Annotated in this window: 112 protein-coding genes (2 of these 112 only partly in view); 89 read left to right on the plus strand and 23 right to left on the minus strand. The window is 62.0% G+C overall.

Annotation, left to right across the window (positions count from 1 at the left end):
* The 6 genes from lysS to ABCR88_RS05935 form a co-directional block, all read left to right on the plus strand.
* Window positions 1–1,240 carry the 3' portion of a lysine--tRNA ligase gene (gene lysS / locus ABCR88_RS05910; RefSeq protein WP_011059486.1) on the plus strand. 263 nt of this gene lie to the left of the window's left edge, so 1,240 of the gene's 1,503 nt are visible here — the last part of the coding sequence; its start codon lies off the left edge, out of view; it ends in the stop codon at window positions 1,238–1,240.
* 105 nt (window positions 1,241–1,345) lie between these two features.
* Window positions 1,346–2,062 (plus strand): TetR family transcriptional regulator, encoded by a 717-nt coding sequence (locus ABCR88_RS05915; RefSeq protein ID WP_011059487.1) that lies wholly within the window; start codon window positions 1,346–1,348, stop codon window positions 2,060–2,062.
* Between the two features lie 88 nt (window positions 2,063–2,150).
* Window positions 2,151–2,696 (plus strand): hypothetical protein, encoded by a 546-nt coding sequence (locus ABCR88_RS05920; protein WP_041116180.1) that lies wholly within the window; start codon window positions 2,151–2,153, stop codon window positions 2,694–2,696.
* 35 nt (window positions 2,697–2,731) lie between these two features.
* On the plus strand, window positions 2,732–4,009 hold the full coding sequence (locus tag ABCR88_RS05925; protein WP_011059489.1) for a flavohemoglobin expression-modulating QEGLA motif protein: 1,278 nt from the start codon (window positions 2,732–2,734) through the stop codon (window positions 4,007–4,009).
* 117 nt (window positions 4,010–4,126) lie between these two features.
* On the plus strand, window positions 4,127–5,053 hold the full coding sequence (locus ABCR88_RS05930) for an alpha/beta hydrolase (RefSeq protein ID WP_019093912.1): 927 nt from the start codon (window positions 4,127–4,129) through the stop codon (window positions 5,051–5,053).
* On the plus strand, window positions 5,050–5,376 hold the full coding sequence (locus ABCR88_RS05935; RefSeq protein WP_011059491.1) for a hypothetical protein: 327 nt from the start codon (window positions 5,050–5,052) through the stop codon (window positions 5,374–5,376). Before ABCR88_RS05930 ends, ABCR88_RS05935 begins: the two co-directional genes overlap by 4 nt.
* Before the next feature lie 113 nt (window positions 5,377–5,489).
* Here ABCR88_RS05935 and ABCR88_RS05940 read toward each other — a convergent pair whose 3' ends face one another.
* From ABCR88_RS05940 to ABCR88_RS05950, 3 genes are all read right to left on the minus strand, one after another.
* Complete coding sequence (locus ABCR88_RS05940) at window positions 5,490–6,278, minus strand: OmpA family protein (RefSeq protein WP_011059492.1); 789 nt, start codon at window positions 6,276–6,278, stop codon at window positions 5,490–5,492.
* Between the two features lie 53 nt (window positions 6,279–6,331).
* Window positions 6,332–6,745, minus strand: a complete 414-nt coding sequence (locus ABCR88_RS05945; RefSeq protein ID WP_011059493.1) for a DUF4398 domain-containing protein — start codon at window positions 6,743–6,745, stop codon at window positions 6,332–6,334.
* A 288-nt stretch (window positions 6,746–7,033) separates the two neighbouring features.
* Window positions 7,034–7,378 carry a hypothetical protein gene (locus tag ABCR88_RS05950; protein WP_015634311.1) on the minus strand — a complete coding sequence of 115 codons (345 nt, stop codon included), beginning with the start codon at window positions 7,376–7,378 and terminating at the stop codon, window positions 7,034–7,036.
* Between the two features lie 204 nt (window positions 7,379–7,582).
* Here ABCR88_RS05950 and ppc point away from each other — a divergent pair, with 204 nt between their 5' ends.
* From ppc to ABCR88_RS05985, 7 genes are all read left to right on the plus strand, one after another.
* Window positions 7,583–10,213 (plus strand): phosphoenolpyruvate carboxylase, encoded by a 2,631-nt coding sequence (gene ppc, locus ABCR88_RS05955; RefSeq protein WP_041116182.1) that lies wholly within the window; start codon window positions 7,583–7,585, stop codon window positions 10,211–10,213.
* 289 nt (window positions 10,214–10,502) lie between these two features.
* Window positions 10,503–11,150, plus strand: coding sequence for an adenylate kinase (gene adk, locus ABCR88_RS05960; RefSeq protein ID WP_015634313.1), 648 nt, complete (start codon window positions 10,503–10,505; stop codon window positions 11,148–11,150).
* A gap of 90 nt (window positions 11,151–11,240) precedes the next feature.
* The gene (tsaB, locus tag ABCR88_RS05965; RefSeq protein WP_041116183.1) at window positions 11,241–11,915 is read left to right on the plus strand and encodes a tRNA (adenosine(37)-N6)-threonylcarbamoyltransferase complex dimerization subunit type 1 TsaB; all 675 of its coding nucleotides are present in this window, start codon (window positions 11,241–11,243) and stop codon (window positions 11,913–11,915) included.
* 186 nt (window positions 11,916–12,101) lie between these two features.
* Window positions 12,102–12,404, plus strand: coding sequence for a hypothetical protein (locus ABCR88_RS05970; RefSeq protein ID WP_041116185.1), 303 nt, complete (start codon window positions 12,102–12,104; stop codon window positions 12,402–12,404).
* Entirely contained in the window at window positions 12,401–13,261 is an 861-nt protein-coding gene (locus tag ABCR88_RS05975) for a DUF72 domain-containing protein (RefSeq protein WP_026020060.1), read from the plus strand. The genes ABCR88_RS05970 and ABCR88_RS05975 overlap by 4 nt, the downstream gene beginning before the upstream one ends.
* A 33-nt stretch (window positions 13,262–13,294) precedes the next feature.
* On the plus strand, window positions 13,295–14,125 hold the full coding sequence (locus ABCR88_RS05980; protein ID WP_041116187.1) for an isocitrate lyase/phosphoenolpyruvate mutase family protein: 831 nt from the start codon (window positions 13,295–13,297) through the stop codon (window positions 14,123–14,125).
* Between the two features lie 13 nt (window positions 14,126–14,138).
* The gene (locus ABCR88_RS05985) at window positions 14,139–14,837 is read left to right on the plus strand and encodes an extensin family protein (protein ID WP_041116189.1); all 699 of its coding nucleotides are present in this window, start codon (window positions 14,139–14,141) and stop codon (window positions 14,835–14,837) included.
* Window positions 14,838–14,845: 8 nt separating this feature from the next.
* Here the strand turns inward: ABCR88_RS05985 and ABCR88_RS05990 are convergent, their stop codons facing one another.
* Window positions 14,846–15,463, minus strand: coding sequence for a hypothetical protein (locus ABCR88_RS05990; protein WP_015634318.1), 618 nt, complete (start codon window positions 15,461–15,463; stop codon window positions 14,846–14,848).
* Window positions 15,464–15,557: 94 nt separating this feature from the next.
* On the opposite strand from ABCR88_RS05990, the gene ABCR88_RS05995 reads away from it, so the two are divergent.
* The gene (locus ABCR88_RS05995; RefSeq protein ID WP_350023645.1) at window positions 15,558–16,340 is read left to right on the plus strand and encodes a class I SAM-dependent methyltransferase; all 783 of its coding nucleotides are present in this window, start codon (window positions 15,558–15,560) and stop codon (window positions 16,338–16,340) included.
* 98 nt (window positions 16,341–16,438) lie between these two features.
* Here ABCR88_RS05995 and ABCR88_RS06000 read toward each other — a convergent pair whose 3' ends face one another.
* Entirely contained in the window at window positions 16,439–17,074 is a 636-nt protein-coding gene (locus ABCR88_RS06000; RefSeq protein ID WP_011059504.1) for a TetR/AcrR family transcriptional regulator, read from the minus strand.
* Between the two features lie 94 nt (window positions 17,075–17,168).
* Between ABCR88_RS06000 and ABCR88_RS06005 the strand changes: the two genes are divergently transcribed.
* Complete coding sequence (locus ABCR88_RS06005; protein WP_011059505.1) at window positions 17,169–18,257, plus strand: efflux RND transporter periplasmic adaptor subunit; 1,089 nt, start codon at window positions 17,169–17,171, stop codon at window positions 18,255–18,257.
* A gap of 6 nt (window positions 18,258–18,263) precedes the next feature.
* Complete coding sequence (locus ABCR88_RS06010) at window positions 18,264–21,320, plus strand: efflux RND transporter permease subunit (protein WP_011059506.1); 3,057 nt, start codon at window positions 18,264–18,266, stop codon at window positions 21,318–21,320.
* 122 nt (window positions 21,321–21,442) lie between these two features.
* Here ABCR88_RS06010 and ABCR88_RS06015 read toward each other — a convergent pair whose 3' ends face one another.
* From ABCR88_RS06015 to plsB, 3 genes are read right to left on the minus strand one after another with little or no spacing between them, the layout of a single operon-like run.
* On the minus strand, window positions 21,443–22,132 hold the full coding sequence (locus ABCR88_RS06015; protein WP_011059507.1) for a DUF4197 domain-containing protein: 690 nt from the start codon (window positions 22,130–22,132) through the stop codon (window positions 21,443–21,445).
* A 24-nt stretch (window positions 22,133–22,156) separates the two neighbouring features.
* Window positions 22,157–22,555 carry a YbaY family lipoprotein gene (locus ABCR88_RS06020; protein ID WP_011059508.1) on the minus strand — a complete coding sequence of 133 codons (399 nt, stop codon included), beginning with the start codon at window positions 22,553–22,555 and terminating at the stop codon, window positions 22,157–22,159.
* A 51-nt stretch (window positions 22,556–22,606) separates the two neighbouring features.
* Window positions 22,607–25,111 (minus strand): glycerol-3-phosphate 1-O-acyltransferase PlsB, encoded by a 2,505-nt coding sequence (gene plsB / locus ABCR88_RS06025; protein WP_350023647.1) that lies wholly within the window; start codon window positions 25,109–25,111, stop codon window positions 22,607–22,609.
* 247 nt (window positions 25,112–25,358) lie between these two features.
* On the opposite strand from plsB, the gene ABCR88_RS06030 reads away from it, so the two are divergent.
* A complete protein-coding gene (locus ABCR88_RS06030) occupies window positions 25,359–25,568 on the plus strand; it encodes a cold-shock protein (RefSeq protein ID WP_011059510.1) in 210 nt (69 codons plus the stop codon).
* A 103-nt stretch (window positions 25,569–25,671) separates the two neighbouring features.
* Here ABCR88_RS06030 and ABCR88_RS06035 read toward each other — a convergent pair whose 3' ends face one another.
* The 4 genes from ABCR88_RS06035 to ABCR88_RS06050 form a co-directional block, all read right to left on the minus strand.
* Window positions 25,672–26,049: a hypothetical protein gene (locus tag ABCR88_RS06035; protein WP_011059511.1), complete on the minus strand. Its 378-nt coding sequence runs from the start codon at window positions 26,047–26,049 to the stop codon at window positions 25,672–25,674.
* A gap of 85 nt (window positions 26,050–26,134) precedes the next feature.
* Window positions 26,135–26,944 carry a putative RNA methyltransferase gene (locus ABCR88_RS06040; RefSeq protein ID WP_041116198.1) on the minus strand — a complete coding sequence of 270 codons (810 nt, stop codon included), beginning with the start codon at window positions 26,942–26,944 and terminating at the stop codon, window positions 26,135–26,137.
* The gene (gene dapE, locus ABCR88_RS06045) at window positions 26,944–28,095 is read right to left on the minus strand and encodes a succinyl-diaminopimelate desuccinylase (protein WP_325985561.1); all 1,152 of its coding nucleotides are present in this window, start codon (window positions 28,093–28,095) and stop codon (window positions 26,944–26,946) included. Before dapE ends, ABCR88_RS06040 begins: the two co-directional genes overlap by 1 nt.
* A gap of 185 nt (window positions 28,096–28,280) precedes the next feature.
* Window positions 28,281–30,872, minus strand: a complete 2,592-nt coding sequence (locus ABCR88_RS06050) for a glycosyltransferase (RefSeq protein WP_011059514.1) — start codon at window positions 30,870–30,872, stop codon at window positions 28,281–28,283.
* A 211-nt stretch (window positions 30,873–31,083) separates the two neighbouring features.
* Here ABCR88_RS06050 and tcdA point away from each other — a divergent pair, with 211 nt between their 5' ends.
* Window positions 31,084–31,905 (plus strand): tRNA cyclic N6-threonylcarbamoyladenosine(37) synthase TcdA, encoded by an 822-nt coding sequence (tcdA, locus tag ABCR88_RS06055; RefSeq protein WP_073698950.1) that lies wholly within the window; start codon window positions 31,084–31,086, stop codon window positions 31,903–31,905.
* 82 nt (window positions 31,906–31,987) lie between these two features.
* On the opposite strand, the gene ABCR88_RS06060 is transcribed toward tcdA, so the two are convergent.
* From ABCR88_RS06060 to ABCR88_RS06075, 4 genes are all read right to left on the minus strand, one after another.
* The gene (locus ABCR88_RS06060; protein ID WP_041116200.1) at window positions 31,988–32,398 is read right to left on the minus strand and encodes a SufE family protein; all 411 of its coding nucleotides are present in this window, start codon (window positions 32,396–32,398) and stop codon (window positions 31,988–31,990) included.
* A complete protein-coding gene (locus tag ABCR88_RS06065; protein WP_041116202.1) occupies window positions 32,395–33,600 on the minus strand; it encodes an aminotransferase class V-fold PLP-dependent enzyme in 1,206 nt (401 codons plus the stop codon). The genes ABCR88_RS06060 and ABCR88_RS06065 overlap by 4 nt, the downstream gene beginning before the upstream one ends.
* 76 nt (window positions 33,601–33,676) lie before the next feature.
* On the minus strand, window positions 33,677–34,711 hold the full coding sequence (gene dapD / locus ABCR88_RS06070) for a 2,3,4,5-tetrahydropyridine-2,6-dicarboxylate N-succinyltransferase (RefSeq protein WP_011059518.1): 1,035 nt from the start codon (window positions 34,709–34,711) through the stop codon (window positions 33,677–33,679).
* Window positions 34,712–34,744: 33 nt separating this feature from the next.
* Window positions 34,745–35,107 carry an ArsC family reductase gene (locus ABCR88_RS06075; protein ID WP_011059519.1) on the minus strand — a complete coding sequence of 121 codons (363 nt, stop codon included), beginning with the start codon at window positions 35,105–35,107 and terminating at the stop codon, window positions 34,745–34,747.
* A 237-nt stretch (window positions 35,108–35,344) separates the two neighbouring features.
* Here ABCR88_RS06075 and ABCR88_RS06080 point away from each other — a divergent pair, with 237 nt between their 5' ends.
* Window positions 35,345–36,991: a Na+/H+ antiporter gene (locus ABCR88_RS06080; protein ID WP_041116206.1), complete on the plus strand. Its 1,647-nt coding sequence runs from the start codon at window positions 35,345–35,347 to the stop codon at window positions 36,989–36,991.
* Between the two features lie 55 nt (window positions 36,992–37,046).
* Here ABCR88_RS06080 and dapC read toward each other — a convergent pair whose 3' ends face one another.
* The 3 genes from dapC to map are packed head-to-tail and all read right to left on the minus strand — an operon-like array spanning window position 37,047 to window position 41,818.
* The gene (gene dapC, locus ABCR88_RS06085; protein WP_041116208.1) at window positions 37,047–38,246 is read right to left on the minus strand and encodes a succinyldiaminopimelate transaminase; all 1,200 of its coding nucleotides are present in this window, start codon (window positions 38,244–38,246) and stop codon (window positions 37,047–37,049) included.
* A gap of 38 nt (window positions 38,247–38,284) precedes the next feature.
* Window positions 38,285–40,987: a [protein-PII] uridylyltransferase gene (locus ABCR88_RS06090; protein WP_015634331.1), complete on the minus strand. Its 2,703-nt coding sequence runs from the start codon at window positions 40,985–40,987 to the stop codon at window positions 38,285–38,287.
* Window positions 40,988–41,035: 48 nt separating this feature from the next.
* Window positions 41,036–41,818 (minus strand): type I methionyl aminopeptidase, encoded by a 783-nt coding sequence (gene map, locus ABCR88_RS06095; protein WP_011059523.1) that lies wholly within the window; start codon window positions 41,816–41,818, stop codon window positions 41,036–41,038.
* 407 nt (window positions 41,819–42,225) lie between these two features.
* Here map and rpsB point away from each other — a divergent pair, with 407 nt between their 5' ends.
* From rpsB to ispD, 23 genes are all read left to right on the plus strand, one after another.
* Window positions 42,226–42,963, plus strand: coding sequence for a 30S ribosomal protein S2 (gene rpsB, locus ABCR88_RS06100; RefSeq protein WP_011059524.1), 738 nt, complete (start codon window positions 42,226–42,228; stop codon window positions 42,961–42,963).
* A gap of 203 nt (window positions 42,964–43,166) precedes the next feature.
* Window positions 43,167–44,033: a translation elongation factor Ts gene (gene tsf / locus ABCR88_RS06105; protein ID WP_011059525.1), complete on the plus strand. Its 867-nt coding sequence runs from the start codon at window positions 43,167–43,169 to the stop codon at window positions 44,031–44,033.
* A 209-nt stretch (window positions 44,034–44,242) separates the two neighbouring features.
* Window positions 44,243–44,986 (plus strand): UMP kinase, encoded by a 744-nt coding sequence (gene pyrH / locus ABCR88_RS06110; protein WP_011059526.1) that lies wholly within the window; start codon window positions 44,243–44,245, stop codon window positions 44,984–44,986.
* A complete protein-coding gene (frr, locus tag ABCR88_RS06115) occupies window positions 44,983–45,540 on the plus strand; it encodes a ribosome recycling factor (protein ID WP_011059527.1) in 558 nt (185 codons plus the stop codon). Before pyrH ends, frr begins: the two co-directional genes overlap by 4 nt.
* 15 nt (window positions 45,541–45,555) lie before the next feature.
* On the plus strand, window positions 45,556–46,311 hold the full coding sequence (gene uppS, locus ABCR88_RS06120; protein ID WP_011059528.1) for a polyprenyl diphosphate synthase: 756 nt from the start codon (window positions 45,556–45,558) through the stop codon (window positions 46,309–46,311).
* Window positions 46,311–47,117: a phosphatidate cytidylyltransferase gene (locus ABCR88_RS06125; RefSeq protein ID WP_041116212.1), complete on the plus strand. Its 807-nt coding sequence runs from the start codon at window positions 46,311–46,313 to the stop codon at window positions 47,115–47,117. The genes uppS and ABCR88_RS06125 overlap by 1 nt, the downstream gene beginning before the upstream one ends.
* On the plus strand, window positions 47,114–48,304 hold the full coding sequence (gene ispC / locus ABCR88_RS06130) for a 1-deoxy-D-xylulose-5-phosphate reductoisomerase (RefSeq protein ID WP_041116214.1): 1,191 nt from the start codon (window positions 47,114–47,116) through the stop codon (window positions 48,302–48,304). The genes ABCR88_RS06125 and ispC overlap by 4 nt, the downstream gene beginning before the upstream one ends.
* Before the next feature lie 49 nt (window positions 48,305–48,353).
* Window positions 48,354–49,706, plus strand: coding sequence for a sigma E protease regulator RseP (rseP, locus tag ABCR88_RS06135; protein WP_065364548.1), 1,353 nt, complete (start codon window positions 48,354–48,356; stop codon window positions 49,704–49,706).
* A 74-nt stretch (window positions 49,707–49,780) separates the two neighbouring features.
* On the plus strand, window positions 49,781–52,171 hold the full coding sequence (gene bamA / locus ABCR88_RS06140; RefSeq protein WP_011059532.1) for an outer membrane protein assembly factor BamA: 2,391 nt from the start codon (window positions 49,781–49,783) through the stop codon (window positions 52,169–52,171).
* Between the two features lie 45 nt (window positions 52,172–52,216).
* Complete coding sequence (locus ABCR88_RS06145; protein ID WP_011059533.1) at window positions 52,217–52,720, plus strand: OmpH family outer membrane protein; 504 nt, start codon at window positions 52,217–52,219, stop codon at window positions 52,718–52,720.
* Between the two features lie 3 nt (window positions 52,721–52,723).
* Window positions 52,724–53,779: a UDP-3-O-(3-hydroxymyristoyl)glucosamine N-acyltransferase gene (gene lpxD / locus ABCR88_RS06150; RefSeq protein WP_232642870.1), complete on the plus strand. Its 1,056-nt coding sequence runs from the start codon at window positions 52,724–52,726 to the stop codon at window positions 53,777–53,779.
* A 109-nt stretch (window positions 53,780–53,888) separates the two neighbouring features.
* Entirely contained in the window at window positions 53,889–54,329 is a 441-nt protein-coding gene (gene fabZ / locus ABCR88_RS06155; RefSeq protein WP_007924058.1) for a 3-hydroxyacyl-ACP dehydratase FabZ, read from the plus strand.
* Complete coding sequence (gene lpxA, locus ABCR88_RS06160) at window positions 54,326–55,102, plus strand: acyl-ACP--UDP-N-acetylglucosamine O-acyltransferase (protein WP_011059535.1); 777 nt, start codon at window positions 54,326–54,328, stop codon at window positions 55,100–55,102. Before fabZ ends, lpxA begins: the two co-directional genes overlap by 4 nt.
* Window positions 55,102–56,229 carry a lipid-A-disaccharide synthase gene (gene lpxB / locus ABCR88_RS06165; RefSeq protein WP_350404889.1) on the plus strand — a complete coding sequence of 376 codons (1,128 nt, stop codon included), beginning with the start codon at window positions 55,102–55,104 and terminating at the stop codon, window positions 56,227–56,229. The genes lpxA and lpxB overlap by 1 nt, the downstream gene beginning before the upstream one ends.
* A gap of 17 nt (window positions 56,230–56,246) precedes the next feature.
* The gene (gene rnhB / locus ABCR88_RS06170; RefSeq protein ID WP_080774169.1) at window positions 56,247–56,879 is read left to right on the plus strand and encodes a ribonuclease HII; all 633 of its coding nucleotides are present in this window, start codon (window positions 56,247–56,249) and stop codon (window positions 56,877–56,879) included.
* A gap of 69 nt (window positions 56,880–56,948) precedes the next feature.
* Window positions 56,949–60,470, plus strand: a complete 3,522-nt coding sequence (gene dnaE, locus ABCR88_RS06175) for a DNA polymerase III subunit alpha (protein ID WP_041116221.1) — start codon at window positions 56,949–56,951, stop codon at window positions 60,468–60,470.
* Window positions 60,471–60,609: 139 nt separating this feature from the next.
* A complete protein-coding gene (locus ABCR88_RS06180; protein WP_015634338.1) occupies window positions 60,610–61,557 on the plus strand; it encodes an acetyl-CoA carboxylase carboxyltransferase subunit alpha in 948 nt (315 codons plus the stop codon).
* Between the two features lie 133 nt (window positions 61,558–61,690).
* A complete protein-coding gene (tilS, locus tag ABCR88_RS06185; RefSeq protein WP_350404239.1) occupies window positions 61,691–63,007 on the plus strand; it encodes a tRNA lysidine(34) synthetase TilS in 1,317 nt (438 codons plus the stop codon).
* Window positions 63,008–63,281: 274 nt separating this feature from the next.
* Window positions 63,282–64,913, plus strand: a complete 1,632-nt coding sequence (locus ABCR88_RS06190) for a CTP synthase (protein WP_011059541.1) — start codon at window positions 63,282–63,284, stop codon at window positions 64,911–64,913.
* A gap of 5 nt (window positions 64,914–64,918) precedes the next feature.
* Complete coding sequence (kdsA, locus tag ABCR88_RS06195) at window positions 64,919–65,764, plus strand: 3-deoxy-8-phosphooctulonate synthase (protein ID WP_011059542.1); 846 nt, start codon at window positions 64,919–64,921, stop codon at window positions 65,762–65,764.
* Window positions 65,765–65,919: 155 nt separating this feature from the next.
* The gene (gene eno / locus ABCR88_RS06200; protein ID WP_011059543.1) at window positions 65,920–67,209 is read left to right on the plus strand and encodes a phosphopyruvate hydratase; all 1,290 of its coding nucleotides are present in this window, start codon (window positions 65,920–65,922) and stop codon (window positions 67,207–67,209) included.
* 172 nt (window positions 67,210–67,381) lie between these two features.
* The gene (gene ftsB, locus ABCR88_RS06205; protein ID WP_011059544.1) at window positions 67,382–67,660 is read left to right on the plus strand and encodes a cell division protein FtsB; all 279 of its coding nucleotides are present in this window, start codon (window positions 67,382–67,384) and stop codon (window positions 67,658–67,660) included.
* Window positions 67,657–68,364 carry a 2-C-methyl-D-erythritol 4-phosphate cytidylyltransferase gene (ispD, locus tag ABCR88_RS06210; RefSeq protein WP_019093200.1) on the plus strand — a complete coding sequence of 236 codons (708 nt, stop codon included), beginning with the start codon at window positions 67,657–67,659 and terminating at the stop codon, window positions 68,362–68,364. Before ftsB ends, ispD begins: the two co-directional genes overlap by 4 nt.
* Before the next feature lie 116 nt (window positions 68,365–68,480).
* Here the strand turns inward: ispD and ABCR88_RS06215 are convergent, their stop codons facing one another.
* Window positions 68,481–69,380, minus strand: coding sequence for a LysR substrate-binding domain-containing protein (locus tag ABCR88_RS06215; RefSeq protein ID WP_053149269.1), 900 nt, complete (start codon window positions 69,378–69,380; stop codon window positions 68,481–68,483).
* 104 nt (window positions 69,381–69,484) lie between these two features.
* Between ABCR88_RS06215 and ABCR88_RS06220 the strand changes: the two genes are divergently transcribed.
* The 8 genes from ABCR88_RS06220 to rpoS all read left to right on the plus strand — a co-directional run bounded on the left by ABCR88_RS06220 (window position 69,485) and on the right by rpoS (window position 76,711).
* A complete protein-coding gene (locus ABCR88_RS06220) occupies window positions 69,485–70,597 on the plus strand; it encodes an S-(hydroxymethyl)glutathione dehydrogenase/class III alcohol dehydrogenase (RefSeq protein ID WP_232642865.1) in 1,113 nt (370 codons plus the stop codon).
* 86 nt (window positions 70,598–70,683) lie between these two features.
* Window positions 70,684–71,529, plus strand: a complete 846-nt coding sequence (gene fghA, locus ABCR88_RS06225; RefSeq protein ID WP_041116226.1) for an S-formylglutathione hydrolase — start codon at window positions 70,684–70,686, stop codon at window positions 71,527–71,529.
* 52 nt (window positions 71,530–71,581) lie between these two features.
* On the plus strand, window positions 71,582–72,055 hold the full coding sequence (gene ispF, locus ABCR88_RS06230; protein WP_011059549.1) for a 2-C-methyl-D-erythritol 2,4-cyclodiphosphate synthase: 474 nt from the start codon (window positions 71,582–71,584) through the stop codon (window positions 72,053–72,055).
* Window positions 72,052–73,110, plus strand: a complete 1,059-nt coding sequence (gene truD, locus ABCR88_RS06235) for a tRNA pseudouridine(13) synthase TruD (RefSeq protein WP_232642863.1) — start codon at window positions 72,052–72,054, stop codon at window positions 73,108–73,110. The genes ispF and truD overlap by 4 nt, the downstream gene beginning before the upstream one ends.
* Window positions 73,098–73,847, plus strand: coding sequence for a 5'/3'-nucleotidase SurE (gene surE, locus ABCR88_RS06240; RefSeq protein WP_011059551.1), 750 nt, complete (start codon window positions 73,098–73,100; stop codon window positions 73,845–73,847). Before truD ends, surE begins: the two co-directional genes overlap by 13 nt.
* Before the next feature lie 41 nt (window positions 73,848–73,888).
* Window positions 73,889–74,524: a protein-L-isoaspartate(D-aspartate) O-methyltransferase gene (locus ABCR88_RS06245; protein ID WP_169892832.1), complete on the plus strand. Its 636-nt coding sequence runs from the start codon at window positions 73,889–73,891 to the stop codon at window positions 74,522–74,524.
* 212 nt (window positions 74,525–74,736) lie between these two features.
* Window positions 74,737–75,597 carry a peptidoglycan DD-metalloendopeptidase family protein gene (locus ABCR88_RS06250; RefSeq protein WP_041116230.1) on the plus strand — a complete coding sequence of 287 codons (861 nt, stop codon included), beginning with the start codon at window positions 74,737–74,739 and terminating at the stop codon, window positions 75,595–75,597.
* A 106-nt stretch (window positions 75,598–75,703) separates the two neighbouring features.
* Complete coding sequence (gene rpoS / locus ABCR88_RS06255) at window positions 75,704–76,711, plus strand: RNA polymerase sigma factor RpoS (RefSeq protein WP_011059554.1); 1,008 nt, start codon at window positions 75,704–75,706, stop codon at window positions 76,709–76,711.
* Window positions 76,712–77,223: 512 nt separating this feature from the next.
* Here the strand turns inward: rpoS and fdxA are convergent.
* Both fdxA and mutS read right to left on the minus strand, forming a co-directional pair.
* Complete coding sequence (fdxA, locus tag ABCR88_RS06260; protein WP_011059555.1) at window positions 77,224–77,547, minus strand: ferredoxin FdxA; 324 nt, start codon at window positions 77,545–77,547, stop codon at window positions 77,224–77,226.
* Between the two features lie 143 nt (window positions 77,548–77,690).
* On the minus strand, window positions 77,691–80,270 hold the full coding sequence (mutS, locus tag ABCR88_RS06265) for a DNA mismatch repair protein MutS (RefSeq protein ID WP_011059556.1): 2,580 nt from the start codon (window positions 80,268–80,270) through the stop codon (window positions 77,691–77,693).
* A gap of 186 nt (window positions 80,271–80,456) precedes the next feature.
* Here mutS and ABCR88_RS06270 point away from each other — a divergent pair, with 186 nt between their 5' ends.
* The 39 genes from ABCR88_RS06270 to recX all read left to right on the plus strand — a co-directional run bounded on the left by ABCR88_RS06270 (window position 80,457) and on the right by recX (window position 111,755).
* Complete coding sequence (locus ABCR88_RS06270; protein ID WP_041751977.1) at window positions 80,457–81,203, plus strand: XRE family transcriptional regulator; 747 nt, start codon at window positions 80,457–80,459, stop codon at window positions 81,201–81,203.
* A 517-nt stretch (window positions 81,204–81,720) separates the two neighbouring features.
* On the plus strand, window positions 81,721–82,071 hold the full coding sequence (locus tag ABCR88_RS06275; RefSeq protein ID WP_011059558.1) for a phage holin family protein: 351 nt from the start codon (window positions 81,721–81,723) through the stop codon (window positions 82,069–82,071).
* 88 nt (window positions 82,072–82,159) lie between these two features.
* Window positions 82,160–82,681: a hypothetical protein gene (locus ABCR88_RS06280; protein ID WP_350023654.1), complete on the plus strand. Its 522-nt coding sequence runs from the start codon at window positions 82,160–82,162 to the stop codon at window positions 82,679–82,681.
* A complete protein-coding gene (locus tag ABCR88_RS06285; RefSeq protein WP_019093193.1) occupies window positions 82,678–83,268 on the plus strand; it encodes a phage baseplate assembly protein V in 591 nt (196 codons plus the stop codon). Before ABCR88_RS06280 ends, ABCR88_RS06285 begins: the two co-directional genes overlap by 4 nt.
* Before the next feature lie 92 nt (window positions 83,269–83,360).
* Window positions 83,361–83,564, plus strand: coding sequence for a hypothetical protein (locus ABCR88_RS06290; protein ID WP_053149294.1), 204 nt, complete (start codon window positions 83,361–83,363; stop codon window positions 83,562–83,564).
* A 4-nt stretch (window positions 83,565–83,568) separates the two neighbouring features.
* On the plus strand, window positions 83,569–83,895 hold the full coding sequence (locus ABCR88_RS06295) for a GPW/gp25 family protein (RefSeq protein ID WP_015634349.1): 327 nt from the start codon (window positions 83,569–83,571) through the stop codon (window positions 83,893–83,895).
* A complete protein-coding gene (locus ABCR88_RS06300; protein WP_350023655.1) occupies window positions 83,892–84,773 on the plus strand; it encodes a baseplate J/gp47 family protein in 882 nt (293 codons plus the stop codon). Before ABCR88_RS06295 ends, ABCR88_RS06300 begins: the two co-directional genes overlap by 4 nt.
* Before the next feature lies 1 nt (window position 84,774).
* The gene (locus ABCR88_RS06305; protein ID WP_350404241.1) at window positions 84,775–85,380 is read left to right on the plus strand and encodes a phage tail protein I; all 606 of its coding nucleotides are present in this window, start codon (window positions 84,775–84,777) and stop codon (window positions 85,378–85,380) included.
* The gene (locus tag ABCR88_RS06310; protein WP_350023656.1) at window positions 85,377–86,603 is read left to right on the plus strand and encodes a phage tail protein; all 1,227 of its coding nucleotides are present in this window, start codon (window positions 85,377–85,379) and stop codon (window positions 86,601–86,603) included. The genes ABCR88_RS06305 and ABCR88_RS06310 overlap by 4 nt, the downstream gene beginning before the upstream one ends.
* Window positions 86,603–87,373: a hypothetical protein gene (locus ABCR88_RS06315; RefSeq protein ID WP_125062640.1), complete on the plus strand. Its 771-nt coding sequence runs from the start codon at window positions 86,603–86,605 to the stop codon at window positions 87,371–87,373. The genes ABCR88_RS06310 and ABCR88_RS06315 overlap by 1 nt, the downstream gene beginning before the upstream one ends.
* Window positions 87,370–87,822: a hypothetical protein gene (locus tag ABCR88_RS06320; RefSeq protein WP_337154102.1), complete on the plus strand. Its 453-nt coding sequence runs from the start codon at window positions 87,370–87,372 to the stop codon at window positions 87,820–87,822. Before ABCR88_RS06315 ends, ABCR88_RS06320 begins: the two co-directional genes overlap by 4 nt.
* A 101-nt stretch (window positions 87,823–87,923) precedes the next feature.
* Window positions 87,924–89,090 (plus strand): phage tail sheath family protein, encoded by a 1,167-nt coding sequence (locus ABCR88_RS06325; protein ID WP_325985602.1) that lies wholly within the window; start codon window positions 87,924–87,926, stop codon window positions 89,088–89,090.
* Between the two features lie 12 nt (window positions 89,091–89,102).
* On the plus strand, window positions 89,103–89,612 hold the full coding sequence (locus tag ABCR88_RS06330) for a phage major tail tube protein (protein WP_350404242.1): 510 nt from the start codon (window positions 89,103–89,105) through the stop codon (window positions 89,610–89,612).
* Window positions 89,613–89,625: 13 nt separating this feature from the next.
* Window positions 89,626–89,931 carry a phage tail assembly protein gene (locus ABCR88_RS06335; RefSeq protein ID WP_053156568.1) on the plus strand — a complete coding sequence of 102 codons (306 nt, stop codon included), beginning with the start codon at window positions 89,626–89,628 and terminating at the stop codon, window positions 89,929–89,931.
* 141 nt (window positions 89,932–90,072) lie between these two features.
* Window positions 90,073–92,616, plus strand: a complete 2,544-nt coding sequence (locus ABCR88_RS06340) for a phage tail tape measure protein (protein WP_350404243.1) — start codon at window positions 90,073–90,075, stop codon at window positions 92,614–92,616.
* Window positions 92,617–92,625: 9 nt separating this feature from the next.
* Window positions 92,626–93,471, plus strand: coding sequence for a phage tail protein (locus ABCR88_RS06345; protein ID WP_065364487.1), 846 nt, complete (start codon window positions 92,626–92,628; stop codon window positions 93,469–93,471).
* Complete coding sequence (locus ABCR88_RS06350; RefSeq protein WP_015634359.1) at window positions 93,446–93,652, plus strand: tail protein X; 207 nt, start codon at window positions 93,446–93,448, stop codon at window positions 93,650–93,652. Before ABCR88_RS06345 ends, ABCR88_RS06350 begins: the two co-directional genes overlap by 26 nt.
* A 61-nt stretch (window positions 93,653–93,713) precedes the next feature.
* Window positions 93,714–94,757 carry a contractile injection system protein, VgrG/Pvc8 family gene (locus tag ABCR88_RS06355; RefSeq protein ID WP_350023658.1) on the plus strand — a complete coding sequence of 348 codons (1,044 nt, stop codon included), beginning with the start codon at window positions 93,714–93,716 and terminating at the stop codon, window positions 94,755–94,757.
* 50 nt (window positions 94,758–94,807) lie between these two features.
* A complete protein-coding gene (locus ABCR88_RS06360; protein ID WP_325985605.1) occupies window positions 94,808–95,944 on the plus strand; it encodes a glycosyl hydrolase family 18 protein in 1,137 nt (378 codons plus the stop codon).
* Window positions 95,945–96,101: 157 nt separating this feature from the next.
* The gene (locus ABCR88_RS06365; protein ID WP_053149315.1) at window positions 96,102–96,683 is read left to right on the plus strand and encodes a hypothetical protein; all 582 of its coding nucleotides are present in this window, start codon (window positions 96,102–96,104) and stop codon (window positions 96,681–96,683) included.
* Entirely contained in the window at window positions 96,680–96,862 is a 183-nt protein-coding gene (locus ABCR88_RS06370; RefSeq protein WP_011059562.1) for a DUF2635 domain-containing protein, read from the plus strand. Before ABCR88_RS06365 ends, ABCR88_RS06370 begins: the two co-directional genes overlap by 4 nt.
* On the plus strand, window positions 96,862–98,358 hold the full coding sequence (locus ABCR88_RS06375; RefSeq protein ID WP_041116249.1) for a phage tail sheath subtilisin-like domain-containing protein: 1,497 nt from the start codon (window positions 96,862–96,864) through the stop codon (window positions 98,356–98,358). The genes ABCR88_RS06370 and ABCR88_RS06375 overlap by 1 nt, the downstream gene beginning before the upstream one ends.
* A 66-nt stretch (window positions 98,359–98,424) precedes the next feature.
* Window positions 98,425–98,772: a phage tail tube protein gene (locus ABCR88_RS06380; RefSeq protein WP_011059564.1), complete on the plus strand. Its 348-nt coding sequence runs from the start codon at window positions 98,425–98,427 to the stop codon at window positions 98,770–98,772.
* Window positions 98,769–99,065: a phage tail assembly protein gene (locus tag ABCR88_RS06385; RefSeq protein WP_011059565.1), complete on the plus strand. Its 297-nt coding sequence runs from the start codon at window positions 98,769–98,771 to the stop codon at window positions 99,063–99,065. The genes ABCR88_RS06380 and ABCR88_RS06385 overlap by 4 nt, the downstream gene beginning before the upstream one ends.
* A gap of 130 nt (window positions 99,066–99,195) precedes the next feature.
* Window positions 99,196–100,731: a hypothetical protein gene (locus ABCR88_RS06390; protein WP_350404244.1), complete on the plus strand. Its 1,536-nt coding sequence runs from the start codon at window positions 99,196–99,198 to the stop codon at window positions 100,729–100,731.
* On the plus strand, window positions 100,721–101,965 hold the full coding sequence (locus ABCR88_RS06395; RefSeq protein WP_350404245.1) for a DNA circularization N-terminal domain-containing protein: 1,245 nt from the start codon (window positions 100,721–100,723) through the stop codon (window positions 101,963–101,965). The genes ABCR88_RS06390 and ABCR88_RS06395 overlap by 11 nt, the downstream gene beginning before the upstream one ends.
* A gap of 3 nt (window positions 101,966–101,968) precedes the next feature.
* Window positions 101,969–103,009 carry a phage baseplate assembly protein gene (locus ABCR88_RS06400; RefSeq protein ID WP_350404246.1) on the plus strand — a complete coding sequence of 347 codons (1,041 nt, stop codon included), beginning with the start codon at window positions 101,969–101,971 and terminating at the stop codon, window positions 103,007–103,009.
* A 108-nt stretch (window positions 103,010–103,117) separates the two neighbouring features.
* Complete coding sequence (locus ABCR88_RS06405) at window positions 103,118–103,624, plus strand: phage baseplate assembly protein (RefSeq protein WP_025127704.1); 507 nt, start codon at window positions 103,118–103,120, stop codon at window positions 103,622–103,624.
* 2 nt (window positions 103,625–103,626) lie between these two features.
* Window positions 103,627–104,025 (plus strand): phage GP46 family protein, encoded by a 399-nt coding sequence (locus ABCR88_RS06410; RefSeq protein ID WP_350404247.1) that lies wholly within the window; start codon window positions 103,627–103,629, stop codon window positions 104,023–104,025.
* On the plus strand, window positions 104,015–105,055 hold the full coding sequence (locus tag ABCR88_RS06415; RefSeq protein ID WP_019093485.1) for a baseplate J/gp47 family protein: 1,041 nt from the start codon (window positions 104,015–104,017) through the stop codon (window positions 105,053–105,055). The genes ABCR88_RS06410 and ABCR88_RS06415 overlap by 11 nt, the downstream gene beginning before the upstream one ends.
* Window positions 105,043–105,642 (plus strand): putative phage tail protein, encoded by a 600-nt coding sequence (locus ABCR88_RS06420; RefSeq protein WP_350023663.1) that lies wholly within the window; start codon window positions 105,043–105,045, stop codon window positions 105,640–105,642. The genes ABCR88_RS06415 and ABCR88_RS06420 overlap by 13 nt, the downstream gene beginning before the upstream one ends.
* Before the next feature lie 15 nt (window positions 105,643–105,657).
* Window positions 105,658–106,887, plus strand: a complete 1,230-nt coding sequence (locus tag ABCR88_RS06425; RefSeq protein ID WP_325985608.1) for a tail fiber protein — start codon at window positions 105,658–105,660, stop codon at window positions 106,885–106,887.
* An 11-nt stretch (window positions 106,888–106,898) separates the two neighbouring features.
* Window positions 106,899–107,327, plus strand: coding sequence for a tail fiber assembly protein (locus tag ABCR88_RS06430; protein ID WP_325985609.1), 429 nt, complete (start codon window positions 106,899–106,901; stop codon window positions 107,325–107,327).
* A 47-nt stretch (window positions 107,328–107,374) separates the two neighbouring features.
* Window positions 107,375–107,938 (plus strand): glycoside hydrolase family 19 protein, encoded by a 564-nt coding sequence (locus ABCR88_RS06435; protein ID WP_325985610.1) that lies wholly within the window; start codon window positions 107,375–107,377, stop codon window positions 107,936–107,938.
* A gap of 108 nt (window positions 107,939–108,046) precedes the next feature.
* The gene (locus tag ABCR88_RS06440) at window positions 108,047–108,562 is read left to right on the plus strand and encodes a hypothetical protein (protein WP_350404249.1); all 516 of its coding nucleotides are present in this window, start codon (window positions 108,047–108,049) and stop codon (window positions 108,560–108,562) included.
* Between the two features lie 269 nt (window positions 108,563–108,831).
* Window positions 108,832–109,473 (plus strand): hypothetical protein, encoded by a 642-nt coding sequence (locus tag ABCR88_RS06445; protein WP_041116265.1) that lies wholly within the window; start codon window positions 108,832–108,834, stop codon window positions 109,471–109,473.
* 169 nt (window positions 109,474–109,642) lie between these two features.
* Window positions 109,643–110,143 carry a CinA family protein gene (locus tag ABCR88_RS06450; protein ID WP_011059578.1) on the plus strand — a complete coding sequence of 167 codons (501 nt, stop codon included), beginning with the start codon at window positions 109,643–109,645 and terminating at the stop codon, window positions 110,141–110,143.
* Window positions 110,144–110,226: 83 nt separating this feature from the next.
* Window positions 110,227–111,279 carry a recombinase RecA gene (recA, locus tag ABCR88_RS06455; protein WP_011059579.1) on the plus strand — a complete coding sequence of 351 codons (1,053 nt, stop codon included), beginning with the start codon at window positions 110,227–110,229 and terminating at the stop codon, window positions 111,277–111,279.
* Window positions 111,280–111,287: 8 nt separating this feature from the next.
* Entirely contained in the window at window positions 111,288–111,755 is a 468-nt protein-coding gene (gene recX, locus ABCR88_RS06460; protein ID WP_041116266.1) for a recombination regulator RecX, read from the plus strand.
* A gap of 40 nt (window positions 111,756–111,795) precedes the next feature.
* Here recX and ABCR88_RS06465 read toward each other — a convergent pair whose 3' ends face one another.
* Window positions 111,796–112,773, minus strand: partial view of an LOG family protein gene (locus ABCR88_RS06465; protein ID WP_041116268.1) — the 3' portion only. Its footprint extends 141 nt past the window's final position; the window shows 978 of its 1,119 coding nt (coding positions 142–1,119); its start codon lies off the right edge, out of view; the stop codon is at window positions 111,796–111,798.

Below are 112,773 nucleotides of genomic sequence, written 5' to 3' on the forward strand. Positions count from 1 at the left end.
CGGTCGCATTCAGGTCTACGTCAACCGTAAAACCCTGTCCGAAGAAACCCTGGCCTCCGTCAAGACCTGGGACATGGGCGACATCATCGCTGCCGAAGGCACCCTGGCCCGTTCCGGCAAGGGTGACCTGTACGTTGAAATGACCAATGTGCGCCTGCTGACCAAGTCGCTGCGCCCGCTGCCGGACAAGCACCACGGCCTGACCGACACCGAGCAGCGCTACCGTCAGCGCTACGTCGACCTGATCGTCAACGAAGAAGTACGCCAGACTTTCCGCGTGCGTTCGCAAGTGATCGCCCACATCCGCAGCTTCCTGATGAAGCGCGACTTCCTCGAAGTCGAAACGCCGATGCTGCAGACCATCCCTGGCGGCGCGGCGGCCAAGCCGTTCGAAACCCACCACAACGCGCTGGACATGGAAATGTTCCTGCGTATCGCCCCTGAGTTGTATCTGAAGCGCCTGGTGGTTGGCGGTTTCGAGAAAGTGTTCGAGATCAACCGCAACTTCCGTAACGAAGGCGTTTCGACCCGTCACAACCCTGAATTCACCATGTTGGAGTTCTACCAGGCTTACGCCGACTACGAAGACAACATGGACCTGACCGAAGAACTGTTCCGCGAACTGGCGCAGCTTGTGTTGGGATCTACCGACGTGCCGTACGGCGACAAGGTGTTCCACTTCGGCGAGCCGTTCGCGCGCCTGTCGGTGTTCGACTCGATCCTCAAGTACAACCCCGAGCTGACCGCTGATGACCTGAACGACATCGACAAGGCTCGCGCCATCGCCAAGAAGGCCGGTGCCAAGGTGCTGGGCTTCGAAGGCCTGGGCAAGTTGCAGGTGATGATTTTCGAGGAACTGGTGGAGCACAAGCTGGAGCAGCCGCACTTCATTACCCAGTACCCGTTCGAAGTGTCGCCGCTGGCCCGTCGCAACGACGATAACCCCAACGTCACCGACCGTTTCGAGCTGTTCATTGGTGGTCGCGAAATCGCCAACGCCTACTCCGAGTTGAACGACGCGGAAGATCAGGCAGAGCGCTTCATGGCCCAGGTGGCGGACAAGGACGCCGGTGATGACGAAGCCATGCACTACGACGCCGATTTCGTCCGTGCCCTGGAATACGGTATGCCGCCCACCGCCGGCGAGGGCATCGGGATCGACCGCCTGGTGATGTTGCTGACCAACTCGCCTTCGATTCGCGACGTGATCCTGTTCCCGCACATGCGGCCGCAAGCTTAAGTGCTCTGAATAATCAGCCGCCTTTATCAGGCGGCTTTTTATTGTCTGGTTGGAACTGACGTACCGCTTCTAATTCTGTGTGATTTTTAAGAGGGAATACCTGTCGTGAACCGCGCAATTGCTCAAGAAGGTGCAGCTGGCATCGCCACTGCGGTGGCTGAAAGTGTTCAGTACCAGGGCCGCAAGGCCAGCCGCCAAGGCAGTGAGCAGCGTAGACAGGACATTCTCGATGCCGCCATGCGTATTGTCGTGCGTGACGGCGTGCGGGCCGTGCGCCATCGTGCGGTGGCCGCCGAGGCCGGTGTGCCCTTGTCGGCCACCACCTATTACTTCAAGGATATCGATGACCTGCTCACCGATACCTTCGCCCAGTACGTGGAGCGCAGCGCGGCGTTCATGGCCAAGCTGTGGGCCAGCAACGAGGGGCTGCTGCGGGAAATGGTCGCCTATGGCGATGGCAGCGCTGCCTCGCGCTCGCAACTGGCCGACGATATCGCACGTATGACCGCCGATTACGTACGGCGCCAGTTGAGTACCCGTCGTGAACACTTGATGGCCGAACAGGCCTTCCGCCAGGAAGCCTTGCTCAACCCGCGCCTGGCGCAGCTGGTGCGCTCGCACCAGCAGATCCTGCTGCACGGCACTTGCCAGTTTTTCCAGGTACTGGGCTCGCGGGAGCCGCAGCAGGATGCCAAGGTATTGACGTCGATAATCGGCCGGATGGAATATCAGGGCCTGCTCAACGGCGCCGAGCCGCTGGTGGAAGAAGAGATGCTCGGCATCCTCACGCGCTACATGCATCTGGTTCTGGCTTCGGTCTGAGCCGCGCGGCCTGGCTTGCCGGCTGCGGCCTGTCGGTCGTGGCCCGCGCCAGCGGCTACAGTGATTCTGGTGTTCATGGGAGAGTTGCATGCAAGCCTGGCGCGTCCTGATTGCCCTGTCGTTCCTGCTGCTCAGCGGTTGCCTGGTGGCCTTCAAGGAGCCGCTGCCGGCTGCGCAGGCGGCGCCTGCCCAATTGCTGGGCAAGTGGGCCAGCAAGAATGCCTGGGGCGAGCCGCTGAACATCCAGCTCAGCCAGATCGGCGCCAACCGCTACCGTGCCTCGAGTTACCCAGGCGGCACGGCGCGCCCGCGGGACACCTATGATTTCACCGTCTCCCGGCATGGCAACCGCTGGTACCTGTCGGCGGCGGTGCCCCAGGCTTTTGGAGGGCACTACAGCATTGCCGGTTTCGAGTTGACGGTAAGGCACGAACTGGTGCTTTACACCCTGGACCTGGAACAGATTCGCCAGGCCCTGGGTCAAAAGGCCTTGAGCGGTGAGCCCATGGCCACGGCCGAAGGCGATGGCGTGCTGATCAGCAGCCCCTTGCCCGAGGTCTTCGCCTACCTTGACGACCCCGCCAATTCCGACTTGTTCGTCGAGGCGGCGCGCTTCAAGCGCGTGGGCAAGTGACCCCGCGTTACAGACCCATTCAATAGGAGCTTTTGGTGGACGATTACCAGCAGACGATACGCACTCTGTCCGATCGCATAGTGCTGGCCCAGACACCGATCCGCGTGCTGGATGCGGTGAAGTGGGACGAGAACGTCCGCAAAGGCTTTCTCAAGGCCAAGGGCAAGGAAATGCCGGCGGTGGACCGCGCCTATTACGAGGGGCGGCCACTGTCTTTCGATTCTGGTGCGGTGAAGCTGGAATTCCAGAACATCGAGCGCGACATCACCCGCCAACTGGGCCAGTTCAACCCGGTGGGGCAGATCATGCGCCGCATGTGCAAGGAATACCGCATGGTGGTGCGCATGCTCGAAGCACGGGGTACCGGCGACTTCGGCCTGATCTCGCAGGAGCTGTACGGCGCCGCATCCGATGCCTTCCATGCCGGCGACCCGACCCTGGCGGACCTGGGGCTGATGATGTCCGATTACCTGAACAACATCGACGGTCGGGGCGATCTCAAGGACGAACCCAAGACCCTGAGTGCCAAGGATGCCGTGAGCCTGCTGCAGAGCCGCCTGAACAAGGTGTTTGGCGAGGCCGAGGAAACCATCCGGGTGTTCGAGTCCGACGGTATCGTCGCCGACGCCGCGGCGGGCGCCGACTACATCAAGATCCGCAGCGATGCGATGTTCAACAACCGTGACGTGCGGGCCCTGGAAGTCCATGAGGGGCTGGTGCACGTGGGCACCACCCTGAACGGCCTCAACCAGCCGATCTGCACCTTCCTGGCCAAGGGCCCGCCCTCGTCCACGGTGACCCAGGAGGGGCTGGCGATCCTGATGGAGATCATCACCTTTGCCTCTTACCCCAGCCGCTTGCGCAAGCTGACCAACCGCACCCGGGCCATCCATATGGTGGAGGAGGGCGCGGACTTCCTGCAGGTGTTCGAGTTCTTCCGCGAGCAGGGCTTCGAGATGGCCGAGAGCTACGGCAATGCCAGCCGGGTGTTCCGCGGGTCGGTGCCCACGGGGCTGCCGTTTACCAAAGACTTGTCCTACCTCAAGGGCTTCATCATGGTTTACAACTACATTCAGCTGGCTGTGCGCAAGGGCAAGCTGGAGCAGGTGCCGCTGCTGTTCTGCGGCAAGACCACCCTCGAGGACATGCGCACCCTGCGCCAGCTGGTGGACGAAGGGCTGGTGGTGGCACCCAAGTACCTGCCCGAACAGTTTCGCGACATGAACGCGCTGTCGGCCTGGATGTGTTTCTCCAACTTCCTCAACCATCTGAGCCTGGACCGGATCGAGGCGGACTACTCCAACATTCTTTGACTTCTGCCGGGGGGCGCACATGGACGTATCCACAGACAGCTGTAGCCACTGGCACAGGCTGCGACAAGGCCTGCAGGGCCTTCAGCGCCCATCCGGGTACAGGCCAGGGGGCTGCGGATGAGCCGGCTGCTGAAGTGTTGCGCGGTATTTGCCCTGCTGCTGGGCCTGCAGGGCTGCAGTTCGTTGCTGTTCTATCCCGAACCCGGGCTGCCTTTCACCCCTGAGCGGGCCAGGCTCGAATACCGTGACGTGACCCTGACCACCGCCGATGGCCTCAAGCTGCACGGCTGGTGGCTGCCGGCCAAACCCGGAGTGGCGGTCAAGGGCACGGTGCTGCACCTGCATGGCAACGGCGGCAATCTGGCCTGGCACCTGGGGGGTAGTTGGTGGCTGCCGGAGCAGGGCTATCAGGTGCTGCTGGTGGACTATCGCGGTTATGGCCTGTCCGAAGGTGCACCGAGCCTGCCGGCGATCTATCAGGATCTGGATGCCGCGTTCAAGTGGCTGGACCAGGCCCCCGAAGTGCAGGGCAAGCCATTGATCGTGCTGGGGCAAAGCCTGGGCGGCGCCCTGGCCATCCACTACCTGGTACAGCACCCCGAACGTCAGGCCCAGCTCAAGGCCATCGTCCTCGATGGGGTTCCGGCCAGTTATCGCGATGTCGGGCGCTATGCCCTGAGCACTTCCTGGCTGACCTGGCCGTTGCAGGTGCCGTTGTCGTGGCTGGTGCCGGACACCGACAGCGCGATTCACTCGATGCCGCGCCTGACCGGGGTACCGAAACTGATCTACCACAGCATCGACGATCCCATCGTGCCCCTTTCCAATGGCATCCGTGTGTATCAAGCTGCGCCCCCGCCCAGGGTCCTGCAGCTGACCCGCGGCGGCCATGTGCAAACCTTTGCCGATCCGACCTGGCGCCGCGTGATGCTGCGCTACCTCGATGATCCGCAGCATTTCGACGGGTTGCGCCGCCTGGGGGAGATCCCCAATTACCCGACGCCCCCGAATTCAGCAGTTGAACCTCCAGAGAGTCCGCAATGAGTGAAGAACGCAACGCCATTCCCATGATCATCACCGGTATCTGCAGCATCATCGTCACCGTGGGCAGCCTGTGGTACTACGGCTACCTGCACTTCGCCAAACCGGAGGATGCATTGCTGCTCAGCGACTTCACCATGCTCAAGACCGTGCCCGGCGAGGACTACAAGATCTCTCTGCAACCGGCCGATGAAGTGGCCCAGTGCATCGACGGTGTACTGGTGCTGTTCGACACCCAGCAGAAAGGCCTGACCGGGGTGCTGGTGAACAAGAAGAAGCAGGCCGTGCGCTGCATGGGGCAGGAAACCCCGCAACTGGAGCAGTGATCTGTTCGCCGGCAAGCCGGCTCCTACATGGATAACGGCATAAAAAAAACGCCGCCGACCTGAAGAGGTCGGCGGCGTTTTGTCTTACCTGCCTATATAGGCAGGGTGCCCGATCAGTTGCGGCTGACCGACGAACGTGGTGCTACCGGCTGGTTGTCGTTGGAAATGGTCACTTCCACGCGACGGTTCATGGCGCGGCCGGAAACACTGCCGTTATCGGCCACCGGATATTCCTTGCCATAACCCTGGCTAACGATGCGCGCCGGGTCGATACCCATGCGGATCAGAGCCATCTGCACCGAGCCGGCACGGCGCTCGGACAGCGACTGGTTGTAGGAATCGCTGCCGGTGCTGTCGGTGTAGCCTTCGACGATCACCTTGCGATCGGGGTTCTGCTGGAGGAATTGCGCGAGCTTGTTGATGTTCACCAGGCCGCTGGATTTCAGGTCGGACTTGTTGGTGGCGAACAGCACGTCACCGAAGGTCACCAGGGTGCCGCGGTCGGTCTGCTTGGCGTTGAGGCTGTCCTGCAGTTGCTTGATCTGCGCGTCGCGGGCATCGAGGATGGCGCGGGCGCGCTGGTCGCCGGCATCCTTGAGCTTGGCTTCGGCGGTGCGCAGGGCAATGGTTTCCTTGGCCACTTCAACCCGCTGGTTGGTCAGGTAGGCCAGTTGGTCGACCTTCTTCTCGTCGTCCTTGTTCAGGTAGGCCTTGTCGGCCTTGTCCATCCAGTCGGCGGCGTCCTTGGTTTCCAGGGCGGCGACCTTGCTGGCCTGCGGGTTGGCCTGCAGGGCGGAGAAGTTGGTGCGGGCGTTTTCCAGGTTGGCGTTAGGCGGGGTGGAGCAGGCCGCCAGGGCTACGCTCATGGCCAACAGGGCTGGGATCATCAATTGTTTGCGCATAATGGTTCGTCCTTTCAATCAAATACGAGTACGTGGGAATCGGCGGCGGCTTCTTATTGCACGCTACGCATACCTTCCTGACGCAGTTCCTGAACGCCTTTCTGCGAGTCTTTCAGCGCTTGCTCGGCCTTGGCGGCCTGGGCCTTGCGCTCTGCTACGCGGGCGTCCCACTCGGCTTGTTCAGCCAGGCGGCGGGCTTCGTCGTACTTCTTGTCGTGCATGGCAATCTCGGCTTGCTTGAGCTTGTCCTGCGCCGACTTCATTTCCACGGCAGCAAATTCGGTACCGCCTGCGCTCACTGCGCTATTGACCGCAGATTGCGTGACCGCGTACTGCTCGGTGGGCGGGTTCCCGGCACAACCGGCCAGAACCATGCTGCTACCGAGGGCCAGCGCGGCCAGCTTCAGCCCGCGCAGAGAGGTGAACGAGGATTTGGCAGTGCTGATCTTCATGGTCTTCAACTCCATTGGGTAACTCCTGGAAAACATCAAAATCCATCCTGGTTCTGGCGCCGTGACGCTTCAGTGACGACGAGCGCTGATGGCAAAATTTGAAACGGCCGTTCCAGTGATGGCTAATGGGTGTGACCCGAGGCTTTTTTGAATAGTTCAGAGAAAGATGGCGATTGGCCGGAAAAAAATCTGACGCATCGGACAAGGCTCTAGATTGGGAACTTTTGCCGCGCGCAGGGGTATCCCCGACCCTTTGCAGGGCCGGGAAGGATGATTGTCAGGTGACCGCGGGAGTGTGGAAGTTCAGTGCTTGGGCTTGTCGGACTGGCTCGCCAGCAGGTGCAGATGCTGGCGCGACAATGCCAGGAAACGAGGGGTGGGACCCACATCCTCGTACAGTGGATCGCCCTCTTCATCGGTGGCCACGACGTGCTGGCCCTGGATGTAGGGGAAGCTCGCCTCCAGCTCTTCCAGGGCGGCGCCGATCAGTTCGCCGAGCAGTTCTTCGGTCTGGCGTTTGGGGTACATCTCGGAAAGGGCGGCCAGGCGTGCGGCGGCTTCCACATCCAGGTGAATCCGGTAGCCGGTCCGGGTCAGGCGACCCTTGGCGTTTTCTTCCCAGTGTTGCGCAAGTTCACGGATTTTCATGATGACCTCAATGAACACCTGCTCGTGGCAGGCTGGGTTGAGTGGACCGGCCGGGGCCGGTAGGCGGCCCTCGTGCGGCCTATGCTTGAGACTAGCTGCATCGCCGAAGGTTTGGTGCGCTTTGCCCCACGCTTGCTAAGCGAGGTGTGCAGGCGGCACTCTTGAGCTTTCCGTGCCGCCTTGAGTCCGCTGGAGAACACCTCGATGACCGATATTGATGCGCGCTTGCGCGAAGACGTTCACCTCTTGGGGGAACTGCTGGGCAATACCATCCGCGACCAGTACGGGGAGGCTTTCCTCGACAAGATCGAGCAGATTCGCAAAGGCGCCAAGGCCGATCGCCGGGGCTCGCCGGGGGCCGAATTGAGCGCCAGCCTCGACCAGTTGAGCGAGGACGAACTGCTGCCGGTGGCCAGGGCCTTCAACCAGTTCCTCAACCTGGCGAACATCGCCGAGCAGTATCAGTTGATCCACCGCCGCGACGAGTCGCAGCCGGCACCCTTCGAGGCTCGGGTGCTGCCGGAGCTGCTGGCTCGCCTGCGGGCCGAAGGGCACAGCGCCGATGCTCTGGCCCGGCAACTGGGGCGCCTGGAAATCGAGCTGGTGCTGACCGCTCACCCCACCGAAGTGGCGCGCCGCACCCTGATCCAGAAATACGACGCGATTGCCGGGCAACTGGCGGCCCAGGACCACCGTGACCTCACGAGCGCCGAGCGCGGGCAGATCCAGGAGCGCCTGCAACGCTTGATCGCCGAGGCCTGGCACACCGAGGAAATCCGCCGGACCCGACCCACTCCGGTGGATGAAGCCAAGTGGGGCTTTGCGGTGATCGAGCATTCGCTGTGGCAGGCGATCCCCAATTACCTGCGCAAGGCCGACAAGGCCTTGTTCGAGGCCACCGGGCTGCACCTGCCGCTGGAGTCGGCGCCGATCCGCTTTGCGTCGTGGATGGGTGGCGACCGTGATGGCAACCCCAATGTCACCGCTGCGGTAACCCGCGAAGTGCTGCTGCTGGCGCGCTGGATGGCCGCCGACCTATACCTGCGGGACATCGACCACTTGGCGGCCGAGCTGTCCATGCAGCAGGCCAGCCCGGCGCTCGTGGCCAGGGCCGGAGATAGCGCCGAGCCTTATCGGGCGCTGCTCAAGCAATTGCGCGAACGCCTGCGGGCCACCCGCAACTGGGCCCACGCGGCGCTCAGCGCGGCGGTGCCGGCGGGCGCCGAGGTGTTGCACAACAACCGTGACCTGCTGGAGCCGCTGCAGCTGTGCTACCAGTCGTTGCACGAGTGCGGCATGGGAGTGATTGCCGACGGGCCGCTGCTCGACTGTCTGCGCCGGGCAGTGACCTTCGGTCTGTTCCTGGTGCGCCTGGATGTACGCCAGGATTCCAGCCGGCATACCTCGGCCATGACCGAAATCACCGATTACCTGGGCCTGGGGCGTTACGAGGACTGGAGCGAGGAGGATCGCATCACCTTCCTGATGCGCGAACTGAGCAGCCGTCGGCCGTTGTTGCCAGGCTATTTCAAGCCCTCGGCGGACACCGCCGAAGTGCTCGCCACCTGCCGCGAAATCGCTGGTGCGCCAGCGGCGTCCCTGGGTTCCTATGTGATTTCCATGGCCGGCGCGGCCTCCGATGTGCTGGCGGTGCAGTTGCTGCTCAAGGAATCCGGTGTGCTGCGGCCGATGCGCGTGGTGCCTCTGTTCGAGACCCTGGCGGACCTGGACAACGCCGGCCCGGTGATGGAAAAACTGCTGCACATGCCGGGCTATCGTTCGCGCCTGCAAGGGCCGCAGGAAGTGATGATCGGCTACTCCGACTCGGCCAAGGATGCCGGCACCACGGCTGCGGCCTGGGCCCAGTACCGGGCCCAGGAGCGGCTGGTGGACATCTGCCGCGAGCAACAGGTGGAACTGCTGCTGTTCCACGGCCGCGGTGGCACCGTGGGACGCGGCGGCGGCCCGGCCCACGCGGCCATTCTGTCGCAGCCGCCGGGTTCGGTGGCGGGGCGTTTCCGCACCACCGAGCAAGGGGAAATGATCCGCTTCAAATTCGGCCTGCCGGACATCGCCGAGCAGAACCTCAACCTCTATCTGGCCGCGGTACTGGAGGCGACCCTGTTGCCGCCGCCGCCACCGCAGCCGGCCTGGCGTCACCTGATGGACGAGCTGGCCAGCGATGGCGTCCGGGCCTACCGCGAGGTGGTGCGGGACAATCCGCAGTTCGTCGAGTACTTCCGCCAGTCCACTCCGGAACAGGAGCTGGGCCGCCTGCCGCTGGGCAGCCGCCCGGCCAAGCGCCGTGCCGGGGGCATCGAGAGCCTGCGGGCCATCCCCTGGATCTTCGGCTGGACCCAGACGCGCCTGATGTTGCCCGCCTGGCTCGGCTGGGAAGCGGCCTTGAGCAAGGCCCTGGCCCGTGGCGAGGGCGACCTGCTGGGGCAGATGCGCGAGCAATGGCCGTTCTTCCGCACCCGCATCGACATGCTGGAGATGGTGCTGGCCAAGGCCGACGCGGATATAGCCCGCTCCTATGATGAGCGCCTGGTGGAGGCCGAACTGTTGCCGTTGGGCGAGCATTTACGCGACCTATTGTCGCAGGCTTGCGCGGTGGTCCTGGGCCTGACCGGGCAGTCGCAACTGCTGGCGCACAGCCCCGATACCCTGGAGTTCATCCGCCTGCGCAACACCTACCTCGACCCGCTGCATCTGTTGCAGGCCGAGCTTCTGGCGCGCTCGCGCAAGCAGCAAGCGCCGCAAGGAAGCCCCGTGGAACAGGCGTTGCTGGTCTCCGTGGCCGGTATCGCCGCTGGCTTGCGCAATACCGGCTGAGGTGCGAGAGGGCTGCCGGCCAGCGGCGGGGCAGCCCCGATCAAGGCAATTGCGAGGTGTCGTTCTGGTTCATCTGGCGACACTTTGTTGTCGGGTTGCGACTTGTTCTACCCGGCCAATGGGGCACAAAAGGGCCGGGTTCCTCCGACTTTCGACTGCTTGTGTGCGCTGTGTCGGCTGTGTATCTTGATCAGCCTTTGGCCGTTTGGGCGGCCACACCCCCATTTTTGAGATTGGCCCCACGAGGCGAATCCGAGCGTTTCTAAATAAAAAATTGAGGAGCACATCGATGCGCGTAATTCTGCTGGGAGCTCCCGGGGCCGGTAAAGGTACTCAGGCAAAGTTCATCACCGAAAAATTCGGTATTCCACAGATCTCCACCGGTGACATGCTGCGTGCTGCGGTCAAGGCCGGCACCGAGCTGGGCCTGAAGGCCAAGAGCGTGATGGACAGCGGTGGCCTGGTGTCCGATGACCTGATCATCAACCTGGTCAAGGAACGCATCAGCCAGGCCGACTGCGCCAATGGCTTCCTGTTCGACGGCTTCCCGCGCACCATTCCCCAGGCCGAAGCGCTGGTGAAGGCCGGTGTCGAGCTGGACAACGTGGTGGAAATCGCCGTCGACGACGAAGAGATTGTCCAGCGCATCGCCGGTCGCCGTGTGCACGAAGCTTCGGGCCGGGTCTACCACACCGTCTACAACCCGCCGAAGATCGCCGGCAAGGATGACATCACCGGTGAAGACCTGGTGCAGCGCAAGGACGACACCGAGGAAACCGTGCGTCATCGCCTGTCGGTCTACCACTCGCAGACCAAGCCGCTGGTGGAGTTCTACCAGCAACTGGCTGCCACCCAGGGCAAGCCGAAGTACAGCCATATCCCTGGCGTCGGTTCGGTGGAAGTGATCACCGGCAAGGTACTCGAAGCCCTGAGCTGAGTTGCCAGAGCGTTTGATCGTTGAACGGCCCGCTTGCGGGCCGTTGCTGTTTATAATGCGTCACTTTTTTCAATGCCTATGGAACCCCGAATGAGCACCTTGCTGGCCCTGGACACCGCGACTGAAGCTTGCTCCGTTGCTTTGCTGCATGACGGCAAGGTCACGAGCCATTACGAGGTGATCCCGCGCCTGCATGCACAGAAGCTGTTGCCGATGATCCAGGAGCTGCTGGCCAATGCCGGGGTGACCTTGCAACAGGTCGAGGCCATTGCCTTTGGCCGTGGCCCGGGCGCCTTCACCGGGGTGCGCATCGCCATCGGCGTGGTGCAGGGCCTGGCCTTTGCCCTGGAGCGCCCGGTGCTGCCGGTATCCAACCTGGCGGTGCTGGCCCAGCGGGCTCTGCGCGAGCATGGCGCGACCCAGGTGGCTTCGGCCATCGATGCGCGCATGGATGAAGTCTATTGGGGCTGCTACCAGGAAGTTGCCGGCGAGATGCGCCAGGTGGGCGCGGAAGCGGTATTGCCGCCGGAAGTCGCGGCCCTGCCCGAAGGCTCCAGCGGCGACTGGTTCGGTGCGGGCACCGGTTGGGGGTATGGCGAGCGCATTGCCGTCGAACTCAGCGGCCAGGACGCCGGCATGCTGCCCCATGCGGTCGACCTGCTGACCCTGGCGCAGTTTGCCTGGGAGCGCGGCGAGGCGATCGTTGCCGACCAGGCCCAACCTGTCTATCTGCGGGACAAGGTCGCTACTCCCAAGGCCCGTTGAACCCAGAACAAATGTGCGCGGTTATGCGGATAACTCCCGCATACGCCCGCCAATCGTCCGTTTTTTCAGCCTGAACCTGCCCGGTTTTAAACCTTTTGGCTTTTCTGTGTTCTAGTTATCACTTGGGCATTTGCTAAGTCGAAGCGGTGCCGCTAAATTGCCATCATCGACCCCGGGCTTTTCTGTATGCGTATAGACGGCATCTCCTCTCAGTCCTACCCCATCAAGCGCAAGCCTCGCAAAGGCCGTGCGCTGGTAGACGAGTCCCTGGACGATGCCGACGCCATTGAAGTGCAGCCCGAGCCTTCGACCCAGAGCCGTTCCCAGGCGTCTTCCTCACGTACCGGCAATCTTCCCGCCCGCCCCCAGGACATGATCTTCCAGCGGGCGATGAAAAAGAGCGTGGCCAACGCCCTGGCCAGCTACCTGACCACCGCCGGCTTTGTCGATTGGGATATGGAAGTGGTGGGTCTCGACCTGCATATCTGATGCTGCCTTATTTCCTCGGTTGTCCTTCCTGGAGCGAAAACGCCTGGCGTGAGTACCTGTACCCGGAAGACGCCCGGCCCAATGATTTCCTCGGCCTGTATTGCCAGGTCTTCAACGCCGTCGAAGGCAATACCACCTTCTATGCACGGCCGGCGCCCGGAACTGTGCAGCGCTGGGCCGAGATCATGCCCGAGCACTTTCGCTTTACCGCCAAGTTCCCCGGTGACATCAGTCACGGCGGCGACCTGCGCGAGCAGTTGAGCGCCGCTGAGTCCTTTATCCAGCTGCTCAGCCCCCTGGGTGAGCGGGTGTCGCCGCTGTGGCTGCAGTTGCCGGCCAGCTTTGCGCCACAGCGTCTGGCGGAACTGGCCGGGTTCATCGATGGCCTGGAGCGGCCGCTGGCGGTGGAAGTGCGGCACCCGGAGTTCTTCACCAAGGGCGATGCCGAACGCATGCTCAACCGGCTGCTGCGCGAGCGTGGCGTGGAACGCATCTGCCTCGACCCGCGGGCCCTGTTCAGTTGCACGTCGACCGCTCCTGCGGTGCTGCATGCGCAGTCGAAAAAGCCCAAGGTGCCACCGCGCCCCGCAGCCTTCACCCAGTTTCCCCAGGTGCGCTTCATCGGTCATCCGGAGCTTGAGGCCAACGATCCTTTCCTTGAACCCTGGATCGACAAGGTCGCCGGCTGGATCGAAGAGGGGCGTACGCCCTACGTGTTCCTGCACACTTCGGACAACCGTCTGGCGGCTGAACTGGCGCGGCGTTTTCACGCCCGGCTGATGCAACGTTTGCCTGGCTTGCCCGCATTGCCTGAGTTATACAGAGAGCCCGCTGCGGAGCAACTCGGCTTGCTCTGAAGCGCCTTCACGGCCTTCTTCAGGAGCGAGCCAATGGACGCGCAAACCCTTCGAGCCACTACCTTCAGGGCCCTGCATGAACGTGCCGGAGCTTTCGTCATTCCCAACCCCTGGGATGCCGGTTCGGCGAAGATGCTCGCCAGCCTCGGCTTCGAGGCCCTGGCCACCACCAGCGCCGGCTATGCCTTTTCCCTGGGGCGCCCGGATGCCGAAGGTGCACTCAGCCTGGAGGACACGCTGGGCAACGTGCGCAGCATCGTCGGCGCCAGCAGCCTACCGGTGGCGGCGGACCTGGAAAACGGGTTTTCCGACAGCCCCGAAGGCTGTGCCCAGGCGCTGCTTCTTGCGGCGGCCAGCGGTGTGGTTGGTGCTTCGATCGAGGACGCCACGGGCCATGCCGAGCAGCCGATCTACGATTTCCAGCTGGCGGTGGAACGCATCGAGGCCTGCGTGGCGGCCGTTCGCAGTCTGCCCTTTCCCTTTACCCTGACCGCCCGGGCGGAAAACCTGCTGCACGGGCGTTATGATCTGGCAGACACCATTCGCCGCTTGCAGGCCTTTGCCGAGGCCGGTGCCGATGTGCTCTATGCCCCGGCCCTGGGCAGTGCCGAGGATATTCAGCAGGTGGTGCGAGCGGTGGCGCCCAAGCCGGTGAACGTGCTGATGTCGGGAGGCCTCAACCTCAGCGTGGCGCAACTGGCGGAGCTGGGCGTCAAGCGCATCAGTGTCGGTTCGGCCCTGGCGCGGGCCGCTTACGGAGCCTTCTACCGGGCTGCGCAAGATATCCATAGCCACGGGCGTTTCGATTTTGCCGACCGGGCGATGCCGTTCGGGCAGATCAATCAAATGTTCAAGCAGCCGTGAAACGGGAGTGTCTGTGCGGGTAGTGAAAGTCCTGGGTGCCTTGTTGTTGCTGGGCGCCCTGTTGTTGATCGGTGTCCGCCTGGGCTGGTTGCCCGTCGCGGACAGTTGGAATCCCTGGGCGCCGCTGGACGTGCGGGCCAAGCCCAACCTGTTGACCCGTTTCAAGCTGGCGCGGCTGCGGAATGACCCGCAACTGTGCGACCAGGTGCTGGCGGGCTCGGGTTTGCGTACCAGCCGCCAGCTCGACAGCCGCAGGGACGTCGCTTGCCCATTGAGCAATACCCTGCGTGTACAGGGTGGCGACGTGGCCCTGAGCAGCAGCTTTCTCGCCAGTTGCCCGCTGGCGGTGGCCTTTGCCCTGTATGAGCGCCATGGGCTGCAGTCGGCCGCGCAGGCGGTGTACGGCCAGCGGGTGGCGCGAGTCGATCACCTGGGCAGTTTCGCCTGCCGCAACATGTACAGCCGCGAGAGCGGTGCCCGCAGCCAGCATGCCAGTGCCAACGCCCTGGACATCGCCGGCTTTCGCCTGGGGGATGGGCGCAGCATCAGCGTGCTCCGGGATTGGCCCAAGGACAGCAATGAAGGCCGATTTCTGCGCCTGGCCCGGGATGGCGCCTGTGATGCGTTCAACGTGGTGCTGGGGCCGGACTACAACAATGCCCATCGCAACCACTTTCATCTGGATGTAGGGCCTTGGTGGGTGTGTCGCTGAGGCTGGGCTCAGGCGGCGATGCGCAAGTTCTGCAGGATCAGTGGGCGGGCCCAGCCGATATCGAAGTCCATCGCCCGCTGTTGCTCGATGAGTTCCTGAGGCGGGAACGGCTCGGCGGGTTTGTCCAGCAGGTCCAGTTCGAATTCGGCGATCGGCAGGTGCAGTGGGCGGGGCTCCGGCGCAGGGCCTGGAGCAGGAATCGGCTGGCCGGCGTTGAGCACGATCGGGCGTACCCAGCCACTTTCGAAATCCTGTTGGCGCTGCTGGGCCACGATCTCTTCTGGCGGGAAGGGCGGGGCGGGTTTATCCAGCAGGTCCATTTCAAACTCGGCGATAGGCAGGAACAGCGGCTCCGGCGGGCGGACCTCGGTGTCTTGCACGTCGCAATGACGCTGGTTGACGATCTGCGCCAGCACGTCGCTGCCGCCAGCCGGTTCAACCGGGCCATCGATGGCCACCGCCGGTACCGATTCAACGCTTGCGCCTTCACCCCGTTGCTCGGCCAGGGCCTGGGCAAAGAAGTCCTGCCACAGATGGCTGACGCCGCTCAGTGCCTGGGAGTTGCGCAGGCCATAGTCGCCGTGGGGCGAGATATAACCTATCGATGTGCGTTGAATGTCTGACATTGCTCTCGGTCGACGCTTGAGCTCTGGCAAAATGGCCGATAGTCCTGTTATCGGCAGTTTTTGCCGATCATTAATTTTTTGAGTGTGTTTTCAGATGAATGAGCAACCCGCAGCCTGCCGCATCAAAGTCGAGGCCCTGGGCGCCGGATTCGCCCCTGCGGCCGAGCAATGGGCCGAGCGCCTGGGGCTGGCGCTGCAGGTCGATGAGGCCGAGTTCGCCTTGCAAGTGGGTGAGCAGGGCCTGCAGTTGCAGCAATTGGGGCCGGACGCGCCCGGGCCGGTACGGGTGGATTTCGTCGAGGGCGGTGCGGCCCATCGGCGGCTGTACGGCGGCGGCAGCGGGCAGATGATCGCCAAGGCGGTGGGGGTGGCCCAGGGCGTGCGGCCACGGGTGCTGGATGCCACGGCCGGTCTGGGCAAGGACGGTTTCGTGCTGGCGACCCTGGGTTGCGAGATGAGCCTGATCGAGCGCCAGCCATTGATTGGTGCGCTATTGGAAGACGGCCTGGCCCGCGCTGCGCTGGACGCCGAGGTAGGGCCTATCGTGGCCCGCATGCACCTGCTCAAGGGCAATTCCATCGAGCTGATGCGCAACTGGCAGGGTGAACCGCCCCAGGTGATCTACCTCGACCCGATGTTTCCCCATCGGGAGAAAAGTGCCCTGGTGAAGAAGGAAATGCGCTTGTTCCGGCCACTGGTGGGCGATGACAACGACGCCCCGGCCCTGCTTGCCGCGGCCCTGGCCCTGGCCAGCCACCGGGTGGTGGTCAAGCGTCCGCGCAAGGCGCCGTGCATCGAAGGGCCCGAGCCCAGCCATGGGCTGGAGGGCAAATCCAGCCGCTACGACATCTACCCGAAGAAGGCCCTCAAGGCCTGAGCCCCCTGTAGCAGCCAGCTTGCCGGCGAAGGCGGTCTTCAGTCCGCTTCGCTGGCAAGCCCGCTCCTACATCAGCCAGCGCTTGCGCCTGCCGGTTTCTACGGCCGGTAGGCGCGGATGAACAGCGCCACCACTTCCTGCACATGCTCCTCTGCGGCGGCGCCCCTCAAGGGTTCGCCGCAGCCGTAGAGCAGGCGGAAATTCGCCCCGCCCTTGAGCATGCAGAAAAAGTGCTCGGCGGCGTTGCGCGGCTTGTCGATACGCAGGGTGCCCAGCTGATTGATCTTCGCCAGCAGCCGCTCCATGCCCTGCAGCACCCGTTCGGGACCGGCCTCGATGAAGATCTGCGAGAGCTTGGGGTCCTGGCTGCCCAGCGTCATGATCAGGCGGTGCAGGTTCACCGACTCGTCGCTGTTGATCAGATGGTGAAAGCCCCGGGCGATGTTCAGCAGGACATTCTCCACCGGCGTTTCGGGGGTCAGTTCGTAGATCAGCGTGGGCAGCTGTTCTTCGCACTTGGCCACCACAGCGGCGGTGAACAAGGTCTCCTTGTCATTGAAATGGCTGTAGACCGTGAGCTTTGAAACCCCGGCCTCAGCGGCGACCGCATCCATGCTGGTACTGGCGTAGCCATTGCTCAAGAACAGGACTTTGGCTGCTTCGAGAATGGCCTGGCGCTTGGCCAGATCCTTGGGCCTGCCTGGCCCAACGTTTGCGGAAATATTGTCGGACATTTTTTCGCTGTTAATACTGGACTGGTGAGTTTGCTATTAATAACATACCGGCCAGTATAAATATTCCAAGCACCATTAGCGAAAGGTCGCCGCCATGTTCCGCTATGCCTTGCCAGTCAGCCTGGCTTTTTTTCTGTCTGCTTGTGGGCACGAAGAGCCCGTTCAAATTGGCATCCGGCCGGCCATGGTGGTCCAGCCAGAGCCTTCGGCAAGAGCTTCGGACAGCTACCCGGGCGAGGTGCGCGCCCGCTATGAGCCGGACCTGGCATTCCGTATCGGCGGCAAGGTCAGCCGACGGCTGGTGGAGGAGGGCGAGCGGGTCAAGGCCAACCAGCCCCTGGCGGAGCTCGACCCGCAGGACGTGCGCCTGCAACTTGAAGCCACCCGGGCCCAGGTCACTGCAGCCAGCGCCAACCTCAACCTGGTGCGCGCCGAGCGTGATCGCTACAAGACCCTGCTGGAGCGGCAGATGGTCAGCCATTCCCAATACGACAACGCCGAGAACCTCTACCGTTCCGGCGAAGCGCGCCTGAAGCAGATCAAGGCCGAGTTCGATGTGGCCAACAACCAGGCCGGCTACGCGGTGCTGCGCGCGCCGCAGGACGGCGTGGTGGCCAAGCGCGCGGTGGAAGTGGGGCAGGTGGTGGCGGCCGGGCAGACGGTCTTCACCCTGGCCACCGATGGCGAGCGTGAGGTGCTGATCAGCTTCCCCGAGCAGAACTACGGCCGCTTCAAGGTCGGCCAGCCGGTATCGGTGGAGCTCTGGACCCAGCCGGGCCAGCGTTTCGACGGGCGCATCCGCGAGCTGTCGCCTGCTGCCGATCCCAAGTCCCGGACCTTCGCCGCGCGTATTGCCTTCACTGCCGGAAAGGTTCCCGCCGAGCTGGGCCAGAGTGCCCGGGTGTTCATCCAGAGCGGCGATGCGGTGCCGCTGTCGGTGCCGCTGTCGGCGTTGTCCGCGGAAGGCGGGGCGACTTATGTCTGGCGGGTGGATGCCAACAATACCCTGCACAAGACCCCGGTGCGGGTCGGCGCCTTCGGCGAGAAGAGCGTGCCGGTGCTGGAAGGGCTGAGCGCCAGCGATTGGGTGGTGGCCGCGGGGGTGCATGTGCTCCATGAGGGCTTGCAGGTGCGCCCGGTGGATCGCTCCAACCGCGTGGTCAATCTGGCGGCCAAGGAGTAATCCCCGATGGGTTTCAACCTTTCCGCCTGGGCGTTGCGCAATCGCCAGATCGTTCTGTTCCTGATGTTGCTGCTGGCCATTGTCGGTGCGCTGTCCTACACCAAGCTGGGGCAGAGCGAGGATCCGCCTTTCACCTTCAAGGCCATGGTGATCCGCACCAACTGGCCCGGGGCCACGGCCCAGGAAGTGTCGCGCCAGGTCACCGAGCGCATTGAAAAGAAGCTGATGGAGACTGGCGAGTACGACCGCATCGTGTCCTTCTCGCGGCCGGGGGAGTCCCAGGTGACCTTCATCGCCCGGGACTCGATGCACTCCAACGAGGTTCCCGAGCTGTGGTACCAGGTACGCAAGAAGATCAGTGATATCCGGCAGACCCTGCCGCCCGGTATCCAGGGGCCGTTCTTCAATGATGAGTTCGGCACCACCTTCGGCAATATCTATGCGTTGACCGGGCAGGGCTTTGACTACGCGGTACTCAAGGACTACGCCGACCGCATCCAGATCCAGCTGCAACGGGTCAAGGACGTGGGCAAGGTCGACCTGCTGGGCCTGCAGGACGAGAAAATCTGGATCGAGCTGTCCAACGTCAAGCTGGCGACCCTGGGCCTGCCCCTGGCGGCGGTGCAACAGGCCCTGGAAGAACAGAACGCAGTGTCCACCGCTGGGTTCTTCGAGACCCCGAGCGAGCGGGTGCAACTGCGGGTGTCGGGCAATTTCCAGACCGTGGAGCAGATCCGCAATTTCCCGATCCGCGTCGCCGGTCGTACCTTCCGCATCGGTGATGTGGCGGACGTGCGTCGTGGTTTCAACGATCCGCCCGCGCCGCGCATGCGCTTCATGGGTGAAGACGCCATCGGCCTGGCTGTGGCGATGAAGGAGGGGGGTGACATCCTGGTGTTGGGCAAGGCCCTGGAAGGCGAGTTCTCGCGCCTGCAGAAAAGCCTGCCGGCGGGGATGGAACTGCGCAAGGTGTCCGACCAGCCGGCGGCGGTGAAGACCGGGGTGGGCGAGTTCGTCCGGGTGCTGGCCGAGGCCCTGATCATCGTGCTGCTGGTGAGTTTCTTCTCCCTGGGAGTGCGGACCGGGATGGTGGTGGCCCTGGCGATTCCCCTGGTGCTGGCGATGACCTTCGCCACCATGTACTACCTGGGGATCGGCCTGCACAAGATTTCCCTGGGGGCGCTGGTGCTGGCCCTGGGCTTGCTGGTGGACGACGCGATCATTGCGGTAGAGATGATGGCGATCAAGATGGAGCAGGGCTTCGACCGGATCAAGGCCGCCAGCTTCGCCTGGACCAGTACCGCCTTCCCCATGCTCACCGGCACCCTGATCACTGCGGCGGGCTTCCTGCCGATCGCCACGGCCCAGTCCGGCACGGGCGAATACACCCGTTCGATCTTCCAGGTGGTGACCATTGCCCTGGTGGCCTCGTGGATTGCAGCCGTGGTGTTCGTGCCGTACCTGGGGGAAAAACTGCTGCCGGACCTGGCGAAGATCCACGCCGCCAAGCACGGCGCCGAATCCAATCCCCACGGTACACCCTTCTACCAGCGGGTCCGGCGGGTAGTGGGCTGGTGCGTGGAGCGGCGCAAGACGGTGATCGTCCTGACCATCCTGCTGTTCGTCGGCTCGGTGATGCTGTTCCGTTTCGTTCCCCAGCAGTTCTTCCCGGCCTCGGGTCGCCTGGAACTGATGGTCGACCTGAAGCTGGCGGAAGGCGCGTCCCTGAGCAACACCGCCGATGAGGTCAAGCGCCTGGAAGCCTTGCTCAAGGAGCATGCGGGCATCGACAACTACGTGGCCTACGTGGGCACCGGTTCGCCGCGGTTCTACCTGCCGCTGGACCAGCAACTGCCAGCCACCAGCTTTGCCCAGTTCGTGGTGCTGGCCAAGAGCATCGAGGAGCGTGAAGAGCTGCGCGGCTGGTTGATCGAAACCCTCAACGAGCAGTTCCCGGCGCTGCGCTCGCGGGTCACGCGCCTGGAGAACGGGCCGCCCGTGGGCTACCCGGTGCAGTTCCGGGTCACCGGCGAGCACATCGAGGAAGTCCGAGCCCTGGCGCGCAAGGTAGCGGCCAAGGTGCGAGAGAACCCCCATGTGGTCAACGTGCACCTGGATTGGGAAGAGCCCAGCAAGGTGGTCTACCTGAACATCGACCAGGACCGGGCCCGGGCCTTGGGAGTGAGCACCGCCAACCTGTCGAAATTCCTCCAGAGTTCGCTGATAGGCTCCACCGTCAGCCAGTACCGGGAAGACAATGAGCTGATCGAGATCCTGCTGCGGGGCACCCGCGAGGAACGCACCGAACTGTCGTTGCTGCCGAGCCTGGCGGTGCCTACCGAGAATGGCCAGAGCGTGTCCCTGTCCCAGGTGGCGACCCTGGAGTACGGCTTCGAGGAAGGGGTGATCTGGCACCGCAACCGCCTGCCCAACGTCACCGTGCGCGCCGACATCTACGGCAAGGAGCAGCCGGCGACCCTGGTGCAGCAGATCCTGCCGACCCTGGAGCCGGTTCGCGCCGAGCTGCCCGATGGTTACCTGCTGGAAGTGGGTGGCACGGTCGAGGACTCGACTCGGGGCCAGAACTCGGTGAAGGCCGGCGTGCCGCTGTTCATCGTGGTGGTGCTGACCTTGCTGATGATCCAGCTGCGCAGTTTCTCGCGCACGGCCATGGTGTTCCTCACGGCGCCCCTGGGATTGATCGGGGTCACCTTGTTCCTGCTGGTGTTCCGCCAGCCCTTCGGCTTCGTGGCCATGCTCGGGACCATTGCCCTGTCGGGGATGATCATGCGCAACTCGGTGATCCTGGTGGACCAGATCGAGCAGGACATCAAGGCGGGGCACAAGCCCTGGGATGCAATCATCGAAGCCACGGTGCGGCGTTTCCGGCCCATCGTGCTGACCGCCCTGGCGGCGGTGCTGGCGATGATCCCGCTGTCGCGCAGTGTGTTCTTCGGGCCGATGGCAGTGGCCATCATGGGTGGGCTGATCGTGGCGACGGCGCTGACCCTGTTGTTCCTGCCGGCGCTGTATGCGGCCTGGTTCAGGGTCAAGAAAACCTAGGAACCGGTATGCGGGAATACATCCTGTAGGAGCCGGCTTGCCGGCGAAGAGGCCCTTGGGGCAGGCGTTTGTCCTGGCGACGTCTTCGCCAGCAAGCTGGCTCCTACAGGTAGCGGGGAGGCTTACAGGGTGCCGAAGACTTTCTTGGCCAGGCTGGTGGCGGCTGCCGCCGGGTTCTGGCGAATGGTTTCTTCCTGCTTGCCGATCATTTCGAACAGGCCATTGAGGGCTTGTTCGGTCACGTAACTCTCGATGTTGGCGCTCTTGGCATCCAGCACGCCGAGCGTCGCAGCCTGGCCGGCGAAGGAGTTGTACTGCTTGGCCAGGCCGACCTGGTCAGTGGCCTGCTTGACGATCGGCAGGAACTTGGCGCGGATCTGCTCGCGGCTGCTCTTGTCCAGGTATTGGGTGGCGGAGTCCTTGCCGCCGGCAAGAATGCCCTTGGCGTCAGCCACGGTCATCTTCTTCACGGCATCCACCAATAGGGCCTGGGCTTGCGGGACAGCGGCCTCGGCAGCCTTGTTCATGCTGGTTTCAAGCTGATCGACCTGGTCGCCCATGCCGAACTGTTTCATTTTTTTCGCGACTTTGCCCAGGTTGCCCGGCAGCTCGATGCGCACCTCGGGGTTGTTGCTGAAACCACCTGGGGTGCCCAGCTGTTTGACGGCGATCTGCGCACCCTGGGTCAGGGCATCTTTCAGGCCACCGCTGGCGTCACCCTGGGACAGGTCGCTCAGGGACAGGGCCAGGGCGCTGGCGGAGATCAACAGGCCAGCGCACAGGCTGGTGAAACGAAGCGAAGTACGGAGCATGGCGGCTTCCTTGTGCAATAAGAATTAACGAACAGCGTCGACCCGCAGCTTCAAGGGCTGCGGATCGCTGCCGTCGAGTTTAACGGCGTTGTTTTCGGTGGTGATGAAGACCAGCTGGCCAGCCACTTCAATCCGCGCGCTGACCGAATAGCGGTGGCCGGGCTTGACCTGGGCCGGGTCGTAGCTGAGGTGAAAGGGCAGCGGCACCTGGCCCTTGACCGGACCGCTCTGCTCGGCCAGGACCACGGCAGGGGCGTCGGCCAGTGACACGTCCTGCAGGCTCACGCTCAGGGTGGCGGCCGGAGGCAGGGCGATGCGCTGCAAGTAGAAGACTTCGCCGTCGAGGCTGGCCTTGGCAGCGGGATTCATGGACTGGCAAGCGCCGAGCAGCGCGGTGGCGGCCAGCAGGCTGAGCTTTTTCATCGCGGATCTCCGTATCGAGGGCGCCGCAGCTGCTCCGGCGCCCGTAAGAATCTAGTCGTTTTGCGCAGGTGCCGCGAGCTGGTCGGCGGCGTCTTCGCTGCGGTGCAGGGCGACCTGGCGGATCGACAGGCGAATTTCTGCCGGCAGCACGCGCTTGGCGGCACCTTCGGCCAGCTCCCCCAGCGCTTCGTGGTAGCTCAGCTTGCCGGCTTCGTCGCGGCGCAGCACACCCTGGTCCAGCAGGGTCTGAATAAAGTGGCGGAACAGGCTCTTGTCGAAGAACTCCGGGGCATTGAGGCCATGCAGGATCGACAGGCGCTGGGCCATGACCGTGCACAGGTCTTCCAGCTCCTCGGCGCTGATGCTGTTCTGGCCGCTGTTGAGCAACAGGGAAATAGCCATGTAGAAGCGTTGCAGGGTCTGGGCAATGCTCTTGGACAGCAAGGTCAGCAGGACGAAATGCCGCGAGCTCGGGGCCGGACGCTGGTACAGGTCCTTCTCGAAGCGCAGCAGGCCCTGTTCGACAAAGGCCTCCAGCCACTGGTCCACCACCGCGTCCAGCTCATCCAGCGGCCAGCGGATGAACAGCTCCGATTGCAGGTAGGGATAGAGCGCGCGGGTATAGCGCAGGATCTGTTCGCGGCTCATGCGCGACGAGCTCTGGAAGAAGCTCGCCAGCAACGCCGGCAGGGCGAAGATGTGCAGCACGTTGTTGCGGTAGTAGGTCATCAGGACGGCGTTCTGCTCGTCCAGGTAGAGGATCTTGCCCAGGGCGTCGCTCTGTTCGGCCAGCAGGTCCATGTCCTTGACGTGCTGGATCAGAGCCCGGCCGTCGCCTTCGGGCAAGGTGGTGTGGGGCGAGTAGGGAACGCGACGCAGCAGTGCCAGGTACAGGTCCAGGACCCGCTCCATGGCGCGGTCGTCCAGGGCCAGGCGGGTGGTGGAAAGCAGGGCCAGGGCCACCAGGTTCACCGGGTTGATCGCCGCGGCTTCGTTGAGGTGCTGGGCCACCCGCTCGCCGAGACGGTTGGTGGTTTCATTGAGCCAGGCCGGGCGGTACTGCGGGCCCAGCTCCTGGGTCCGCCAGTCCGGCTGTTCCTGGTCGAGGAACTCCGCCAGCTTGATCGGTTCGCCGAAGTTCACTGCCACCTGGCCGAAGCGCTGCTTGAGGGCGCCGATGACCTTGAAGATGTCGAAGATCGACTCTTTCTTCTTGCTCGCGCCGCGCAGCTCGCCCAGGTAGGTCCGGCCTTCCAGCACCCTTTCATAGCCGATGTACACCGGCACGAAGACGATGGGCATGCGTGAGGAGCGCAGGAAGCTGCGCAGGGTGATTGCCAGCATCCCGGTCTTGGGTTGCAGCATGCGCCCGGTGCGCGAACGGCCGCCCTCGACGAAGTACTCCACCGGGAAACCCTTGGTGAACAAGGTGTGCAGGTATTCGTTGAACACCGAGGTGTAGAGCGGGTTGCCCTTGAAGGTGCGGCGCATGAAGAAGGCCCCGCCGCGACGCAGCAGGCCGCCGATCACCGGCATGTTGAGGTTGATCCCGGCGGCGATGTGCGGCGGGGTCAGGCCGTTGCGAAACAGCAGGTAGGACAGCAGCAGGTAGTCGATATGGCTGCGGTGGCAGGGCACGTAGATCACTTCGTGGCCCTGGGCGATCTTCTGCACGCCTTCGAGGTGGTTGACCTTGATCCCGTCGTAGATCTTGTTCCAGAACCAGCTCAGCACCACTTCCAGGAAGCGGATCGCGGTGTAGGTGTAGTCCGAAGCGATCTCGTTGCCGTAGCGCAGGGCCTGGGCCTTGGCTTTTTCCGGGGAAATCTTTTCGCGCTCGGCCTCGTCGAGGATCGCCTGTTTCACCAGGGGCTGGTTCAGCAGGCCCTTGACCAGGTTGCGCCGGTGGGAAATGTCCGGGCCGATGACCGCAGCCTTGAGGTTGCGAAAGTGCACCCGCAGGATGCGCTGGGCCATGCGCACGGTGCGCTCGTGGCCCTTGTTGTGTTCGATCAGCTCGCGCAGGTTGATCGGTGCGGAGAACTGCACTCGGGTCTTGCGTCCCAGGATCATGATGCTCAGCAGCCGGCGCAGGCGTCCGGTGACCGCCCAGCTGTCGGCGAACAGCAGCTTCCACGGGCTCGATTCGCTGTCCGGCGACTGGCCCCAGAACACGCTGACCGGAATGATCTGTGCATCTTCGGCGGCATTCTGGGTCAGGGCGCTGACCAGCCGGGTCAGGGTCGGTGGCGCCCCGCGCTTGTCCTGGCGGCCAAGCCAGTCGGGCTCCGGGGTCAGGTAGAAGAAGGCCGCCGGTTCCAGCAGGTTGCCCACCGACACCGGCAGTACCGGACGTGGCAGCCCGGCCTTGGTGCATTCGGTATCGACCACGGCGAGATCGGTCAGGGACGGGTTTTGCAGGACGTAGAACACCGGTCGGCTGCGGTCGAGGTCGAGGGTGAAGGACGACTGGTTGATGGTTTCCGAGCGGACCCAGAGGTACAGCAGTCGGCGCAAGGTGCCAAACACAAGACGGCGGATCGGGGAGCGGGTCATACGGCTTCTGCGTGAGTGAGTAGAAAACCGAGCAACTGCTCGGGGCCGGTAGTGTGCCGGATTCGCCGAAAATCGGCAAAAAAGCGCCGAAACAAGATTGAGTTGAGAGTTTTTACGCCTGTCATATACTCGGCCGACTCTCCCGCGGTCGTATCGCTTCCACTCATAGAGAGGCAGGCTGGGGGAAAGTTCTCAGGGTTTGGTTGCAGTGCGCCAATCCAATAATAAAAAAATGAGGTATGGATTCATGACTACTCGTGAGACAGGCAACGTGAAGTGGTTCAACGACGCCAAGGGCTACGGTTTTATCCAGCGTGAAGGCGGGGCGGACGTTTTTGTCCACTACCGGGCGATCCGTGGCGAAGGCCACCGCTCCCTGACCGAAGGCCAGCAGGTGGAATACGCTGTGGTCGAAGGCCAGAAAGGTCTGCAAGCCGAAGACGTCGTCGGCCTGTAACCCACCCTGTAGGAGCTGGCTTGCCAGCGAAGGCGCCCGTCTATCGAACGCAAGTATTGAAGGCCTCTTCGCCGGCAAGCCGGCTCCTACGGGTATGCACTGTTCAGGCAGTGCGCCAGGTAATCTCTTCTTCACCGTCGGCGCTGATGCGAATCCAGCGATCGGCGGACTCTTCACCCTCTTCCTCGACCCAGCTGCCCGGTGCGCAGCGCACCTCCACATTCAACGCGGCAAAGGCGGCGCGGGCGCAGGCGATGTCGTCATCCCACGGGGTCTGGTCGCTTTCCAGGTACAGGCTGTTCCACTTGCCCACGGCCTTGGGCAGCCAGGTCACGGGCACCTGGCCTGCGGTGCATTTGTAGGTCTGGCCTTTTTGTACCCAGTCGCTGCACGGGCCAAGCACGGCGCCCAGCCAGGCGGCGATGGCCTTGTAGTCGACGTCGGCGTCTTTCAGGTAAATCTCGATATCGGGCTGGCGCATGGATGTCCTCATTGCCGGTCTGAAAAATCCATTCGCGGATTTCTTCGGCCGCGAGCACAGGCTCGGGGCCTTGGGTTTTAGTGGGTTATTGCAGCACGAAGTAATCGTAGCGCATCGATACGCTGACCTCGAAAGGCTCGGCCTGCTCGATCACCGCGGCGCGGCGCTCGGCGCTGGCGCGCCAGCCATGGGGCGTCATGGCCAGCAGGTTGGCGCGGTCTTGCGGGCGTTCCAGGTGCAGCTTGAACTCCAGGGTTTCGCTGTGGGCCAGGGCCATGCCTTCGGGCACCAGGGCCAGGTGCTTGTCGTCGGTGTATTCGCGCACTTCGTCGTACAGGCGTTCGCGCAGTTCCATCAGGTGGCCGCTGGTGGGACCTACCTTCATCAAGCCGCCGCCGGGGCTGAGCAGGCGCTTGGCCTCCAGCCAGTCGAGGGGGCTGAAGACGCTGGCCAGGAACTGGCAGCTGGCGTCCGCCAGGGGGATGCGCGCCATGCTGGCGACCATCCAGGTCAGTTGCGGGGCACGACGGCAGGCGCGCTTCACCGCCTCCCGGGAAATATCCAGGGCGTAGCCATCGGCAGCGGGCAGGGCCTGGGCCAGTTGCGCGGTGTAGTAACCCTCGCCACAGCCGATGTCGACCCAGCGCTGGGGTGCGCGTTCTGCCGCCAGCTCCGCCAGGCGCCGGGCCACCGGGGCGTAGTGCCCGGCGTTGAGAAAGTCGCGGCGGGCCTCGACCATGGCCTGGTTGTCGCCCGGGTCACGGCTGTTCTTGTGCTGCACCGGCAGCAGGTTCAGGTAGCCTTGGCGTGCCCGGTCGAAACGATGCCCGGCCGGGCAGACCACGCCGTTGTCCACGGCGTTCAGCGGGGCACTGCAGAGAGGACAGGCAAGCATCAGGCGAGCAACTTGATCAGGGTCTGGTAGTAGATTTCGGTCAGCACATCGAGGTCGCTGGCCAGTACCCGCTCGTTGACCTGATGGATGGTGGCGTTGACCGGGCCCAGTTCCACCACCTGGGTGCCCAGGGTGGCGATGAAGCGCCCGTCGGAGGTGCCGCCACTGGTGGAGGCCTTGGTGTCGCGCCCGGTGACCTGCTTGATGCTGGCCGATACCGCGTCCAGCAGGGCGCCGGGTTCGGTGAGGAACGGGAGACCGGACAGGGCCCACTCTACATGCCAGTCCAGGCCGTGCTTGTCGAGGATGGCCGCGACCCGCTGCTGCAGGCCTTCCACCGTGGATTCGGTGGAGAAGCGGAAGTTGAACAGCGCGGTCAGTTCACCGGGAATCACGTTGGTGGCGCCGGTCCCGGAATTGAGGTTGGAGATCTGGAAACTGGTGGGTGGGAAGAAGGCGTTGCCGTCGTCCCAGTGCTCCGCCGCCAGCTCCGCCAGGGCCGGCGCCGCCAGGTGGATCGGGTTCTTCGCCAGGTGCGGATAGGCCACGTGGCCCTGCACCCCGCGCACGGTGAGCTTGGCGCCGAGGGAGCCGCGGCGGCCGTTCTTGACTACATCGCCCACCAGGCTGGTGCTCGAAGGCTCACCGACGATGCACCAGTCCAGGCGCTCCTTGCGTGCCGCCAGGCGCTCCACCACGGCCTTGGTGCCATGGTGCGCGGGGCCTTCTTCGTCGCTGGTGATGAGGAAGGCTACCGAGCCCTTGTGGTCTGGGTAGTCGGTGACGAAACGCTCAGCGGCCACCAGCATGGCCGCCAGGCTGCCCTTCATGTCCGCTGCGCCACGGCCGCAGAGCATGCCGTGCTCGTCGATCAGAGCGTCGAACGGGTCGTTCTGCCAGGCCTTGACCGGGCCGGTAGGCACCACGTCGGTGTGGCCGGCAAAACACAGCACCGGGCCTTCATGCTGGCCATGGCTGGCCCAGAAGTTGTCCACGTCCTCGATGCGCATCGGTTCCAGCTTGAAGCCGGCATCCCCCAGGCGCTGCATCATCAGCTTCTGGCAGTCGGCGTCGACCGGCGTCACCGAGGGGCGACGGATCAGATCACAGGCAAGTTGCAGGGTCGGCGAAAGCTCGGCATGGGCCGTCATGGGTAACTCCGGTGCAAGGCATTGTGCAGGAGCCGGCGGGGCGGCGAGGGCGGTTTAATCGATACACCGCGTTGCTTGGTTCGCTGGCAAACCAGCTCCTACAGGGTTGGGCGAGGCGCGCAAAATGGCGGATATCTTAAAGCAAAACGGCGGCCAGAGGCCGCCGTTTAGTGCTTTGGATCGATTTAGGCTGCGGGAGCCGGCTGGCTTTCTTCCGCCGGTTTTGGCAGCGACGAAAGGAAGGCCATGACCAGCGCTGCCACGTAAGGCAAAGACTGCACCAGGAGCATGGTCACCCAGAAGCGCATGTCGTTGCTCGGCAAGCCCTGCACCAGGAAGATCCCCAGCGCCGCGCCCCACAACAGCAGCATGATGAACAACTCTTCCCGGGCTTCCGAGATCGCCACCCAGAAGCCGTGGTTGTCGGCGTTCTTCGGGGTGCGGAAGAACGGGATGCTGCTGGTGAAGAAGCCGTACAGCACCGCCTTGGCGATGGTGTGGGACAAGGCCAGGCCCGCCAGGGCCGCGCAGAACGCGTCCTTGAGGTTGACCCCCACCGCACGGCGGTAGAGGAAGATGATCTTGCCCACCTTGAACACGAACAGCGCCAGCGGCGGGATGGCGAAGATCAGCAGCGGCGGGTCGACCCGTTGCGGCACGATGATCATCGCCGCCGACCACAGCAGGGCACCGACGGTGAAGAAGATGTTCATGCCGTCCGCGACCCACGGCAGCCAGCCCGCGAGGAAGTGGTAGCGCTGGCCACGGGTCAGCTCGGTGTTCTTGCCGCGCAGCAGGCTGGCGGTGTGGCGCTTGATGATCTGGATCGCGCCATAGGCCCAGCGGAAACGCTGCTTCTTGAAGTCGATGAAGGTGTCGGGCATCAGGCCCTTGCCGTAGCTTTCGTGGTGGTACGCCGCCGACAGGCCTTTCTCGAACACCCGCAGGCCCAGCTCGGCGTCTTCGCAGATGCACCAGTCGGCCCAGCCCAGCTCTTCGAGCACTGTGCGCCGGGTCATGGTCATGGTGCCGTGCTGGATGATCGCGTCACGGTCGTTGCGGGTGACCATGCCGATATGGAAGAAGCCTTTGTATTCCGCGTAGCAGAGCTTCTTGAAGGTGCTTTCGTTCTGGTCGCGATAGTCCTGGGGCGACTGCACGATGGCGATCTTCGGATCGGCGAAGTGCGGCACCATGTGCTTGAGCCAGTTGCGGTCGACGCAGTAGTCGGAGTCGATCACCGCGATCACTTCGGCATCCTTGGCGGTGTGCGGCAACAGATAGTTCAGCGCACCGCCCTTGAAGCCGGCCAGGGGCGCGACGTGGAAGAACTTGAAGCGCGGGCCGAGGGTCTCGCAATAGGCCTGCACCGGTTCCCAGACCGCCGGGTCCTTGGTGTTGTTGTCGATGATCAGGACTTCGAAGTCCGGGTAATCGAGGTTGGCCAGGGCATTGAGGGTCTGTTTGACCATCTCCGGCGGCTCGTTGTAGCAGGGTACGTGGATCGAGACTTTCGGCCGGTAGCTGGAGTCCCCCTCCACCGGCAGGAATTCGCGCCGGCGCTTGTGGATCCACACCGCTTCGGCCAGTTCATGGGCCTCGGTCAGCAGCACGATGAACACCCCCAGCGCGCCGAGGGCCAGGAGGAAGCCCACCGTCAGGCTGAACCAGGTACTGTACTGCTGGCTGTAGTCGTAGCCGATCCACACCAGCACCGAACCGCAGAGGAACGCGATAAAGGTCAGGAAGGTCCGGCCGCGCTGGCGCAGGGCCGAGCCGTCGATCATCAGCAGGGTCAGCGACAGCAGCGCCAGCACCACCGAGCCGATGGCCAGCACCCGCCATTGCGGGATGGCCACCACCGGGCCTTCGAAGTTGAATTTCTGCTGGCGCGCGGCGTTGAACACGCCCCAGTAGGCGCCCACCGAGCCTTCGTCGCTGGCCTTCCACGGCTGGTCGAAGGCTTCGATGACAAAGTAGTTGTAGCCCTGGCGGTTGAGCTTGTTGACCAGGGTACGCAGGTAGATCGCCTGGTCCGCCGGGCTGGCGTCGGCGCCACCACGCATGCGGCCGTTGCTCGGCCAGCCGACCTCGGACAGCAGCAGCGGTTTTTTCGGGAACATCTTCTTCAGGTCCCGGGCGCGGTCGAGGACGAACTGCTCGGCCTTGTCCACCGGGATGAACTCCCAGTAGGGCAGGATGTGCGCGGCGATCAGGTCGACGTGCTTGGCCAGCCCCGGGTTTTCCTCCCAGACGTGCCATTGCTCCGAGGTGGTGACCGGAACTTTTACCGCGGCCCGCACCCGGTCGAGAATCACCGACAGTTGGTCGGCGGTGATTTCCTTGCGGAAGATCGCCTCGTTACCCACCACCACCCGCACGACGCTGCGGGAGGTATTGGCCAGTTCGATGGCGCGCATGATTTCCCGCTCGTTGCGCTCCAGGTCCGGGCTGATCCAGATCCCCAGGGTCACGCGCAGGCCGAACTCTTCCGCGAGCCTCGGGATGTCTTCCAGGCTGCCGTCCACCGAATAGGTACGGATGTTGTCGGTCAGCTTGCTCATGATCTCCAGGTCGCGACGCATTTCATCGTCGGACGGGTACTGGTCCTTCTGCGGGAACTGGCCCTGCTGGAAAGGCGAGTAGGAAAAACCGGAGATCTGTTCCGGCCAGTCGGGGGCCGAGACCGGGCGATTGATCAGCGCCCAGAAACCGGTGAACAGCGCGGCAATGGCCAGCACTATCACCAGGTTGAGTCCAAATTTACGCGATGACATAGCTATTTCGGGTTCCAAAAGGTGTGGAACGAGGGAAGGGTTGGCAGGCGCCAAACGGCGGGCATCCTACACCGGCCCTCAACTGAGCGTACAGCGCACAGAGGAAAGCCAGACCTTGGGCACTGTATTCGGGTTTAAGTTCTTTACTTGTAGCTTCAAGGTTAAAACTTGTCGCGTTGAGGCCCTATAATGCGCGCCGGTTTTTTAGGTGATGGTCATGAGTACAGAAGATCCACGGTTTGCCGGCGTCGCCCGTTTGTATGGCATTGAAGGCCTGGAGCGGCTGCGGGCGGCCCATGTGGCGATCGTCGGAGTCGGCGGGGTCGGTTCCTGGGCGGCGGAAGCCATCGCCCGTTGCGGGGTGGGCGAGATCTCGCTGTTCGACCTCGATGACGTCTGCGTCAGCAACAGCAACCGCCAGTTGCACGCGCTGGACAGCACTGTGGGCAAGCCCAAGGTCGAGGTCATGGCCGAACGCCTGCGCGGCATCAATCCGGACTGCAAGGTGCACGCGGTGCCGGACTTCGTCACCCGCGAGACCATGGCCGAGTACATCACCCCGGACATCGATTGCGTGATCGACTGCATCGACAGTGTCAATGCCAAGGCGGCGCTGATTGCCTGGTGCAAGCGACGCAAGATCCAGATCATCACCACCGGCGGCGCGGGGGGGCAGATCGACCCGACGCTGATCCAGGTCTGCGACCTGAACCGTACCTTCAATGACCCGTTGGCCTCCAAGGTGCGTTCCACCCTGCGCCGCGACTACGGTTTCTCGCGCACCGTAACCCGGCACTACAGCGTGCCTTGCGTGTTTTCCACTGAACAGCTGCGTTATCCGAAGCCGGACGGCAGCATCTGCCTGCAGAAGAGTTTTGTCGGCGATGGCGTCAAGCTCGACTGTGCCGGCGGCTTTGGCGCGGTGATGATGGTGACCGCGACCTTCGGCATGGTGGCGGCGACCAAGGCGGTGGACAAGATTGTCGCCGGCGTGCGCCGCCCGTCGGAACGCAGCAAACCCGCCGCCCCGTAGGAGCTGGCTTGCCAGCGAAGAGGGCCGCGAGGAGGGTGCAAGGCTTATGAGCCTGTTCGCCAGCAAGCTGGCTCCTACGGAGCTACGGGGCGCTGGCCAGTTCGCTCATGCGTTGCAAGACGGCGTTCAGGCCATTGCTGCGCGAAGGCGAGAGTTGGCGCGACAGGCCCAACTGGTTGAACCAGTCGGCCAGGTCCACTTCCCGCAACTGCTCTGCCGTCAGGCCATTGACCCGCGCCAGGAGCAGGGCCACCAGCCCGCGAATCAGCCGCGCGTCGCTGGCTGCGGCAAACTGCCAATGACCGTTTTCCAGGGCCGCCACCAGCCAGACCTGGCTTTCACAGCCGTGCACCCGGTTGGCCTCGACCCGGTCGGCCTCGCTCAGGGACGGCAGGCGCTCGCCCCATTGCATCAGCAGGCGCGCCCGCTGTTCCCAGCCGGCAGCCCCCTGGAAAATCTCTAGGGCGGCGACGGCATCCGCCGGCAGGCTCATCGCAGCAGCTCCAAGGCCTGATCCAGGGCTTCGAAGAAACGCTCCAGGTCCTCGGAATCGTTGTACAGCGCCAATGACACGCGAATCGCTCCGGCCAACCCCAGGCTCTTCATCAGCGGCATGGCGCAGTGGTGCCCGGCGCGTACGGCAATGCCTTGTTCGGTCAGCAGGTGCGCCAGGTCGGCGTTGTGCACCCCATCTACGACAAAACTGACCAGGGCCACTTGCGGCGAGCCCAGCAGGCGGATGCCATTGCGCGCCTGCAAGCCGTGCAGCAGGTAGGCGTGCAGCGCTGCTTCATGGTCGGCCAGTGCTTGCTGATCCAGGCCGGCGAGATAATCCAGGGTGGCACCCAGGCCGATGACCCCGGCAATCGGCGGCGTACCGGCCTCGAAGCCCAAGGGGGCGGGGCGGAAGCTGGCGTGCTGGTAATCGGCCTCCTGGACCATTTCACCACCGAACTGCCAGTGGCGCAGGCCCTTGAGTGCTGCATGACGGCCAAACAGCACGCCGACCCCATCCGGGCCGTACAGCTTGTGGCTGGAGAACACATAGAAGTCGCAGCCCAGGGCCTGCACATCGTGGCGGCCATGGACCACGCCCTGGGCGCCGTCGATCACCGTCAGTGCGCCCTGGGCCCTGGCCATGGCCAGCAGTGGGGTCAAGGGTTGCCAGGCTCCAAGCACGTTGGACAGCTGGCTCACCGCCAGCAAACGGGTGCGCGGGCCGATCAAGCGGCTTGCCGCGTCGACGTCGATCAGGCCGTCCGGGTCCAGGGGCAGGACCAGCAGCTTGAGACCGCGACGTTGGGCCAGTTGCTGCCAGGGCAGCAGGTTGGCGTGGTGCTCCAGGGCGCTGATGACGATTTCATCGCCCGGGGAAAATTGGTGCTCCAGGCCGTAGGCCAGAAGATTCAGCGCGGAGGTCGCGCCGTGGGTGAAGACGATCTGCCCACTGTCACCGGCATTCAGCCATTGGCCGACCTTGCTGCGGCTGTCTTCGAACGCTTGGGTGGCGTGGGCGCCGGGCAGGTGTTGCGCACGATGCACATTGGCCGCGCCATTGGCGTAGTAGTGCGCCAGCGCGTCCAGCAGGGCTTGGGGTTTTTGCGTGGTGGCGGCGTTGTCCAGGTACGTCTGGTCCTGGCGATGCAGGGCGGCGATGGCCGGGAAGTCGGCGCGCCAGGGGGAGGCTACAAGCATGGTGGCAGAACTCGTTTGAACAGGCCGGGCGCCGATGATAAGCGCCTGGCCGGTTCCAGTGAAACCGAATCGCTGCTTAGTTGTGAGCGTGCAGCGCTTCGTTCAGCTCGATGGCCGACTTGTGGGTCTTGCACTCCACGGCGCCGGTTTCCGAGTTGCGACGGAACAGCAGGTCCGGCTGGCCGGCCAGTTCCCGGGCCTTGAGCACTTTGACCAGTTGATTGTTCTCGTCCAGCAGCGCCACCTTGGTGCCGGCGGTCACGTACAGGCCCGACTCCACGGTATTGCGGTCGCCCAGCGGGATGCCGATACCGGCGTTGGCGCCGATCAGGCAACCTTCGCCGACCTTGATCACGATGTTGCCGCCACCCGACAGGGTGCCCATGGTGGAGCAACCGCCGCCCAGGTCCGAACCCTTGCCGACGAACACGCCTGCGGAAACCCGGCCTTCGATCATGCCCGGGCCTTCGGTGCCGGCGTTGAAGTTGACGAAACCTTCGTGCATCACGGTGGTGCCTTCGCCGATGTAGGCGCCCAGGCGGATCCGCGCACTGTCAGCGATACGCACGCCGCTCGGCACCACGTAGTCGGTCATTTTCGGGAATTTGTCCACCGAGAACACTTCCAGCAGCTCGCCGCGCAGGCGGGCTTCCAGTTGACGCTCGGCCAGCTCGCCGAGGTCGATGGCACCCTGGCTGGTCCAGGCCACGTTCGGCAGCAGCGGGAACACGCCGGCCAGGCTCAGGCCGTGCGGCTTGACCAGGCGGTGGGACAGCAGGTGCAGCTTCAGGTAGGCCTCTGGAGTGGAGGTCAGCTGGGCATCTTCGGCCAGCAGGGTCGCTACCAGCGGCTTGTGGCTTTCGGCCAGGCGGGTCAGCAGGGCTGCCTGGGTGGCGTCGATGCTTTTCAGTGCGTCGGCCATTTGCGCGGCCTGGGCGGTGGTGAACGTGATGGCCTGGTTGCCTTCGCTGTAGCCGAGGATCGGCGCTACGGCAGCGACGATTTCAGCCGCAGGCTGGAGCAGGGGCGATGCGTAAAACACTTCCAGCCAAGCGCCTTGACGGTTCTGGGTGCCGACACCGAATGCCAGGCTGAACAGGGTAGTGGACATGCAGTTACCTCTTGCGAAATTGATTGAGCAGGCTTACTTGAGCGCCGCTGCGTAAAGGTCTGGCTTGAAGCCAATCAGGGTCTTGTCTCCGAGATCGAGCACCGGGCGCTTGATCATCGAAGGTTGCGCGAGCATCAGTTCAACGGCTTTCGCCTGGTCGAGATCGGCTTTGCTTTCGTCATCGAGTTTGCGAAAGGTCGTGCCCGCGCGGTTCAACACCACCTGCCAGCCGTGCTCGTCGCACCACTGATTCAGGTGCTCACGGTCAATGCCGGAGGTTTTGTAATCATGGAAGTCATAGCTGACAGCGTGTTCATCGAGCCAGGTGCGCGCCTTTTTCATGGTGTCACAGGCTTTGATGCCGAAAAGGTGCAACGTTTTGCTTGAAGCGGTCAAGGAATTGCCCCCTTTGGAGATGCTGGAGATGAAAGGTCACGGATTATGCCACGACCGCGCCGATTCGGCGTCGGCTGCTGCGGGGCTTTGTCGCATTGTGTTTCCGCGCCCAGGCGCCGTTGCGACTTTTGTGCAGCGGCGTAAACGCAGCTTAAGCGGCTAATATGGCACTTCTGCGGTGAATTCCTGCCGCCGTTGTGTGTCTGCTTTGAAGTTTCAGATCGGGAAGCCCGCTTTATGCAAACCGCCTATACCGTCCTCATCCTGCTGATGCTGGTGAGCCTCTCGCGTCTTGTCGGACGGGTGATTCCACTGCCGCTGCCCCTGGTGCAGATTGCCGCCGGCGCCTTGCTGGCCTGGCCGACCCTGGGGCTGCACGTGGCCCTGGACCCGGAGCTGTTTCTCTTCCTGTTCTTGCCGCCGCTGTTGTTTTCCGATGGCTGGCGCATGCCCAAGCGCGAATTCTGGCGCCTGCGCGGGCCGATCCTGACCCTGGCAGTAGGGCTGGTGCTGTTCACCGTGGTGGGCGCCGGCTACTTCATCCATTGGCTGCTGCCGAGCATTCCGTTGCCGGTGGCCTTTGCCCTGGCCGCCGTGCTTTCGCCCACCGACGCCGTGGCGGTATCGGCGATTTCCCAGAACCGCTTGCCCACGCCCCTGATGCACATGCTCCAGGGCGAGGCTCTGATGAATGACGCCTCGGGCCTGGTGACCTTCAAGTTCGCCCTGGCAGCGGCGGTGACCGGGGTGTTCTCCCTGGCCAACGCCAGCCTGACCTTTATCCTGGTGGCGGTGGGCGGCCTGGCGGTCGGCGTGGCACTGAGCTGGCTGGTGGGGCGCCTGCGGGCCTGGATGATCGCCCGAGGCTGGGATGACCCGGCGACCCACGTGGTGTTCATGCTGCTTTTGCCGTTCGCCGCCTATGTGCTGGCCGAGCGCCTGGGAGCCTCGGGCATTCTCTCGGCGGTGGCGGCGGGGATGATGCAGAGCTGGCTCGACCTGCTGCCGCGCCAGACCAGCACCCGGCTGCTCAATCGCAGCGTCTGGTCACTGCTGGAGTTCGCCTTCAACGGCCTAATCTTCCTGCTCCTGGGGTTGCAGCTGCCGGACATCATCAAGGCCGTGGTCAGTCACGAGACCTCGCTGTGGCCGACCCTGTTCTACCGTTGCCTGGATGTGGTGGCGATTTTCCTGGTGCTGCTGGTGTTGCGTTTCATCTGGGTGCAGAGCATCTGGCGCCTGTCCGGCCTGCTGCGGCGCTGGCGTGGCAAGGGCGAATTGACCCTGGTGCCGACCGCCCGTTCCTGCTGGTTGCTGACCGTGGGTGGAGTGCGCGGGGCGGTAACCCTGGCCGGTGTGATGTCGGTACCGTTGTTTCTAGGTGCCGGCGAAGCCTTTCCGGAGCGCGACCTGCTGATCTTCATCGCTGCCGGGGTGATCCTGCTGTCCCTGGTGGCGGCCTGCATTGCCCTGCCGCTGCTGCTGCGCGGCATTGTGAAGAGCCCTGACGACAAGCGCCGTGGGGAAGTGCGGGATGCCTGGCGCAAGACTGCCGAAGCGGCGATCCATGCCCTGGAAGCCGAAGAGGTGGCTGACACCGGTGAAACCCCGGATGCTGCCCAGGCGGCCCTGGCCACCGAACTCAAGGGGCGCTTGATGGCCGAGTACCGGCATCAGTTGGAGGTCTACAACGATTCCGCCGAGGCCCAGGCCCTGGCGTTCCAGATGGACTTGCTGGAGCGGCGCCTGCGGATCAAGGCCCTGCGTGCGCAACGGCTGGAGCTGTATCGGCTGAGCCGCCAGCATCAGATTGGCGACGATGTGCTACGCGAAGTACTGGCCGATCTGGATATGAGCGAGGCCAATCTGGGGCAGGTGAAGTGAGGTGTTCGCCGGCAGTCGGCTCCTGCTGTGGGAGCCGGCTTGCCGGCGAAAGGCCTCAAGCGCGACGCAGCACGAAATCGCGAATCCGTTCCGCTGCTTCCACGCATTCCGCCAGCGGCGCTACCAGCGCCATGCGTACCCGGCCGGCGCCCGGGTTGGTGCCGTCCACATCCCGCGACAGGTAGGAGCCTGGAACCACGGTCACATGCTCCTGTTCGAACAGGTCGCGGCAGAAGGCTGCGTCATCCCCGGCCACGTTCGGCCACAGGTAGAAGCTGCCGTCCGGGCGCTGCACATCCATCACGGGCGCAAGGATCGCCAGCACCGCGTCGAATTTCTCCCGGTACAAGGCGCGGTTGGCGCGCACGTGCACTTCGTCGTTCCAGGCGGCGACGCTGGCCAGTTGGGTCTGCACCGGCATGGCGCAGCCGTGGTAGGTGCGGTACAGCAGGAAGCCCTTGAGAATCTCGGCATCACCGGCGACGAAGCCCGAGCGCAGGCCCGGCAGGTTGGAGCGCTTGGACAGGCTGTGGAACACCACGCAGCGCTTGAAGTCCTTGCGGCCCAGTTCGACGCAGGCGCTGAGCAGGCCCGGGGGCGGTGTCTGTTCGTCGAAGTACAGCTCGCTGTAGCACTCGTCGGCGGCGATCACGAAGTCGTGCTCGTCGGCCAGCGCGATCAGCTTCTTCAGGGTGTCCAGCGGGATCAGCGCGCCGGTGGGGTTGCCCGGCGAGCACAGGAAGAGGATCTGGCAGCGCTGCCAGATCTCCGCCGGCACAGCGTCGAAGTCCGGGTTGAAGCCGTTTTCGTCCAGGCACGGCAGGTAGTGCGGCTTGGCCCCGGCGAGGAAGGCCGCGCCTTCGTAGATCTGATAGAAGGGGTTGGGGCTGACCACCAGGGCGTCTTCGCCGCGGTTGACCACGGTCTGGGTGAAGGCGAACAGCGCTTCGCGGGTGCCGTTGACCGGCAGTACATTGCGCGCCGGGTCGAGCCAGCCCGCGGGCACGCCAAAGCGCCGTTCGCACCAGCCGGCGATGGCTTCGCGCAGGGCCGGGATGCCCAGGGTGGTGGGGTAGACCGCCATCTGATCGAGGTTGCTGGCCAGGGCTTCGGCGACAAAGCTTGGCGAGCGGTGCTTGGGTTCGCCGATGGACAGGGCGATGGCGCGCTTGTCCGGGTTGGGCGTCACGGTGCCGAGCAAGGCGCGCAGCTTTTCGAACGGGTAGGGCTGCAACTGGTTCAGAGCGTTGTTCATGGAGGCGGTATCTCACTCAAAGCGGTGGTTCGGACCCGTCAGATGCTCAGGCGGGTCATTTCGATAGTCGGTTCGTGGCTGACGCTCAACTGCTCGACGATCGCATCCTGCAAGCGGCTGCACAGCTGGGGGTCGGACAGGGGCTGGTTGTGCGCATCGGTGATGAAGAACACGTCTTCCACGCGCTCGCCCAGGGTGGCGATCTTGGCATTCTGCAGCGACAGGTCGAACTCCAGGAAAATCTTGCCGATCCGCGCCAGCAAACCCGGGCGATCCGGGGCGCTGAGTTCCAGCACGGTCACCGGGCGTTGGGCGTCGTTGTGGATAGTCACCTCGGGGGCGAAGGCAAAATGCTTGAGCTGGCGCGGCACCCGGCGCTGGATGATGGTCGGGTAGTCGTCGGGGTTGCGCAGGGCGTCGGTCAGGCCCTTGCGGATCTGCTCGACTCGCTGCGGGTTGTTGCCGATGGATTCGCCGTCGTTGTCCAGGACGATGTAGGTGTCGAGGGTGAACTGGCTGCTGGAGGTGATGATGCGCGCGTCATGGATGTTCAGGTTGAGCTGGTCCATGGCGGCCACGGTCACCGCGAAGAAATCGTGCTGGTCCGGGGCGTAGATGAAGATCTGGGTGCCGCCCTCGAACTCGCGCTGGGTGATTTCCTTGATCAGCACCAGCGGCCCGCCGTCGGCCGGCTGCTGGAGGATCGCGTCGCTGTGCCAGGCCACGTCGCCGGCGGTGTGGCGCAGGAAGTAGTCGTCCCCCAGTTGGGACCAGAGTTGTTCCACTTCGTCCGGGTCGGTGCCGTTGCGCACCAGGATGTCCAGGGCGGCGCTCTGGGTCTGGCGGATCTGCTCTTCGCGGTCCACCGGGTTTTCCAGGCCGCGGCGCAGGGCTCGCTTGGTCTCGGTGTAGAGCTGGCGCAACAGGCTGGCGCGCCAGGAGTTCCACAGCGTCGGGTTGGTGGCGTAGATATCGGCGACGGTCAGTACGTAGAGGTAGTCGAGGCGGGTCTGGTCGACCACGATCTGTGCGAAATCGTGAATCACCTGCGGGTCGGACAAGTCCTTGCGCTGAGCCGTGGTGGACATCACCAGGTGGTTCTGCACCAGCCAGACGATCAGCCGGGTATCCCACTGCGGCAACTGGTGGCGCACGCAGAAGGCTTCGGCATCCACGGCGCCGATTTCCGAGTGGTCGCCATGACGGCCCTTGCCGATGTCGTGGTATAGACCGGCCAGGTAGATCAGCTCGGGCTTGGGCAGCTTGCCCATGAGCTTGCTGGCCAGCGGGAATTTTTCGGAGATCGGCGTGTACTGCATTTTGCGCAGGTGCTTGATCAGGTTCAGCGTGTGGGCGTCCACGGTATAGATGTGGAACAGGTCGTGCTGCATCTGCCCGACGATGAAGCCGAACTCCGGCAGGTAGCGTCCGAGAATGCCGTAGCGGTTCATCCGCCGCAGGTTGCGGTGGATGCCGATTTCGCACTTGAACAGCTCGATGAACAGGCTGGTGTTGCGGATATCGTGGCGGAAGTCGTCGTCGATCAGGTGCCGGTGTTCGCGCAGCAGGCGGATGGTGTCGGCGCGCACGCCCTTGATTTCCGGGTGCTGGGCCATCAGCACGAAGATCTCCAGCATGGCGAACGGCGTGCGCTTGAACACGTTGTCGTTGATCGCCTCGATGTAGCCGTCGTGCAGTTGGAAGCGCGCATTGATCGGCTGTGGCGGAGCCTCGTCCTCGGGGGCGAGGATCACCTCCTCGAAGTGCTGGATGATCAGGTCGCTCAACTGGGCGATGCTCATCACCACCCGGTAGTACTGCTGCATGAAGCTTTCGATGCTCTGTTTCGCATCTTCGCCCTCGAAGCCCAGCAGGGTGGCGATGGAGCGCTGGTGGTCGAGCAGCAGGCGGTCCTCGGCGCGCCCCGCGAGCATGTGCAGCGCGTAGCGGACCTTCCACAGGAACTCCTGGGACGAGGCCAGGAGCGCGTTTTCGCTTTCCACCAGGAAGCCTTCGCCGGCCAGGGCCCGCAGGTTCAGGGTGCCGTACTGGCGGCGCGCGACCCAGAGGATGGTCTGGATGTCCCGCAACCCACCCGGCGAGCCTTTGACGTTGGGCTCCAGGTTGTATTCGGTGTCGTTGTACTTGTGATGGCGGGCCTTCTGCTCGGCCCGTTTGGCCAGGAAGAAATCCTTGCTCGGCCACATGTGCTCGGTGCTGGTCACTTGCAGCATGCGCTGGCGCAGGTGCTCGGGGCCGGCAATGGTGCGGCTTTCCATCAGGTTGGTGATCACCGTCAGGTCGGCCCGCGCCTGTTCGGCGCATTCGTCCACCGAGCGCACGCTTTGCCCGACTTCCAGGCCAATGTCCCAGAGCAGGGTAAGAAAGCGTTCGATGGAGTCCCGGAAAATTTCGTGGTCGGCGCTGTCCAGGAGGATCAGCAGGTCGATGTCGGAATAGGGATGCAGCTCGCCGCGACCGTAGCCGCCGACCGCCACCAGGGCGATGTCGGCGTCGTCGCTCCAGCTGAACTGGTCCCAGGCCTTTTGCAGGATGTTATCGATGAACCAGGCGCGGTCTTCGATCAGCCGGCGGATCTCCCGCCCACTGCGAAAGCGCGTATCCAGCACTTCCCGTGCCTGGCGGATGGCCTTCTTGAAGGCGGCGATAGGGCTGGCCTTCAGGGCCAGTTCCGCCTGGAACTGGCCGCGGTCGAAGAGTTCGGGGTCCACCTGCGGCATCGATTGGCTTTCCTTTCTATCTATAAGGTCGGGACGCAGCGTTGTGGATCAGGCAGACACCCGGGCGATGGTGTCATCGCTGCGCAGGGTGAAGATCTCGTAGCCGGTCTCGGTCACCAGCAGGGTGTGTTCCCACTGCGCGGAGAGCTTGCGGTCCTTGGTGATGGCGGTCCAGCCGTCGCCCAGGACCTTGGTGTCGGCCTTGCCCTGGTTGATCATCGGCTCGATGGTGAAGGTCATGCCGGCCTTGAGTTCCATGCCGGTACCGGCACGGCCGTAGTGCAGGATCTGCGGCTCTTCGTGGAACACCTTGCCGATGCCGTGGCCGCAGAACTCGCGAACCACCGAGAAACCGTTCTTTTCCGCGTGCTTCTGGATCACTTCGCCGATGTCGCCCAGGCGGCAGCCCGGTTTCACCAGTTCAATGGCCTTGTACATGCATTCCTGGGTGATCTGCGACAGGCGCTCGGCCCAGACCGGCACGGTGCCAACGTGGAACATGCGGCTGGTGTCGCCGTGGTAGCCGTCCTTGATGACGGTCACATCGATGTTCAGGGTGTCGCCATCCTTCAGCGGCTTCTCGTTGGGAATGCCGTGGCACACCACGTGGTTGATCGAGGTGCAGATGGATTTGGGGAAGCCCTTGTAGTTCAGCGGGGCAGGGATCGCACCCTGCACATTGACGATGTAGTCATGGCAGATGCGGTCCAGTTCTTCGGTGGTGACACCGGGTTTGACATGCTCGGCAATCATTTCCAGCACGTCGGCGGCCAGTTTGCCGGCGACACGCATTTTGGCGATGTCCTCGGGAGTTTTGAGGGTGACGGTCATACAGGCTCTCTTGACGCCCAGGGGCGCGATAAACACGGAAATGGCTCGAAAACCCGCATGCGCAAGGCTTGGCCTACGATGGGCCAGCAAGGTTTTCAAAAGCCGCAAAGGTGCGATTCTAACAGAGGCTCAGCGCAAATCTGAGGTTCTGCTGGCGCTTCTCTCCATACAATGGTGCATTCTGGACCGATTCCAAGAGGCGGGCAAAATGCCTGCGGATCGCCGAGTGTGAATCCGGGTTCCGTTTTTGCCCTTGCTGTGGTATAAAATGCGCCGCTTTCCGGGGATGCCCCGAAAAGCTCAAACCCACACACGTGTCGACACGATGACCTGGGTGCCCTCAGCACAAGCTGTTGGTTGGTCATTGGGATACGTGGAGGCCTAACCCGACTTATTAAGGAACTATCATGTCCCAAGTCAACATGCGCGATATGCTGAAGGCCGGTGTGCACTTCGGTCACCAAACCCGTTACTGGAATCCGAAAATGGGCAAGTACATTTTCGGCGCGCGCAACAAGATCCACATCATCAACCTTGAAAAAACCCTGCCAATGTTCAACGAAGCTCTGACTTTCGTAGAGCGTCTGGCCCAGGGCAAAAACAAGATTCTGTTCGTCGGCACCAAGCGTTCCGCTGGCAAGATCGTTGCTGAAGAAGCAGCACGTTGCGGTTCGCCGTACGTTGATCACCGCTGGTTGGGCGGCATGCTGACCAACTACAAAACCATCCGTGCTTCCATCAAGCGTCTGCGTGACCTTGAAGTGCAAGCAGAAGACGGCACCTTCGCCAAGCTGACCAAGAAAGAGGCGCTGATGCGTACTCGCGATCTGGAAAAGCTGGATCGTTCCCTGGGTGGTATCAAGGACATGGGCGGCCTGCCTGACGCACTGTTCGTGATCGACGTTGACCACGAGCGCATCGCGATCACCGAAGCCAACAAGCTGGGCATCCCGGTCATCGGCGTTGTCGATACCAACAGCAGCCCGGAAGGCGTTGACTACATCATCCCAGGCAACGATGACGCCATTCGCGCCATCCAGCTGTACATGGGTTCGATGGCTGACGCTGTGATCCGTGGTCGCAACAACGTTGCTGGCGGCACCGAAGTGTTCGAAGAAGCTGCAGCACCGGCGGCTGAAGCCTGAGTAACTGACGCGTAGCGTTGACTCAGCACGCAAAAAGGGGGCTTGGCCCCCTTTTTGCCAACTCGAAAATCATTTCGTCGTCGTGCCCCGACAGTTTCTGTAATGCGGGGCTGTTATGAAGTGGTTTCGGGGCAATGCCCAAGAATTGAGCGCCCGTTCGATCGGGTGGAATGGTTGAAAACCTATCCAAGAGGATTTTGAAAATGGCAGAGATTACTGCAGCGTTGGTCAAAGAACTGCGCGAGCGTACCGGCGAAGGCATGATGGACTGCAAAAAGGCCTTGACCAAGGCCGGCGGCGACATCGAAAAAGCCATTGATGACATGCGTGCTTCCGGCGCCATCAAGGCTGCCAAGAAAGCAGGCAACGTTGCTGCTGAAGGCGCTATCGCCATCAAGGACGACGGTAAAGCCGCTGTCCTGCTGGAAGTCAACTCGCAGACCGACTTCCTGGCTCTGCAGGACGATTTCAAGGCATTCGTTGCCGCTAGCGTGGAAAAGGCTTTCGCTGACAAGCTGACCGACGCCGCTCCGCTGATCGAAGCTCAAGAAGCTGCCCGCCTGATCCTGGTTGGCAAGACTGGCGAGAACGTCAACATCCGTCGTCTGGCTCGCGTTGAAGGCGACGTGGTCGGCACCTACCTGCACGGCAACAAGATCGGTGTTGCGGTTGTTCTGAAAGGCGGTTCCGTTGAACTGGCCAAAGACATCGCCATGCACGTAGCGGCCAGCAACCCTGAGTTCCTGCTGCCATCGCAAGTTTCTGCTGAAGCGATCGAGCGTGAAAAGGCTGTGTTCCTGCAGCTGAACGAAGACAAGATGAAAGGCAAGCCAGCCGAAATCGTTGAAAAAATGATCGCTGGCCGTATCAGCAAGTTCCTGGCCGAAGCCAGCCTGGTTGAGCAAGCTTTCGTCAAGGACCCAGAAATCACCGTAGGTGCTCTGGCCAAGAAAGGCGGCGCTGAAATCGTTTCCTTCACCCGTTTCGCGGTAGGTGAAGGCATCGAGAAGAAAGAAGACAACTTCGCCGAAGAAGTTGCTGCACAACTGGCTGCTGCCAAGCAACAGTAAGACGGTTTTTTCAACTGTCGCCCAGAAGAGGCTGCCCGCTCACGCGCGCAGCCTCTTTTCAAATGGGCAGGGTAATTTAGTTGTTTATCCTCGGAACCGCCTTACAAAGTCGTGTTCTGATGGCGCTGTGACAGCGTCAAGCTAGAGTGAACGCAGGCTGTAAACAGCCCGCAAAGAATTTTTTAAATACGCCGCAGGAGAGATTCGCAATGGCTCAGCAGGGCAGTGGTTATCAAGCTCGCTATAAACGCATTCTACTCAAGCTTAGCGGCGAGGCCCTGATGGGCTCGGAAGAGTTCGGGATCGATCCCAAGGTGCTGGATCGCATGGCGCTGGAAGTCGGCCAGCTGGTTGGTATCGGCGTCCAGGTAGGCTTGGTGATCGGTGGTGGCAACCTGTTCCGCGGCGCTGCATTGAGCGCGGCCGGGATGGATCGGGTCACGGGCGACCACATGGGCATGCTGGCCACTGTGATGAACGCCCTGGCCATGCGTGATGCACTGGAACGTGCGAATATCTCGGCCATCGTGATGTCGGCTATTTCCATGGTCGGCGTGACCGATCACTATGACCGTCGCAAGGCGATGCGCCACCTGAACTCCAAAGAGGTGGTGATCTTCGCGGCCGGTACCGGCAACCCGTTCTTCACCACCGACTCCGCAGCCTGCCTGCGCGCTATCGAGATCGATGCCGACGTGGTGCTCAAGGCAACCAAGGTCGATGGTGTTTACACTGCAGACCCGTTCAAGGACCCGCATGCCGAGAAGTTCGATCATCTGACTTACGATGAAGTGCTGGATCGCAAGCTGGGAGTGATGGACCTGACGGCAATCTGCCTGTGCCGCGACCACAAGATGCCGCTGCGGGTATTTAACATGAACAAGCCCGGCGCCCTGCTGAATATCGTGCATGGTGGCGCTGAAGGAACCCTGATCGAGGAAGGCGAGCAATGATCAACGAAATCAAGAAAGACGCTCAAGAGCGCATGAAGAAATCCCTGGAGTCCCTGGCCCATGCATTCGGCCAGATTCGCACCGGCAAGGCTCACCCCAGCATCCTGGGCAGTGTGATGGTGCCTTACTACGGTACCGACACACCGTTGAGTGGCGTTGCCAACGTTACCGTGAAGGACTCCCAGACCCTGCAGGTAGTGCCGTTCGAGCGCAATATGCTCGGAGCCATCGACAAGGCCATCGGCAGTGCCGGTCTTAACCTCAATCCGACCAACCTGGGTGAGCTGCTGCTGATCAAGATGGCACCGCTGACCGAGGAAACCCGCAAGGGCTTCACCAAGCAGGCGCGTGCTGCCGCCGAGGATGCGCGGGTTGCAGTGCGCAATATTCGCCGCGATGCCCTGGGTGAGTTGAAGAAGCTGACCAAGGACAAGGAAATCAGCGAAGACGAAGAGCGCCGTGGCAGCGCCGAAATCGATAAGCTGATCAAGGACTTTGAAGCTCAGATCGCCAAGGCGACTGAGGAAAAAGAAAAGGACTTGATGGCCGTATAAGGGTCAGGCGTTTTCATGGAAAAGACCAAGCAGTCCGTGTTGTCCTCGGTGCCGCGCCATGTGGCGATCATCATGGACGGTAATAACCGCTGGGCAAAAAAACGCTTTATGCCGGGTGTCGCCGGGCATAAGGCGGGTGTCGATGCGGTACGTGCAGTGATCGAAGTGTGCGCTGAGGCCAAGGTCGAGGTGCTGACCCTGTTTGCCTTTTCCAGTGAAAACTGGCAGCGGCCGGCTGACGAAGTCAGTGCCTTGATGGATCTGTTCTTCAAGGCCCTGCGTCGTGAAGCCAAGCGCCTCAACGAGAACAACATCAGCCTGCGGATCATTGGCGATCGTTCACGCTTCCATCCCGAGTTGCAGGCGGCGATGCGCGAAGCGGAGGCCATTACCGCAGGTAGTGATCGTTTCATCCTGCAGATCGCCGCCAACTATGGCGGCCAGTGGGATATCGCTCAGGCCGCCCAGCGCCTGGCGCGCGAGGTCCAGGCCGGGCATCTGCGGCCCGAGGACATCACTCCGGGCCTGCTGCAGACCTGCCTGGCGACCGGCGACCTGCCGCTGCCGGACCTGTGCATCCGGACCGGCGGCGAGCATCGCATCAGCAATTTCCTGTTGTGGCAGCTGGCCTATGCCGAGCTGTATTTCTCCGACCTGTTCTGGCCGGACTTCAAACACGAAGCCATGCGTAACGCATTGGCCGATTACGCATCTCGCCAGCGACGCTTCGGTAAGACGAGCGAACAGGTCGAGGCTGGAGCCCGGGTTTAATGCTTAAACAACGAATCATTACTGCGCTGATCCTGCTGCCGATCGCCTTGTGCGGGTTCTTCCTGCTCGAAGGCTCGGGGTTCGCCCTGTTCATCGGCCTGGTGGTAAGCCTCGGTGCCTGGGAATGGGCACGCCTGGCGGGCTTCGAGGCGCAGCCGGCTCGGGTGGCCTTCGCCGTGGTGGTGGCGGCGCTGTTGTTCCTGATGCATCTGGTTCCGGGCGTTGCGCCCTGGGTGCTGGGGGCTGCGGTGCTGTGGTGGGCGCTGGCGACCTACCTGGTGCTGACCTATCCGCGTTCCAGCGAGCAATGGTCCGGTGCCGCACCCAAGTTGTTGATCGGCCTGCTGATCCTGCTGCCGGCCTGGCAAGGGCTGGTGTTCATCAAGCAGCTGCCACTGGGCAACTGGTTGATCATGGCGGTGATGGTGCTGGTGTGGGGCGCGGATATCGGTGCCTACTTCTCCGGCAAGGCCTTCGGCAAGCGCAAGCTAGCGCCCCAGGTCAGCCCGGGCAAGAGCTGGGAGGGCGTGTATGGCGGCCTGGCGTTGAGCCTGGTGATCACCGCGGTGGTGGGGCTGGTGCGTGACTGGCCCCTGGGGCAGATGATCCTGGGGCTGCTGGGTGCGGCGATCGTTGTATTCATTTCGGTGGTCGGCGACCTGACCGAGAGCATGTTCAAGCGCCAGTCGGGTATCAAGGACAGTAGCAACCTGCTGCCCGGTCATGGTGGGGTGCTGGACCGCATCGACAGCCTGACCGCGGCCATTCCGGTGTTTGCCGTGCTGTTGTGGATGGCTGCGCTGTGACGGCTGTACAACAGATCACGGTTCTGGGGGCTACCGGTTCTATCGGTCTGAGCACCCTGGATGTGATTGCCCGTCATCCGGATCGTTATCAAGTGTTTGCCCTGACGGGCTTCACGCGTCTGGCCGAGCTGCTGGCGTTGTGCGTAAAGCATGAGCCCCGTTTTGCGGTGGTGCCCGAGGCCGTGGTCGCCGGCCGCCTTCAGCAAGATTTGCGCGCCGCCGGCCTGGCTACCCAGGTGCTGGTGGGGGAGCAGGGGTTGTGCGAGGTGGCCTCGGCTCCGGAAGTCGATGCCGTGATGGCGGCGATTGTCGGTGCGGCGGGGTTGCGCCCGACTCTGGCGGCGGTTGAGGCTGGCAAGAAGATCCTGTTGGCCAACAAGGAAGCGCTGGTGATGTCTGGCGCGCTGTTCATGCAGGCAGTGGGCAAGAGTGGTTCCGTGCTGTTGCCTATCGACAGTGAACACAATGCGATCTTTCAATGCATGCCCGCGGATTTTTCCCGCGGGCTGAGTCGGGTCGGTGTGCGACGTATTCTTCTGACGGCTTCGGGCGGTCCTTTCCGTCAGACGCCTCTGGAAGAGCTTGAGCATGTTTCCCCCGAACAGGCCTGTGCCCATCCGAACTGGTCCATGGGGCGCAAGATCTCCGTGGACTCGGCAAGCATGATGAACAAGGGGCTGGAACTGATCGAGGCCTGCTGGCTATTTGATGCCAGGCCTTCCCAGGTCGAAGTGGTGGTGCACCCGCAAAGCGTGATCCACTCGCTGGTGGATTACGTCGACGGCTCGGTCCTGGCGCAGTTGGGTAATCCGGATATGCGCACCCCGATCGCCAATGCCCTGGCCTGGCCGGAGCGCATTGATTCCGGTGTAGCGCCGCTGGATCTGTTCGCCATTGCTCGCCTGGATTTCCAGGCACCCGACGAGCAGCGGTTCCCTTGCCTGCGCCTGGCACGGCAAGCTGCCGAGGCGGGTAACAGCGCTCCGGCCATGCTGAATGCGGCCAATGAGGTGGCGGTATCGGCGTTTCTCGAGCGGCGCATCCGCTACCCGGAGATCGCGAGTATCATCGATGAGGTTTTAACCCGTGAGTCTGTGGTCGCAGTCAATGAACTCGACGCAGTGTTTGCGGCAGACGCCAGGGCTCGAGTCCTGGCGCAACAATGGTTGCAGCGTAACGGGCGATAGGATTCGCGACCGGGGCGAGTGGCGGCGAATAGGATTGCGGAGAAAGTAGATGAGCGCGCTCTATATGATTGTCGGCACCCTGGTAGCCCTGGGTGTGCTGGTCACCTTCCATGAATTCGGTCACTTCTGGGTCGCCCGTCGCTGTGGCGTCAAGGTTCTGCGCTTTTCCGTGGGCTTTGGCATGCCCTTGCTGCGCTGGCATGATCGTCGCGGCACCGAGTTCGTCATCGCCGCTATCCCGCTGGGCGGCTACGTGAAGATGCTGGATGAGCGTGAAGGCGAGGTGGCTGCCGAGGAGCTCGATCAGTCCTTCAACCGCAAGTCGGTTCGCCAGCGTATCGCGATTGTTGCTGCCGGTCCGATTGCCAACTTCCTCCTCGCGCTGGTGTTTTTCTGGGCCCTGGCGATGCTGGGCAGCCAGCAGGTGCGGCCGGTCATCGGTGATGTAGAGGCTGGCAGTATTGCTGCCAAGGCCGGGCTCAGTGCCGGCCAGGAAATTGTCGCCATCGACGGCGAGCCGACTACCGGCTGGGCGGCCGTGAACCTGCAACTGGTGCGGCGCCTGGGTGAAAGCGGTGCGCTGCAGGTGCTGGTGCGTGAGCAGGGCGCCACTGTGGATTCGCCACGCCAGCTGGAATTGGATAAATGGTTGAAAGGGGCTGATGAGCCGGATCCGATTCGCTCCCTGGGCATTCGTCCGTGGCGTCCGGCCCTGCCGCCGGTGCTGGCTGAACTTGACCCCAAGGGCCCGGCCCAGGCCGCTGGCCTGAAGACCGGCGATCGTCTGTTGGCCCTTGATGGCCAGTCGCTCAATGACTGGCAGCAAGTGGTGGACTGGGTCCGTGTGCACCCTGATACGAAAATTGTGCTGCATGTCGAGCGCGATGGTGCTCAAATCGACGTCCCCGTGACCTTGGCCAGCCGCGGCGAAAGCAAAGCGCCAAATGGCTACCTGGGAGCCGGGGTGAAAGCGGTAGATTGGCCGCCGCAGATGCTTCGCGAGGTCAGCTACGGGCCGTTGGAGGCGATTGGTGAAGGGGCCCGACGGACCTGGACCATGAGCGTTCTGACCCTCGAATCGCTGAAGAAAATGTTGTTCGGCGAGCTCTCGGTAAAAAACTTGAGTGGACCGATAACCATTGCTAAAGTGGCGGGCGCTTCTGCCCAGTCGGGCATTGCTGATTTCTTGAATTTCCTTGCTTATCTGAGTATTAGCCTGGGTGTTCTGAATTTGTTGCCCATCCCGGTGCTGGATGGGGGGCATTTGCTGTTTTATCTGATTGAGTGGGCGCGTGGTCGTCCCTTGTCGGATCGGGTGCAAGGTTGGGGGATACAGATCGGTATCAGCTTGGTGGTCGGAGTCATGTTGCTTGCTCTGGTCAACGATCTGGGTCGTCTGTAACGCTTCGCTGAATTGCGAATCTGCCGCATTTTGCGGCAGTTTGTTTATTGCCAGTTGGAATAAGAAAGGACTTCATGAAACGTCTGCTGCTAACTGCGGTTCTCACCGTATTGATGATCGCCGAAGTTCACGCCGAGTCCTTCACTATCTCCGATATCCGCGTCAACGGCCTCCAGCGCGTTTCCGCGGGTAGCGTCTTTGGTGCCTTGCCGTTGAACGTCGGCGAGCAGGCGGACGACCGTCGCCTGGTGGAATCCACTCGTGCGCTGTTCAAAACCGGTTTCTTTCAAGATATCCAGCTGGGCCGCGATGGCAACGTCCTGGTCATCACGGTAGTCGAACGTCCGTCGGTTGCCAGTATCGAGATCGAAGGCAACAAGGCGATCTCCACTGACGACCTGATGAAAGGGCTCAAGCAGTCCGGCCTTGCGGAAGGTGAAATCTTCCAGCGCGCGACCCTCGAAGGCGTGCGCAACGAGCTGCAGCGTCAATATGTCGCTCAGGGTCGTTACTCGGCCAGCGTTGAAACCGAAGTCGTGCCGCAGCCACGTAACCGGGTTGGCCTGAAGGTCAAGATCAACGAAGGCACAGTCGCAGCCATCCAGCACATCAACGTGGTAGGCAACACCGTCTTCCCCGATGAAGACCTGATCGGTCTGTTTGAACTCAAGACCACCAACTGGCTGTCGTTCTTCAAGAACGACGACAAGTACGCCCGTGAAAAACTCTCCGGTGACTTGGAGCGCCTGCGTTCCTACTACCTGGACCGCGGCTATATCAATATGGATATCGCCTCGACCCAGGTGTCCATCACCCCGGACAAGAAGCATGTCTACATCACCGTCAACGTTAACGAAGGCGAGAAGTACAGCGTTCGTGACGTGAAGCTCAGCGGTGACCTGAAAGTCCCTGAAGACCAGGTCAAGGCGCTGCTGCTGGTGGAGAAGGGCCAGGTGTTCTCGCGCAAGCTGATGACCACCACTTCTGAACTCATCACTCGCCGCCTGGGCAACGAGGGTTATACCTTCGCCAACGTCAACGGCGTGCCTCAGCCTCACGATGAAGACCACACCGTGGACATCACCTTTGTGGTGGACCCGGGCAAGCGTGCCTACGTCAACCGCATCAACTTCCGTGGCAACACCAAGTCCGAGGACGAAGTGCTGCGCCGCGAGATGCGCCAGATGGAAGGCGGCTGGGCTTCGACCTACCTGATCGATCAATCCAAGACCCGTCTTGAGCGCCTGGGCTTCTTCAAGGAAGTCAACGTCGAGACCCCGGCCGTGCCGGGTGTGGATGACCAGGTAGACGTGAACTACGCGGTTGAAGAACAAGCGTCCGGTTCGATCACCGCCAGCGTCGGCTTTGCCCAGAGCGCGGGCCTGATCCTCGGTGGTTCGATCACCCAGAACAACTTCCTGGGTACCGGTAACAAGGTCAGCATCGGCCTGACCCGCAGCGAATACCAGAGCCGCTACAACTTCGGCTACGTAGACCCCTACTGGACCGCCGATGGCGTGAGCCTGGGCTACAACGCCTTCTATCGCACCACTGACTACAAAGACCTCGACGTCGACGTGGCCAGCTATGCGGTGGACAGCCTGGGTGCCGGCGTCAGCGTGGGCTACCCGATCAGCGAGACTTCGCGTCTGACCTTCGGTCTGACCGCGCAGCAGGACAAGATCAAGACCGGCCTGTACACCGTCGACGAAATCTTCGACTTCGTGAACAAGCAGGGCGACAGCTACCTGAACTTCAAGGCCTCGGCCGGCTGGTCCGAATCGACCCTGAACAAAGGCGTATTGGCGACCCGCGGTCACTCGCAAAGCCTGGTGCTGGAAACCACTACCCCGGGCAGCGACCTGTCGTTCTTCAAGCTCGACTACCGTGGCCAGTTGTTCACGCCGTTGAGCGAGAACTACACCATGCGCTTCCATACCGAGCTGGGTTATGGCGACGGCTTTGGTGATACCAAGGGCTTGCCGTTCTACGAGAACTACTATGCTGGTGGCTTCAACTCGGTACGTGGCTTCAAGGACAGCACTCTGGGCCCACGCAGTACTCCTAGTCGTGGTGTTGGTGTAACCGGTAACGTCGGTACGGCTGCCGACCCGGACCAGGATCCACTGCCATTCGGCGGTAACGTATTGATCCAGGGTGGTGCCGAGTTGCTGTTCCCGTTGCCTTTCGTCAAGGATCAGCGCTCGCTGCGTACCTCCTTGTTCTGGGATGTGGGTAACGTCTTCAACTCTCGCTGTGAAAGCACGTCCAACACCATTGCGGCGTCGAACGTGAAAACGCAGTGCAACGATATCAGCCTGAGCAATCTGGCCAGTTCGGTTGGTGTCGGTGTGACTTGGGTCACCGCTCTGGGTCCATTGAGCTTCGCCCTGGCGATGCCGATCAAGAAACCGGATGACGCTGAAACTCAGGTGTTCCAATTCTCTCTCGGTCAGACTTTCTAATAGCCTGATCCAAGATAACGACAATGGATTTTGTAGGAGTGCATCGTGCGTAAGTTGACTCAATTGGTTCTCCTGGCCACCGTTCTGGTCGCGAGCCCGGCATTTGCCGAAATGAAAATCGCCGTCCTGAACTATCAGATGGCCCTGCTGGAATCTGACGCAGCCAAGAAGTACGCCGTGGATGCCGAGAAAAAGTTCGGCCCTCAGTTGACCAAGCTGAAGACTCTGGAAAGCAGCGCCAAAGGCATCCAGGACCGTCTGGTGGCCGGTGGCGACAAGATGCAGCAGGGCGAGCGTGAACGCCTGGAGCTCGAGTTCAAGCAAAAGGCCCGTGACTTCCAGTTCCAGTCCAAGGAGCTGAACGAAGCCAAAGCCGTTGCCGACCGCGAAATGCTCAAGCAGCTGAAGCCGAAGCTGGACAGCGCTGTGGAAGAAGTCATCAAGAAAGGCGGTTTCGACCTGGTCTTCGAGCGTGGCGCAGTGATTGATGTCAAACCTCAGTACGACATCACTCGCCAGGTTATCGAGCGTATGAATCAGCTGAAGTAAGCCATGACCGCGACCATAAAGCTCGGCCAGTTGGCCGAGTTCCTCGGCGCCACCTTGAGTGGCGACGGGGAGAAGGAAATCACTGGGCTAGCCACCTTGCAGGAGGCTGGCCCAGCTCAGTTGAGCTTTTTGGCAAATCCCCAGTACCGCAAGTACCTGGTGGATTGCCAGGCCGGCGCGGTGCTGTTGAAGGCCGCGGATGCGCAAGCCTATGCCGGTGACGCACTGGTAGTGGCCGATCCCTACCTGGCCTATGCGCGCATTTCCCATTTGTTCGATCCCAAGCCAAAGGCACAGGCAGGTGTTCATCCTTCTGCGGTGATTGCCGCTGATGCGCAGGTAGATCCTGCGGCCAGCATTGGCCCCTTTGCCGTGATCGAGAGCGGTGCGCGGATTGCTGCAGGTGTGACCATCGGCGCTCACTGCTTTATCGGCGCCCGCTGCGAAATCGGCGAAGGTGGCTGGCTGGCACCACGGGTGACCCTGTACCACGACGTGCGTATCGGCAAGCGTGTGGTCATTCAGTCAGGTGCTGTGCTGGGGGGGGAAGGCTTTGGCTTTGCCAATGAAAAAGGCGTCTGGCAGAAAATCGCCCAGATTGGCGGCGTGACCATCGGTGACGATGTGGAAATCGGCGTCAACACGGCGATCGACCGCGGTGCCCTGGCCGATACCGTCATTGGCAATGGCGTGAAGCTGGACAACCAGATCCAGATCGCCCACAACGTCCAGGTCGGTGATCACACCGCCATGGCTGCTTGTGTGGGGATCTCCGGCAGTACCAAGATCGGCAAGCACTGTATGCTCGCCGGCGGCGTGGGCCTGGTTGGGCATATCGATATTTGCGACAACGTATTCCTCACCGGGATGACCATGGTGACTCACTCGATTACCGAACCGGGCGCCTACTCTTCCGGTACGGCCATGCAGCCTGCTGCCGAGTGGCGCAAAAGCGCGGCCCGCATCCGCCAGCTGGATGACCTTGCACGGCGCTTGCGTCAGTTGGAAAAGCGCGTTGGGGACGTGACCCCCGGCGGCAATGCTTCATCTGATGGCTGATACCATTTCCATATCAAGTGTGCACAGCCGCTAGACTGCCTCCTTGATTTGCTAGAGGAGCGTGCGTTAGTCGCGCGCTCCCACTCTTTACTACAGGCTTCCCCCCGAAATGATGGACATCAACGAGATTCGCGAATACTTGCCTCACCGTTACCCTTTCCTGTTGGTGGATCGGGTAGTGGACCTGGATGTTGAAGGCAAGTGCATTCGTGCCTACAAGAATGTCAGCATCAATGAACCGTTCTTCAATGGTCACTTCCCTGCGCACCCGATCATGCCGGGCGTGCTGATCATCGAGGCCATGGCTCAGGCTGCGGGCATTCTCGGTTTCAAGATGCTCGACGTGAAGCCCGCCGACGGCACCCTCTATTACTTCGTCGGTTCCGACAAGCTGCGCTTCCGCCAGCCGGTGCTGCCGGGCGACCAGTTGATCCTTGAAGCCAAGTTCATCAGCTGCAAGCGCCAGATCTGGAAGTTCGAATGCCAGGCTTCGGTCGACGGCAAGCCGGTGTGCTCTGCCGAGATCATCTGTGCGGAACGCAAACTATGAGTTTGATTGACCCTCGCGCAATCATCGATCCGACGGCCGTCCTGGCCGACGACGTTGAGGTTGGCCCGTGGTCGATCGTCGGCGCTGGTGTGGAAATCGGCGAGGGTACAGTGATCGGGCCCCATGTGATTCTCAAGGGCCCTACCCGGATCGGTAAGCACAACCGCATCTACCAGTTTTCGTCGGTAGGTGAGGACACGCCTGATCTGAAATACAAGGGCGAGGAAACCCGCCTGGTGATCGGTGACCACAACGTGATCCGCGAAGGCGTGACCATTCACCGTGGCACCGTCCAGGATCGTTCCGAAACCACTCTGGGTGATCACAACCTGGTCATGGCCTATGCCCACATCGGCCATGACAGTGTTATCGGCAACCACTGCATCCTGGTCAACAACACCGCCTTGGCCGGCCATGTGCATGTGGATGACTGGGCGATTCTCTCCGGTTTCACTCTGGTGCATCAGTATTGCCATATCGGCGCCCACAGCTTTTCCGGCATGGGCACCGCCATCGGCAAGGACGTGCCGGCATTCGTCACCGTATTCGGCAACCCCGCCGAAGCCCGCAGCATGAACTTCGAAGGCATGCGCCGCCGCGGCTTCAGCGAAGATGCGATCCACGCGCTGCGTCGTGCCTACAAGACGGTCTATCGCCAGGGGCTGACGGTTGATCAGGCCTTGGCCGAGCTGGCCGAGCCGGCTGCACAGTTCCCTGAAGTCGCGGTCTTTCGTGACTCGATCCAGTCCTCGACTCGCGGCATCACCCGTTAATCATGAGCACTCTGCGTATTGCGCTGGTGGCTGGCGAAGCCTCCGGCGACATTCTCGGCGGCGGTTTGATGCGAGCTCTCAAGGCTCAGCACCCGGCCGTCGAATTCATAGGGGTCGGTGGTCCGTTGATGGAGGCCGAAGGCCTTATTTCCTACTTCCCCATGGAGCGCCTGGCGGTCATGGGGCTGGTAGAGGTGCTTGGGCGCCTGCGTGAGCTGCTGGCTCGACGCAAGAAGCTGATCCAGACCCTGATTGCTGAAAAGCCGGATGTGTTTATCGGTATCGATGCCCCGGATTTCACCCTGAATATCGAACTCAAGTTGCGTCAGGCCGGGATCAAGACCGTGCACTACGTCAGCCCTTCGGTCTGGGCCTGGCGGCAGAAGCGGGTGCTGAAGATCCGCGAAGGCTGCGACCTGATGCTGACTCTGTTCCCCTTCGAAGCCCGCTTCTATGAAGAGAAGGGGGTGCCGGTGAAGTTCGTCGGTCACTCTCTGGCTGATGCCATTCCGCTGGAGGCCGACCGAGCCGCTGCACGCGCGGAGCTGGGGTTGCCAGAAGGGCCGTTGGTGGCCTTGATGCCCGGTAGTCGCGGTGGCGAAGTAGGGCGCCTGGGCGCCTTGTTCCTGGATGCCGCTCAGCGCCTGCGGGCCATGCGCCCCGGCGTGCGTTTCATCATGCCTTGCGCCAGCCCGGAGCGGCGGGTCCAGCTGGAGCAGTTGCTGGCCAATCGTGATCTGCCACTGACGTTGCTCGATGGCCAGTCCCACAAGGCGCTGGCTGCTTGCGATGCGGTGTTGATCGCCTCCGGTACCGCGACCCTGGAAGCCTTGCTCTACAAGCGCCCGATGGTCGTGGCTTATCGCCTGGCGCCGCTGACCTTCTGGATTCTCAAGCGCATGGTCAAGAGCCCGTACATTTCCCTGCCGAACCTGCTGGCCCAGCGCCTCTTGGTGCCCGAGCTGCTGCAGGACGATGCCACGGCCGATGCTCTGGCCCAGACCTTGTCGCCGCTGATCGAAGGTGGTGAAGAGCAGACTCGCGGCTTTGACGAGATCCACCGAACCTTGCGTCGCGACGCATCCAACCAGGCCGCGCAAGCCGTGCTTGGGCTGATCGGCAAATGACTGTGAGTAACCCGAAAATGCAAATGGGCCTGGATTTCACCCTGGTGGCGGACGCCGAGGACCTGGTGGCCGGGGTCGATGAGGTCGGCCGTGGCCCTTTGTGTGGTGCAGTGGTCACCGCGGCAGTGATTCTCGACCCGAAGCGGCCGATTCTCGGCCTCAACGACTCTAAGAAGCTCACCGAAGCCCGGCGCGAAAAGCTGTTCGACGAAATCTGCGAGAAAGCCCTGAGCTGGTGCATCGCCCGGGCTGAGGTCGAGGAAATCGACGAGCTGAATATCCTCCATGCCACCATGTTGGCCATGCAGCGCGCAGTGGAGGGGCTGAGTGTGACCCCGAAGCTGGCGATGATCGATGGCAACCGTTGCCCGAAGCTGGCGATGCCGGCTGAAGCGGTGGTCAAGGGCGATAGCAAGGTTCCGGCGATTGCCGCGGCATCGATCCTGGCCAAGGTCAGCCGTGACCGAGAAATGGCCGCTTTCGAGCTGATCTATCCGGGATATGGCATCGGTGGCCACAAGGGCTACCCGACCCCGGTGCATCTGGAGGCCCTGGCCCGCCTGGGGCCGACCCCGATTCACCGGCGCTCCTTCGCTCCGGTGCGGCAAGCCTACGAAGCCCGCGAGGCGCTGGGCGAGATTCAGTCCTGAGGCTGATGTTTTAGTCGAGGCCCGGTACAATCCGGGCCTTGTTGTTTTCGCGCTTATTACAGGATCACTATGCCGGCTTCATTCGTTCACCTGCGCCTGCACACTGAATATTCCCTGGTCGACGGTCTGGTGCGGATCAAGCCGCTGGTCAAGGCGCTGGCCGGCATGGGCATGCCGGCGGTGGCGGTCACCGACCAGAACAACATGTGTTCCCTGGTCAAGTTCTATAAAACCAGCATGGGTGCGGGGATCAAGCCGATCTGCGGCGCCGACCTGTGGCTGTCGAACAAGGACCCGGATAACCCCCTGAGCCGCATCAGCCTGCTGGTGATGAACGCCGTGGGTTATCGCAACCTGACCGAGCTGATTTCCCGCGGCTTCATCGATGGCCAGCGCAACGGCCAGATCATCATCGAGCGTGAGTGGGTGGCGGAGGCCGCGGAAGGCCTGATCATGCTCTCGGCGGCCAAGGAGGGCGAGATCGGCATGGCCCTGATCGCCGGCGATCTCGAGGTTGCCGAGACCCTGGCCCGGGAGTGGATGGCCGTATTCCCCGAGCGCTTCTACCTGGAAGTGCAGCGTACCAACCGCCCCAACGACGAAGAGCAATTGCACGCCGCGGTGGCCCTGGCCGACAAGATCGGCGCGCCGCTGGTGGCTACCAACGACGTGCGTTTCATCAAGCAGGAAGACTTCGAAGCCCACGAAACCCGGGTTTGCATCGGTGAAGGCCGGGCCCTGGACGATCCGCGCCGCTCAAAGAACTACAGCGACCAGCAGTACCTGAAAAGCGCCGAGGAAATGGCCGAGCTGTTCAGTGACCTGCCCGAGGCGCTGGAAAACACTGTCGAGATCGCCAAGCGCTGCAACATCGAGGTCAAGCTGGGCAAGCACTTCTTGCCTGACTACCCGATTCCCGATGGCATGACCATCGATGAGTATTTTCGCAAGGTTTCCTTCGACGGCCTGGAAGAGCGCCTCAGCGTGCTGCTGCCCAAGGACACCACCGAGGACTACGAGGCCAAGCGTCAGGTCTACGTCGACCGGCTGAATTTCGAACTGGATATCATCATCCAGATGGGCTTCCCCGGTTACTTCCTGATCGTTATGGACTTTATCCAGTGGGCCAAGAACAACGGTGTACCGGTAGGTCCGGGCCGGGGGTCGGGTGCCGGTTCCCTGGTGGCCTATGTGCAGAAGATCACTGACCTCGATCCGCTGGAATACGACCTGCTGTTCGAACGTTTCCTTAACCCGGAACGGGTCTCCATGCCCGACTTCGACGTCGACTTCTGCATGGACGGTCGCGACCGGGTGATCGACTACGTGGCCGAGAAATACGGCCGCAACGCGGTGAGCCAGATCATCACCTTCGGTTCCATGGCGGCCAAGGCGGTGGTGCGTGACGTGGCGCGGGTCCAGGGCAAGTCCTACGGCCTGGCCGACCGTCTGTCGAAGATGATCCCCTTCGAAGTCGGCATGACCCTGGAAAAAGCCTACGAGCAAGAGGAGATCCTGCGGGACTTCATCAAGGTCGATGAAGAGGCGGCGGAAATCTGGGAGATGGCGCGCAAGCTCGAGGGCGTGGTGCGCAACGTCGGCAAGCACGCCGGTGGTGTGGTGATCGCGCCCACCAAGCTCACCGACTTCTCGCCCATCTACTGCGACGAAGAGGGCGGTGGCCTGGTTACCCAGTTCGACAAGGATGACGTCGAGGCTGCTGGCCTGGTGAAGTTCGACTTCCTCGGTCTGCGGACCCTGACCATCATCGACTGGGCACTGAAAACCATTAACCGCGACCGCGCCAAGGTCGGCGAGGAACCGCTGGATATCGCCTTTATCCCGCTGGACGACAAGCCGACCTATAGCCTGTTGCAGAAAGCAGAAACCACCGCGGTATTCCAGCTTGAATCCCGGGGCATGAAGGAGCTGATCAAGAAGCTCAAGCCCGACTGCCTGGAAGATCTGATCGCACTGGTGGCCCTGTTCCGTCCGGGGCCGCTGCAATCGGGCATGGTGGATGACTTCATCAACCGCAAGCACGGCCGCGCCGAGCTGGCCTACCCGCACCCGGACTATCAGTACGACGGCCTGCAGCCGGTACTGGCGCCGACCTACGGCATCATCCTGTATCAGGAACAGGTGATGCAGATCGCCCAGGTCATGGCCGGCTACACCCTGGGCGGTGCGGACATGCTGCGTCGAGCCATGGGTAAGAAAAAGCCCGAGGAGATGGCCAAGCAGCGGGGCGGCTTCATTGAAGGTTGCGCCAGCAACAACATCGATGCAGACCTGGCGGGCAACATCTTCGACCTGGTGGAAAAGTTCGCCGGCTACGGCTTCAACAAATCCCACTCCGCCGCCTACGGCCTGGTGTCGTACCAGACCGCCTGGCTCAAGGCGCACTACCCGGCGCCGTTCATGGCGGCGGTACTCTCCGCGGATATGCACAACACCGACAAGGTCGTGACCTTGATCGAGGAAGTGCGGATCATGAAGTTGCGCCTCGACGCGCCGGACGTGAACACCTCCGAGTTCAAGTTCACGGTGAACGACGAAGGTCGCATCGTCTACGGCCTGGGGGCGATCAAGGGCGTCGGCGAGGGGCCGGTGGAAGCCATCACCGAAGCCCGCGAGGAAGGCCCTTTCAAGGATCTGTTCGATTTCTGCGCCAGGGTCGACCTCAAGCGCATCAACAAGCGGACCCTGGACGGCTTGATTCGAAGCGGCGCCCTGGACCGCCTGGGGCCGCACTTCTTCGATGAGCCCAAGGCCTACCAGGCCAATATCGACCAGAACCGCGCCGTGCTGCTGGCGGCCATGGAAGAAGCGATCAAGGCCGCGGAGCAGACCGCGCGTACCCACGACAGTGGCCACGCCGACCTGTTTGGCGGGGTCTTCGTCGATGAGGATGCGGATGTCTACGCCAATCATCGCAAGGCCAAGGAACTGACCCTCAAGGAACGCCTGAAAGGCGAGAAAGATACCCTGGGGCTGTACCTGACCGGGCACCCGATCGACGAATACGAAGGCGAGATCCGTCGTTTCGCCCGCCAGCGCATCATCGACCTGAAGCCGGCCCGGGATACCCAGACCGTGGCCGGCATGATCATCGCCCTGCGGGTGATGAAGAACAAAAAGGGCGACAAGATGGGCTTCATCACCCTCGACGACCGCTCGGGGCGGATCGAGGCCTCGCTGTTTGCCGATGCGTTCCATTCGGCGCAGTCGCTGCTGCAGACCGACGCCATGGTGGTGGTGGAGGGCGAGGTCAGCAACGACGACTTCTCCGGCGGCCTGCGCCTGCGGGTCAAGCGGGTGATGAGCATGGAGGATGCGCGGACCAACCTGGCGGAAAGCCTGCGCCTGAAGATCCACAGCGATGCCCTGAAGGGCGATCAGCTACGCTGGCTGGGTGATCTGTTCAAGCGCCACCGCGGCGCATGCCCGATCACCATGGAGTACACCCGGGACGACGCCAAGGCCCTGCTGCAGTTTGGCGAGAACTGGCGGATCGATCCGGCGGACAGCTTGATTCAAGCCCTGCGTGACCAGTTCGGGCGAGACAACGTCTTCCTCCAATACCGTTGACGGTGAGGTGCCATCATTGCGCCTCATCGTCACTTGAATTTTTAATCTCGACCTCAACGCGTCCGTCCCTTAAGGTAGGGCGCGAATAGACAACCGGCCGGCCCAAGCTCCCTTGGACGTCGAGCCCAGACGGACGCCTATGAACCCGAATTTTCTTGATTTCGAACAGCCGATCGCCGACCTGCAAGCCAAGATCGAAGAGTTGCGCTTGGTCGGTAATGACAATTCGCTGAATATCGGCGATGAGATTTCCCGCCTGCAGGACAAGAGCAACACCCTGACCGAGGACATCTTCGGCAAGCTCACCAGCTGGCAGATCGCACGTCTGGCGCGGCACCCGCGTCGCCCGTACACCCTGGACTACATCCAGCACATCTTCACCGAGTTCGACGAGCTGCATGGCGATCGCCACTTCTCCGACGACGCCGCCATCGTAGGCGGCGTTGCTCGCCTGGACGAGCAGCCGGTGATGATCATCGGTCACCAAAAGGGCCGCGAAGTACGCGAGAAGGTCCGCCGCAACTTCGGCATGCCGCGTCCGGAAGGTTACCGCAAGGCCTGCCGCCTGATGGAAATGGCCGAGCGCTTCAAGATGCCGATCCTGACCTTCATCGACACCCCGGGCGCTTATCCGGGTATCGACGCTGAAGAGCGCAACCAGAGCGAAGCCATTGCCTGGAACCTGCGAGTCATGGCGCGCCTGAAGACCCCGATCATCGCCACCGTGATCGGTGAAGGTGGTTCTGGCGGTGCCTTGGCCATTGGCGTTTGCGACCAACTTAACATGCTGCAGTACTCCACTTACGCGGTGATCTCGCCGGAAGGCTGTGCCTCGATCCTGTGGAAAACCTCGGAAAAGGCCGCTGATGCCGCCGAAGCAATGGGCATCACCGCCGAGCGCCTCAAAGGCCTGGGGATTGTCGACAAGGTCATCGGCGAGCCATTGGGCGGCGCCCATCGTGATCCAGCCGCCGCGGCTGCCTCGATCCGTGCCGAACTCAGCTCGCAGCTGGCCATGCTCAAGGAAATGGATAACGACACCCTGTTGGCCCGTCGTTATGACCGCCTGATGAGCTACGGTCTCTGATCGAGCGCTGCTCCCCCTTGTAGGGGTACGCTCGTTCGCGACCCAGGCGCCGCCATCGATTCGATGGCGGCGTTGTTGCTTATGCGGGCAAGCAGTACGCCACCCGGCCGCTCCTACAGGTCTTGAACACGTCATGAACGCTCTCTGCGCCAAACTACTGCACAGCCTCGCGCCCTGGCGTGACTCCAGGAGTTGGCGCGTGGCTTTCTCCGGTGGCCTGGATTCCACCGTCCTGTTGCATCTGCTCGCCGAGCTGGCGCAGCACCATCGCCTTCCTCCACTTTCGGCTGTGCATATCCATCATGGACTTCAGGCTGCGGCCGACGCCTGGCCGGAGCATTGTCAGGCCTTCTGTGATGCGCTGGGGGTGCCGCTGCAGGTGCTTCGCGTCCAGGTGCCAGCGGGTGCCAGCCTGGAGCGCGCCGCCCGCGAGGCACGCTATGGCGCTTTCGCGCGGCTCACGGCGAGCACTGAAGTGCTGCTGACGGCGCAGCATCGTGACGACCAGGCGGAAACGCTGCTGTTTCGCCTGCTGCGCGGTGCCGGAGTCAGGGGCTTGTCGGCAATGTCGTCAGCGCGGCCGTTGGGTGACGGGCACCTGCTGCGACCCTTGCTTGATGTGTCACGTGCCGAACTGCAGTGCTACGCCGCGGAGCATCAGTTGAGCTGGGTCGAAGACCCATCCAACGCCGATCATCAGTATTCGCGCAATTACCTGCGCCACCAGGTCATGCCGGCGATCACCGCGCGCTGGCCCCAGGCGGCACTCAGCATGAGCCGCAGCGCCGCGCACTTGAATGAAGCCCAGGGCCTGCTCGATGAGCTGGCGATCATGGATCTGGATGCAGCCCGGGGTGCTAGCGTCTGGCCCTGGCTGGATCTGCCCTCACTGGCCCTGGCACCTTTGCAGTCTTTGTCGGGCGCGCGCCAACGCAATGCCTTGAGCCATTGGTTGAGCCGGTTTGGCCGTCTGCCGGATACCGATCACTGGTGTGGCTGGGACAGCCTGCGAGATGCGGGTGCCGAAGGGCGACCGGTGTGGCGTTTGGCCGATGGCGAGTTGCATCGTGCTGCAGGGCGAGTCTGGTGGCTGTCCGGCATCTGGCTGCAACCGGTCGACGGACGGTTGCAGTGGCTCGATCCGCAAGAGCCCTTGCATCTGCCGGGCAACGGTCAGGTGTCGTTCCCTGGGCCAGTGCCGACCGGGCCGCTGCATATCCGCTATCGCCAGGGGGGCGAGATCATGCACCTGGCCGGCCGCGGCCACCGGGACTTGAAGCGTTTGCTCAATGAAAGCGGGCTGCCGGGTTTCGTCCGTGGCAGATTGCCGCTGCTGTATCAGGATCACCGCTTGCTCGCGGTGGCGAACCTGCCGGCACTTGAGACAAACCCCCAGGGTGGCTGGCCATTGCAATGGCTGCCACCAACCAGCGATCAAGGTTTGAGCTGAAAGGGGCTTTCCGGTAGACTACGCTCCCTTCTTGATACAACTTCTGTGGATTCGCCTGAATTGCAGGAGTTGCCGATTACCAAGCAGTCTTTGCTGGGCGATTCCAAAAAATGTGTAGCGAGCAACCTACCGGTGTTTTTGCATCCGGTCTGTCACCACGCGGCGGTTTTTTTGAAAGGTGCACTGTGATTAATGCAGGTGATCGGGGGCTTCGGCCTTCCTTCGCTTTCCCCGGCGGCACTGACCGCTTTAACGCAGACTTCTAGGGTTTTTCATGACGCGCTACATATTCGTCACGGGCGGTGTTGTTTCTTCATTGGGGAAAGGCATTGCCTCGGCTTCATTGGCGGCCATCCTGGAGGCGCGGGGGCTTAAGGTCACCATGCTCAAGCTGGACCCGTACATCAACGTCGACCCGGGCACCATGAGCCCGTTCCAGCACGGTGAAGTGTTCGTCACCCACGACGGCGCCGAGACCGACCTGGACCTGGGCCACTACGAGCGGTTCATCCGCACGACCATGACCCAGAACAACAACTTCACCACCGGCCGCGTGTACGAGCACGTGCTGCGCAAGGAGCGCCGTGGTGATTATCTGGGTGCCACCATCCAGGTGATTCCGCACATCACCGACGAGATCAAGCGTCGCATCATCAAGGGCGCCGGCGATGCCGACGTGGCCCTGGTGGAAATCGGCGGTACCGTGGGTGACATCGAGTCTCAACCGTTCCTCGAAGCCATCCGTCAACTGCGTGTGGAAGTCGGTTCCAAGCGCGCGATGCTGATGCACCTGACCCTGGTTCCGTACATCGCCACCGCTGGCGAGACCAAGACCAAGCCGACCCAGCACTCGGTAAAAGAGCTGCGTTCGATCGGCTTGCAGCCGGACGTGCTGATCTGCCGCTCCGACCATCCGGTGGATGTGTCGTCGCGCCGCAAGATCGCGCTGTTCACCAACGTTGAAGAGCGTGCGGTGATCTCCCTGGAAGACGTCGACACCATCTACAAGATCCCGGCCGTGCTGCACGCCCAGGGCCTGGACGATTTCGTCGTCGAGCGTTTCGGCCTGCAGTGCAACGGTGCTGACCTGTCCGAGTGGGAAAAAGTGGTGGACGCCAAGCTCAACCCAGAGCACGAAGTCACCATCGCCATGGTCGGCAAGTACATGGAACTGCTGGACGCCTACAAGTCGCTGATTGAAGCGATGAGTCATGCCGGCATTACCAACCGTACCAAGGTCAACCTGCGCTACATCGATTCCGAAGACATCGAGAACCAGGGCACCGCGCTGCTGGAAGGCGTCGATGCGATCCTGGTTCCGGGCGGTTTTGGCCTGCGTGGCGTGGAAGGCAAGATCACCGCGGTGCAATACGCTCGCGAGAACAAGGTGCCGTACCTGGGTATCTGCCTGGGCATGCAAGTGGCGGTCATCGAGTTCGCCCGTAATGTCATGGGCTGGAAAGACGCCAACTCCACCGAGTTCGATCGCACCAGCGGCCATCCGGTCGTCGGCCTGATCACCGAGTGGGAAGACGCCACCGGTGCCGTTGAAGTACGTACCGAAGCTTCCGACCTGGGCGGCACCATGCGTCTGGGCGCTCAGGAATGCTTGCTGGAAGCGGGCTCCAAGGTCCACGACTGCTACGCCAAGGACGTGATCATCGAGCGTCACCGTCACCGTTACGAAGTGAACAACAAGCTGCTGCCGCAACTGATCGAGGCTGGCCTGAAGATCTCCGGTCGCTCGGGTGACGGCGCGCTGGTTGAAGTGGTCGAGGCCCAGGATCATCCATGGTTCGTCGCTTGCCAGTTCCACCCCGAGTTCACCTCGACTCCCCGTGACGGCCACCCACTGTTCAGCGGTTTCGTCAAAGCAGCATTGGCTCAACACCAGAAGAAGGCGTGACCCTGATGGCGCAGAAGATCATCCGCGTAGGCAACATCGAGATCGCCAACGACAAGCCGATGGTGCTGTTCGGCGGCATGAACGTGCTGGAAAGCCGCGACATGGCGATGCAGGTCTGTGAAGAATACGTGCGGGTCACCGAGAAGCTCGGTATCCCCTACGTGTTCAAGGCCAGTTTCGACAAGGCCAACCGTTCGTCGGTGACCTCCTACCGTGGCCCGGGTCTGGAAGAAGGCATGCGGATTTTCGAAGACGTGAAGCAGGCCTTTGGCGTGCCGATCATCACTGACGTCCACGAGCCGGCCCAGGCTGCCGTGGTCGCCGAAGTCTGCGACATCATCCAGCTGCCGGCCTTCCTTTCGCGGCAGACCGACCTGGTTGTGGCCATGGCCAAGACCGGCGCGGTGATCAACATCAAGAAAGCCCAGTTTCTCGCACCCCAGGAAATGAAACACATCCTGAGCAAGTGCGAAGAGGCGGGCAACGATCAGTTGATCCTCTGCGAGCGCGGTTCCAGCTTCGGCTACAACAACCTGGTCGTGGACATGCTCGGCTTCGGCATCATGAAGCAGTTCGAATACCCGGTGTTCTTCGATGTGACCCACGCCCTGCAGATGCCGGGTGGTCGCGCCGACTCCGCTGGCGGTCGCCGGGCCCAGGTCACCGACCTGGCCAAGGCCGGCATGAGCCAGTCTCTTGCCGGGCTGTTCCTCGAAGCCCATCCGGATCCGGACAACGCCAAGTGCGACGGTCCTTGCGCCCTGCGCCTGGACAAGCTCGAGCCGTTCCTGGCCCAGCTCAAGGCCCTGGACGAGCTGGTCAAGAGTTTTCCGACGGTAGAAACCGCGTAAAACCGATTTCTCCGGTAAAGTACCGCACGATTATTGCTCAGGCCCCCGGGCCTGAGCCTTATCGTCTGCAAGACTGCCCGCTTTCCCCGCCTTGCCGACGGTAAAAGATTTCCTACAGCTGCGTCGTTTTCGTCAACTTTGGAGTGTTTACAACAATGGCAAAAATCGTCGACATCAAAGGTCGTGAAGTTCTCGACTCCCGTGGCAACCCCACTGTCGAAGCGGACGTGCTTCTCGACAACGGCATCATCGGCAGTGCATGCGCGCCGTCCGGTGCTTCCACCGGCTCGCGCGAAGCGCTGGAGCTGCGTGATGGCGACAAGAGCCGTTACCTGGGCAAGGGCGTGCTCAAGGCGGTAGCCAACATCAACGGTCCGATCCGCGACCTGCTGCTGGGTAAGGACCCGATCGATCAGAAGGCCCTGGATCAGGCCATGATCAAGCTCGACGGTACCGAGAACAAGGCCACCCTGGGCGCCAACGCGATCCTCGCCGTGTCCCTGGCTGCTGCCAAGGCCGCCGCTCAGGACCAGGACCTGCCGCTGTACGCCCACATCGCCAACCTCAATGGCACTCCGGGCGTCTACTCGATGCCGGTACCGATGATGAACATCATCAACGGTGGCGAGCACGCCGATAACAACGTCGACATCCAGGAGTTCATGGTGCAGCCGGTTGGCGCCAAGTCCTTCTCGGAAGGCCTGCGCATGGGCACTGAAATCTTCCATCACCTCAAAGCCGTGCTGAAGGCCCGTGGCCTGAACACCGCAGTGGGTGACGAAGGCGGTTTTGCACCGAACCTGGCTTCCAACGAAGACGCTCTGAAAGTGATCTCCGAAGCCGTGGCCAACGCCGGTTACACCCTGGGCACCGACGTGACCCTGGCCCTGGACTGCGCTGCCAGCGAATTCTATGAAGATGGCAAGTACAACCTGTCCGGCGAAGGCCAGGTGTTCACCGCCGAAGGTTTTGCCGAGTACCTCAAAGGCCTGACCCAGCGCTACCCGATCATCTCCATCGAAGACGGCCTGGACGAGTCCGACTGGGCCGGCTGGAAAATCCTTACCGACAAGATCGGCGAGAAGGTTCAACTGGTCGGCGACGACCTGTTCGTGACCAACACCAAGATCCTGAAAGAAGGCATCGACAAGAAGATCGCCAACTCGATCCTGATCAAGTTCAACCAGATCGGCACCCTGACCGAAACCCTGGAAGCCATCCAGATGGCCAAGGCTGCCGGCTACACTGCGGTGATCTCCCACCGTTCCGGTGAAACCGAAGATTCGACCATCGCCGACCTGGCCGTGGGTACCTCGGCTGGCCAGATCAAGACCGGCTCCCTGTGCCGTTCCGACCGCGTTTCCAAGTACAACCAATTGCTGCGTATCGAAGAGCAATTGAACGGCAAGGCCAAGTACAACGGTCGCGGTGAGTTTCGCGGCTAAGCAGTAGATGGTAAAAAGACACCGGATTGTGTCGGGAAAATCGCTACAGCGAGTTTTTTGCCACTAATCTGATGCCTTAAGAGCACAAGCCTGGGTCTTCCAGGCTTCGTGCTATCAGTAGGTCCGAAGTTGTTGGCATGGCTGTCTTTTTTCACTGGATACCCGATATTCGATGCGCAGTCCCAATTGGTTGTTCCTGGTCTTGCTCTTGCTGCTGGCTGGCTTGCAGTACCGCCTGTGGGTGGGGAACGGCAGCTTGGCCCAGGTTGCTGACCTGACTCAGCAGATTGCCGACCAGCACGCTGAAAACGAGCGTTTGCTGGAACGAAATCGCGTACTCGATGCGGAAGTCATGGAGCTGAAAAAAGGCATGGAGACCGTGGAAGAACGGGCTCGCCATGAGTTGGGTATGGTCAAGGAGGGTGAAACCCTCTACCAGTTGGCCCAATGAGCGACGTATTGCCGGCCTTCTGGGCCGTGATTCCTGCCGCGGGCGTTGGTGCCCGCATGGCCGCGGACCGCCCCAAGCAGTACCTGCAACTGGGTGGACGCACAATTCTTGAACACAGCCTGGGCTGTTTTCTCGACCACCCCGGCCTCAAGGGGCTGGTGGTCAGCCTGGCGGTTGATGATCCTTACTGGCCGGCCCTGGCTTGCGCCCATGATTCGCGGATCCAGCGGGTCGAAGGTGGTGCTGAGCGTTCCGGCTCGGTGCTCAATGCCTTGCTCCATCTGCATGCCCAGGGCGCAGCCGATGACGACTGGGTGCTGGTTCACGATGCCGCCCGGCCCAATCTTTCCCGGGATGACCTGGACAAACTGCTGGGTGAGTTGGTGGATGACCCGGTGGGGGGGCTGCTCGCAGTTCCGGCCCGGGACACCCTGAAACGTGTGGACAAGCACGGTCGAGTGCTGGAAACCGTTGACCGCAGTTTGATCTGGCAAGCCTACACACCGCAGATGTTCCGCCTCGGTGCCCTGCATCGTGCCCTGGCCGACAGCCTGGTGGCCGATGTGGCGATTACCGATGAAGCTTCGGCGATGGAATGGGCCGGCCAGGCGCCGCGCCTGATCGAAGGCCGCTCGGATAACCTCAAGGTCACCCGTCCCGAAGACCTGGAATGGTTGCGCCAGCGCTGGTCCAACCGCCGCTGACTGCTGGCTTGCGCTGCACCTTGTATCCGCTGGCGCAGGCTGCGAACGACTCGGAGGAGGCGCCGCTCTTGAGGCCCTGAAGGCCCTGCGGGCCTTGTCACAGCCTGCGGCAGCAGCTACGGGTCGCGGTACTCCGGGCGCTGCGCCAGCCCTTGCTTCAGATAATCCACCAGCTTGCGCACTTTCGGTGACAGGTGCCGTTGCTGCGGGTACAGCGCCCAGACTGCGGTGTTGGGCGGTTGGTGAGCTTCCAGCAAGGAAATCAGCGTACCGTTCTGCAGGTGCTCCAGGACGTAGTAGTCCGGCAACTGGCAGAGCCCCACCCCTTGCAAGGCCGCATCCAGCACCGCCTGTCCGCTGTTGCAGCGCCAATTACCCTGCACCCGTTGCGAAAATTCGCGCCCATCCAGTTCCAATTGCCAGATATCCGAGCTGCCGATCAGGCAGTTGTGCCGGCTCAACTCTGAGAGGCTGTGTGGGCGTCCATAACGTTCCAGGTAGGAGGGCGAGGCGCATAGGTACATGCGGCGTGGGGCCAGGCGAGTGGCGACCAGGCGCGAGTCCTGCAGGCGCCCAAGGCGAATCGCCAGGTCCAGCCCTTCATGCACCAGATCCAGGGGGCGGTTGCTGAGCTCTATATCCACCCGCAACTGCGGATAGAGGCTCATGAACCGGGTAACCAGCGGCACGATAAAGCGCTCGCCGTAGGCCACTGCACAGGTCATGCGCAGCATGCCCTTGGGCTCGCTGGTCAGGTCGCCTACGGCCCGCAGGGCCTCCTCGCGACCATCCTGCAGACGTTGGCAATGCTGGAGAAAGGTCTGCCCGGCCTCGGTCAGGGTCACCCGGCGGGTACTGCGATACAGCAGGCGAGTCTGCAAGCGTTCCTCAAGCCGTGCCACCTGACGGCTGATATGGGACGAAGAGACCCCCAGGCGCTCGGCGGCAGCGGTGAACTGGCTGCATTCGGCGACCGCGACAAATTCGTCGATACCTTCCCAACGGTTGTCATTCATTGATTGTCCCCATACAGCAATAATGTTTTGCTTTTGCCTGGATTATTCATCGCATTGCGCTGTTTTACACTCTGTGCCTCGTTTTTATTCGCTGGAGAGTCAGGATGATCAAGTCACGTGCTGCCGTAGCCTTCGAGGCCAAGAAGCCGCTGGAAATCGTCGAAGTGGATGTCGCCATGCCCAAGGCGGGCGAGGTGCTGCTGCGGGTCGTCGCCTCCGGCGTCTGCCACACCGACGCCTACACGCTGTCTGGTGCCGACCCTGAAGGCATCTTCCCGGCGATCCTCGGTCATGAAGGCGGTGCGGTGGTTGAGGCGGTGGGCGAGGGCGTGACCTCGGTGGCTGTGGGTGACCATGTGATCCCGCTGTACACCCCGGAATGCGGCAAGTGCAAATTCTGTCTGTCGGGCAAGACCAACCTCTGTCAGGCCATTCGCGCCACCCAGGGCAAGGGTCTGATGCCTGATGGCACCACGCGTTTTTCCTACCAGGGTCAGCCGATTTTCCACTACATGGGTACCTCGACCTTTTCCGAGTACACCGTGCTCCCGGAAATCTCCGTGGCCAAGATTCCCAAGGAAGCCCCGCTGGAAAAGGTCTGCCTGCTGGGGTGCGGCGTGACCACCGGGATCGGAGCGGTGATCAACACCGCCAAGGTCAAGGCCGGTGACACCGTGGCCATCTTCGGCCTGGGCGGCATTGGGCTGTCGGCGGTCATAGGTGCGGTCAAGGCCAAGGCCGGGCGCATCATCGCCATCGATATCAACCCGGCCAAGTTCGAGATCGCCAAGCAACTGGGCGCCACCGACTGCGTCAATCCGAAGGATTTCGACCGTCCGATTCAGGAGGTCATTGTCGACATGACTGATGGTGGCGTGGATTTCTCCTTCGAGTGCATCGGCAATGTGCAATTGATGCGTGCGGCCCTGGAGTGCTGCCACAAGGGCTGGGGCGAATCGGTAATCATCGGCGTGGCCGGTGCCGGCCAGGAAATCTCCACCCGTCCCTTCCAATTGGTGACCGGCCGGGTATGGCGCGGCTCAGCCTTTGGTGGCGTGCGCGGGCGCAGCGAGCTGCCAAGCTACGTGGAAATGTCCCAGACCGGCGAGATCCCCCTGGATACCTTCATCACCCACACCATGGGCCTGGAAGATATCAACAAGGCGTTCGACCTGATGCACGAAGGCAAGAGCATTCGCTCCGTCATTCACTTCTAAGAGCAGCGGCAAGCGGCAAGCCACAGGCGCCAAGCGGGAGTTCCGCTTGCGGCCCATGGCTTGCGGCGTGCCGCTGGAGGTCTGCCATGAGTCTGGAAAACCTTTCCTGCCAGAAAAGCTTCGGCGGCTGGCATAAACGCTACAAGCATCATTCCCGGGTGCTGGGCTGTGACATGGTGTTCGCCGTGTATTTGCCGCCCCAGGCCGAGCAGGGCGGCAAGCTGCCGGTGCTTTACTGGTTGTCCGGCCTGACCTGTACCGACGAGAACTTCATGCACAAGGCCGGGGCTCAACGCATGGCTGCCGAGCTGGGCTTGATCATCGTCGCTCCGGATACCAGCCCGCGTGGCCCCGGCGTGCCCGGTGACCCGGACGGTGCCTGGGATTTCGGTCTGGGTGCCGGGTTCTACCTGAACGCGACGCAGGAGCCCTGGGCCCAGCATTACCGGATGCACGATTATGTGGTGAACGAGCTGCCGGAGCTGGTGGAGGCGCATTTTCCCGCTTCGCACAAGCGTGGGATCAGCGGGCACTCCATGGGCGGTCACGGGGCACTGGTTTGCGCGCTGCGTAATCCGGGGCGCTATCAGTCGGTTTCGGCCTTCGCTCCCATCAGCAACCCGATGGATTGCCCCTGGGGGCAGAAGGCGTTTTCCCGTTACCTGGGGGAGGAACGTTCACGCTGGCGCGAGTGGGATGCCAGCGTGCTGATCGCCGAGGCCACCGAGAAGCTGCCGTTGCTGGTGGATCAGGGGGATCGTGACGACTTCCTCGCCGGCCAGCTCAAGCCTGAGGTCTTGCAGCAAGCGGCAAAGAATGCCGGGCATGAGCTGACGTTGCGGATGCAGCCGGGGTACGACCACAGCTACTTCTTTATCGCCAGTTTCATAGACGACCACTTGCAGCACCATGCACGTGCTCTTAACGCCTAATACCTGCCAAAGCAGGTAGAATCACGCCCTGACTTTTTCGGGGCGTTTTTTTATGCGTATTGGCCACGGCTACGATGTGCACCGTTTCGCTGAGGGCGACTTCATCACGTTGGGGGGGGTGCGTATTGCCCACCATTTCGGGCTGCTCGCGCACTCCGATGGTGATGTGCTGTTACACGCACTCAGTGATGCCCTTCTGGGCGCTGCCGCGCTGGGTGATATCGGCAAGCACTTTCCGGACACCGATCCGCAGTTCAAGGGCGCCGACAGCCGTGTCCTGCTGCGTCATGTTGTCGCGCTGATTCATGCCAAGGGCTGGAAGATCGGCAATGTCGACAACACCATCGTCGCCCAGGCACCGAAAATGGCACCTCACATTGAAACCATGCGGGCCTTGATTGCCGAGGACCTGCAGGTCGAGCTGGACCAGGTGAACGTGAAGGCAACCACCACCGAAAAACTCGGCTTTGTCGGCCGCGAGGAAGGCATCGCCGTGCATTCCGTGGCCTTGTTGCAACGCCCATGAATGAACTGCAATTGTTGGGCCCGCGGGCCTATGGCGATGCCCTGGGCAGCGCCGTACTCAAGGCCACTGCCGAAGACTTCCAGGTTGATGAAGTACTCGATATCCCGCTGAGCGGGGAAGGCGAGCATCTGTGGCTGTGGGTGGAAAAACGCGGCTTGAACACCGAGGAAGCGGCGCGGCGGATCGCCAAGGCGGCGGGGGTGTCGTTGCGCACCGTCAGCTATGCCGGGCTCAAGGATCGCCAGGCGCTGACCCGCCAGTGGTTCAGTGTGCAACTGCCGGGCAAGGCCGATCCGGATCTTGGCGCAGCGGAAAATCATACTCTGAAGATCCTTGAGGCTACCCGCCACAAGCGCAAATTGCAGCGTGGGGCCCATGCCGCCAATGGCTTTACCCTGCGCTTGACAGAGCTCAAGGCGGATCAGGCAGCCATCGATGAGCGCCTGAAGAGAATTGCTGCTCAAGGTATTCCCAACTATTTCGGCGCCCAGCGCTTCGGCCACGACGGGGGCAACCTGGTGGATGCCCGTAGCTGGGCTGCCCGCCAGGCGCTGCCGGAGCAGCGCAATGTGCGTTCGCGCCTGTTGTCCACCGCCCGCAGCTACCTGTTCAACCAGGCGCTGGCAGCGCGAGTGGCGGATGGCACTTGGCAGCAGGCGCAAGTGGGCGACTTGCTGGCATTTACCGACAGCCGCAGCTTTTTCATGGCAGGCCCGGATGAATGCACGGATCCGCGCCTGGCAATTCTTGACTTGCATCCCACAGGCCCGTTGTGGGGCGAAGGCGAGTCTCCGGCGGGTGGTGCGGTTCATGAACTTGAACAGCAGATGGCCGACCGCGAGGCGGCACTGTGCCAATGGCTGATAAAAGCCGGCATGAGCCACGAACGACGCATCCTGCGGCTGCCCATTGGCGGTTTGACGTGGCATTATCCCGAGCCTGATATTCTGCAACTGGAATTCGTCCTCCCGGCCGGATGTTTCGCCACCGCCTTGGTGCGTGAACTCGTCGATCTGGTGCCGGTGGGGCAGACGGACAGCTCATGCGCATTCTGATTTCTAACGATGATGGGGTAACTGCACCCGGTATCGCGGCGTTGCACGCTGCGCTGGCGGATTACGCCGAGTGCGTGGTTATCGCTCCGGATCAAGACAAAAGCGGCGCCAGCAGCTCGCTGACGCTCGACCGTCCGTTGCATCCGCATACCCTTGGCAACGGCTTTATCAGCATCAATGGCACCCCCACCGACTGTGTTCACCTGGGGCTCAACGGCCTGCTGGAGCATGACCCGGACATGGTGGTGTCGGGCATCAACCTGGGGGCCAACCTCGGTGATGACGTGCTGTACTCCGGGACGGTCGCCGCTGCATTGGAAGGGCGCTTCCTGCAACGCCCTGCGATCGCCTTTTCGCTGGTCTCGCGCCAGGTGGAGAACCTTGCGACCGCAGCCTATTTCGCGCGCAAGCTGGTGCAAGCCCAAGGCTTGCTGGATTTACCACCACGGACGGTGTTGAACGTGAATATTCCCAACCTGCCGCTTGATCATATTCGGGGCATCCAGTTGACCCGCCTGGGCCATCGCGCCCGTGCTGCAGCACCGATGAAGGTGGTCGACCCCCGCGGCAAGGCGGGTTACTGGATCGCTGCCGCCGGCGACGCCGAGGATGGCGGGCCCGGCACCGACTTTCATGCAGTGATGCAGGGCTACGTGTCTGTCACGCCGCTGCAGCTGGATCGCACCTTCAATGACGCGTTCAGGAGTCTGGATGGCTGGTTGGAGGGGCTGCGCTGATGGCTCGCGAGCAAGACGATCTGCTGCGGCGGGGAATCGGCATGACTTCCCAGCGTACTCGCGAACGCCTGATCCAGCGCCTGTATGACGAGGGGCTGTCCAACCCTCAGGTACTGGAAGTGATTCGGCGCACACCGCGGCATCTGTTTGTCGATGAGGCCTTGGCCCATCGTGCCTATGAAGACACGGCGCTGCCGATCGGCCATAACCAGACCATCTCCCAGCCTTATATGGTGGCCCGCATGAGTGAGCTGCTGCTGGCGGCCGGGCCGCTGGACAAGGTACTGGAGATCGGCACCGGCTCGGGCTACCAGACGGCGGTATTGTCGCAGCTGGTGGAGCGGGTGTTTTCGGTGGAGCGGATCAAGGTCCTGCAAGACCGGGCCAAGGAGCGCCTGCAGGAATTGAACCTGCGCAACGTCGTGTTTCGCTGGGGCGACGGCTGGGAAGGCTGGCCGGCGCTGGCGCCCTACAACGGCATCATCGTCACTGCCGTCGCCACCGATATCCCGCAGGCCCTGCTCGATCAACTCGCGCCTGGCGGGCGCCTGGTGATTCCGGTGGGGGCAGGGGAGGTGCAGCAGTTGATGCTGATCATCCGTGAAGAACAGGGCTTTGCCCGGCACGTCCTGGGGGCGGTGCGTTTTGTGCCGTTGCTCAATGGTCCCCTGGCCTGAAGGCATTTATCAGGCTGGGGTGAATTCTGTCTGGCGGGCTGTGTCTTAGTGCCGTATCGATCGTCAATGAGTGATACGACGGTCAGAGGCAGGTTCTTGCGGCTGTCCTTGTGCTGGGCCAGCGGTAAAGCGCCTGTGTCCAGTTATACTTGCGTCACTTCACGCCTGAGTCAGGCAATCCATATCGTCAACCACCACAAAGGGAGCGGCGGGTGAGTCTCACAGTCATTGCGCAGCGTATAGGTACAACAAGCTTTCAGCGACTGATGATTGGCCTTGCCTTGAGTTCCTTGTTGGTCGGTTGCTCCAGCACCAAATCCAGCAGCGTGGGGGTGGTCGAGCGCAGTAACACTGTTGCGCCGCAGCGTCCTACGGTGACCACCGGGCAGTACGCGGTGCGTCGCGGAGACACCTTGTTTTCCATTGCCTTCCGCTATGGCTGGGACTACAAGGCGCTGGCCGCTCGCAACAACATCGCCGAGCCTTATACCATCCATCCCGGGCAGGTCATTCGCTTTGATGGCCGCACTGGCACTACGCCGGCGACGGTTGTTACCAGCACCCAGTCCAGTGCCTCTTCCTCCAGCAAGACCACGGTCATTCGTCGCCCGGCAGGCACCACGACAACGCCTGCAACTGCGACCACCACCAGCCCTGCGAGCAAGCCGGCGCCTGCTCCGGCTACCCCCGCGGGCCCCGCTCCTACGGGTTGGGGATGGCCTTCGAACGGTGTTCTGATTGGAAAATTTTCTTCAAACGGTAGTTTGAATAAAGGCATTGATATCGCCGGGGATTTGGGACAGCCTGTTTTAGCTGCGTCTGATGGGACGGTGGTTTACGCCGGGAGTGGCTTAAGGGGCTACGGCGAATTAGTCATCATCAAACACAACGAAACCTACGTCAGTGCTTACGGCCACAACCGCAAGCTATTGGTTCGGGAGGGACAGCAGGTCAAAGTCGGACAGACAATTGCCGAGATGGGATCAACTGGTACAGACCGGGTGAAACTGCACTTTGAGATTCGCCGACAAGGTAAACCTGTAGATCCGCTGCAATTCCTGCCACGTCGTTGATCCGTTACCAGCCTGTTCCGCTCACGTAGAGGGAACAGGCTCCAGCGTTGCCAGGGATAAAGGCGCCGCTTGAGCCTGAGGTCGAACTCACCAAAGGACTATAACAATGGCTCTCAGTAAAGAAGTGCCGGAGTTTGACATCGACGATGAGGTTCTCCTTATGGAGAGCAGCATCGATATGGATTCGATGTCGAATAATGAGGGGGCAACTCCACCTTCCGTTCGCACCAAATCCAAAAGCTCCGCGTCATTAAAGCAACACAAATACATTGATTACACGCGCGCACTCGATGCAACGCAGCTGTACCTCAATGAAATCGGTTTTTCTCCATTGCTCTCCCCCGAAGAGGAAGTGCACTTTGCGCGGTTGTCGCAAAGTGGTGATCCGGCCGGGCGCAAGCGCATGATTGAAAGCAACTTGCGGCTGGTGGTGAAAATCGCCCGGCGCTATGTCAATCGTGGCCTGTCGCTGCTGGACCTGATCGAAGAGGGCAACCTCGGGCTGATCCGAGCGGTGGAGAAGTTCGATCCGGAACGCGGCTTCCGCTTCTCGACCTATGCCACCTGGTGGATTCGTCAGACCATCGAGCGGGCCATCATGAATCAGACCCGGACCATCCGGTTGCCGATCCATGTGGTCAAAGAACTCAACGTCTACTTGCGCGCCGCCCGTGAGTTGACGCAAAAACTCGATCATGAACCCTCCCCCGAAGAAATCGCCAACCTGCTGGAGAAGCCGGTGGCCGAAGTCAAACGCATGCTCGGCCTGAACGAGCGGGTTTCTTCGGTTGATGTCTCCCTGGGCCCGGATTCGGACAAGACCCTGCTGGATACCCTGACCGACGACCGTCCGACAGATCCTTGTGAGCTGTTGCAGGACGACGATCTGTCACAAAGTATCGATCAGTGGCTTTCCGAATTGACCGAGAAGCAGCGTGAAGTGGTAGTGCGACGTTTCGGCCTGCGAGGACACGAGAGCAGCACCCTTGAAGATGTGGGCCTGGAGATCGGTCTTACCCGTGAGCGGGTTCGGCAGATCCAGGTTGAAGGGCTCAAGCGCCTTCGGGAGATTCTCGAGAAGAATGGATTGTCCAGTGAGTCGCTGTTTCAGTAGCCACTGGATCGATTCACAAGAGCCCCGATCGACTCGGGGCTTTTTATTGCACGCAGCTTGTGGTTTTGAATGGGCTATTGCCAGAGAGGTTGGCTTAACTCTCAACCGTCATGTAAGCCAAAGATTACTTTTTCGTACGCATTCGGTTCTCGGCTACTTCTGCGTTGTCTAGTTTTACGTAGGCTGTTTTTTATATTATTGATTTATATAATATTTTTTATGAATGGCTATGAGTTTCGACAAAGTTTCACACGAATAGTGCGATTGCTCTTGCCGGGGAACTCTCTAATATCAGCCCTGTGTCGACGGATAGACACAGCCATCAAGGACGATGGTCAGGACATCGCAGGAAGCGATTCATCAGGACGATGAAAAGGAACACAGGGACTAGGGAAAAATGTGGGCGGGTCATACCGCCCCTTTTTTTCGTCTGTCGAAAAGTCCCGCCGGAGTTTCCTTGCCCCAGAAACGCAAAAAGGCCCGCAAGGGGCCTTTTGGGAACGCAGCTGCAATCAGCGTTCGAGATCCTTGATCTTGCCTTTGACGCCATCCCACTCTTCGGCATCCGGCAACGGATCTTTCTTTTCAGTGATATTCGGCCAGATCTCTGCCAACTCGACGTTCAACTGAATGAATTCTTGCATCTCTTCCGGGACTTCATCCTCGGAGAAAATCGCTACAGCGGGGCATTCAGGCTCACACAGTGCGCAATCAATGCACTCATCCGGGTGAATCACCAGGAAGTTCGGGCCTTCGTAAAAGCAGTCCACCGGACAGACTTCTACGCAGTCGGTGTACTTGCACTTGATGCAGTTGTCGGTGACGACGAAGGTCATTTCTAATTCTCTCCTCAGGCGGCGGCAGCGGAGCCCCTACATGACGGGGTCGCCAGGTTTGGGAGCGATAGTCTGCGCAACCAGGCTAATAGTCCGCAGCATCCCAAACCGCGCGAGATTCTAACAGCTTGAAGGCGTTCGCGTTAGATGCGTGTCTTCAATGTATAGAGCATTTCCAGCGCTCGGCGTGGCGTCATGTCATCCAGATCCAGCTTGGCCAGGTCGTCGAGCACCGGGTGCGGCAGGCTGGCGAACATGTCGCTTTGTTGCGGAACCGAGGGTTTGCCCGGCGCCTGAGGCGCCACTTCATGGGGCAAGCTGGTGGTTTCCAGGCGGCTCAAGTGCTCCCGGGCGCGGGTGATGACTGCGCTGGGAACCCCGGCCAGCTGGGCTACCGCCAGCCCATAGCTCTGGCTGGCTGGGCCTGGAAGTACATGGTGCAGGAACACAATGCGCTCATTGTGCTCGGTGGCATTGAGATGCACGTTGGCCACCAGCGGCTCGCTTTCCGGCAGTACCGTCAGTTCGAAATAGTGGGTGGCGAACAGGGTATAGGCGCGCAGGTGGGCGAGACGTTCTGCCGCAGCCCAGGCCAGGGAAAGTCCGTCAAAAGTGCTGGTGCCGCGTCCCACTTCGTCCATCAGCACCAGGCTGCGTTCCGTTGCGTTGTGCAGGATGTTTGCGGTTTCGCTCATTTCCACCATGAAGGTCGAACGGCCGCCGGCCAGGTCGTCGCTGGAGCCGATACGGGTGAAGATCCGGTCCACCAGGGACAGCTCGCAGCTCGCCGCCGGGACGAAGCTGCCGATATGGGCCAGTAGCACGATCAGGGCCGTCTGGCGCATATAGGTGGATTTACCGCCCATGTTCGGACCGGTGATCACCAGCATCCGCGTGTTGTCGTCCAGGCTCAGGTCGTTGGCCACGAACGGCGTGGTCAACACTTGCTCCACCACCGGGTGACGACCCTGGGTGATGCGCATGCAAGGTTCGCTGACAAAACGTGGGCAGTTGAGGTCCAGGTTCAAGGCGCGCTCGGCCAGGTTGCTCAGCACGTCCAGCTCAGCCAGGGCACCAGCGGTGTCCTGCAACGGTGGCAAATGGCTGATCAGGGTTTCCAGGAGCGCGTCGTAGAGCATCTTCTCCCGGGCCAGGGCACGGCTCTTGGCCGATAGCGCCTTGTCTTCGAACTCCTTGAGTTCCGGAGTGATGAAGCGCTCGGCGCCTTTCAATGTCTGGCGGCGAATGTAGTCCGCCGGGGCCTGTTCGGCTTGCTTGCTTGGCAGCTCGATGAAATAGCCATGGATACGGTTGTACCCGACCTTGAGGTTGGCCAGGCCGGTACGGGCTTTCTCGCGGGCTTCCAGGTCAATCAGGAACTGTCCGGCGTTCTCGCTCAGCGACTGCAGCTCGTCGAGCTCGGCGTCGTAGCCGGTCTTGAGTACACCGCCGTCACGGATCACCGCCGGCGGATTGTCGATGATGGCCTTGGCCAGCAGAGCGGCCAGCTCCGGGTAGGTGCTGGTGGTGGCAGCCAGCTGATTGAGGTGAGTGGCCTCCAGTTCGGTCATGGCTTCTTGCAGCTCCGGCAGTGCAGCCAGGGCATCACGTAGACGGGCCAAGTCCCGCGGACGGGCATTGCGCAGGCCGATTCGCGCCAGAATTCGCTCGATATCGCCGATTTCCTTCAACTGCGGTTGCAGCCGTTCGAAACGGTAGCCGTCCAGCAGGCAAGTAATAGAGGATTGGCGCGCTTCCAGGACCTTGAGGTCGCGCAGCGGGCGATTCAGCCAGCGGGTCAGCAAACGGCTGCCCATGGCGGTCTGGCAGCGATCGACCACCGATTGCAGGGTGTTGTCACGCCCGCCCGCCAGGTTGGTGTCCAGTTCCAGGTTGCGACGGCTGGCACCGTCCAGCACCACGGTGTCATCCAGGCGCTCATGACGCAGGCTGCGCAGGTGGGGTAGGGCGGTACGCTGGGTTTCCTTGGCATAGCTGAGCAGGCAACCGGCGGCGCCGATGGCCAAGGTCAGGGTTTCGCAGCCAAAGCCCTTGAGGTCCTGGGTAGAGAACTGCTGGCAGAGGCTCTTGTGCGCCGAGTCCCGCTCGAAATCCCAGGGGGCACGGCGTCGCACACCGCGGCGTTTTTCCGCCGGCAAGCCTTGTGGCCAGTCATCTGGGATCAAAAGCTCAACTGGATTGATCCGCTCCAGCTCGGCCAGCAGGTTCTCCCAGCCTTTGATCTCCAGGACGCTGAAGTTGCCGCTGGTGATGTCCAGTACCGCCAGGCCGAACAGACGCTCGTCGCCCAGCACGGCGGCGATCAGGTTGTCGCGGCGCTCATCCAGCAGAGCCTCGTCACTCACGGTGCCTGGCGTGATGATACGCACCACCTGGCGTTCCACCGGGCCCTTGCTGGTCGCCGGGTCCCCCACCTGTTCGCAGATCACCACCGACTCGCCGAGCTTTACCAGCTTGGCCAGGTAGCCCTCGGCGGCGTGGTAAGGAATACCGCACATGGGAATCGCCTGGCCGGCCGACTGCCCGCGCGCCGTCAGGGTGATGTCCAGCAGCTTGGCGGCCTTCTTCGCGTCTTCATAGAAGATCTCGTAGAAGTCGCCCATGCGGTAGAACATCAACTGATCAGGGTGCTGGTTCTTGAGGCGCCAGTACTGCTGCATCATCGGCGTGTGGGAGGACAGATCGGAGGTATTTTTACTCATCGGTATTCAGGCGGATTCGTTGAATGGGTGAAGCAAAGGAGCGCTGGGCTCGGCTTTTTGCAGATGGCGGCAAGGTTACCATGGGTGCCCTGGCCTCGCAGGCACCAAGGCGCTACTGTGTTTGTCCGGTAAATGCAGCACAAATATGCAAAACAGCATTTGTCATTGACTAAAAGTTCGAGCAATATGCGTTCTATGCAAATACGCAACGTTTCTACCGTCTTAAGAGAGCTGCTGGATCGTGACGGAATCTCCCCCACGGAGCTTCACCGTCGCACCGGTGTGCCTCAATCCACCCTCTCGCGGATTCTCAGCGGGAAGATCGTCGATCCTTCGGATAAGCACATCTCGCGGATCGCCGAATACTTCCAGGTGAGCACCGACCAGTTGCGTGGGCGCATGGATATCGCGCCTGCCCGGGCTGCTGCGCCCCGTGACGAGATTCATTCGGAACTCAAGGACATAAGCCTGTGGGACGACGATACCCCTGTCGATGACGACGAGGTGTCGGTTCCCTTTCTGCGCGAGGTTGAATTGGCTGCTGGATCAGGAAGATTCGTCATCGAGGAAAGCGAACGCGCCAGCCTGCGCTTCGGCAAGCGCAGCCTGCGGCACAACGGCGTGCAGTTCGACCAGGCCAAGTGCGTCACGGTGCGTGGCAACAGCATGTTGCCGGTGCTGCGGGACGGCGCCACGGTGGGCGTCAATGCCGGCAAATGCGCAATTGGCGACATCGTTGATGGCGACCTCTATGCGATCAACCACAACGGCCAATTGCGGGTGAAGCAGCTGTATCGCCTACCTACAGGGATCCGCCTGCGCAGCTTCAACCGCGATGAACACCCGGATGAGGACTACAGCTTCCAGGAGATCCAGGAAGAGCAGATCAGCATCCTCGGTCACGTCTTCTGGTGGGGCATGTACGCCCGCTAAGCCAGCCCTCTTGAACAAAGCCCGCCCTTGAGCGGGCTTTTTTTTGCCCGCGAAAAATCCCCAGCCCTTTGTTTATGCGCCTTCCATGCATTTCAGCAAATCTTGCGCATAAATAAATGCATTTACGCATTGACTGCATATGCATGAATGCATAATATGAGCCTCAAGCCGCGCAACAGCGGCTGCAAAGACGCTCTTTAGTGGCAAAGCAAAGGCAGCGATGAATCGGCCTCGACGGTTCAGAGGGTTGGCAACTGGCCCGGGTGTGCAGCGTAAAGCACCAGAAGCAGTTATCCGGCGGACAGGGTCGCGGTCGGAGGAACAATTTGAATGGGTCCGTACCGCACCAGTAGTGCCGAAAGACCAAGGTTTGCATTACTGAAAAGCCCGGGCGACCGGGCTTTTTGGAATGCCTGCCTAACGTGGGCCACCAACAGACAGGGACCCTTTGAAACATCGTTATCAGCCTTCTATCAACCGGCCATTTCGCTGGCCTCAATCCGCACGGGAGACGTGAATGACAAACGAGCAACAAGCGTTGCTGGACATGCCGATCTGGCTGGTCATCGTCCTGGCGCTGGTCGGTGGCGTTTCCGGTGAAATGTGGCGTGCCGACAAGGAGGGCGCCCGTGGCTGGTCGCTGCTGCGGCGCCTGGCACTGCGCTCCGGAGCCTGCGTGGTCTGCGGGGTCTCGGCGATCATGCTGCTGTATGCCGCCGGCGTGTCGATCTGGACCGCCTGCGCCTTCGGTTGCCTGACCGCCATGGCCGGCGCCGACGTCGCCATCGGCCTCTACGAGCGCTGGGCGGCCAAGCGCATCGGGGTCTGCGAACCGCCTTCCCGGGATTCCCATTCAGACCAGCCTTGACTCACCGGGCGGCTACCGCCCTCAACACGGTCGTGCGCCCCGGGCTTTCGCCGCCGGGGCCGCTTCGGCCTGATTCTGGAAGCAGACAATGAGCGTACTGACGCAGCTACCCGAGGCCATCACGTCCACGATCAAGACGGCCATGCCGCATCTGCACAAGGTCGAGGCATTTCCCGAGACCGTTGATGGCTCCGCCGAGACAGCGATCTACTTTGCAATCACCGGCATGGACCCGGGAGCTGATCCGGGCGACGGCCGTAGTTGCCTGCGGGCGACCTTCGAGGCCCGGGTGCGGGTTGACCCGAGCCTTGCGCAGGCCTCCTTGCAGGCGGTTGTTCTGGCAGCGCAGCTCATGGACCTGCTGCGTTGCCAGAACTGGAACCTTGATTCTGTCGATAGTGCTAAGGCGGTGTGGGCCAAACCAGCCGGCACGGCCGTGGATTCGGCGCCGAAAACCGAGTGGACCGTGCAATGGCAGCAGTCCATCTACCTGGGCCAGGAACAATGGCCCTGGCCCGATCAACCCCCGGGAACACTGGCATTGGGTTTCAGCCCCGACACCGGCCCCGGTCACGAGGGGCACTATCAGGCGCCGGAGCAGATGTCGTGAGTTACGTCACCGCAACTCACGACCGAATGCTTTCTGGCCTGATCCTGCCTTGCGCTGTGGTCGGCGTGGACCTTGCCGCGGGCAGACTGCGGGTATCCGATGGCGCGGGCTGGACCAGTGCCTGGGTTCGCTGGCACAGCCAGGCCGCCGGCAAGGCCCGGCACTGGCGGGCGCCGAGCCTGGGCGAGCAGGGCGTACTGATCAGCCCCAGTGGCGAGCCGGCGCAGGGCACTTTCGTTCCCGGCCTGTATGGCGATGCCGGTGCACAGCCGGATAACCGCGAGCACGTCGAGGTCTGGCGCTTCGATGATGGCGGCTCGCTGGTCTACGACTGGCAGGCCAAGAGCTACAGCATCTCCCTGCCCAGCGGCACGGTGACGATTCAGGTCGGCACCAGTTCGGTCGTGGTGACGGACAGCAGCATTACCGGCAACGCCGACAGCATCACCCTGACGGGGGCAATCACCTTGAATGGCGAGGTGCAAATCAACGGTGCGAGCTTGAAGCACAACGGGGTGAATGTCGGCTCGACCCACATCCACCCAGGCGTGATGCCCGGCCCTGGAGCAACCGCTCCACCGCAGTGAGGCCTTGGCGATCAACGCCGGCCACCCAACCTACAACCCCGATAAACCCGATCAATCCGCCGAATGCGGATTTTTTGTACCCGGAGAAAAGCATGGCACTCCCGAAAAAAAAGCCCGGCCGCACGGCCACCAGTGGCGCTGCGGTCTTTCGCGACACCTTCTACACCTCGCGCATTCTGATCCTGGCGGACGGCCGCGCGCTGTCGGTGGCCCAGGGCGAGGTATCGGTACCGGTCAGCGACACCCTCGCCCGAGACTACCTGGAGCAGCACCCGGACTTTCAGTTGCAGGAGTAACACGATGATCGGAATGGATCGCCGTACCGGCTTGCCGCTGTCCGGCATCGAGCATTTGCGGCAGTCCATCGAGGACATCCTGACCACGCCCTTGGGCAGTCGGCGGATGCTTCCTGAATACGGCAGCAACCTGCGCCGTTATGTCGACTTGCCGGTGACCGGTGGCTGGAAAAGCGCGGTTCAGGCAGAAGTCGCCCGGGCGCTGTTGCGCTGGGAGCCCCGCTTGAAGCTGGAGCGGGTAAAGGTTGTAGCGGTGGTGGAGGGCCAGGTCAGTTTCCAACTGACGGGCCGCTACCTGGGTAATGACGCGGTTTTGGAGGTGACGGCATGAGCATGCTGGATTTATCCGCACTGCCGGCGCCGCAGGTGCTGGAAACCCTGGATTTTGAAGCGCTGTATCAGGGCAAGCTGGCAACCTTTCGCCGTTATATGGGCGACAACTGGACGGCCAATCTGGAAAGCGATCCGGTCACCAAGCAACTGGAGCTGTCGGCCTACGGCGACATGCTGTTGCGGGCCCGGGTCAACGATGCGGCCAAGGCGCTGCTGCTGGCCCATGCCCAAGGCACGGACCTGGATCAGTTGGCCGCCAACGTCAACTTGCAGCGCCTGGTGATCCAGGCTGGTGACCCGCAAGCGGTACCGCCTGTGGCGCAGGTCAAGGAAGCCGACGACGCACTGCGCGAGCGTGTCCAACTGGCCTATGAAGGCCTGACCACCGCCGGGCCACGCAACAGCTACATCCTGCATGCCCGCAATGCCTCGGCCCGGGTGGCGGACGCCGAGGCCGAAAGCCCGTCACCGGCCTGCGTCACGGTTACGGTGCTGAGCCTGGAAGGTGACGGCGCAGCGGCGCCTGAACTGCTGGCGACGGTCGCCGCGGCCCTCAATGACGAGGACGTGCGACCGCTGGGGGATCGGGTCACGGTGAACAGCGCCCAGATACTGCCGTATCGCATCGACGCGGTGCTGCACATGAAAGGGCCGGGCCCGGAAAGCGATGCCGCCCTGGCAGAGGCCGAGCGCAAGCTGGCCGCCTGGGTCAACCCACGCCGGCGCCTGGGCATCGAGGTGGCGCGTTCAGCCGTCGATGCCCAGCTGCATGTGGCCGGCGTGGCCCGGGTTGAACTGCGGGGTTGGCAGGACATAGTCCCGAGCAAGGCCCAGGCCGCGTACTGCACCGGCTACAGCGTTACCTTGGGGACCTGATATGACCAGCCTGCTGCCAAGCAACAGCACACTCTTGGAACGCGCCCTGGAGGCGACCAACAGCAGCGACACCGCCACCATGTTGCGCACCCTGTACAACCCCTCGACCTGCCCGGTGCACCTGCTGCCCCAGCTGGCTTGGGCCTGGTCGGTGGATCGCTGGGACCCGCGCTGGAGCGAGACGGTCAAGCGCAATGCCATTCGCGCCTCGTTCTTCATCCATGCCCGCAAGGGCACCATCGGCGCTTTGCGCCGTGTGGTGGAACCGCTGGGCTACCTGATTGAAGTGGTCGAGTGGTGGCAGATGGCTCCCCAAGGCGAGCCAGCCACCTTTGCCCTGAAAGTCGGGGTGCTGGATACCGGCATCACCGCACAGATGTACCAGGAACTGACCCGGCTGATCGATGACGCCAGGCCGGTGAGCCGGCACATGACGGGCCTTGCCATCAGTCTGGAAACCTCCGGTGTCATCGGTTACGGCGCTTATGTGGACCAGGGTGAAGTACTCGACGTTTACCCCCCGACCCCTCGCGATATTGAAGTGATCGGCCGTTACGGCCAGGTCATGTGCATTGATGAAACAGACACCTTGGATGTGTACTCATGATCGATTCCAACAGTCAGTTCTTCGCCATCCTCACTGCGGTGGGCGAGGCGAAACAGGCCAACGCCACCGCCCTGGGCACGCCCTGGACCTTCAAGGAAATGGCGATCGGCGATGCCAACGGCACCGACCCCATCCCGAACAGAACCCAGACTAAGCTGATCAACGAATGGCGACGCGCCCCGGTCAACCAGGTGCGCACCGACCCGGCCAACCCCAACATCATCATCACCGAACAGGTGATTCCGCCTGATGTCGGCGGGCGCTGGATCCGCGAGATCGGCCTGCTCGATGCCGACGGCGACCTGGTGGCGGTGGCCAACTGCGCCCCGAGCTTCAAGCCCCTGCTGGCCCAGGGCACCGGCAAGACCCAAGTCATTCGCATGAACTTCATCGTCGCCAACACCGCGCAGATCGTGTTGAAGATCGACCCGGCGGTGGTACTGGCGACTCGTCAATATGTGGATGACTCCCTGGTGGCAGCGCTTCCGGCGGATAAGGTTGCCGGCGCTTATCGGCAAGTCACTATCGATAAGCGAGGCATAGTGGTCAGTGGCACCAACCCCACAACGCTATCCGGTTATGGCATTGCTGATGCATTTACCAAGTCAGAGACCAGTTCAGCCATACAGCTTTCAAAGGAGAGCATCGTAGCGGCGGCGCCTGTTGCACTCGACACGCTAAAAAAGCTGGCTGGCGCAGTGGGCGATGACCCTGGCTTTTCAGCGACAGTGACGAATGCGCTTGCCGGCAAAGCAGTAAAAGCCACCACTCTCGGTGGATATGGGATTACAGACGGGGTAACAAAAACTGACCTGGCGAGCGCAGTCAGCAATTTGCTTCCCACAACGGGTGGACGGTTGACGGGATCGGTATTGCTGTCGAGTGACAATAACGACTCGCCGGAGTTTGGCTGGGTGACGCCCACCTGTGACGCTCGCATGGATGTTCTAAATAACAACGTGAGGGTTTTTGCAAGTTATGGCGGTGAAACGTCAACACCGCTTCTTTTGAGTCTTGCCGACAGGACCGCCTCCGTCTTTGGCAACTTGCTATGGAATGCTGGCAACTTTGACCCGACGCGAAAAGCAGACAAAGCGACCACGCTTGCAGGGTATGGCATCACTGATGCTTTACCGGCGAATCGGCTGATCTACTCTCCAAATGCCCCTAAACCTACTGAGGGGGCGGTCGGTACGCTTTGGCTGCAATACGAGGAGCCATGATGAACTTCCACGTAAAACTGGATGGCGGTTACCGGCCTGGTGTCATGCCTTATGTAAAGCTTGCAGACGGCTGGCGAGAGGGTGCGGAACTGTTCATCAAAACCGAAAGTGGGTGGCGCACGGTCTGGCGGCGAACGTTTGTGTTTATCAACACGGTGGAGCGAGCAGGTGCGAGCATTTTTGAGCTCATGGGCAGTCCCGCCAAAGCCCGGAATTATCTCTTTATCAATCGCGCAATGATCTACGGCGGTGGCGCTGGATACTCACTGAGAACGGGTGTATTTCCCCCAGGCTCCACACTGAAAATCATCAATGAACACTACATCCGTGGTGCGGGCGGCGCGGGGGCTTATCCTCCTCGCCCTTTGCCAGGCGCTACAGCCTTTGTTCTGGATTACCCAGCAACGTTGGACAACCGTAACGGGTATATTTTCGGTGGCGGCGGGGGCGGTGGGGATGCCTATTGGCCCAACGTACTGCACACCGGCGGTGGCGGCGGCGCGGGGCGTCCTGGTGGCGTGGGTGGTGGGATGTATCAAGTCTCGACTTACGGCTATGGCTATCCAGCGGCCGGCACTTTGGATGCTGGCGGCGCTGGCGGCTGGTACACCGCCGGGTGGAATGGTGGTGCCGGCGGAGCACCGGGCAGCCCTGGTGTCGGCTCGTCCAATCCCGCTGGTGCTGGCGGTTATTCGATTGAGAAAAATGGCAACAACTTGATCTTTGAAGCGGGCAACAGCCCTGATCGAGTAAAGGGGAATATCTTGTGAATGGATTTAAAGTTCTCTCTGTGTCGGCTACCGCTGGCACCATGCTTGTCGACTGGGGCGATATGACGCTGAACCACTATATCCCCCAGGAGATTCTGACCACCCCCGACATCGATGCCGTGGCCTTGGCCCAAGTCATCGAGAGTATGCGCCCAGCTCCAGCTGTCGCCTTGGAGTTGCCTCAAGCACTCCAGGCAATGGTTGAACCTTCCAGCCTTGGAGACGATGAGCGACTCTGGCGTGCTGCGCAGTTGACGACGGTGACCTGGCTGCGCGATCGCCATTACGATCAGCTTGAAATGAAGGTATCCACCAATCTTTCGGAGCAGCAGTTCAACGAGCTTCTGGTGTACATGCAATCCCTACGCGACTGGCCCCAATCTCCGCACTTCCCACAAACCGAACATCGCCCGGTAGCTCCATCCTGGCTCGCCGAAAAAACCCAATAAACGCCCCGCACCGCCGGGGCGTTTTCTTTCCCGCTTCCCACTAATCAATCATCCCTACGAGCCCCCTTCACCCGGGGCTTTTTCATGTCTGGAGTTTATCCATGAGTGGTTTTTTCCACGGCGTTACTGTCACCAACGTCGACACCGGCGCACGCACTATCTCGCTGCCCACGTCTTCGATCATCGGCCTGGTGGACACCTTCACCGAGGCCCCAGCGTTCACAGCCAAGGCCAACGACCTGCTGCTGATCACCAACGAGCGTGAGGCTATCGCAGCCTGGGGCCCGGATGCGGCCATCACCAAGGCCTGCCAGGCCATCTACCAGCGGGCCAAGGCGGTGATCGTCGCTTGCGGCGTGGCCAAGGTGGCGGATGCGGCCGAGCAGACCTCGGCGATCATCGGCGGGGTGCTGGCCGACGGCAAGCGTACCGGCCTGCAAGCCTTGCTGGATGGCAAGAGCCGTTTCAACGCCCAGCCGCGGTTGCTGGTGACCCCCAAGCACAGTTCGACCCAGGCGGTTGGTACTGCGCTGGTGGCCCTGGCCGACAAGCTGCGTGGCCTGGCGATCATTGATGGCCCCAACAGCACCGACGAAGCGGCCATGGCCTATGCCAAGCACTTCGGCGCCAAGCGCGCCTATATGGTCGACCCGGGCATTCAGTACTGGGACAACGGCGCCAGCGCCACCGTCGATGCGCCGGCTTCGGCCTGGGTCGCGGGCCTGTTTGCCTGGACCGACAACGAGTACGGCTTCTGGGCCTCGCCGTCGAACAAGGAGTTTGTCGGCATCACCGGCACCACCCGCTCCATCGAGTTCCTGGACGGTGATGAAACCTGCCGCGCCAACCTGCTGAACAACGCCAACATCACCACCATCATTCGTGATGAAGGTTTCCGCCTGTGGGGCAACCGCACGCTGTCCAGCGATCCGAAGTGGGCCTTTGTTACCCGGGTTCGGACCCTGGACATCGTCATGGACGCGATCCTTTACGGCCACAAATGGGCAGTGGACCGCTCGATCACCGCGACCTACGTCAAGGACGTGACCGAGGGCCTGCAGGCGTTCATGCGCGACCTGAAGAACCAGGGCGCAATCATCAATTTCGAGGTCTACGCCGACACCGAGCTCAACACCGCCAGCCAGCTGGAGCAGGGCAAGGTGTACTGGAACATCCGCTTCACCGACGTGCCACCGGCCGAAAACCCCAACTTCCGGGTCGAGGTCACCAACCAGTGGCTGACCGAAGTCCTCGAACACACCGCTTAAGGAGCAGCAGCAATGGCAATGATTCCCGAAACCCTGGCGAACATGAACCTGTTCGTCGATGGCATCAGCTTTCAAGGCGACGTGTCGAGCCTGACCCTGCCCAAGTTGACCCTCAAGACCGAGGAGCATCGGGTCGGCGGCATGGATGTGCCCGTCGAGCTGGACATGGGCATGGAGAAGCAGGAAGCCGGCTTCACCACCACCGGCGTGCGCCGCGAGTCGCTGAAGATGTTCGGCCTGGCCGATGGCAGCGGTTTCAACGGCGTGTTCCGTGGCGCCTTCAAGGGCCTCAAGGGCAAGGTCACGCCGGTGATCGTGACCCTGCGCGGCTTGCTCAAGGAAGTCGACATGGGCGATTGGAAATCCGGCGACAAGGCCGAGGTCAAGCACAACGTGGCCCTGACCTACTACAAGCTGGAAGTCGATGGTCGCTTGATCTACGAGATCGATGCCCTGGGCATGAAGCGCGTGATCAACGGCGTCGACCAACTGGCCGCGCAACGTTCTGCCCTGGGCCTGTAAGGAAACCACCAGCATGACTCAAGCAATCAACAAGACCCCGGCGTGGATGACCCTGAGCGCGGAAAACGTCGTGATCAGCCTTAGCAAGCCGGTGGAGATGAACGGCGTGGTCTGCGACAAGGTCACCTTGCGCGCCCCCACCGTGCGTGATGTGCGTGCGGCCAACTCCGGGGCTGCCGGCGATGATGAACAGCGCGAACTGATGCTGTTCGCCAGCCTGGCGCAAATCAGTGCCAAGGATCTGGAGGGCATGGCGCTCAAGGACTATCAGCGCCTGCAGGCCGGCTATTTTCGCCTGGTGCAAGACGACGAGCTTTGACCCTGCGGTGATGAAGATGGCGGCGAAGCGGCTCGCCAGCGAGCTGCATTTCGCCGCCGAGGAAATCATGACCATGAGGTTTTCCGACATGGTCTGGTGGCTCACGGATTGAGCCCGTCACCCAAGGAGCAGGAGAAGCAGATGGCGAACAAGCTGGAATCAGGGCTGGTGGTGGTGGGTACCGCCCTCAGTTCGACGTGGGACGCCGCCTTCAAGACGGTGGAAGGCCGGATCAAGCAACTGGAGCAGCAGGGCAGCAAGGCCCGGGTACTGGAAAAGACCATTGGCCAGACCCTGCGCCTGCAGGATGAATGGAAAAAGGCCCATGACACCGGTGCTGCATCTGCCGCCGGGCTGTTGCGCCGGTTGGAACAGAGCCGTGATGGCCTGCGCCAGCAGGGTGTGCAGGTACATAAACTGCGTCAGGAATATCAGGCGCTGGGTAAGGTGGCCCGGGGCTCCGCTCTGCAGGCCCGGGGGCACCAGCAGATCGACCAGGGCAAGGCCGACTTCAAGGCGGCGTATGGCTTGGCCAAGGACGGGATCGGCAAGCTGGCCATTCCGGTCAAGATCAATGCCGACTATCAGGCGCTGATCCGTGACATCGCGATCAAGGCCGGTGTGGCCAATCAACCTCAGGAAGCGCAGCTGAGCCGCAGCGTCGTTCAGACTTCACGGAACACGGGAATGGCCCGCAACGAGGTGGCGGCTCTGGTGGGGCAGATGACTGCCAAGGGCATGTCGCTGGACAAGGCGCAAGGTTACGCGGGGCTGGCGGCCAGGTTCGCGGTGGGGCAGGGCACGGGTATCGAAGACACGGCAAACCTGATGCGGGCCCTTGAGCTGAAGGCCGGGATCAGCGACCCCAAGGTCATGGAGCAGGCCCTGGAGGCCATCGCCCTGCAGGGGCAGGCGGGCAATTTCGAGGCCGCCGACATGGCGCGCTTGCTCCCGGCGCTGCTCGAGAGCGCGAGCGGGGAGGGGCTCACCGGCATGGATGCGGTGAGCCAGCTGGGCTCGATGCTGCAAGTGCAGATGAACACCGCGGGCGGTGCTGATCAGGCCGCCGGTCAACTGCAGAACTGGATCGAGAAAATCGGTTCCAGTGAGGCGGTCAAGGCTTATGAAGATGCCGGCATTGATTATCAGGCGTCGCTGAACATCGGTATCCAGAAGGGTATGTCGAGCCTGGAGGCGAGCTTTGCCCTGGCCATGCGCTATGTCAGGGCCATCGATCCGGCCAAGGCCGCGAAGATGGCCGAGGCCCAGGCACAGATCAGCAAGGAAACCGATCCGGCGAAGGCCAAGTCCATGCTCGAGGCTCTGGAAGAGTCCCTGCGTACCGGTGACCTGTTCACCGATATGCAGATCAAGGCGGCCTTGCTGGCTCACACCCAGGGCCGGCAGCAATACGAGCAAGTGAAGAAGGACTCGTTGAGTGCTTCGGGGGTTATCGACAAGAACCTGGCCGAGCGTCGGCAAGCCTCCGTCCAGCTGTGGAAGGAAACCGCGCAGGCGGTCGACGGTGGCATGCTTGCCGTGGGGAAGGCCCTGCAACCGGCCACGGATCTGGTTGCCCAAAGCATCACGCTGGTGGTCGGCAAGCTGACCGAACTGGCGGAGAAGGCACCATCATTGGTGCTGGGGGTGACTGCCCTGGGCGCCGCTTATGTCGCGGTGCAAAAGCTGATGGCTGTCTACACCATTGGCAAGGGCCTGCTGAATGTCGCTCGAGGTTCACTGCAGGTTGGCCGCAAAGTGGCGAAGCGCTCCTCTGGTGGCAATGCGAGCGGTATCGACTGTTGTGCGCCCATGCTCGATTGCGGCCCGGACAAAAAACGCCGCAAGGGCCGTGTCGGGCGCAAGACGCCCAGGCGCGAGCCTCGTTCGAGGGGCGGCAGCAAAGGCTTCAAGAGCCCTTTGACGCCCAGCGGCCTGGAGAGAGTGGCCAGAGGGGCTGCCACCTCTGGTGCCGTAATGAAAGGCGCCGGTTCCCTGGCCAAGGGAGTCGCCCCCTTGCTCAAGGGCGGTGCGATCCTTTCGGTGCTCGGTGCAGGTTTCCAGGTGGCGGACACTTACCTGAATGCCCAGACCCAGGATGAAAAAGCCGAAGGCTACGGCGAGGCGGCGGGCAATCTTGCTGGCGCCGCCGCGGGTGCAGCAGCAGGGGCGGCCATTGGCTCCGTGGTGCCGGTGATTGGTACTGTTATTGGCGGGCTGGTGGGCGGCGCCCTGGGTGCCTGGGGCGGTTCGGCCGCCGGTGGCGCCTTGGGTAAAAAGCTGTTCGGCTCCGACGAGTCGCTCAAGCACTTGCCCGTAGCCGGTCCGCTGATGATGCGCAACGCCGGACAGAACATCCCGCCGGTCATGGGCGATATCGCCAAATCCTTCCAGAAAGGCCAGACGCCCCCGCTGATGGGGCAGGCGGCGCGCTCGATGCTCAGCCCATCGTCGTCTGCTGCGGCGCCGGCCACGATCACCGCGCCGGAGTCGCTCAAACCCCAGGTACCTCCAGTCATCGAGCAGCAGTTCAGCTTCGCGCCCTACTTGTCGATCTCGGTCCAGGGTGATGTGCGCGACCCCGCGCAACTGGCCCGGGAACTGGAACCCCACCTGCGCTGGCAGTTCGACGAGTTCAGCCGCCAGGCTGCCGCTCGCCAGCTGTTCGACGCCGCACACGTTTAAGGAGATCGCATGGCTTACATGGAGCAGCTGCAATCGGGGCTGGGTTCCCTGGTGGCGGCAGCGGAAGCGGGGCGGCGCAGTGCTGATGAAATGCTCGGGCCCATGAACGGTGCCATCAGCGACATCAGCGGCGCCGCCCTGGAGCTTGAAAGCCTGCCCGTTGTCGGGCCGGAGCTGGGCGCCAAACTGCAACGCACGATGCGCAGTATCGGTGCGGCGCAGTCGGTGGTGGGGGAAGTCGCGGCCAAGTACAGCCAGGCAGTGACCGTGGCCGGGCAGATGCAGCAGCGTCTTGGCGCCCTGCAGGAACAGGTGGCCAAGGCCGGCGCGGCAATCAATCGGATCGGCGGGCAGATCAGCCCTTCCCTGGGCAACATCTTCCCGACCGCCGCATTTGCCGAACAGACCACTCCGGCGGCCGAGGCGGTGAAGCCCTTCGCGCACCTGTTGATCCTGCAACCGCTCGGGGCGGGCGCCCAGCCTTACTACTTCAACGTCGATACCGCAGCCTTCGAGGCGCTGCGCCGGCAGAGCGGATTCCGCTGGGCCGGTCAGGAGCGCTTGAGCCGCAGTGTCGCCCAGCAGGCGGTGGGCCAGGGTGAAGAGCGGATCTCTCTCAAAGGCACGGTGTTTCCCGGGTTCAAGGGCGGCCTGGGGCAGTTGCAGACCTTGCGCAGCATCGGGCGGCGCTTGCAGCCGCTGAGCCTGACCACCGGCTACGGCGAAGTGCTGGGCACCTGGTGCCTGACCAGCATCGAGGAAGATCAGAGCCACCTGCTGGCCGGCGGTATCCCGCGCAAACAAGGTTTTTCATTGGAGTTCGTAAGCTATGGCGACGACTTGCAGAACGTCTGACGGGGATCTGCTCGATACCTTGTGTTACCAGTATTACGGCCACCTCAACGGCTGTGTCGAAGCGGTGCTGGACGCCAACCAGGGGTTGGCCGACGAGGTACAGCCGTTTCGCGCCGGGCTGCTGATCCGGTTGCCGGAGCTACCGGCCCGGGCCGAGGCCAGGGTCCAGCTATGGGATTGAGCCCCAACCCCTTTACCCAACCCCGTCGAGCACGGGGTTGGCTTTTTCTGGAGTACGGCACATGACCCCAGCGTTTCGCATCGTCGCCGATGGCCGGGACATCACCGCGCAGATCAACGACCGCTTGCTGAGCCTGCGCACCACGGACAAGCCCGGCCTGGAGTCGGATGAATTCGAGCTGCGCATCGATGACCGCGACGGCGCCGTGGCGCTGCCCCGGCGCGGCGCGAGCATTGAAGTGTTCCTCGGTTACGCCGGCCAGGAGCTGACTCGCCTGGGGCGCTACACCGTGGACGAAGTGGTGGTGAACGGGCCGCCCGATACGCTCGAGATCCGTGGCAAGGCCAGCGACATGCGCGGCAGTGGCAAGACCACCCGCAGCGGCAGTTGGGAGAACGTTGCGCTGCAGCTCATCGTCCGTGACCTGGCGGCGCGCAATGGATGGCAGCCGGTCTGCCCGCTCGCCATCAAGGTGCCGCGCATCGATCAGCTCAACGAGTCGGATTTCAACTTCATCACCCGCCTGGCCCGGCAATATGACTGCACCGCCAAGGTGGCCGAAGGCAAGCTGCTGGTGTTGCCCCGCCAGGCCGGACAGAGCGCCAGCGGCAAGGCCCTGGGGGTTGTCACCCTCGGGCGTGGCGATGTCAGCCGCTACCAGTTCCGCCTGAGTGACGGCAGCACCCACAAGGCCGTGCAGACCCGGCACCAGGACCCCAGGAGCGGAAAGCTGCGGGTCATCGACCTGGGGAACGATGGCTCGCCGGATGATTCGCCCGCCGTGCACACCGACCGCCACCTCTACCCGAACCAGTCTGCCGCCGAGCAGGCCGCCAAGGCGCGCCTGGCGGCCTTCAACCGCAGCACCGCCAGCCTGCGCCTGGACCTTGCGGGGCGCACCGATCTGTTCGCCGAGCGAATGATCAATGCCCAGGGCTTCAAGGCCGGGCTCGACGGTGACTATCTGGTGGACTCGGTCGAGCAGTTGTTCACCCAGGCCGGATGGACGACCACGGTCCAGTGCAACGGCGGCAAGCAAGGCAAGGCCAAGGCCAAGGGCAAGCCGCCCCAGGCCCGCAAACCCCTCAGGATCGAGCAGCTTTGAGCCTTGATCCCATTCCCCACTGACGGGGCAATCCGCCCACAGGAGTATTCATGAAACCAGGCATCACCCTGGCGATCCGGGATTTTCTCCGGACCTTGATCGTCGGCTGCAGCTTGCTGCTGGCCACTGCCACCCATGCGGCACCCTTTGTCCTGGCCTATACCGACGGCCAGGTCGAAGCGTCCTACAGCAATCTGCAGGCGTTCCACCGCAACCTGTCCGCCGTCGGCCTGGGCAGCACCTACGGCCTGACCGTCACCGGCAAGCTGCATCAGGACGGCATGAACGAAACCACGCAGAACATCATCCGCTTTGCCAAGAGCCAATCCCTGCCGCTGTATCCGACTGTTTCCGACTACAACGAAGACATTGGCGCTTTCGACCCGGCTATTTCCCACTCCATCCTCAACGACCGGGCCTTGAGCGCCGGCACCGTCAAGCAGTTGGTCAAGCTGGCCAAAGAGGGCGGATTCGCCGGCATCAACCTGGACTTCGAGAAGGTCGAACCCAGGAACCGCGCGGCGTTTTGCGCCTTCGTCAAAACCCTGGGCAACGCCCTGCATGCCGGCAACAAGAAGCTGATCATCAGCATCCCGCCCAAGTTCAGCGACACCGAGCCTGAGTACCTGCAGGGCTACGACTACAAGGCCCTGGGCGCGGCGGTGGACTACTTCCAGGTGATGACCTACGACCAGGTCGGGCCGGGCTGGAGCAGCGGCGGCTTTCACAATGAAGCCTGGCCCGGCCCCGAATCGGGCTTCGACTGGCAGCAGGCGCTGCTCAGTTACGCCGTTTCCCGAGTCCCGGCGAGCAAGGTTCTGGCAGGGCTGCCCGCATACGGCCAGGACTACAGCATCGGCAACCGGGTGCACTGGTCGGCCTATCAGGAAATCATTGCCGAGCACCGGGCAGCCACTCACCGGGATGCCGCTTCTGCGACGCCTTATGCCTCCTGGGGCCCGGTCAAGAGCTTCGCCGATGGCGTGGAATGGACCCCGGAACGAGCGCAACCCGTGCTCTGGTACGACGATGCCGCCAGCATCAAGACCAAGACCGCCCTGGTCGCCAAGCTGGGCCTGGCCGGCACCAGCGTCTGGGCCATGGGCTATGAAAATGCCGAGTTCTGGGCCGCACTGCAGTCAGGGCTCAAGGCCAGCAATGAGCTCTTGCCGACCGGGCGGGAGTGACTGGCCGGATGGGCTCTGGAGCTGGCTGCCACAGATTCTGCAGTACGCCTGGGGCCGTGATTCCAGGGCGCTTTTGCGAAACCCGTCTCGACGGGTTTTTTCATGCCCGGCAGAAACAAGCCTCACCGCAGCCTCATCCCGTTCCAGGAGCCTTGTCATGAAACTCTCGGCTGTTCTCGATCAGCTACAAGCACAGTGCCCGAGCTTTACCGGGCGCATCATTGTCGGCACCCATGCCGATTCTGCTTCAGGCGTTGGTGCGCCAATGCCAGCCGCCTATTTGGCGCCCAGCAACGATCTGGCCAGTGCCAGCGCCGGGCAGAACATCATTCGCCAGACTATCCGCGACCGCTTCGACGTGGTCCTGGCGCTTGGCGCCGCCGAGCCTGCAAAAGCGCTGAATCCGCTGCACGACCTGCGCGCCGAAGTCTGGCGCGCTCTGGTCGGCTTCAAGCCCGGCGCCGAGTACAACCCGATCCAGTACGACGGTGGCGAGCTGGTGTCTCTCGATGCCTCTGGCTTGCTCTACCGCCTGCGCTTTTTCGCCGAGTTCCAGCTGGGGCGCAACCTGCCCGGCCAGCCGGCGGAAACCTGGCATGAGCGTGAACTCGACGGCTTGCCGTCCTTGACCGGGGTCACGGTGCGGGTCGATGCCATCGATCCGGCGGACCCCAATCTGCAACGCCCAGGGCCCGACGGGCGCCTGGAGCTGACTTTTTCAGGAGAGCTGAAGCAATGAGCAAACGCATCACCGTGCTGCCGGTCGCCGGCCGCGCCGTACCGGACCCGGAAGCGGGCGATCTGCTGCCCGCTTCCGGCCGTGAAGTGTCGGACAGCGCCTGGTGGCGCCGGCGTCTGGCCGATGGCGATATCACTAGCAAAGCCGTGAAAGCGGCGAAATCTCAAGGAGCCAAATAATGGCGATCGGTTTCAGCAATATCCCGGCGGACATCCGTGTGCCGCTGTTCTACGCCGAGATGGACAATTCGGCGGCCAATAGCGCGTCCTCGGCCATGCGTCGTCTGATCGTCGCCCAGGTCAACGACAACCAGGCTGGTGACGATCTCGGCAAATTGGTGCTGGTGTCCAGCGTGGCCCTGGCCAGGAGCATTGGCGGCCAGGGCTCGATGCTCGCTTCGATGTACGAAACCTGGCGCAAGACCGACCCGGTGGGCGAGATCTGGTGCCTGCCGCTGCACAGCACCGAGGGCAGCGTGGCCAAGGCCGAGCTGAAGATCAGCGGTAGCGCCAGCGCCGCCGGCCTGCTCAATTTGTACGTCGGTGGTGTGCGGGTGCAAGCCTCCATCGTCAGCGGCGCCAGTGCCGCACAAGCGGCCAGCGCCCTGGCCTTGAAGGTCAACGCTGCAGTAGATCTGCCGGTGACCGCCACCGCGGCCGAGGGCACTGTGACCCTGAACGCCAAGTGGACCGGCGACAGCGGCAACGACATCAGCCTGCAACTCAATCGCCTGGGCAAGAGCAATGGCGAAGAAACCCCGGCGGGCCTGACCCTGGTGCTGGGCAAGATGGCCGGCGGCACCGGTGTGCCGGATCAGGTCGCGGCGCTGGCCGCCCTGGGCGACGAGCCGTTCGAGTTCATCTGCATGCCCTGGACCGATACGGCCAGCCTCAACACCTGGCAAGCCGTCATGGATGACAGCACCGGTCGCTGGTCCTGGGCCAAGCAGTTGTTCGGTCACGTCTACAGCGCCAAGCGCGGCACCGTCGGTACCCTGGTGGCGGCCGGTCAGGCGCGTAACGATCAGCACATCACCATCCAGGCCCTGGAAGCCGGCGTGCCACAACCGGTCTGGGTTCAGGCCGCGGCCCTGGCGGCGCGGACTTCGGTGTTCATCTCCGCCGATGCCAGCCGCCCGACCCAGAGCGGCAGCCTGCCGGGCGTCGACCCGGCGCCGGCCAGCGAGCGCTTCACCCTCACCGAGCGCCAATCGCTACTGAGCTACGGCATCGCCACCGCTTACTACGAAGGTGGCTACATGCGCATTCAGCGGGCGATCACCACCTACCAGAAGAACGCCTACGGCCAGGCCGACAACTCCTACCTGGACAGCGAAACCATGCACCAGTCGGCGTTCATCGTGCGCCGCCTGCAAAGCGTGATCACCAGCAAATACGGGCGCCACAAGCTGGCCGCCGACGGCACTCGTTTCGGCGCCGGCCAGCCGATCGTCACCCCGAGCACCATTCGCGGTGAGCTGATTGCCCAGTACGCCAAGCTGGAGCTGGAGGGCCATGTGGAGAACGCCGAGCTGTTCGCCGAGCACCTGATCGTCGAACGCGATGTGCAGGACCCGAGCCGGGTCAACGTGCTGTTCCCGCCGGACTACATCAACGGCCTGCGAGTGTTCGCGCTGCTCAACCAATTCCGCCTGCAGTACGACGCCGCGGCCTGAGCCGTACCTGCATCACTGCGCTTTTTCAGCCCGCCTTGAGCGGGCTTATTTTTTGGGAGAAACAACATGGGTCAACTGATCGCGGGCACCTGCTACGTCAAAGTGGACGGCGCTCAACTGACCATCAGCGGCGGCTGCGAAGCACCACTGATGGCCGTCAAGCGGGAAACCGTGGTTCCGGGCTTCTACAAGGAAACCGACCTCACGCCGTCGTTCAAAGTCACCGCGCTGCACACCCCGGACTTTCCGCTCAAGCAACTGATCGAAGGCGTCGACATGACCGTCACCTGCGAGTTCGCCAACGGCAAGGTCTACGTATTGGCCGGTGCCTACCTGGTGGACGAGCCTATTGCCAAGGGCGACGACGCCAGCATCGAGCTGAACTTCGAAGGGCAGAAGGGGACCTGGCAATGAGCAACACGGTGAAGCTGCAAGTGCCGATCGAGGCCCACGGCGAGCCCCTGGCCGAACTCAGCCTGCGCCGCCCGACGGTGCAGGAAGTGCGGGCGATCAAGGCGCTGCCGTACAAGATCGACAAGAGCGAAGAGGTCAGCCTCGACATGGACGTCGCGGCCAAATACATCGCGGTCTGCGCCGGCATTCCACCGTCCTCGGTGAACCAGCTCGACCTGGTGGACCTCAACGCCCTGAGCTGGGCGGTGGCGAGTTTTTTCATGAGTGCGGCATCGCAGCCATCGCCGACCTGATCGCTGTCGCCTATGACCTGGCCTGGTTCTGGAAGGTTGACCCCGAACAGATGATGGCCAGGCCACTGGATGTGCTCCGCGAATCCCTGGAGCACGCGCAACGGATCAATGCGATGCAGCAGGTGCAGTGATGGCGTATCGAAAAAGAAACAAGACCAAGGGCCGGCGGCCCAAGCAGGCAAGACAGGCTAAACCGGCAGCACTTGTGCAGCAGGTCAAAGCCGAAACTGAGGTGGTCAAGCCTGCTGTGGCCGAGAGCGCAAGCAAAGCCGTCGACCCGGAGCTCACCGGCATTCGCCAAGTGGTGGGCAAGTTCAGGAAAAGCCTGGAAGAAAGTGGTCTAGGAGATCTGGATCTTTCAGGATTGTTCTCTGGGCAGGGCCTATTGACCCCCTTTGTTGCGGGCATGCAGTCGGCGATCAAGGCGGAGAACATCCAGGCTGTCACTGCTGCCGCGCTCAGGGGGGAGGCAAGTCCGGAGAACGAGCTGGGCAATACCGCGCAAAACCTCAAGCACTTTGATGAGGCGGTGGAAAGAATCACCCTCAATGTGGGGGTAGCACTGTTGCCGGCCATCAACAGCATTGTCACGGGACTTCAGCCCGTACTGACATCGGTCGGTCAATTTGTCGCTGATAACCCCGGGTTGGTGGAGGGGCTAGCGGCCGCAGCAATCGCCTTTACGGTGGCAGCCTCGGCGGCCACGGTCTTTGCCGCACTGTCCTCGCCTATAGGTTTGGCGATGCTGGCGATTGCTGCGGTAGCCGGTGTGGTGGTGGCCAATTGGAAGCCGGTTTCACGGTTTTTCATCCAGCTGTGGGGGAAGATTTCACCCACGGTCATGTCCATGGTTGGTCTTTTCAAGGACGTGTTCGCCTGGACGCCCATCGGGCAATTGATTGCCAACTGGGGGCCGGTCAGCGCTTACCTGAGCGCCCTCTGGCAAGACTTCAGCGCCGGTACCGGGCGGGTGTATCAGGCGTTGAATCTGCTCTTCAACATGAGCGGGTTTGGGGTGTTGATCAGAAACCTGAAGCCGATCAGAGAGGCTGTCCAGGTGCTTTTTCGCAGCCTGCGAGAGGTTTTCGAGTGGAGCCCGCTTGGCTTGATAAGCAGTAACTGGCAACCCGTGGTGGGGCTGCTTGCAGCGATCTGGGATCTGATCTGGGCGTTGTCGATCACGGCAAAGACCAATGTGGAAAAGCTGTTCAGTTGGACTCCCGGTGAAGGGATGAGAAAGGATCTCGATGGATTGATCGAGTGGTTCTCTTCGTTTCGTGACCGGCTGGAAAAGATCCTGGAGCCGATCCGCGAGAAACTCAGAGCGACCTTTGGCAATTTGCTTGTCAGTGTCACCGGGAGCATCAACTCGCTGACCGAGAGTGTGGTGGAGCATAACAACTCGGCAAACCGGGGTGAGGACTCGCTGACTGATAAACCTTCTCCGCTGCTGACCCCGGGCAATTTGCCGCAAAGCTCCAGTTCGCTGCTGCAACAGGCGGCGGCCAACAACCGCACCCAACTCGAAGGCGGTTTGACCCTGCGTTTCGAAAACGCCCCGGCTGGCCTGCGCGCCGAACAGGCCACGACCAATCAACCGGGTTTGAACATCGCTTCGACCCTGGGCTATCGCTCACTTTCCCTAGGAGGTTCCCATGGCGGATAACTGGCGTGATCGTTTGTTGCCCGCCTCCTTTCGCGGCGTGCCCTTCTGGGTCGACCAGGCGAAAACCCCGGTGGGGCAAAAAGGCCAGTTGCATGAGTACCCGCAGCGCGACCAGCCGTTTTTCGAGGGCCTTGGCCAGCAGGCGAAAGTCCATGACCTGACGGCCTTCATCGTCGGCGCCGATTGCCTGGAGCAGCGCGACAGGCTGCTCAAGGTCCTGGAGGAGGGCAGCGGCGAGCTGGTGCATCCGTGGCTTGGACGGATGCAGGTCAAGGTCGGCGAGTGCGAGATGACCCAGAACCGCCAGGATGGTGGCCTGGTGACCTTCAGCCTGAAGTTCTATCCGGACCAGCCGCTGCGCTTTCCTTCGGCGGTGGTCAACACCCAGCAGCAGGTGCTGGTGGCCAGTGATACCTTGCTGGGCTCGGCGGTGCTGCGGTTCGAGTTCGCCACCAACCTGATCAAGCAGGCGCGGATCGGCGTGGATTCGCTGCGCAAGGGATTGACCGAGGTGTACGCGGTCATCGAACACGAGTTCAAGCCGCTGATCGAGTTCTATGGCGACCTCAACACCCTGGTCAGGGCGGTCAAGGAAATACCCAAGGAGCTGAGCACGGAGTTCAAGGGGTTGCTGGAGGATGTACGCGGGCTCAAGGATTTTGCCCGCACCGGCTATCGGCAGATGCTCGCCGATATTTCCCAGCAGGTGGAGGCGGCCAGGCGCATCGATGCGCCCAAGCTGACCACCGGCAAGGACACCACCGCGGCGGCCGAGGCGGTAGCGAACCTGGTCCAGGATGCGTTGCTGGTGCAGATCGCCCGGTTGGTGTCGGCCTTGCCGGTGGCCACCCCGGTGGTCAAGCTCAAGAGCACGCCGCCCCTGGCGCAGCAGGCCAGCCAGCCGGTGCAGCGCCTGGAGGTGCCGGTGGCCGACGATGTACTGGCCCTGCGTGACCAGCTCAACGAAGTGATCTGGCAATCCGCGCTCAAGGCCGACCCGATGCATTACCAGGCGCTCAACACCCTGCGCCAGCAACTGCAGGGCCACCTCAATGCAGTGGCTTCGTCCGGGGTACGGCTGGTCAGCCTCAGCCCCAAAAGCAGGTTGCCGGCGCTGGTGCTGGCCTATCAGCGGTTCGCCGATGCGACGCGGGTCGGTGAAGTGGTACAGCGCAACCGGGTGGCCCATCCGGGCTTCCTGCCGCCGGCCGATCTGCAGATTGCGCGGGAGTGACCCATGGACGAACTGGCAAATATCGTCACCCTGACGGTGGACGGGCTGGACTACAGCGGCTGGAAAAGCGTGGAGATCACGGCGGACCTGGAGCGCCAGTTCCGCACCTTCAGCCTCAACATCACCTGGCAATGGCCGGGGCAGGACTCGCAGGTACGGATCCGCCCGGGCGCTCGCTGCCAGGTGCGCATCGGTTGCGACCTGGTGCTCACCGGGCATGTCTACCAGGCGCCGGTCAGTTATGACGGCAGGCAGATCAGCCTGAGCATCCAGGGCAGCTCCCTGACCCAGGATCTGGTGGATTGCGCGGCCATCAACCGGCCGAGCCAGTGGCGCCAGCAGGATGTGCTGAGCATCGTCCGCGCCCTGGCCGGCTCTTACGGCGTGGGAGTGCGCAGCGAGATTGCACCCACCAGCAAGTTGCACACCCACAGCATTGTGCCGGGGGAGACGGTGTTTGCCTCCATCGACCGCTTGTTGACCTTGTACCGGGTGTTCTCCACCGATGACGCCGACGGCTACCTGCTGTTGGCGGCACCAGGCAGCGGCGGGCGTGCCGGCGATGCGCTGGAGCTGGGCAAGAACATTCTCTCGGCCAATGCGCCGATGGACTTTTCCGCGGTGTTTTCCGAGTACCGGGTGATCGGCCAGCACAAGGGCAGCGACCAGAGCAGCGGTGTCGCGGTCTGCGAGGTGTCCGGCCAGGCCAGCGATGCCCGGGCTTCGCGCAAACGGGTGACGGTGATCAACGAGGCGGCGCAACTGAGTGCGGAACTGGCTCAGCAGCGGGCTGACTGGGAGTGCGGCACCCGCACCGGCAAGGCGCTGACCACCACCTATCAGGTGCAGGGCTGGCGCCAGAGCAATGGTGATTTGTGGCGACACAACACTTTGGTGCGGGTCATCGACCCGGTGCTGGGTTTCGACCAGGACATGCTGATCTCCAAGGTCACCTGGTCGCTGTCCGACCGGGGTTCCATCACCACCTTGCAGGTGGCGCCGCCGCAGACCTTTGACGCCAACCCCGGCTCGCCCAAGGCCTGAAACCTGAGCCACCCGTAGGAGCCGGCTTGCCGGCGAAGGCACCCGGCACGAAACCGCGCAATCCCTGTTCGCCGGCAAGCCGGCTCCTCTCCCCCCAAGGAACCCAGCATGAGCCTACTGACACGCCTGTTGGCGCGGGGCACCGTGGTGCTCGCCCATTCGGCCAACAAACTGCAATCGCTGCAAATGCGCCTCACCGCCGGCGAGGTCAACGACGACATGGAGCATTTCGAGCCTTACGGTTTTACCAGCAACCCCCTGGCCGGCGCCGAGGGCATCGCCACCTTCCTCGGCGGCGATCGCTCCCATGGAGTGGTGCTGGTGGTGGCCGATCGGCGCTATCGCCTCAAGGCCCTGGCCGCCGGTGAAGTGGCGATCTACACCGACGAGGGCGACAAGATCCACTTCAAGCGCGGGCGGGTCATCGACATCGACACCGCCACCTTGAATATCCGCGCCAGCAGCGGCGTCACCATCGACAGCCCGACCCTGAGCATGAGCGGCAAGATCGTCTCCCAGGGCGATCAGGTCGCCGCCGGCATCAGCCAGATCAACCACGTCCACAGCGGCGTGCAACCCGGCCCGGGGCAGACCGGCGCGCCGGTGGGAGGTTAAGCATGTTCGCCACTTATGACCTGAAGAACGCCCTGACCCGGGCCGTGGAAATCAGCCTGTTCACCTGGCGCCGCGCCGCCGATGACGATGCCCTGGATGACGACCAGCGCTATGGCTGGTGGGGCGACAGTTTTCCCAGCGTGGCCGACGACCGCATCGGCTCGCGCCTGTGGCTGCTGCGCCGGGTCAAGTTGACCCGGCAGACCCAGCTCGACGCCGAGTTCTATGCCCGCGAGGCCTTGCAGTGGCTGATCGACGATGGTCATTGCAACGCTGTCGAGGTCCTCAGTGAACGCCTCGATGCCCAGCGCCTGAACCTGCGCACGGTGCTGATCCTGGCCGACGGCGAACGTCTGGACCTCAACCCCATTCACAGTTGGCAGGTGACCTATGCCGTTTGAAACGCCTTCGCTGCCGGTGCTGATTCAGCGCACCCAAAGCGACCTGGCCAGCGATTCGCTGCGCCAGTCCGATGCCCAAGTGCTGGCCCGCACCCTGAGCGGCGCCGCCTTTGGCCTGTATGGCTACCTGGATTGGATCGCCGAGCAGATCCTTCCGGACAAGGCCGATGAGTCGACCCTGGAGCGCATCGCCGCGCTGCGCCTGAACCAGCCGCGCAAGACCGCCCAGGCGGCCAGTGGCAGCGTCAGTTTCAACGCGGCAGCCGGTGCCGTGCTGGATCTCGGCACCCTGTTGCAAAGCAGCGACGGTCGCAGCTACACAGTGACCGCCGCGCGAACCACCAGCGCAGGCCTCAACAGCACCACGATCCAGGCCGTCGACGGCGGTACCCTGGGCAATGCCGATGCCGGCCTGGAGCTGACCGCGGTGCAGCCGGTGCAGGGCATCAGCAACTCGTTCACCGTCCTGGCCCCGGGCCTGAGCGGTGGCGTGGCCCGGGAAAGCCTCGAATCCCTGCGCTCGCGGGTGATCCGTTCCTATCGGATCATTCCCCATGGCGGCTCGGCGGACGACTACGAAACCTGGGCCATGGAGTGCCCGGGCATCACCCGTGCATGGTGCCGGCGCAATTACCTGGGGCCGGGCACCGTGGGCTTGTTCGTCATGCGTGACGACGACCTGCAGCCGATTCCCAATGCCGAGCAGCTGGCGCGGGTTCTGGCCTATATCGAGCCCTTGCGCCCGGTAACCGCCGAGGTGCATGTGCTGGCGCCAGTGATACAGCCGGTGATCTACCAGGTGCGCCTGACCCCCGACACCAGTGCGGTGCGGGCCGCGGTCGAGGACCAACTGCGTGATCTGCACAGCCGCGAGGCCGGCCTGGGAGAAACCCTGCTCTTGAGCCACATCCGCGAGGCCATCAGCAGCGCCACCGGTGAACAGGATCACCGCCTGCTGGCGCCGCTGGCCGATGTGCCGGCAAGCAGCAACCAACTGCTGGTATTTGGAGGTTGCCAATGGCTGCAATAAGAAGCGCCGCCCAGTACCAGGGCCAGCTGCGCAGCCTGCTACCCAGCGGCCCGGCCTGGGACCCGGAACGGGTGCCGGAGCTTGAACGAGTGTTGCAGGGTATCTCCCAGGAGTTGGCGCGCATCGACGCCCGGGCCGTGGACCTGCAAAACGAAATGGACCCGGCCAGTGTCAGCGAGCTGGTGAGCGATTGGGAAAAGGTCATGGACCTGCCCGACCCCTGCCTGGGCCTGACCCCGCTGTTCGAAGACCGGCGCCTGGCCGTGCGCCGTCGTCTGTTGGCGGTGGGCAGCCAGCGCGCCGCCTACTTCGTCGAAATCGCCCGCAGCCAGGGCTATCCCAATGCCAGCGTCACTGAGCTGAGTACCCCGCGCATGGGCCGCTCACGCTTTGGTCACGCGCATTTCGGCACCTGGCGGGCGAACTTCATGTGGACCCTTAATACCGGCGGCCGCCTGCAACTGGGCCGGCGCTTCGGCGCCAGCTATTGGGGCGAACGTTTTGGCATGAACCCGGGCAGCGCCCTGGAGTGCCTAATCCATCGCAGTACATCGGCTCATACACAGGTGTACATCAACTATGACTAGAGAGGACAGGAATACGTGGACTATCCGAAAAGTGTTCCCAGCGTAGGGCTGTTGAACGGAAAGTTTGTCGATGAAAACCCGGTCACGGGGCAAGTGGGTTCACTGATTTCTTCTGATTGGGGGAATGCGGTGACCGACGAATTGCTCAACGTGATTCGTGCGGGAGGGGAAGAGCCGGCCGAGGCCGAGCATGACCAGTTGCTGGCGGCGATCAAGGCGATCGTGCGTGATTCGATTCCACCGGAGAAGATCCGCACCACCCTGGCCGAGTACGGGATCACCGATGCCTATACCAAATCGGTGACCTATACCAAGGCGGAGATCGAGGCGCTGCTGAAGAACATGTCGGCCCTGCCGGTGGGCGCCATGGTGCCGTTTCCCAAAGGCACGGTGCCGGCTGGGTTTCTAGAGGTGGATGGCAGTGTACAGAGCAGTGCGACCTATCCGGATCTGGCAGCTTATTTGGGAGCGACGTTCAATACGGGGAGCGAAGGTGCAGGTAATTTTCGCTTGCCTGAGTCGCGAGGGGAGTTTCTTCGCGGTTGGGACCATGGGCGGGGCGTCGATGCGGGAAGGGGGCTTGGCAGTTGGCAAGTTGATGAATTCAAGAGTCATACGCACTCAGTAAAGGACACTTCAAGTGCTGGAAATGTGTTTGACTCCTGGGTCTATGGCGATACTGGGAATGGAGTTACTGAGGATGAAAATCTAAGGACAAATCCATCGGGTGGAGTTGAAACCCGTCCACGCAACCTGGCAGTAATGTGGTGTATTAAAGCTTGGAGCGCGCCTCTTAATCAGGGAAATGTCGACATAGCGGCACTAACTCCATTAGCGAATCAAGCGACTGAAACCAAGAGGGGGACGGCATTAATTGCTAGCCAAGCTGATATGAATTTAGGGAGTGATGCTACGAAAATTGTCACGCCTAAACAGCTTCGACTAGGGTTTTCGATAAGTCTTGCTGCGAATGGCTATTTGGCTTTTCCGTCGTGGTTGGGTGGCTTAATTATCCAGTGGGGAAATACCAATCCATTGAGTGCAACAGTCCAGACTACAAATTACCCACTTGCATTTCCCAATGTATGTCTCGTTGTTACTTCTAATATTGTTTCAGCTTCGGCAATGAATGAGTACGGATTGACAGTTACGGCGAAAACATCGTCGTCGTTTAATGCTATTTGTAAAACCTATAATGGTGGGTCTGCGAATCAGCCTGCAAACTATATTGCAATCGGCTTTTGAAGGGGGGATGGATGAAACGTTTTTATAGTCCAAGTACCGCAACAACTTATCTCGCTGGTATGCATTCAGTGTTACCTGCAGATGTGGTTGAAATCACCGAAGCTCAATATCTATCTGTGATTGGCAATCCAGCGCCAGGAAAAGTTCGTGTTCATGATGAAGATGGGTTGCCTTACCTAGTAGATGCACCTGAGCCAGATATCGATCTATCGGCTCAGGAGCGAGTTTGGCGTGACACTTCGTTAATGACGGTTATGTGGCTTCGTGAGCGCCATCGCGACCAAACTGAAGCAGGTGTATCTACAGCGCTTAACAAACAGGAATTCAAGGAATTGCTTGCTTACCTTCAGACTCTGCGCGATTGGCCACAATCTCCCAACTTTCCCGATAGCCGATATCGCCCGGTTGCACCGCCATGGATCACTGAACAGACCCAATAGACGGTCCTTTTCAATGGGGCGTTTTCTTTTCTGATCGAAGATTGTGTATGCCAATCACCGAACAACAACTGCAACAAATCATGCCTAACGCCCGCCGCCAAGCGGGCGTTTTTGTTTCTCCACTCAACACCGCCATGGCCCATCGGCAGATCGATACGCCGAAGCGCCAGGCGGCCTTTCTCGCCCAGATCGGTCACGAATCCGGGCAATTGCAGTACGTGCGCGAGCTGGGCAGTGATCAATACCTGAGCAAGTACGACACCGGCACGCTCGCGGCACGCCTGGGCAACACACCGGAGGCTGACGGCGACGGCCAGCGTTATCGCGGGCGTGGGCTGATCCAGATCACCGGGCGCAGCAACTATCGCCAGTGCAGCCTCGGGCTGTTTGGCGATGAGCGCCTGCTGGAGTTGCCGGAGCTGCTGGAGCAAGCGCAATGGGCCGCCGAGTCGGCGGCCTGGTTCTGGGAGCGCGGTGGGCTCAATGCCCTGGCTGACCGCGATGAGTTCAACAGCATTACCCGGCGGATCAATGGGGGCCTGAATGGCTTGCAGGACCGCCTGCAACTCTGGGCCAGGGCGCGGGCGGTGCTGTGTTTGCCGGTGGTTTGAGGGCTGCCGTCTGAAGGTCCTGCGGACCTTTTCGCAGTCTGCGGCAGCGGCTACAGGTTTTTTTGGCAGGCTGGGTGATTCATTTCATGCGCGCCTCAGGAGGGCTTGATGAATATCCGTGGCTGGCTGGCCATCGCTGTGGCGGCCGGGTTGCTTTATGCACTCGGCTACGTCAGCGGTGCCGGCAGTGAGCGCAGTAACAACCAACACCTCGATGAGGCTCGTCTCAAACAATCCTTTGAACAAGGCCGGGCCCTGGGCACGGTCAGGGAAAAGGTGGTGGTCGAGTACGTCGACCGTATCGTCAAGGTCTATCAGGCGGGCGCCACCATCACCAAGGAGGTTCCTGTCTATGTTTCGAAAGCGGCTGATAGAGCCTGCGTTGTGCCTGCTGGTTTTGTCCGGGTGCACGACGCCGGCGCCGCCAACCTGCCCGTGGCCGGAGGCCCCAGCGTCACTGATGGCGCCGCCTCGGGCCTTGCACTCTCTACCGTCGCCGCCAGCGTCGTCGACAACTACAGCGAATGCCACGCCAATGCCGAGCAATTGAAGGCGTTGCAGCGGTGGGTGCGCGAATCCCAGGCTGTGCTGCGCAGCACTACGGAGATGTTGCTGCAGCCCTGAGAGCAGGTTGTCGATCAACTCTCCGGCTCCACTGGAGCCGGCCGGGTTGGGTTGCATCCAGGTGGAAGGGAGGAGTGACAAGGTGACGGCCTGTGACAGCCAGTAAAAGTGCTATCGCATCAGCGATGCAGGACATTGGCTTATGGCCTCGGGTACTTGGGGATTTATATGAAGTTCGCCTTATTTGGCCGTTTCAGGATTGCCGAATGCGCACGGCTTTGTTTGAAAAATGAGCATGTACGCTCGGAATGAGAACTACTGGAGAAGTTATGCAGAATACTAAAAACATCTTGCTGATGAGCTTGTTTGCACTGATCGGGATTTCCCTCAATGTGAGTGCAGAGACGGCCATGTCGTGGAACCTGGCAAGGGATGTAATGCTGGCCAAGGAGAGCGTCGTGGCGAACTCGCCCTGGACATTCATGCAGAACACATCCGGGGTGAATAAGCCTGAAAACTATACGTTGCTACCTTTCTTCAAGGCGGACGACTGCACTGCTCAACCTGTGACCTGTTGGCAGGATCCGGTATCGGGGGCTCACGTATCGGTCCACTTCAAGACTTATACATTCACTGGAAACGGCAGTTTTGTTATCGCTCCGGGCAATGTGGCGTTTCACCCCGGGAAAAATAGCCAGACGGTTATCCGCTGGAGCAGCCCGGTCGTTGGTGAGGTAAATGTTCTCGGGCGTGTCAACAGCATTCACGACAGCTGTGGCGATGGGGTTGCCTGGTCCCTGAATTTGGATGACTCGGTTCTTCAGTCGGGTAGCTTGGCCAGAGGTACGGGAGCTGTTTTTTCGGTAAGCAAGGTGCCTGTCAGCAAGTTGTCGTCCATCTATTTTGTTCTGGACAAGAAGGCCAATTACTCTTGCGATACCAGCACCATCGACATGCTGATCACCAAGTGACGTGCCTCTATCAGTGGTTCTGGAGGCCGCGCGTGATTGTCGAAGCTGCGCAAGGGAGATAGACCGGTCCAAGAGTACTCAACTCTGATTCCGATCTGACAGCCTGTCACTTGCAAGCCACCTCGCCTGGTGTACGGTAAGCACACGCCAGCCCCATCAGGAGAGGATTGTGAAAGAAATCACCCAGCTTGCCGCTGAACTCGGCAGGCGTTTGCAGGTTCTGAATGCCCACGTCACCACCGCGGAGTCCTGCACCGGGGGAGGCATCGCCGAGGCGATCACGCGGATCCCTGGCAGTTCGGCCTGGTTTGAGGCTGGTTATGTCACCTATTCCAATCGCCAGAAGACCTTGCAATTGAATGTGCCGGCCGATTTGTTCAATTCGGTCGGCGCTGTCAGTCGTGAAGTGGTCGAGGCCATGGTCCGGGGGGCACAGGCCAGGAGTCATGCGCATTTTGCCGTGGCGGTCAGCGGTATCGCCGGGCCGGATGGCGGTTCTGCGCAGAAGCCTGTGGGCACTGTGTGGCTGGCCTGGGGGGCGGGAGAGACGCTGACCACCGAGTGCCGGCACTTTCCGGGAAATCGCGATGAGGTCCGCCGACAAACGGTGAAGGCCGCGCTAGAGGGGTTGCTGCAACATGCTGCGGCAGAAATCGCAAATCAGGGGTAGGCGATCCTCGAGCGCTGTGGAATAATACTGGCTACTTATACAGGTGTTGGCCGTCAGGCCTTATTGATTACGTGAGGACTTTAATGGACGACAACAAGAAGAAAGCCTTGGCTGCGGCCCTGGGTCAGATCGAACGTCAATTCGGCAAGGGTGCCGTAATGCGTATGGGCGATCACGACCGTCAGGCGATCCCGGCCATTTCCACCGGCTCTCTGGGTCTGGACATTGCTCTGGGCATTGGCGGTCTGCCAAAAGGCCGTATCGTTGAAATCTACGGCCCTGAGTCGTCCGGTAAAACTACCCTGACTCTGTCGGTTATTGCCCAGGCGCAGAAAGCCGGTGCCACTTGTGCGTTCGTCGATGCCGAGCACGCACTGGACCCGGAATACGCCGGCAAGCTGGGTGTGAATGTTGACGACCTGCTGGTTTCCCAGCCGGACACCGGCGAACAGGCCCTGGAAATCACCGACATGCTGGTGCGTTCCAACGCGGTTGACGTGATCATCGTCGACTCCGTGGCGGCCCTGGTGCCCAAGGCTGAAATCGAAGGCGAAATGGGCGACATGCACGTGGGCCTGCAAGCCCGCCTGATGTCCCAGGCGCTGCGCAAAATCACCGGTAACATCAAGAACGCCAACTGCCTGGTGATCTTCATCAACCAGATCCGCATGAAGATCGGCGTGATGTTCGGTAGCCCGGAAACCACCACCGGTGGTAACGCGCTGAAGTTCTACGCTTCGGTCCGTCTGGACATCCGCCGTACCGGCGCGGTGAAGGAAGGCGACGAAGTGGTGGGCAGTGAAACCCGGGTCAAGATCGTCAAGAACAAGGTGGCTCCGCCGTTCCGTCAGGCCGAGTTCCAGATTCTTTACGGCAAGGGCATCTACCTCAACGGTGAAATCATCGATCTGGGCGTGCTTCACGGCTTCCTGGAGAAATCCGGTGCCTGGTACAGCTACCAGGGCAACAAGATCGGTCAGGGCAAGGCCAACTCGGCCAAGTTCCTGCAGGACAACCCGGAAATCGGCAACGCGCTGGAGAAGCAGATCCGTGAAAAACTGCTGACTGCATCGCCAGACGTCAAAGCCAACCCGGTCAAAGAGACCGAAGACGATATGGCCGACGCTGATATCTGATTGATCCAATGACCGCCGTACTCGATACCCTCGTCGCGGTGCGGCGAACCGCAATGGACCTGCTCGCAAGACGCGAGCACGGTCGTGTCGAGCTGACGCGTAAACTGCGTCAGCGCGGCGCCCCTCCTGAAATGATCGAAGCAGCCCTTGACCGTTTGACGGAAGAAGGCTTGCTGTCCGAATCCCGTTATCTCGAAAGCTTCGTTTCCTACCGTGCCCGATCCGGTTACGGGCCCATGCGTATTCGCGAGGAATTGGGCCAGCGCGGCTTGCAGCGCAGCGATATTGATCTTGCGCTGCGCGAGTGCGGTATCGATTGGCAGGAACAATTGCGTGACGTCTGGCAGCGCAAGTTTGCCGGGCAGTTTCCTGCGGATGCTCGAGAGCGTGCCAAGCAAGGACGTTTCCTGAGTTATCGCGGGTATTCCATGGACATGATCAGCCGCTTGTTGAGTGGCCGGGGCATGGACGACTGACGCCGTACCCGCTGCATAACGCAGCGGGTTATGGCTGGGATCAGTTGGCTTTGCTGGTTTCTCGTGCCCGTTGCGTTGTTTGGGGCTGAGGCCTGGCCCAGTTTTCCGGCAGGTTGATGAAGTCGATCAGCTCGCGCAGGCGACCGTTGTCGCGAGCATTGAAGGCGAATGACAGCCGCGCCAGATGGCTGAACTGCACTTCGTCGTGTTCCTCCCCGCTGTAGGCATGCTGTTGAAACTGGCCACTCAGGCACAGGTCGGCGAATGCTGTCTGCATCTGCTCCAGCGCCTGCTCATTGAGGTTGTAGTTCATGCGGATGACGAACTGCTGCTTGAGCCAGCGGCTGGAGTGGAAGTTGGCATAGAACTGCTGGATTTCCTGCACCGCTTCTTCAGTGCTGTGCACCAGGCGCACCAGCTTCATGTCACTGGGCAGAATGTAGCGATTGGCTTCCAGTTGGTTGTGGATGAAGTCCAGAGCGCCTTGCCAGAACTGTCCACCCGGCATGTCCAGCAGTACCACGGGTACCAGCGGGCTTTTGCCGGTCTGAATCAGGGTCAGTACTTCCAGGGCTTCATCAAGGGTGCCAAAGCCGCCTGGGCAAAGCACCAGTGCGTCGGCCTCCTTGACGAAGAACAGCTTGCGGGTGAAGAAAAAGTGGAACGACAGCAGGTTCTCCGTACCGCCAACGGTGGGGTTGGCATGCTGCTCGAAAGGCAGGGTGATGTTGAACCCCAAGCTGTGCTCCAGGCCTGCACCATCGTGGGCGGCGGCCATGATGCCCCCGCCGGCCCCGGTAATGACCATCAGATCCGAGCGGGCCAGGGCCGCGCCCAGCTCTCGGGCCATGGCGTATAGCGGGTGTTCACTGGGGGTGCGTGCCGAGCCGAAGACCGTCACTTTGCGTCGGCCCTTGAACTGTTCCAGGACGCGGAAGGCGTGCTCCAGTTCGCGCAGGGCCTGCAGGGTTATCTTGGCATTCCAGCGATTGAGGTCATCCTCGGCCATACGCAGGAC

The organism is Pseudomonas sp. W17 (assembly GCF_040268305.1).
GTDB classification, from domain to species: Bacteria; Pseudomonadota; Gammaproteobacteria; order Pseudomonadales; family Pseudomonadaceae; genus Aquipseudomonas; species Aquipseudomonas protegens.

Coding starts and splice junctions, on each gene's coding strand:
- ABCR88_RS05920 (WP_041116180.1), top strand. CDS start 2,151: ATGCAAGCCTGGCGCGTCCTGATTGCCCTGTCGTTCCTGCTGCTCAGC.
- ABCR88_RS05930 (WP_019093912.1), top strand. CDS start 4,127: ATGAGCCGGCTGCTGAAGTGTTGCGCGGTATTTGCCCTGCTGCTGGGC.
- ABCR88_RS05935 (WP_011059491.1), top strand. CDS start 5,050: ATGAGTGAAGAACGCAACGCCATTCCCATGATCATCACCGGTATCTGC.
- ABCR88_RS05940 (WP_011059492.1), bottom strand. CDS start 6,278: ATGCGCAAACAATTGATGATCCCAGCCCTGTTGGCCATGAGCGTAGCC.
- ABCR88_RS05945 (WP_011059493.1), bottom strand. CDS start 6,745: ATGGAGTTGAAGACCATGAAGATCAGCACTGCCAAATCCTCGTTCACC.
- ABCR88_RS05950 (WP_015634311.1), bottom strand. CDS start 7,378: ATGAAAATCCGTGAACTTGCGCAACACTGGGAAGAAAACGCCAAGGGT.
- ppc (WP_041116182.1), top strand. CDS start 7,583: ATGACCGATATTGATGCGCGCTTGCGCGAAGACGTTCACCTCTTGGGG.
- adk (WP_015634313.1), top strand. CDS start 10,503: ATGCGCGTAATTCTGCTGGGAGCTCCCGGGGCCGGTAAAGGTACTCAG.
- tsaB (WP_041116183.1), top strand. CDS start 11,241: ATGAGCACCTTGCTGGCCCTGGACACCGCGACTGAAGCTTGCTCCGTT.
- ABCR88_RS05970 (WP_041116185.1), top strand. CDS start 12,102: ATGCGTATAGACGGCATCTCCTCTCAGTCCTACCCCATCAAGCGCAAG.
- ABCR88_RS05980 (WP_041116187.1), top strand. CDS start 13,295: ATGGACGCGCAAACCCTTCGAGCCACTACCTTCAGGGCCCTGCATGAA.
- ABCR88_RS05990 (WP_015634318.1), bottom strand. CDS start 15,463: ATGTCAGACATTCAACGCACATCGATAGGTTATATCTCGCCCCACGGC.
- ABCR88_RS05995 (WP_350023645.1), top strand. CDS start 15,558: ATGAATGAGCAACCCGCAGCCTGCCGCATCAAAGTCGAGGCCCTGGGC.
- ABCR88_RS06000 (WP_011059504.1), bottom strand. CDS start 17,074: ATGTCCGACAATATTTCCGCAAACGTTGGGCCAGGCAGGCCCAAGGAT.
- ABCR88_RS06005 (WP_011059505.1), top strand. CDS start 17,169: ATGTTCCGCTATGCCTTGCCAGTCAGCCTGGCTTTTTTTCTGTCTGCT.
- ABCR88_RS06010 (WP_011059506.1), top strand. CDS start 18,264: ATGGGTTTCAACCTTTCCGCCTGGGCGTTGCGCAATCGCCAGATCGTT.
- ABCR88_RS06015 (WP_011059507.1), bottom strand. CDS start 22,132: ATGCTCCGTACTTCGCTTCGTTTCACCAGCCTGTGCGCTGGCCTGTTG.
- ABCR88_RS06020 (WP_011059508.1), bottom strand. CDS start 22,555: ATGAAAAAGCTCAGCCTGCTGGCCGCCACCGCGCTGCTCGGCGCTTGC.
- plsB (WP_350023647.1), bottom strand. CDS start 25,111: ATGACCCGCTCCCCGATCCGCCGTCTTGTGTTTGGCACCTTGCGCCGA.
- ABCR88_RS06030 (WP_011059510.1), top strand. CDS start 25,359: ATGACTACTCGTGAGACAGGCAACGTGAAGTGGTTCAACGACGCCAAG.
- ABCR88_RS06035 (WP_011059511.1), bottom strand. CDS start 26,049: ATGCGCCAGCCCGATATCGAGATTTACCTGAAAGACGCCGACGTCGAC.
- ABCR88_RS06040 (WP_041116198.1), bottom strand. CDS start 26,944: ATGCTTGCCTGTCCTCTCTGCAGTGCCCCGCTGAACGCCGTGGACAAC.
- dapE (WP_325985561.1), bottom strand. CDS start 28,095: ATGACGGCCCATGCCGAGCTTTCGCCGACCCTGCAACTTGCCTGTGAT.
- ABCR88_RS06050 (WP_011059514.1), bottom strand. CDS start 30,872: ATGTCATCGCGTAAATTTGGACTCAACCTGGTGATAGTGCTGGCCATT.
- tcdA (WP_073698950.1), top strand. CDS start 31,084: ATGGTCATGAGTACAGAAGATCCACGGTTTGCCGGCGTCGCCCGTTTG.
- ABCR88_RS06060 (WP_041116200.1), bottom strand. CDS start 32,398: ATGAGCCTGCCGGCGGATGCCGTCGCCGCCCTAGAGATTTTCCAGGGG.
- ABCR88_RS06065 (WP_041116202.1), bottom strand. CDS start 33,600: ATGCTTGTAGCCTCCCCCTGGCGCGCCGACTTCCCGGCCATCGCCGCC.
- dapD (WP_011059518.1), bottom strand. CDS start 34,711: ATGTCCACTACCCTGTTCAGCCTGGCATTCGGTGTCGGCACCCAGAAC.
- ABCR88_RS06080 (WP_041116206.1), top strand. CDS start 35,345: ATGCAAACCGCCTATACCGTCCTCATCCTGCTGATGCTGGTGAGCCTC.
- dapC (WP_041116208.1), bottom strand. CDS start 38,246: ATGAACAACGCTCTGAACCAGTTGCAGCCCTACCCGTTCGAAAAGCTG.
- ABCR88_RS06090 (WP_015634331.1), bottom strand. CDS start 40,987: ATGCCGCAGGTGGACCCCGAACTCTTCGACCGCGGCCAGTTCCAGGCG.
- map (WP_011059523.1), bottom strand. CDS start 41,818: ATGACCGTCACCCTCAAAACTCCCGAGGACATCGCCAAAATGCGTGTC.
- rpsB (WP_011059524.1), top strand. CDS start 42,226: ATGTCCCAAGTCAACATGCGCGATATGCTGAAGGCCGGTGTGCACTTC.
- tsf (WP_011059525.1), top strand. CDS start 43,167: ATGGCAGAGATTACTGCAGCGTTGGTCAAAGAACTGCGCGAGCGTACC.
- pyrH (WP_011059526.1), top strand. CDS start 44,243: ATGGCTCAGCAGGGCAGTGGTTATCAAGCTCGCTATAAACGCATTCTA.
- frr (WP_011059527.1), top strand. CDS start 44,983: ATGATCAACGAAATCAAGAAAGACGCTCAAGAGCGCATGAAGAAATCC.
- uppS (WP_011059528.1), top strand. CDS start 45,556: ATGGAAAAGACCAAGCAGTCCGTGTTGTCCTCGGTGCCGCGCCATGTG.
- ABCR88_RS06125 (WP_041116212.1), top strand. CDS start 46,311: ATGCTTAAACAACGAATCATTACTGCGCTGATCCTGCTGCCGATCGCC.
- rseP (WP_065364548.1), top strand. CDS start 48,354: ATGAGCGCGCTCTATATGATTGTCGGCACCCTGGTAGCCCTGGGTGTG.
- bamA (WP_011059532.1), top strand. CDS start 49,781: ATGAAACGTCTGCTGCTAACTGCGGTTCTCACCGTATTGATGATCGCC.
- lpxD (WP_232642870.1), top strand. CDS start 52,724: ATGACCGCGACCATAAAGCTCGGCCAGTTGGCCGAGTTCCTCGGCGCC.
- fabZ (WP_007924058.1), top strand. CDS start 53,889: ATGATGGACATCAACGAGATTCGCGAATACTTGCCTCACCGTTACCCT.
- lpxA (WP_011059535.1), top strand. CDS start 54,326: ATGAGTTTGATTGACCCTCGCGCAATCATCGATCCGACGGCCGTCCTG.
- rnhB (WP_080774169.1), top strand. CDS start 56,247: ATGCAAATGGGCCTGGATTTCACCCTGGTGGCGGACGCCGAGGACCTG.
- dnaE (WP_041116221.1), top strand. CDS start 56,949: ATGCCGGCTTCATTCGTTCACCTGCGCCTGCACACTGAATATTCCCTG.
- ABCR88_RS06180 (WP_015634338.1), top strand. CDS start 60,610: ATGAACCCGAATTTTCTTGATTTCGAACAGCCGATCGCCGACCTGCAA.
- tilS (WP_350404239.1), top strand. CDS start 61,691: ATGAACGCTCTCTGCGCCAAACTACTGCACAGCCTCGCGCCCTGGCGT.
- ABCR88_RS06190 (WP_011059541.1), top strand. CDS start 63,282: ATGACGCGCTACATATTCGTCACGGGCGGTGTTGTTTCTTCATTGGGG.
- kdsA (WP_011059542.1), top strand. CDS start 64,919: ATGGCGCAGAAGATCATCCGCGTAGGCAACATCGAGATCGCCAACGAC.
- eno (WP_011059543.1), top strand. CDS start 65,920: ATGGCAAAAATCGTCGACATCAAAGGTCGTGAAGTTCTCGACTCCCGT.
- ftsB (WP_011059544.1), top strand. CDS start 67,382: ATGCGCAGTCCCAATTGGTTGTTCCTGGTCTTGCTCTTGCTGCTGGCT.
- ispD (WP_019093200.1), top strand. CDS start 67,657: ATGAGCGACGTATTGCCGGCCTTCTGGGCCGTGATTCCTGCCGCGGGC.
- ABCR88_RS06215 (WP_053149269.1), bottom strand. CDS start 69,380: ATGAATGACAACCGTTGGGAAGGTATCGACGAATTTGTCGCGGTCGCC.
- ABCR88_RS06220 (WP_232642865.1), top strand. CDS start 69,485: ATGATCAAGTCACGTGCTGCCGTAGCCTTCGAGGCCAAGAAGCCGCTG.
- fghA (WP_041116226.1), top strand. CDS start 70,684: ATGAGTCTGGAAAACCTTTCCTGCCAGAAAAGCTTCGGCGGCTGGCAT.
- ispF (WP_011059549.1), top strand. CDS start 71,582: ATGCGTATTGGCCACGGCTACGATGTGCACCGTTTCGCTGAGGGCGAC.
- truD (WP_232642863.1), top strand. CDS start 72,052: ATGAATGAACTGCAATTGTTGGGCCCGCGGGCCTATGGCGATGCCCTG.
- surE (WP_011059551.1), top strand. CDS start 73,098: ATGCGCATTCTGATTTCTAACGATGATGGGGTAACTGCACCCGGTATC.
- ABCR88_RS06245 (WP_169892832.1), top strand. CDS start 73,889: ATGACTTCCCAGCGTACTCGCGAACGCCTGATCCAGCGCCTGTATGAC.
- rpoS (WP_011059554.1), top strand. CDS start 75,704: ATGGCTCTCAGTAAAGAAGTGCCGGAGTTTGACATCGACGATGAGGTT.
- fdxA (WP_011059555.1), bottom strand. CDS start 77,547: ATGACCTTCGTCGTCACCGACAACTGCATCAAGTGCAAGTACACCGAC.
- mutS (WP_011059556.1), bottom strand. CDS start 80,270: ATGAGTAAAAATACCTCCGATCTGTCCTCCCACACGCCGATGATGCAG.
- ABCR88_RS06270 (WP_041751977.1), top strand. CDS start 80,457: ATGCGTTCTATGCAAATACGCAACGTTTCTACCGTCTTAAGAGAGCTG.
- ABCR88_RS06275 (WP_011059558.1), top strand. CDS start 81,721: ATGACAAACGAGCAACAAGCGTTGCTGGACATGCCGATCTGGCTGGTC.
- ABCR88_RS06280 (WP_350023654.1), top strand. CDS start 82,160: ATGAGCGTACTGACGCAGCTACCCGAGGCCATCACGTCCACGATCAAG.
- ABCR88_RS06290 (WP_053149294.1), top strand. CDS start 83,361: ATGGCACTCCCGAAAAAAAAGCCCGGCCGCACGGCCACCAGTGGCGCT.
- ABCR88_RS06295 (WP_015634349.1), top strand. CDS start 83,569: ATGATCGGAATGGATCGCCGTACCGGCTTGCCGCTGTCCGGCATCGAG.
- ABCR88_RS06300 (WP_350023655.1), top strand. CDS start 83,892: ATGAGCATGCTGGATTTATCCGCACTGCCGGCGCCGCAGGTGCTGGAA.
- ABCR88_RS06305 (WP_350404241.1), top strand. CDS start 84,775: ATGACCAGCCTGCTGCCAAGCAACAGCACACTCTTGGAACGCGCCCTG.
- ABCR88_RS06310 (WP_350023656.1), top strand. CDS start 85,377: ATGATCGATTCCAACAGTCAGTTCTTCGCCATCCTCACTGCGGTGGGC.
- ABCR88_RS06315 (WP_125062640.1), top strand. CDS start 86,603: ATGAACTTCCACGTAAAACTGGATGGCGGTTACCGGCCTGGTGTCATG.
- ABCR88_RS06325 (WP_325985602.1), top strand. CDS start 87,924: ATGAGTGGTTTTTTCCACGGCGTTACTGTCACCAACGTCGACACCGGC.
- ABCR88_RS06330 (WP_350404242.1), top strand. CDS start 89,103: ATGGCAATGATTCCCGAAACCCTGGCGAACATGAACCTGTTCGTCGAT.
- ABCR88_RS06335 (WP_053156568.1), top strand. CDS start 89,626: ATGACTCAAGCAATCAACAAGACCCCGGCGTGGATGACCCTGAGCGCG.
- ABCR88_RS06340 (WP_350404243.1), top strand. CDS start 90,073: ATGGCGAACAAGCTGGAATCAGGGCTGGTGGTGGTGGGTACCGCCCTC.
- ABCR88_RS06345 (WP_065364487.1), top strand. CDS start 92,626: ATGGCTTACATGGAGCAGCTGCAATCGGGGCTGGGTTCCCTGGTGGCG.
- ABCR88_RS06350 (WP_015634359.1), top strand. CDS start 93,446: ATGGCGACGACTTGCAGAACGTCTGACGGGGATCTGCTCGATACCTTG.
- ABCR88_RS06355 (WP_350023658.1), top strand. CDS start 93,714: ATGACCCCAGCGTTTCGCATCGTCGCCGATGGCCGGGACATCACCGCG.
- ABCR88_RS06360 (WP_325985605.1), top strand. CDS start 94,808: ATGAAACCAGGCATCACCCTGGCGATCCGGGATTTTCTCCGGACCTTG.
- ABCR88_RS06365 (WP_053149315.1), top strand. CDS start 96,102: ATGAAACTCTCGGCTGTTCTCGATCAGCTACAAGCACAGTGCCCGAGC.
- ABCR88_RS06370 (WP_011059562.1), top strand. CDS start 96,680: ATGAGCAAACGCATCACCGTGCTGCCGGTCGCCGGCCGCGCCGTACCG.
- ABCR88_RS06375 (WP_041116249.1), top strand. CDS start 96,862: ATGGCGATCGGTTTCAGCAATATCCCGGCGGACATCCGTGTGCCGCTG.
- ABCR88_RS06380 (WP_011059564.1), top strand. CDS start 98,425: ATGGGTCAACTGATCGCGGGCACCTGCTACGTCAAAGTGGACGGCGCT.
- ABCR88_RS06385 (WP_011059565.1), top strand. CDS start 98,769: ATGAGCAACACGGTGAAGCTGCAAGTGCCGATCGAGGCCCACGGCGAG.
- ABCR88_RS06390 (WP_350404244.1), top strand. CDS start 99,196: ATGGCGTATCGAAAAAGAAACAAGACCAAGGGCCGGCGGCCCAAGCAG.
- ABCR88_RS06395 (WP_350404245.1), top strand. CDS start 100,721: ATGGCGGATAACTGGCGTGATCGTTTGTTGCCCGCCTCCTTTCGCGGC.
- ABCR88_RS06400 (WP_350404246.1), top strand. CDS start 101,969: ATGGACGAACTGGCAAATATCGTCACCCTGACGGTGGACGGGCTGGAC.
- ABCR88_RS06405 (WP_025127704.1), top strand. CDS start 103,118: ATGAGCCTACTGACACGCCTGTTGGCGCGGGGCACCGTGGTGCTCGCC.
- ABCR88_RS06410 (WP_350404247.1), top strand. CDS start 103,627: ATGTTCGCCACTTATGACCTGAAGAACGCCCTGACCCGGGCCGTGGAA.
- ABCR88_RS06415 (WP_019093485.1), top strand. CDS start 104,015: ATGCCGTTTGAAACGCCTTCGCTGCCGGTGCTGATTCAGCGCACCCAA.
- ABCR88_RS06420 (WP_350023663.1), top strand. CDS start 105,043: ATGGCTGCAATAAGAAGCGCCGCCCAGTACCAGGGCCAGCTGCGCAGC.
- ABCR88_RS06430 (WP_325985609.1), top strand. CDS start 106,899: ATGAAACGTTTTTATAGTCCAAGTACCGCAACAACTTATCTCGCTGGT.
- ABCR88_RS06435 (WP_325985610.1), top strand. CDS start 107,375: ATGCCAATCACCGAACAACAACTGCAACAAATCATGCCTAACGCCCGC.
- ABCR88_RS06440 (WP_350404249.1), top strand. CDS start 108,047: ATGAATATCCGTGGCTGGCTGGCCATCGCTGTGGCGGCCGGGTTGCTT.
- ABCR88_RS06445 (WP_041116265.1), top strand. CDS start 108,832: ATGCAGAATACTAAAAACATCTTGCTGATGAGCTTGTTTGCACTGATC.
- recA (WP_011059579.1), top strand. CDS start 110,227: ATGGACGACAACAAGAAGAAAGCCTTGGCTGCGGCCCTGGGTCAGATC.
- recX (WP_041116266.1), top strand. CDS start 111,288: ATGACCGCCGTACTCGATACCCTCGTCGCGGTGCGGCGAACCGCAATG.